Origin of the sequence: Streptomyces sp. NPDC017890, assembly GCF_044328675.1 — a bacterium.
In the GTDB taxonomy this organism is placed as follows: domain Bacteria; phylum Actinomycetota; class Actinomycetes; order Streptomycetales; family Streptomycetaceae; genus Streptomyces.
Window position 1 is genome coordinate 55,448 of record NZ_JBIRHU010000017.1, and the last position, 110,443, is coordinate 165,890.

Here is a 110,443-nt window from a genome sequence, read left to right on the forward strand (position 1 = left end):
CCGCGCCCGTCTCCCGCGACAGCGCCGCGAGCCGACGCGCCAGGTCGGGCCGGTCGTCCAGGTCGAAGCCGACGCTGCTCTCGCCCCAGACGATCAGGTCGAGGCCGCGGTCGGCAAGCCGGCGGGTCAGCTCCTCCTCGCGGTCGAAGCGCCGGTCGGCGCTGTCCCGGCCGGTGACGATGCCGGGCTGCACCACGGCGATCGCGACCCGCTCGTCGGCATCGGGGCGCGGCGACCAGACCCAGGCCGCGGAGGTCGCCGCGGCGGTGGCGACGAGCCCGGCCAGGGCGGGCACCCGGGCCCGGCGGACGGCGACGAGCACGGCGACGGCGACGTTGACGGCCACCACCAGGAAGCTCAGCAGCCACACCCCGCCCACCGAGGCGAGCCGCAGCGCCGGCGCGACCTGCCACTGACTCGCGCCGAGCACGCCCCAGGGGCCGCCGAGCCCCTCCCAGGAGCGGACCAGTTCCACCGCCAGCCAGCCCGACGGCAGCACCACGAGCGCGGCCGCCGCCCGGCCGGCCGAGGGCGCCCCGCCCAGCAGCCGGCGCACCAGCCAGCCCCACGGCACCCACAGGGCGCCGAGCAGCGCGGCGACGACGAACGTGAACACGTGCAGGTTGGGCAGCAGCCAGTGGTGCATGGCCAGCATGAACCCGAATCCGCCGCACCACCCGTCGTACGCCGCCCGCTTTCCGGTCGGCGCCGCTCGGGCCAGCAGCAGCCAGGGCACCAGCGCGACCCAGGCCCACCACCACAGGGCCGGACCCGGAAAGGCGAGCACGGGCAGCGCGCCGACGACCGTGGCGGCCCCCGAGCGCCGCCACGGGGAGGCGAGCCAGCGGTCGAGCGTCTTCATAGGCGCCTCCCTACCCCGTGGTCCCTTCAGTGTGCGCTCTCGGCGAGGGCGGATTCAGTCGATCACACCGGACGTCCCCCGCGGGGGAGGCCGCCAGGTGGTTCACGGGCAGGTCGTCGGAGCCTGGGCGGGTGGAGGAATCTCCCCTAGGATGATCGATGATCGATCAAATGCTCGGCTGTTCGATCGGTCTTTCCCTCTTCTTCCCGTCTTCTCGCTGGTTCTCGCTGGAGGTACTCATGGAGCGTCCCGTCACGGTGGTCACCGGTGGCAGCCGGGGAATCGGCTCGGCGGCCTGTCTGCGGCTCGCGGCGGACGGACACGACGTCGCCGTGGGCTATGTGCGGGACTCGGCGGCCGCGGACGCGGTCGTGGCGGGAGTGCGCGAGGCGGGGGGCCGCGGGGTCGCGGTGCGGGTGGACACGTCGGTGGAGGCCGACGTCGACCGGCTCTTCGAGGTGGCGGAGGAGCGGCTCGGCCCGGTGACGGGGCTGGTGAACAACGCGGCGGTGACCGGCCCGCTGGGGCGGCTCGCCGACAGCGACACCGCCGACCTGCGCCGGGTCCTCGACGTCAACCTGCTGGGCGTGCTGCTGTGCGCCCGGCGTGCCGCGCGGCTCATGACCGTGCGGGGGAGCGGCGTGATCGTCAACGTGTCCTCGGGGGCCGCGACCATCGGCAGCCCGGGGGAGTACGTCCACTACGCCGCGAGCAAGGCGGGCGTCGACGCCCTGACCCTGGGGCTGGCCAAGGAGCTCGGGCCGGACGGCGTCCGCGTCAACGGCGTGGCGCCCGGGGTCGTGGACACCGAGATGCACGCGGCGATGGGCGACCCCGAGCGGGCGCGGCGGATGGGGTCGGCCGTTCCGCTGGGCCGCGCCGGCCGGGCGGAGGAGATCGCCGCGGCGATCGCCTGGCTGATGTCACCGGACGCGTCGTACACGACGGGGACGGTGCTGCGAGTGGCGGGCGGGCGCTGACGCCGGGACGGTGCCGGGTGGCCGGCCGACGCCGGCGCCCGGCCGTCAGGCCGCCTCGATGACCTCGCCGCGGATCGCGGTCGCCCACTCGACCACCAGCAACTCGTACTCCACACGCTCCTGAGCCGACAGGGACCCGCCCGCGCGCCGCCACAGGGCACGAATCTTGTCGTTCAGCTCCGCGGCGGACCGCGCGGAACCAGGAGTCACGGATTCGGGGGACATGCGGACAAGCCTAGGGGCAAGCACTGACAGAGCGCTACCGGACGGCTACACGAGCGGGTGCGGTCAGTGGGACGACTCCGCGGCGTGCGGGCTGAGCACACCCGTCGCGACCAGGGCGATGATGACGATGCCGAGCGCGATGCGGTACCAGACGAACGGCATGAAGCTCTTGGTCGAGATGAATTTCATGAACCAGGCGATGACCACGTACCCGGTGGCGAAGGCGATGACCGTCGCGAAGAGCGTCGGCCCCCAGGAGACGTGGTCGTTCTCCATCGCGTCGTTGAGCTCGAACAGACCGGAGGCGAGCACCGCCGGGATCGCGAGCAGGAACGAGTACCGGGCCGCTGCCTCGCGCCGGTAGCCCATGAACAGACCGCCGCTGATGGTGGCCCCGGAGCGGGAGACGCCGGGGATGAGCGCCGCCGCCTGGCAGAGACCGTAGATCAGGCCGTCCCGGACGCTGAGGTTCTCCAGGTCCTTGCGCCGCCGGGGCGCGCGGTGCCGGCCGCCCTTCTCGTCCCGCGCGGCCATCCGGTCCGCGATGCCGATGATCACACCGACGACGATCAGCATGGTCGCGGTGATCCGCAGGTCGCGGAACGGTCCCTCGATCTGGTCCTTGAGCGTCAGGCCGAGAACGCCGATCGGGACCGAGCCGATGATCACCAGCCAGCCCATGCGCGCGTCGGGGTCGCCGCGCAGTTCCTTGTTCGCGAGCGACCGCGTCCACGTCGAGACGATCCGCCCGATGTCCTTGCGGAAGTAGATGAGAACGGCGGCCTCGGTGCCGATCTGCGTGATCGCGGTGAAGGCCGCGCCCGGGTCGTTCCAGCCGGAGAACGCCGCGGTCAGGCGTAGGTGCGCGCTGGAGGACACGGGGAGGAACTCGGTCAGCCCCTGGACGAGTCCGAGGATGAGGGATTCAAACCAAGACATGAGGTTACGGAGTCCAAGTGGCGCTCGAGAGACGGTCGATGGGCACACCGAACCGTTGTCTGCGATGTGATCGTGATCAGGCGTGCCGAGGGGCAGCGTAGCGCTCCTTCATGAACACCAGGCCACGGGGTGAAAGGGCGCTGGGCCACCGTCCGGCCCGTCACGGCAGGCCGTCGTCCGCGCGCGGGCGTGGGTCGGCAAGGCGGTGTGACGCCCGGTCAGTGCCCGCGCAGCTGGTGGCGCCTGCGCCAGGCCACCACCGCGCCCGCCAGCCCCGGCAGGGCGATGCAGGCCAGTGCGATCAGGAAGGCGGGGGAGGTCGGCGACGAGGCGCGGGCCCCGGCGACGGCGTAGGCGGCGGTGTTGGGGATCGACCCGAGCCCCGTCGCCAGGAGGAAGGGCAGCAGGCCCATGCGGGAGACGGCCGCGCAGTAGTTGGCGGCGGCGAACGGCACCCCGGGGAACAGCCGTGCCGCCAGCATCGAGCGGAAACCGTGCCGGCTGAGCTGCCCGTCCGCGGCCTTCAGCCACTTGCCCCGCAGCAGCGGGCGCAGCGCCTCCTGTCCCAGCACCCGCCCGAGGCAGAAGGCGATGCCGGCGCCGAGCACCGTCCCCGCGAGGGCCGAGGCGAGGCCCAGTTGCGCTCCGAACAGAGCGCCGGCCGCCAGGTTCAGCAGCGGCCGCGGTACGAAGGCGACGGTGCACAGTCCGTACGCCACCGCGTACGCGACGGCCGCCGCGGCACCGCCGAGCTGCGGCGGCCAGCCGTTGGTCAGCAACTGCTGCGGCTGGAACAGCAGAACCGCGGTGGCGGACGCGGCCAGCAGGGCGACGAGCAGGGAGAGCCGGGACCACGGAGAGAGCAGGACTCTCGTCACGCGGGCGGCGAAACCGGTCGGTGAGGCCGGCGCGGACGATCCGACGGCTGCGGCGGCGAGCTCCGTCGCGGTGGTCCGGGGAGAGACCGTGGCGGTGCCCCCAGAGCGGGTGGTGGCATCGAACATCCGGTGACACTAACCGACAAATGTGTGTGATCGCCGTATGGTGCGTCTCATGAGCGTCACAGTCACGGAAACTCCGGACGCGCCGCGCAGCCCCCTCGCCGACACCGTGGTCGAGCGGCTCACCACCGCGTACAGCGCCGCGGCCGATTCCCAACGGGCCGTGGCCATGCGGGCGTACATGCGGGACGTGGCCCCGTTCCTGGGCCTGACCTCCCCTGTTCGCCGTTCCCTGTCCCGCGCCGTCCTGGCGGGCCTGCCCCGCCCGGGCGAGTCGGACTGCATCGCCGTCGCGCTGCGCTGCTGGCGGCTGCCCGAGCGGGAGTACCACTACTTCGCCGTCGATTTCCTGCGCCGGCATGTGACGCATTGCTCCTCCGGTCTCCTGCCCGTGGTCCGGCGTCTGCTCACCACGGTGCCGTGGTGGGACACCGTCGACCTGCTCGCCGCGCACGTCGTCGGAGGGCTGGTCGCGGCCGACCGCGACCTCACGGCGGAGATGGACGCCTGGATCGCCGACGAGGACCTGTGGCTGGTCCGCGCGGCCCTGCTCCACCAGCTGCGCTACAAGGAACGCACCGACACCGAGCGCCTCTTCGGCCACTGCCTGCGCCAGTCGGGACACGACGACTTCTTCGTCCGCAAGGCCATCGGCTGGTGCCTGCGCGAGTACGCGAAGACCGACCCGGACGCCGTACGCGCCTTCGTGGCCGGACACGGGCAACGCCTCGCGCCGCTGTCCGTGCGTGAGGCGCTGCGGAACATCGGTCCGTAGCGGATCGGGGTGGCCGTAGCGGGTCGGGGTGGCCGTAGCGGGTCAGGGTGCCGGCAGAGGCGGCCGGGGCGACCGAGAAGGTTTTCGAACTCCCGTGCCATAAAAAACCATTCGACGTGGGGCAAAGCGTCGGCAAGGATCGGCGCCATGTTCCGGTACGCCTTCCCTCTCGCGGCATCCGCCGTCGCGGATGCCCCGAAGGCTGCCGTCCCCTTCCTCCCGGCCGCCCTCGACGGCGCCCGAAGCTGACCTTCCCCGGATCGTCCGGCGGACCCCGCAGGGGGAGGGTCGGCCACTTCCCGGGGTCCCCACCACCGCCACGAGGCTTCGAGGTACCGCCATGCCCAAGACGGCGTACGTCCGCACCAAACCGCATCTGAACATCGGCACGATGGGCCATGTCGACCACGGCAAGACCACCCTGACCGCCGCCATCACCAAGGTCCTCGCCGAGCGCGGCGCCGGCACGTTCGTGCCGTTCGACCGCATCGACCGCGCCCCGGAGGAGGCGGCGCGCGGCATCACCATCAACATCGCGCACGTCGAGTACGAGACCGACACCCGGCACTACGCGCACGTGGACATGCCGGGCCACGCCGACTACGTCAAGAACATGGTCACCGGCGCCGCCCAGCTCGACGGGGCGATCCTCGTCGTCTCCGCGCTGGACGGGATCATGCCGCAGACCGCCGAACACGTCCTGCTCGCCCGGCAGGTGGGCGTCGACCACATCGTGGTCGCGCTCAACAAGGCCGACGCGGGTGACGAGGAACTGACCGACCTGGTCGAACTGGAGGTGCGGGACCTGCTCACCGCGCACGGCTACGGCGGCGACACCGTGCCCGTCGTACGGGTGTCGGGGCTGAAGGCCCTGGAGGGCGACCCGCGGTGGGCGGCGTCCGTCGAGGCGCTGCTCGACGCCGTGGACACGTACGTGCCCATGCCCGAGCGGTACCTGGACGCGCCGTTCCTGCTGTCGGTGGAGAACGTGCTCACCATCACCGGCCGCGGCACCGTCGTCACCGGCGCGGTCGAGCGCGGCACCGTCCGCGTGGGGGACCGGGTCGAGGTGCTCGGGGCGTCCGTCGAGACGGTCGTCACCGGTCTGGAGACCTTCGGCAAGCCGATGGAGGAGGCGCAGGCCGGGGACAACGTGGCGCTGCTGCTGCGCGGTGTCGCCCGCGACACGGTGCGCCGGGGGCACGTGGTCGCCGCGCCCGGCAGTGTCGTTCCCGCGCGGCGCTTCTCGGCGCGGGTGTACGTGCTGTCGGCGCGCGAGGGCGGGCGTTCGACACCGGTCGCCACCGGGTACCGGCCGCAGTTCTACCTCCGGACCGCGGACGTGGTCGGGGACGTGGACCTCGGTGCGGTGGCGGTGGCGCGACCCGGGGACACGGTCACGATGACGGTCGAACTGGGGCGGGCCATGCCCCTGGAGCCCGGGCTGGGGTTCGCCATCCGTGAGGGTGGGCGGACCGTGGGGGCGGGGACCGTGACCGGCGTCGAGTGAGGACGGTGGCGGGCACAATGTGAAGGTGAACGAAGCCATACCCGTCAGCCGCGTCACCGACCACGGCACCGCCAAGCTCATGCCCGACGTCGACCGGAAGCGGGCCTGGCTGCTCACCGTCGACGGGGCCCCGCAGTCGTACGTCGACCTGGACGAGCCGGCGCACCTGGAGTTCGAGTACACGCGCCGGCTCGGCCACGTCCTGGACACGGTCGCCGAGCCGGGGCATGCGCTGGACGTGCTGCACCTGGGCGGGGGCGCGTTCACCCTGCCCCGGTACCTGGCCGCGACCCGGCCCGGCTCGCGGCAGGACGTCGTGGAGGCCGACAGGGGGCTGCTGGACCTGGTCGCCGAGCACCTTCCGCTTCCGGACGGCGCGGGCATCACCGCGCACGGTGCTGACGCCCGCGCCTGGCTGGAGGCCGCCCCCGCGGACTCGGCCGACGTCCTGGTCGCCGATGTCTTCGGGGGCTCGCGGGTGCCGGCGCACCTGACCTCCGTCGCCTACGCCCGCGAGGCGGCACGGGTCCTGCGGCCCGACGGCGTGTACGTGGCCAATCTGGCCGACGGGGCGCCGTTCCCCTTCCTGCGCGCCCAGCTGGCCGGCTTCGCCACGCTCTTCGAGGAGCTCGCGCTCATCGCCGAACCGGGTGTGCTGCGCGGACGCCGCTTCGGCAACGCGGTCCTCGTCGCCGCGCACCGGCCGCTCGACACGGCGGCCCTGGCCCGGCGCACCGCCGCCGACGCCTTCCCGGCCAGGGTGGAACACGGGCCCGCCCTGCGCAGGTTCATCGGCGACGCGCGGCCGGTGCGGGACGAGGACGCCGTACCGTCGCCCGAGCCTCCGGCCGGGGCGTTCGGCATCGGCTGAGCGGCGCGCGCGGCGCCGCCCGCCGGGTGCCTACTGGTCGGTCGGCGGGGCCTCGGTGAGGCGCACGGTGCTCAGGATCTTCTGGATCGTCGCCTCCGGGACCTCCTCGGCGACGCCCTTGGCGCCGTACAGGTTCCAGGTGACGAAGTCGCCCGCGCTGTTCTGGAAGGCGAAGGTGATCGCCTTGCCCTCGGTGTCGCACTTCCCCTTCTGGGGCGTGCCCTGCGAGTGCGCCGTGATGACGCTGCCCTTGATGCCGGACGTGGTGGTGTACGCCTTGGGCTTGCCGTACTTCACGCTCTTCTTGTCCGGCTGCGTGTAACCGCCGAAGATCCACCACGGCACCCGCGTCTCGGCCGCCTGGTCCGTGTTCGTGGCACCCTCCTCACCCCGGGTACCGGTGGTGGCGAGAGCGGTGCTCTCCTTGCGGCCGTCCTTGTTCTCGTCGGCCGTGCACCACTCGGACTTCAGGTAGGCCGGGGCGGTGACCGTGGTGCGGTCGCTCTTGCCCTTCTCCTCCCACTCGAAGCCGACGCTGGTGTCGGTGCTGTCGATCTCCCAGTCGGCGGGCACGTCGAACATCGTGCCGAAGCGTGGATTGGCGACGACCTTCCAGCCCTCGACGGTCGCCTCCACCCCGTCCGCGCCCCGAGGGTTGTCCCCGGAGGCGGACGCGCTCGGGTCGGTGGACGGGGACTCGGACTTGTCCACGGACGCGCTCGCGGACGGCTTCTTGTCCTTGCCGTCGTCCGCCTGGTCGTCCTTGTCGCCGCCCAGTACGAGGAACCCGGTGACACCGGCGGCCACCACCACGGCGAGCGCCGCGACGATCGCGACCAGCTTGGTCCTGTTGCCGCCATTGCCACCGCCACCGTCCGAAGCGGGCTGCGGCGCGCCGGCGGGCTGCGGAGCCCCCCACTGCTGCTGGCCGTAGGGGCCGGGCTGCTGCTGGTAGCCGGGCTGCTGATAGGGATTCGGCTGTTGGTACCCCGGCTGCTGGTACGGATTGTTCTGCGGGTTCTGCTCGCCCCCGGGCGGCTGCTGTCCTGGCCACATGAGCAGTCACCCTAATGCCGCCCAGGACACGATTCGGTCACCGGCCTTTGTCAGGGACGTACCGAAGTCCACGGCGCGCGTCCCGGCAGCGGCCCTCGGGCTTTCTGTATCCCGCGGGCCGGTGCCTCAGGATTCGGCCGGCGTGTACACCCTGACGGTGGAGAGGATCTTCTGGACGGCGGCGTCCGGTACCTCGTCGTCGACGTCCGCGGCGCCGAAGAACGACCAGGAGACGAGGTCGCCGTCGGCGTTCTTGAAGGCGAACGTCGTCGCCTTGCCGTCCACGTCGCACTTGTCCTTCTTCTCGACCCCGGACGACCGGGAGGTGGCAACGCTGCCCTCGATGCCGGAGGCGGTGGTGAAGGAGGTCACCGGCCCCGTCGAGACCTTGTCCCGGTCCGGCTGGGTGAAGCCCCCGTACACCCAGGCCGCGGAGTCGGCCCGGGCGATCTCCTCGGTGTTCCGCGCGCCCTTGTTGCCGCGGCTGCCCGCGCTGGCCAGGGGCGTGTGGTCGACCGAGCCGTCCCGGTCGTCGTCCGCCTCGCACCACTTCTCCTTGAGGACGGCCGGGGCCCTCATGGCGACCAGGGGCTTCTCCTCGGGGTCGTCGTCCTCGGCGACGTACGTGACCCAGTCGGGCGACTGCCGCATCCAGGAGGCGGGTACGTCGAAGGCGATCCCGATGTCGGGGTTGGCCACGACGTTCCAGCCCTCGACGGTCGGCTTCGGGCCGTCCTCCCCGTTCCGCGGGTTGTCGGCGACCGGCGCGGTCGTCGAGGCGGCTGTGGGGCCGGGCTCGGCCCCGTCGTCGCCGCCGCCCAGCAGGAAGGCCCCGGTCACGGCGGCGGCCACCACGACGGCCGAGGCGGCGACGATCGCCACCACCTTCGTACGGCCCCCAGGGCCCCGGCCGGGGGGCGGGGCCGCCGTGACCGTGGGGGCGTTCCACGGGGCGGGCGGCTGCTGCCCGGCGTACGCGCCGGGCAGCTGCTGGTAGCCAGGCTGCTGGTACGGGTTGGGCTGCTGGGGGTTCGGTCCGCCGGTGGATGACTGCTCTCCTGGCCACATGGGCGGACAGCATACGACGATCACCGCGGATACCTGGCGACTGGATGCTACTCATGAGTAACATACCTTCATGAGTGCAGATCAGATGTCGATCGGCGAGTTGCTCGCCGCCACGGTGCCGATGGTCCGGACCCTGAACCTCGAGTACCTGGAGACCACCCCGGACAAGGCCGTACTGGTCCTCCCGGACCAGAGCGAGTACCGCAACCACGTCGGAGGGCCGCACGCCGGCGCCATGTTCACGCTGGGCGAGTCGGCGAGCGGCGCGATCGTGCTGGCCGCCTTCGGCGACCAGCTCTCCCGGGCGGTGCCGCTGCCGGTCACCGCGGAGATCGCCTTCAAGAAGATCGCGCTCGGCCCGGTCACGGCCACCGCGACACTCGGCCGCCCCGTCGCCGAGGTCGTCGCGGAGCTGGACGAGGGCAACCGCCCCGAGTTCCCGGTGAGCGTCGCCATCCAGCGCGAGGACGGCGCCGTCACCGGTGAGATGACCGTCATATGGACCCTGCGTCCCAGCGGCTGACGCCGGCCGAGCCGGTAGGCTTCCGGGTGCGCCTCGTCGAGGCGCACCCGGGAAGCGGACAGGGCAGGCAGGCCCTGGGCCCACCCGGAACGCAGCAGTGACGCGAACTCGGAGGGTCTGGCCTTGCACGTCCAGGAGTGGCTCGACACGGTGCCCGCGGCGGCCGTCTACGCCGTCGTCGGACTGGTCATCGCTCTGGAAAGCCTGGGCATTCCGTTGCCGGGCGAGATCATCCTGGTCTCGGCGGCCCTGCTGTCCTCCCAGCACGGCGGCATCGACCCGCTGGTCCTGGGTGCCTGCGCCGGCGCGGGCGCGGTGATCGGCGACTCCATCGGGTACGCCATCGGCCGCAAGGGCGGCCGGCCACTGCTGGCCTGGCTGGGCGGGAAGTTCCCCGGGCACTTCGGCGAGGGACACATCGCCACCGCCGAGCGCTCCTTCCACAAGTGGGGCATGTGGGCCGTGTTCTTCGGCCGCTTCGTCGCCCTGCTGCGCATCTTCGCGGGCCCGCTGGCCGGTGTGCTGCGGATGCCGTACTGGAAGTTCCTGATCGCCAACGTCCTCGGCGGCGTCGTCTGGGCGGGCGGCACCACCGCCGTCATCTACTACCTCGGTGTCGTGGCCGAGTCCTGGCTCAAGCGCTTCTCGTGGCTGGGCCTGGTGCTGGCCGTGGGTATCGGCGTCGCGTCGATGCTGGTCCTGAAGCGCAAGGCCAAGAAGGGCCGGCCCCTTGCCGCCGCCGAGTAGGAACGCGCCCCCGAAGGGGCGCGGGGAACGGCGCGAGCAACCACAACCGAACCGGCGGGAGGCGTTCCTACAGACCGCCCCCCACCGCCCGCCGATGCTCCACGGCCAGCGCCGCGTACATCGTCCCGTTCAGCGTGACGCCCTGACGCTCCTCCTCCGTCAGCTCCCGCTTCACCTTCGCCGGCACCCCCGCGACCAGTGAACCCGGCGGCACCCGCATCCCCTGCGGGACCAGCGCCTGCGCCGCGACCAGGGAGCCGGCCCCGATCACCGCGCCGTTGAGGACCGTGGCGCCCATGCCGATCAGGCAGTCGTCCTCGACGGTCGCCCCGTGCAGCACGGCGTTGTGCCCGATGGAGACACGCTCGCCGACGGTGACAGGGAAGCCCGGGTCGGCGTGGAGGGTGCAGTTGTCCTGGACGTTGCTGCTCGCGCCGACGGAGATCCGCTCGACGTCGCCGCGCAGCACCGCGCCGTACCAGACGCTCGCCCCCGCGTGCAGTGTCACGTCCCCGACGACCGAGGAGGTCGGCGCCACGAAGGCCTCCGCGTCCACCTTCGGGTCCTTGCCGCCGATGCCCGTGATCAGCGCCTTCTGCGTCATCATCGCCTCCTGCTCGAGTGATGTACGGCACCGTACGCCACCCGGTGGGGTGAAGATCACAGCCCTGGGGAGTCATGCCCGTCCCGCACGCCGACTACCGTGAACGGGTGCCGAAGCGCAAGAACACGTATCCGTCCTGGCGGAGCCGCCTCGCGCAGCGGGCCGTACACGCGGGCTGGGCCTGGGTGCAGCGCACCGGCTCCGTCACCGCCGCCCACCCGGGACGCTTCCGCTTCGGCGCGCTGGGCACGGGCACCCGCCTCGCGTTCCCGCTCGGCACGGTCTTCGGAGAGCCCTGGATCCACGTCGGCGACCACTGCATCATCGGCGAACAGGTCACTTTGACCGCCGGACTCATGCCCGACCTCGACCTCGGTCCCGAGCCGATCCTGCGCATCGGTGACGGAGTCGTCCTCGGCCGTGGCAGCCACGTCATCGCGGACACCACGGTCACCATCGGCAGCGACTGCTACTTCGGCCCGTACGTCTACGTCACCTCCACCAACCACTCGTACGACGATCCGCACCAGCCCATCGGCAAGCAGTGGCCCCGGATGGAACCGGTGGAGATCGGCTCCGGCTGCTGGATCGGCACCGGCGCGGTGATCCTGCCCGGCGCGAGGATCGGGCGGAACGTGGTGGTCGCCGCCGGTGCCGTGGTCCGGGGCACGGTCCCCGACCACGCCGTGGTCGCGGGCGCGCCCGCCCGCGTCGTACGGCGCTGGACACCCGAAGGCGGCTGGCAGCCGCCGCTGCGGACCCCGGCACCTGTCCCGATCCCCGACGGGGTCACGCCGGGACAACTGCGGGCGCTGTCGAAGCTGGACGACGAGGCGGTGGCCCGGCTGGCCGAGCTGGACGACGAGGCGGTGGCCCGGGTACCCGAGCCGGACGACCGGGCGGGAGCGGCGGGCAGGCTCGCGGAGCCGGCCGCCGAGAGCTGAGCGTCCCGGCGCCTCGGCCCGCCGCCGGACGCGGTGTGCCCGCCGGAGCGCGGCCCGCGCCCCGCCGCCCGCACACCCCGCGTCCGCCCGCCGGGACGGCCGTTCACCGCGCCGCCCGCTGTTGTTAGCGTGCCGCCATGCACGCACCCATCGGGAACTTCGACAGCGCCACGCCCGCCACGGAATGCCTCGGCGAGCTGACCCGCCCGGTCGCCGACGCCGTACGCCACTGGAGCGGCGGCGTCCCCGCCGACCAGATCGTCTACGTCGACACCGCGGCGGAGTGGGCCGACACCGCCACCTTCGTCGAGCACTACGGCCGTGAGCTGCTCGAACAGTCCGCCAACTGCGTGGTGGTCACCGGCAAGCGGGGCGGCGGCACGACGCTCGCCGCCTGCGTGGTCCTCTCCACCACCCGGGTCGACGTCAACGGGGTCGTGCGCCGCCACCTCGGCGCCCGCAAGGCCTCGTTCGCCCCGATGGACACGGCGACCGGCGAGACCGGCATGGAGTACGGCGGCATCACCCCGGTCGGCCTGCCCGGCGACTGGCCGGTGCTGGTGGACCCGGCCGTCGTCGACCTGCCGTACGTCCTCGTCGGCAGCGGCCGCAGGCGCGGCAAGCTGCTGGTGCCGGGCAAGGCACTCGCCGAGCTGCCGGGGGCCGTGGTCCTGGAGGGACTGGGCGTCGCCTGACCGTTCACGCGGTGGCGTGGTGGGCCAGCGCCAGATGCGGGTCGGCCTCGCCGGGGGCCGGTGCCGGGTCGGCGTGGACCAGGGCGGCGGTGAGCCGCGGTACCGCGTGCAGCAGGGCGTGCTCGGCCTCGACGGCGATGCGGTGGGCCTGGCGGACCGTCACCTCGCCGTCCACCACCAGGGCCACCTCGGCGCGCAGCCGGTGCCCGATCCAGCGCAGCCGCAGCTCGCCCACCCCGCGCACGCCGGCCACCTCGCCCAGGACGCGTTCGGCCCGGTCCACCAGCGCCGGATCGACGGCGTCCATCAGCCGCCGGAACACCTCGCGCGCCGCGTCGCGCAGCACCAGCACGATGGCGACGGTGATCGCCAGCCCCACGACCGGGTCGGCGAACCGCCACCCCAGTGCCGCGCCACCGGCGCTCAGCAGAACCGCCAGTGACGCCCAGCCGTCCGTGCGGGCGTGCAGCCCGTCGGCGACCAGCGCGGCGGAGCCGATCTCCCGGCCCACGCGGATCCGGTACCGGGCCACCCACTCGTTGCCGGCGAAGCCCACCACGGCGGCCACGGCGACCGCAGGGATGTGGGAGACCGGGCGCGGGTCGAGCAGCCGGTCCACCGCCGTCCACCCCGTGAGGACCGCGGACGCGGCGATCGTCAGGACGATGACGATGCCGGCCAGGTCCTCCGACCGCCCGTAGCCGTACGTGAAGCGCCGGGTGGCCGCGCGCCGGCCCAGGACGAAGGCGACGCCCAGCGGCACGGCGGTCAGCGCGTCCGCGGCGTTGTGCACGGTGTCGCCGAGCAGCGCCACCGACCCGGAGGCCACCACCACGACCGTCTGTGCCGCCGCCGTCGCGCCGAGCACCGCCAGCGACACCCACAGCGCGCGCAGTCCGCGGGCCGAGGACTCCAAAGCCGGGTCCAGCTTGTCGGCGCTCGCGTGGGAGTGCGGGGCGAGGCGGTGCGCCAGGCGGTGCCACGGGCCGGCGGGGGAGTGGTGGCCGGGGGCGTGCTCCTCGTCGTGGTGAGGGTGAGGGTGATGCCGGTGCGGGTTGCTCACGGGTGCCCCTTCCGGTGTGCGGGTGTGATGGCCCGCGCTGTGTTCCGGTGCTGTGTCCTGGTTCGATGTCCGGTGTCCGCCACGGTGTCCGGCCCCGTGTCCCGTACGGCGGTGGACGTCCGGCGCCCTTCCCGCCATTATGTGCTTATGAGCGCACGCATGCACCTGTCACCTGCGGACGATGCGCACCCGCGCACGCCGGGCGAGGAGCAGTTCGCGCTCGCCGCCGAGGTCCTCGCCCTGCTCGGCGACCGCACCCGCCTGACCCTGCTGCACGCCCTGACCGGCGGCGAGGCCGACGTCACCACCCTGACCGAGGTGTGCGGAGCGGCCCGGCCCGCAGTCAGTCAGCATCTGGCCCGGCTGCGGCTCGCGGGGCTCGTGAGCACCCGCAAGGAGGGGCGGCGGGTCGTGTACGCACTCCGTGACGGGCATCTGCGCCGCCTGGTCACCGAGGCGCTGAACGTGGCCGACCACCGGCTCGGCGACCGGCCCCTCCACGACTGAGCGGGAGCCCTCAGCCGGTGGTCCGGGCGCCGAGGTACTGCTCGGCGAACGCCGCCGCCGCGACCGGCGAGGCGAACAGGCGCCGCAGCCGGGCCCGGGCGGCGCCCGCCCGGTACGGGTCGCCCGACGCCGTGCCGTGGTACACCTCCCCGAGCCACTGGGAGAACTCCTGGTAGTCCCACGCCTGTGCGAGACACGTCGCCGAGTAGCCGGACAGCCCGGTCTCGTCGCCCCCCGTGAGGTGGGCGACCAGTCCGTCGCCGAGCAGGAACGCGTCGTGCAGGGCGAGGTTCAGGCCCTTGGCGGCGATGGGCGCGGTCAGGTGGGCCGCGTCCCCGGCCAGGAAGAGACGGCCGAAGGCCATGGGCTCGACGATGTGGCCGTGCATGTCCAGGACACGTCTCTCGATCAGCCGCCCCTCCCTGAGAGGCGGTGCGCCGACCGCTCCGAGCCGTTCCCGCAGCTCCGCCCAGACCCGCTCGTGCGGCCAGTTCCCCGGGTCGTCGCCCGGCGGGCACTGGAGGTAGTAGCGGGTCACCTTTGGACCGCGCGCCATATGGCCGGCGAAACCGCGCGGATGCATGCCGAACACGACACAGTCGCAGGACGGCGGCGCCTCGGCCAGGAGCGCCAGCCAGCCGACGCCGTAGTCATGGCACGCGACCCGCACGCGCCCGGCCGGAAGTGCCGCCCGGGTCACCCCGCGCGCACCGTCGCAGCCCGCGACGAAGTCTGCCTCCACGACACGCCGTTCACCGGAGCCCGGGCACAGGTACGACACCGACGGCCGCCCGGACTCCAGCCCGCGCAGGCGGACGTCCCGGACGCCGAACCGGATCTCCCCGCCCCGCACGTCCGCGTACTCACGGACCAGATCCGTCACCAGGCACTGCTGCGGATAGACGAAGTGGTGACGACCGGTCAGCCGGGTGTACTCGAACCGGTACGACTCCCCGGCGAACCGGAACTCGCACTCGGTGTGCCGCTGCGCCCGCTCCAACAGGCTCCGCGCCAGACCGCGCCGTTCCAGTCCCCGTACGGCCCACTCCTCGATGACCCCGGCGCGGGGCCGCCGCTCGATGAACTCCCGGGTCTCGGTCTCCAGGACCAGACAGCCGACGCCCGCGGCCCGCAGGACGTTGCCGACGGTGAGCCCGGCGGGGCCGGCACCCACGACGACGACCGGGAAACGTTGTGCGGCACCGGAGCTGACGCGGGGGGAGGCTGCGGTCACTGGGGCATTATGCGGGCGGTACGCGGCCCACGGGAACGGTCCGCGCGGCCCTCCGCGCGGAAAACACCCGGCAGCCCACGACCGGCGTCGCCACGCTTCCCGGGCCAGGGTCAGCCGAGCCGCGGGATCTCGATCGCCGGACAGCGGTCCATCACCATCTCCAGGCCCGCGGCCCGGGTCCGTTCGTACGCGGCCTCGTCGATCACGCCGAGCTGGAACCAGACGGCCCCGGCCCCCTTGGCGACCGCCTCGTCGGCGACCTGCCCGGCCAGCTCGCTGTTGACGAAGACGTCGACGACGTCCACCTCGAAGGGGACATCCGCGAGAGAGGCGTACCCCCGCTCCCCGTGCACCGTCTCCGCCTTGGGATGCACGGGCACGACGCGCTTGCCGAAGCGCTGCAGCACCTCGGCGACGCCGTACGCCGCGCGCTGCCGGTTCGACGACAGGCCCACCACGGCCCAGGTGTCGCCGAGCTCGGTGAGGATCTTCCGTACCGTTGCCTCGTCGCCGTACACCGGCGGCCTCCTTGGATTCCTGAACGGCTCGCGCCTCGCGTCTTCCCGCAGCGACAACGGACGGCGGCCCGCCTGGATTCCCCGCGCGGCGGGGGAGAGGCGACGAGCGCGCCCCTGTGCACCACCGCGCCACCCCGCCTACGCTCACCCCGTGCTGCGCATCACCGACGCCCGAACCCGAGAGCCCGTCCCCGCCGCCCCCGCCCGGCGGGGCCCGACCCGCGTCGAGGCGCACGCGCCGGGCCGCGACACGAGCGGCCTGCGCGTCCTGCTCGTCGCCGACCTCCTGGTCCGCACCCTGGAACTCGACGGCACTCCCGCGTGGTCGCTGCTGACCGGAGCGGAGGACCGGACACGGCTGCGTGCGGACGCCGCGGCCCTCGGTATCCGGCCCTTCGAGGACGGCGGCGCCGGCCCCGGACCGGGCGCCGGCCAGGCCGTGCACGTCGTGCGCGAGGGCGGGGCCACGCCGGACGGGGCAACGGTCGCCGTCGCGCCCGTGGACGCCGTCGAACAGCGCCCCGACGAACCCGACGCCCTGCGTCTGGCCCTGCTGGAGCACCACCACCACGCGCGCGTGGAACTCGACGCGGCCGCGCTGGACGACGCCCGGGACACACTCGCGCGCTGGCGCCGCGCGGTCGCCGCCTGGGCGCGGCAGCCGTCGCGTCCCGTCCCGGGGGAGATCCGCGACCAGCTGCGAGCCGCCTGGGAGAACGACCTGGACGCCCCCGGGGTGCTGAGCGTGCTGCGCAGGGTGGAGACCGATCCGGACCTGCCGGACGGAGCCCGGTTCGAGACCTACGCCTACGCCGACCGGTTCCTCGGCCTCCACCTCGCCCGGGACATCGGTACCCCGGTGTGATCGCGCGCCGCTGACCCGCGACGACGCTGCCGCGAGGCGTGCGAGGGCGAGCGCATAGGCTGGCCGGATGCAGGACGAGTACCGCACCGTCGCCCGCGCGGGTGTGCACGAGACCGAGATCAACCGCTCCCGTTTCCTGTGCGCCCTCGCCCCGGCCGCCACCGAGCAGGAGGCCCAGGCGTTCGTCGCGGCCGTACGCAAGGAGCACGCGGACGCCAACCACAACTGCTGGGCGTACGTCATCGGGGCCGACGCCGCCGTCCAGAAGGCCAGTGACGACGGCGAGCCGGGCGGCACCGCCGGTGTCCCCATGCTCCAGATGCTGCTGCGCCGCGACATGCGGTACGTCGTCGCGGTCGTCACCCGCTACTTCGGGGGCGTCAAGCTCGGCGCGGGGGGACTCATCCGCGCCTACGGCGGCGCGGTCGGCGAGGCCCTGGACGACCTCGGCACGCTCACCCGCCGCCGGTTCCGCCTGGCCACGGTGACCGTCGACCACCAGCGCGCGGGCAAGCTCCAGAACGATCTGCGGACGGCGGGACGCGCGGTGCGCGACGTGCGGTACGACGAAGCCGTCACCATCGAGATCGGCCTGCCGGAGACCGACGTGGACGCCTTCCGGGCCTGGCTCGCGGACGCCACCGCCGGGTCGGCCGGGTTCGAACTGGGCGGCGAGGCGTACGGGGACGCGTGACCCGGCCGGTCCGCGGTCGCCGGCGTGGTGTCCTCGGTGGGGCGAAGGCTCGTCCGCCCCACCGTGCGGGGCGCGCGGAGCCCGCTACTTCGTGGCCCCCTGCGCGAACCCGTTGTAGATGTAGCGCTGGAGGAAGAGGAAGATCACCAAAGTGGGCACGATCACGAGGATGGCCCCGGCGGAGATGTTCTCCCAGTGCGCGCCGAACGGTCCCTTGAAGCGGAACAGGGCCGTGGACATGGTCCCGAGTTCCTCGGAGGGCATGTAGAGGAACGGGATGTAGAAATCGTTGTACGTGGTGATGCCCTTGATGATGACGACGGTGGCGATCGCCGGCTTGAGCAGCGGAAAGATGATCTTCCGGTAGATGGTGAAGGAGTTCGCGCCGTCCAGCCGCGCGGCTTCGTCGAGGGACTTCGGGATCCCGCGGATGAACTGCAGGAAGATGTAGATGGACACGATGTCGGTGCCCATGTAGAGCAGGATCGGCGCCCAGCGGGTGTCGAACAGGCCGAAGCTGTTGACCACCTGGAAGGTGGCGACCTGGGTGGTCACGCCGGGCACCAGCGTGGCGATCAGGAACAGCGCCATGACGAGCTTCTTGAAGCGGAAGTCGAAGCGGTCGATGGCGTACGCCGTCATGGAGCCGATGACCACGGTGCCGCTGATGGAGAACAGCAGGATGAAGGCCGTGTTGCCGAAGGCCGTCAGCATGTGGCCGTCGGTGAACGCCGTGGCGTAGTTGGAGAAGTTCAGCCAGTCGTCCGGCAGCGCCAGGGCGCCCTGTCCGTCGGAGATCTCGTCGTAGGACTTCAGCGAGGTCAGGAAGACCACGAGGAGTGGGACCAGGACCACGAGGGAGGCGACGACCAGCGACAGGTAGGTGAGTGCGCTGCCGAGGCGCGGGCGCCGGCGGGGCCGGCCCTGGGCGGGGGCGGTGATGGTCATACGAGGTCCACCTTCTCGTCGGGCACGATGCGGCGCTGGATCCAGGTGATCAGCAGGATGATGACCAGCAGCACCACGGCGCAGGCGGAAGCGAGGCCGGTCTTGTTGAACTGGAAGGCGAACTTCACCGTCTGGATGACGAACGTCGACGTCTCCGTCGCGCCGCCGGTCATGATGTACGGGATCTCGAAGACGGACAGTGAGCCGGAGATCGCCAGGATGACGCTGAGGCTCAGCACCGGGCGGATGCTCGGCGCGATGATGTGCCGGAACTGCTGCCACCGGGTCGCGCCGTCGAGCTGGGCGGCCTCGTAGAGCTCGCCGGGGATCGACTGGATCGCGCCGAGGAACAGGACGAAGTTCAGTCCCGTGAAGCGCCACACGGACACGCCCGCGAGCGAGGTGTTGGCCGATTCCGGGCTGCCCAGCCACGCGTGGCCGGTGTCGGCGCCGAACCAGGACAGCACCGAGTCGAGGGTGCCGCCGTCCTGGAAGAAGTAGAGGAAGACGAAACCGATCGCGACCCCGTTGATCAGGTAGGGGAAGAACAGGATCCCCTTGAACAGGTTCCTGAAGCGCAGGTCGAAGCTGAGAATCACGGCGAAGTACAGGGCGATGACGATCTGTACGGCGGATGCCGCGAGGTAGTAGAAGCTGACCGCGAAGACCTTGAAGAGCTCGGGCCGGGTGAACAGCTCGGTGTAGTTGTCGCCGCCGACGAAGTTCCGGTCGGGGCTGACGCCGTCCCAGTCGGTGAAGCTGTAATAGATCATGTTGCCCACGGGCACGTAGGTGAACGTGACCAGCAGGGCGAGGGGGGCCAGGAGGAACAGCCACGGGGTGATACGGCGCAAGGGCCGGTCGTGCCACGAGGCGGCGCCCGGCGCACGGCGCCGGGAGGGATGCTTGCCGGTCCGGCCCGGTTCGGCGGCCGGAGCGGGCGGTGATGCGGTGGAGGCGGTGCGGGTCATTGCGGGGCCAGGGCCTTTCGTCGTCCGCTGAGGGCACTGGGGCGGGATCGGGGCCCCTCCCGCCGAGGGGAGGGGCCCTGCCGGGAGCCGGTTCAGGAGCCGGCCATCTGCCTGGCCTCGGACCAGCGATCGTTCAGTTCGTCGAAGTAGCCGTCGAGTGATCCGTCCACCGCGCCGCGGGCGATGTCGATCAGCTTCTGCCGGTAGTCCGGCTTGGCCAGGCCGATCTCGGAGGCGTTGTCGATGGCGTTGACCTCGGCGGTCTTCGCCTCGGAACGCTCCACCATCTTGACATCGTTGTCAACGTAGCCCTTGAGGGTGTCCGGCATCCCCTCGGACTTCAGGGCGGAGACGGCGCCTTCCTTGGCCGAGTAGCCGGACTTCTCGGTGAACCAGTCGATCCAGGCCCGCGCCGCGCTCTTGTGGTCGGAGTGGATGTTGACGGCCTGCTGGTAGTCGGAGACCAGGGCCGCGCAGAACTTGCCGCCCGTCTGTGCCGGGACGGGCATGAAGCCGATGTCGTCGGGGTTCTGGCCGGCCTTCTCGGCCGCGTCCCGCATCTGGTTGATCGCCCAGGAGCCGAGCATCATGCTGCCCACCTCACCCTTGGCCAGGAGGGTCTTCGAGTTCTCCCAGTTGGTGGTGGCCGGGTCCTTCTCCGACAGCTTCTCGTGGACGATGTCGTGGAGCAGGGTGTCGAGCGCGTTCAGCTCCGTGCCCTTCTCCCAGGGCTTGTCCATCGAGGCCAGCTTGTCCGAGGCCTGGCTGTCGCAGCTGACGGAGCCGACGCTGTTGGTCCAGGGGCTGCTGAGCGGCCAGCCGTCCTTGAAGTTGGTGTAGTACGGAGTCGCGCCCGTCTTCTCCGCGACGGTCTTCAGGTCGTCCAGGAACCGCTGCGGCGTCGTCGGCCATTCGGTGATGCCGGCCTTCTTCCACAGCGCCTTGTTGTAGACGAAGCCGTTGGCGGTGCCGAAGGTGGCGATTCCGTGGGTCTTGCCGTCGACGTCGGTCTTGTCGGTGAAGCGGTAGGTGTTCTTCATCGTCGAGGTGTCGCCGAGCGGTGCGAAGAACTTGGGGTAGTCGCCCTTGGCGATCACCGAGGGGATCAGCAGGACGTCGCCGTAGTCCTCCGTGTTCATGCGGATCTTCACCTCACCCTCGTAGTCGGTGAGGCCCTCGAACTTGACCTTCACCTCGGGGTAGGTCTTGTTGAACTCGGCGGCGTACTTCTTCATCGTCCCGTCCTGGATCAGGTCGGTGCGATTGGTCAGGACGGTGATGTCCCCCGAGACGCTGTCCGGGTTCACCGGCGCGGCGGCGGTCTCGTCGGCGTTCGGGCTCCCGCCCCCGCCGCACCCCGCGACGGTCAGCATCGCGGTGGTCAGCAGAGCGACGCCCAGCGTCTTCTTCCCCATGTGCCCAGCTCCTTCCAAGGATTACGGCTCGGGCTCCGGTGGTTGTCGGCGACTATGTCAGGCGTCCGTGAACCGGTAAAGCTAAGTATCGGACCGCGATACTTAATCGTTACCCGCGGTGAACGGCAACGCCGGGTGTCGCTGGTACTCACTGTGGCGCAGTGGTGGCTCCTGTCAAGAGATGAGGGCTAGACCGGTTCACTTGTGTGGGGTTAAGTTAAGCCGCGTCGTACACGAAACGGGCCCGTCCCCGCCTAAGGAGCCGCACATGAAGGAAGTCGTCCAGCTCACCGAGGACTGGAGCCTGCGCCACGGCGAGAGCCTGCTGCCCGCCCATGTCCCCGGTTGCGTCCACACCGATCTGCTCACGGCCGGCCTGATTCCGGACCCCTTCCTCGGTGTCAACGAGCCGGAGGTGGCGTGGGTCGGAAAGCGTGCCTGGACCTACGTCCGGGACGTGGCCGCCACCGACACCGCCGAGGAGGGCCACGAGCGGACCGACCTGGTCTTCGACGGACTCGACACGGCCGCGACCGTCACCCTGGACGGGCGGGAGCTGGGACGCACCCGCAACATGCACCGGCGCTACCGCTTCGACGTCACCGGCCACCACGGGCGGCTGAAGGTGGACTTCGCCTCCGCCTACGACGAGGCGGCGTCGGTACGCGAGCTGACGGGTGAGCGGCCCAACGTCTACCCGGAGCCGTTCCAGTACATCCGCAAGATGGCGAGCAGCTTCGGCTGGGACTGGGGCCCGACACTGGTCACCGCCGGAATCTGGCGCCCGGTCAGGCTGGAACGCTGGTCGACGGCGAGGCTGGCCGGCGTGCGTCCGCTCGTGACGGTCGAGGGCGGCACCGGCCGGGTCGAGGTGCGGGTCGAGGTCGAGCGCACGGCCCAGGGCGCGGACTGTTCTCTCGCCGTCCGGGCCACCGTCGCCGGTGTCGAGGCCCACGCGGCCGTCGACGGTACGCGGGCCGTGCTGACACTCGACGTACCCGACGCCTCCCTGTGGTGGCCACGCGGCTACGGCGACCAGCCCCTGTACGACCTGGAGGTCGCGCTGGTCGAGGCCGGGCCCGAGGCGAAGCCGCTGGACTCCTGGCAGCGGCGGATCGGTTTCCGGACCGTGGAACTGGACCGCTCCGAGGACGAGCACGGAACCGGGTTCACCGTGGTCGTCAACGGCGTACGGGTCTTCGTCCGCGGAGTGAACTGGATCCCCGACGACGTCTTCCCCTCCCGGATCACCCCCGAGCGGTACCGCACGCGGCTGCGCCAGACGGCCGAGGCGGGCGTGGACCTGGTGCGCATCTGGGGCGGCGGGATCTACGAGGACGACGCCTTCTACGACGCGTGCGACGAACTGGGTCTCATGGTCTGGCAGGACTTCCTCTTCGCCTGCGCCGCCTACCCCGAGGAGCAGCCGTTGCGCGGAGAGGTGGACGCGGAGGCGCGCGACAACGTTGTCCGGCTGATGCCGCACCCGAGCCTCGTCCTGTGGAACGGCAACAACGAGAACCTGTGGGGCTTTCGTGACTGGGACTGGGAGCCCGGACTCGCCGGCGACTCCTGGGGCGGCGGCTACTACCTGGACCTGCTGCCGCGCATCGTCGCCGAGCTCGACCCGACCCGGCCCTACACGGCGGGCAGCCCCTGGTCCGGGTCGTGGGACCACCACCCCAACGATCCGGCCCACGGCACCCACCACTCCTGGGAGGTCTGGAACCGCCGGGACTACGCCGAGTACCGCGACTCGGTGCCCCGCTTCGTCTCGGAGTTCGGCTGGCAGGCACCCCCCGCCATGGCGACGCTGCGGCGCGCGCTCCCCGGTGAACAACTCGCTCCGGACTCGCCCGGCATGCTGCACCACCAGAAGGCCGAGGACGGCAACGGCAAGCTGAACCGGGGCCTGGAACGCCACTTCGCCCCGCCCGAGGGCGACTTCGACCGCTGGCACTACCTCACCCAGGTCGTACAGGCCCGCGCGATCGCGGCCGGCATCGAACACTGGCGCTCGCACTGGCCGGTCTGCGCCGGCACCGTCGTCTGGCAGATCAACGACTGCTGGCCGGTCAGCTCCTGGGCGGCCATCGACGGCGACGGAAGGCTCAAGCCCCTCTACCACGAGCTGCGCCGCGTCTACGCGGATCGCCTCCTCACGCTCCAGCCGGGCGCCGACCGCCCGGTCCTCGCCGTCGTCAACCAGGCCGCGGAGCCGTGGCAGGCTCCGGTGACCCTGCGCCGGATGCGGGCGGACGGCACCGAGGTGGCGAAGCTGGTCCTCGACGTGACCGTCACTCCCCGTTCGGTGCACCGGCGCAGTGTGCCGGAGGAGCTGGTGCCGGACGAGCGGTCGGGCAAGGAGTTCCTCGTCGCCGACAGCGACGGCCTGCGCGCGCTGCATGTTCCCGTGCCGGACAAGGAGTTCGCGTATCCGGTGCCGCGCTACGACGTGGCCGTGGAGTCCCCGGTCGGTGGTGATGCGAGTAGTGTCGAGGTCGTGGTGACAGCACACACTCTCGTACGTGACCTCCTCCTGCAGGCCGACCGGCTCGGCCCGGACGCGGTCTGCGACACCGGCCTCCGCACCCTCCTTCCCGGAGAACGGGCCCGCCTGCGGGTCACGGGGGCGGCCGAATCCGGGGCCAACGCCGTGCGCGCCGCACTGTACTGCGTGGAACCGGCGTGAGCGCACCCTCCGAACGCGTCACCATCAAGGACGTGGCCGCCGCCGCGGGCGTGTCCAAAGGCGCCGTGTCCTTGGCGTTCAACCACAAACCGGGTGTCTCCGATGCCACCCGGGAGCGGATCTTCGCGGCGGCGCGGCAGCTGGGCTGGGCGCCGAACTCCTCGGCCCGCAGCCTGTCGCGGCAGTCGGTCGACACCGTCGGGCTGGCCATCTGCCGGCCGGCCCGGCTGCTGGGCCTGGAGCCCTTCTACATGGAGTTCGTCTCCGGCATCGAGAGCGTGCTGGCCGAGCGGGACTGCTCGTTGCTGCTGCGGCTGGTCGACTCGCTGGAGGAGGAGATCGGACTGCAGGAGCGCTGGTGGAGGGAGCGGCAGATCGGCGGCTCGATCCTGGTCGACTTCCACCAGGAGGACCCGCGTGTCGAACCGCTGCGAAAGCTGGGCCTGCCGGCCGTGGCGGTCGGCCACCCCTCCCTCACCGGTGGCTTCCCCTCCGTCTGGACCGATGACGCCGCCGCCGTCGCCGAGGCGGTGCGTTACCTGGCGGCGTTGGGACACCGGCGCATCGCGCACGTGGGCGGCCCCCGCGGCCTGGGGCACAGCGCCATCAGGACGACCGCCTTCGAACAGACCATGGGGGAACTCGGCCTCGACAGCGGCCCGCACGCGGAGACGAGCTTCTCGGGCGACGACGGGGCGCGTGCCACACGCTCCCTGCTGCTGGCCCGGGAGCGGCCCACGGCGATCCTCTACGACAACGACATCATGGCGGTCGCCGGACTGGGCGTCGCCGCCGAGATGGGCATCTCGGTGCCGGACGACCTGTCCCTGCTGGCCTGGGACGACTCCCAGCTGTGCCGGCTCACCCACCCGACGCTGTCCGCGATGAGCCACGACGTGCACGGCTTCGGGGCCCAGGTCACACGCGTGCTGTTCGACGTCCTCGACGGCCGCAAGGTCGTCTCGCAGCCGGTGGCGACCCCGTCCCTCGTGCCGCGTGCCTCGACCGCCTCACCCCGTTCCCAGAGATGACACGGACGTCCGAGGGCGCGCGGCATCGTGCCGCGCGCCCTCGGACGTCGTCGTGTCCTGTGGGCGTCAGGGGGCTGCGACCGTCCCGGCACGGATGCGCGAGTGGTCGGGATCACCCGACGTGGACGGCATCAGCCGTTCCCGCCCCACGCCGACGCGAAGCGGAGGGTGAGGACGGCCTCGGCGATGCCGGTGATCCGGGCGGTGCTCACCCTTCGCCCATCTGCCGCCCCTGCGCCAGGTCCCGCACCGTCCGCTCCAGCCGCGTCTGCCGGGTCTTCGGCGTCGCGGCCTGGAGCAGCGGGAGCATCACGAGGTAGCGGGCGGTCCGGTCGAGCGCGTCGAACGCCGCACGCGCCGCCGGGTCCGCGGCGAGGGCCGCAGCGAGGTCGTCCGGGACGACAGCCGTCGCCTGCGACGCGTACGCGCGGTCCCAGCGGCCGTCCTCCTGGGCCCGTCGGACCTCGGCGAGGCCGGGCTCCCGCATCCGGCCCGCCCCCGCCAGCGCCGCGGCCTTCTCGACATTCACCCGCGACCACAGACTCCTCGGTCGCCGCGGCCCGTACTTCTGCAGGTAGTACCGGTCGTCCAAGGCCCGGCGCTGCCCGGAGATCCAGCCCCAGCACAGCCCCACGTCGACCAGTTCGTCATCCGTGACCGACGCGATTCCCGACGCCTTCTTCGCGACCTTGACCCACACGCCCTCGCGGCGGGTGTGGTGCCCGGCCAGCCAGTCCTCGAAGGCCGCCGCATCAGGGAACGCGACGACTTCCACCCCGTTGAACTCGTCCATGCGGGCCAGGCTAGCCCGGCCGCGCGCCGGCGGACCCGGCCGGACACAGCACCGGAGGGTGGCGGCCCCGAGGCCGGCGGGCAGGTGCCTCGTACCTGTCGGCAGACAAACGTCCGAAAGCCGTTGACGGTGTCCAAGGCGCGGGTGTGCGCCCCGCACGAATAGGAACCGGTTAAGTTCCTGTTGCGAACGTGGTTTCCGCTACTGCGTCACCGGCCTCCTGGAGCTGCTGACGGGCGGCCGCCGCCGCTCCGACGAGGCCCGCGTCCCGCGCCAGAGCGGCGGGACGCACCTCGATACCGCGGGCGAAGTCGAGCACCGCGAAGGTGCGCAGGTGGCGACGGAGCGGAGTGAACAGCGTCTCCCCGGCCTGGGCGACACCACCGCCGATGACCGCGACTTCGATCTCCAGCAGAGTCGCGCTGCCGGCGATGGCGGCGGCCAGGGCCCGTGCCGAGCGGTCGTAGGCGGCCAGGGCGCGTTCGTCGCCGGCGCGGGCGGAGGCGGCGACGGCGGCGGCCGTCGGTTCCGAACCCGGCTGCGGCGTCCAGCCCGCCCGCACCGCGTACCGGGCGATGGCGGTTCCGCTGGCGTATCCCTCCACACAACCTCGTGCGCCGCAGGCGCAGGGGGCGCCGTCGAGGTCGACGGAGATGTGCCCGATGTGCCCGGCGTTCCCCGAGGGCCCCGGGTGCAGTCGGCCTCCCAGAACGTAGCCGCCCCCGACGCCGGTCGAGACCACCATGCACAGCGCGTTGTCCACTCCGCGAGCGGCGCCGAGCCAGTGTTCGGCGGCGGTCATGGCCACGGCGTCTCCGAGCAGCACCGGTCTGATGCCGGCGAAGAGCATCGGATGGGCGCGCACGCTCTCGACGAGGGGAAAGGTCCGCCAGGCGGGGATGTTCACGGGGCTCACCGTGCCGGCCGCCGTGTCGACGGGGCCCGCGCTCGCGATGCCCAGTCCGCGTACCGTGCCCCAGGCAGGGGCGGCGGCCAGGGTGTCGATCACCGCGTCGACGGTCCGGGCCATGCGCTGGGTGGACTCGCGCGCGGGTGTGGGGAGTTCGGCGCGGTGGACGACGGTCCCCCGTTCGTCCACCAACGCTCCCGCGATCTTGGTGCCTCCGATGTCCAGGGCGGCGTACACGATTCAGTCCTCTCTCGGGCCGGCCGGCCTCTCCCCGCGCACCGCTCACCGGCGGCGTTGAGTGAGAGACCGGGGCCGGACAACGTTGTCAAAGAAGGGGCGGCAGGGAGCCCTGCGCGAGGGAGCCGCGCTCCGCCGGGCTCAGACCGGCGGACGCCACGAACAGCGTTCCCTCTCCCTCCACCAGAACGTCGTCGTCCGAGGCGGGCAGGAAGCAGGAGTCACCGGGACCGAGCCGAAGCTGGTCCGTGCCTCCTGCGCGCAGTTGGACCGCTCCGTCCGCGCAGAAGGCGATGCGAGCGCCGGCCGACGGCACCAGGGGTCCGCCCGGGCCGTCGAGTCCGGTCCGGTGGAGGGCGAACTCCTCCACCGGGCAGTCGTACAGCTGTGTGGAACCGGGTCCCGGGACGCTTGTGGGCGTGACCTCCGGCACGCGCACCGCCGGGTCGGTGATCCGCAGCAGTTCGGGCACGTTCACTTCCTTGGCCGTCAGTCCGGCGCGCAGCACGTTGTCGGAGTTGGCGAGCAGTTCGAGTCCCACTCCCCGCACATAGGCGTGCAGTCCGCCGGCCGGCATGAACAGTGCCGTGTCGGGCTCCAGGATCCGGTGCCTGAGGAGGAGGGAGGCCACGAGGCCGAGGTCTTCGGGGTGATGCCGGGACATGTGCCCCACCGCCGCGTACGCCTGCGCGTGGGGGCCGCTGGACCGTGCCCGGCGCCGGCATGACTCCACGACGCCGTGCACGAGCGCCGCGCGGTCGTCACGCGGCCATTCGAGCACGAGCCGCAGGGCGTCGGTCAGTACCTCGTCGCCGGCGCCGGCCCGCAGCAGCTCGGTGACCGGGCGCAACCGGCCGACCTCCAGGTCCTCCAGGACGCCCACGGCCTCCTCGCGGTCGCGGAAGCCGGCCAGGACCTCGAACCGGCTCAGCGTGTACAGCAGTTCGGGCTTGGGCCAGTCGTCCGTGTAGGGGCCGCGACGGCCGTCGGCCGACTGTGCGGCGAAGGCCGAGCGCGCCTGCTCCCGGTCGGGGTGCACCTGTATGGACAGGGGTTGTTCGGCGGCCAGTACCTTCAACAGGAAGGGCAGCCGCCCCCCGAACCGTTGGGCGCACGCGGCCCCCAGCTCCCTCTCGGGACCGCCGGACACGGCGTCCAGGAGCGTCAGCTCTCGCCCTCCGCGCGTGATGCCCGCGGGGCCGGACGGATGCGCGCCCATCCACAGTTCCGCCTCCGGCCCGTCCGAGGGTGTGCCTCTTCCCTGCAGCCGGGCCAGTGCCTCGTGCGAGCCCCATGCGTATGGCTTGATGACCGGTCGAAGTAGATCCACGTGTGTACGTTAACGGGATGCGAACGAAATCCATGACCCGATCGGCTTCTGTTATTGAACCGGTATAGCGCACAGGTCGGGTGGGTCGACGAGCAAGTCCTTCCGTTCGGAACGAATGGGGGTGGGAGGAGTGTCGATGCCTGCTGCGGGGGTGGTGTCCCGCAGAACCCGACCCCCTGGGGCCTCGACGGAGGACGAGTCCGGGCATGTACCGGTTAACCGGCTAGGAACGTAAGGCGACGTTGTCGGACTGTCAATGAGTCGCGTCGGCTCTGTTTTCGCTGGTGTCCGACCACTGTGTGACGCATGCCAGGGCTGGTCAGCTTGTTTAGCGGTTTAGTCGCACGCGGGCTGCCGGGCTCGGTGGACGGATCGTGAATCGACTATTGACATGGGCGCAACAGCCGGTGCCTCATGGTGTGGCGACGGGGCCGCTCGTGCCCCAGGGGCCGAAGTCGCAGCAAGCCGAGGTCGGTTGTCCGGCCCCGTATCCGCACCCGCGACGCCTGCGAAGCCCGCCTTCGACGGCACGCGCCTGTATCGAAGCGCCCGCGACGCTCGCCGAGCGTGCCCTCAGAGGCCGGCGCAGACGTCAGACATCGTTGTCATGCCGGATGTGGCCCGTCCGCATGCATCGTCCTGCTCCAGCACTCGCATCCGCATCCGCACCCGCACCTGCACCCGAGGAGAGATATGCGAAAGCCGAGAAGCACCCTGATCACCACGGCGGGCATGGCGTTCGCCGCCGTCCTGGGCCTGCTCACCTCGATGGCCGGCCCCTTCGTCGGCGAGGCCGAGGCAGCACCCACCGGTATCCGTGTCAGTGACGGTCGCGTGGTCGAGGCGAACGGGAACGAGTTCGTCATGCGCGGGGTCAACCACGCCCACACCTGGTATCCCGAGCGAACGAGCTCCATCGCCGACATAGCGGCCAAGGGCGCCAATACCGTCCGCGTCGTTCTCAGCAGCGGCGACCGGTGGACGCGGACGAGCGCCTCCGAGGTCTCCTCCCTCATCGGCCAGTGCAAGGCCAACAAGGTCATCTGCGTGCTGGAGGTGCACGACACCACCGGCTACGGCGAGGACGGCGCCGCCACCACCCTGGACCGGGCCGCCGACTACTGGATCGGCATCAAGAGCGCGCTCCAGGGCCAGGAGGACTACGTCGTCGTCAACATCGGCAACGAGCCCTTCGGCAACACCGGCCACGCGGCCTGGACCGACGCCACCAAGGGCGCGATCGGCAAGCTCCGGGGGGCCGGCATCAGCCACGCCCTGATGGTCGACGCACCCAACTGGGGTCAGGACTGGTCCGGGACCATGAGGGACAACGCCGCATCGGTGTTCGCCTCCGATCCCGACCGCAACACCATCTTCTCGATCCACATGTACGGCGTCTACGACACCGCCGCCGAGGTGCGGGACTACCTGAACCACTTCGTCGGCAACAAACTGCCCGTCGTCGTGGGTGAGTTCGGCGACCAGCACAGTGACGGCAACCCCGACGAGGACGCCATCATGGCGACCGCGCAGTCCCTGGGCGTGGGCTACCTCGGCTGGTCCTGGAGCGGCAACGGAAGCGGCGTCGAGTACCTCGACATGGTCAACGGCTTCGACGCGAACTCCCTGACCAACTGGGGCAACCGCATCTTCAACGGTGCCAACGGCATCGCGGCCACGTCCGAGACCGCCACCGTCTACGGCGGTGGGGGCGGAACGGGCGGCGGTACCGCGCCCAACGGTTACCCGTACTGCGTCAACGGCAGCTCCTCCGACCCCGACGGCGACGGGTGGGGCTGGGAGAACAGCCGCTCCTGCGTGGTCCGGGGCGGCGGCGCGGACGGCGGGGGCGGAACGGGCGGCGGTACCGCGCCCAACGGTTACCCGTACTGCGTCAACGGCAGCTCCTCCGATCCCGACGGCGACGGGTGGGGCTGGGAGAACAGCCGCTCCTGCGTCGTCCGGGGCAGCGGCGCGGACGGCTGACGTTCCTCGTGCACACTCACGGGGTGGCCTTCCCGTCCTCCTTCCCTCGGGGCGGGGAGGCCACCCCGGTGGCACCGGGAAAGGGCCTTCCGTTCCCAGGGTGATCCGAGACGAGTGGTGGCTCAGGGGGCCGCATGCGTTAGCGTGGCGAGGGTCGGTGGCGAGCTCCGTGCTGGTTCGGGCTGGTTTCAGAGGTGCGGTAGGGGTAAACGTGCAGGTCAGGGCTGTTTCATGAAAATTCTGCACACGTCCGACTGGCATCTCGGCCGGGCGTTCCACCGCGTGAACATGCTCGGAGCCCAGGCCGCTTTCATCGGCCACCTCGTCGAGACCGTGCGCGAGCACGCCGTCGACGCCGTGGTCGTGTCGGGAGACGTGTACGACCGGGCCGTGCCGCCACTGGCCGCCGTGGAGCTCTTCGACGACGCACTGCACCGCTTGGCCGACCTCGGTGTGCCCACGGTGATGATCTCCGGCAACCACGACTCGGCCCGCCGCCTCGGCGTCGGTGCCGGACTCATCGACCGAGCCGGGATCCACCTGCGCACCGACCCGGCGGGCTGCGGCAACCCGGTGGTGCTGGAGGACGCGCACGGTGAGGTGGCCTTCTACGGGCTGCCGTACCTCGAACCAGCCCTGGTGAAGGCCGGGCTCGGGGTCGAGAAGGCGGGCCACGAGGCCGTGCTCGCCGCCGCCATGGACCGGGTCCGCGCCGACCTCGCCGCGCGCGCGCCGGGCACCCGTTCCGTCGTCCTCGCGCATGCCTTCGTCACCGGCGGCGAGCAGAGCGACAGCGAGCGGGACATCACCGTCGGCGGGGTCGCCGCAGTGCCCTCCGGCGTCTTCGACGGCGTCGACTACGTGGCGCTCGGGCACCTGCACGGCTGCCAGGCCCTCACCGAGCGCGTCCGCTACTCCGGCTCCCCGCTGCCGTACTCCTTCTCCGAGGCCGCGCACCGCAAGAGCATGTGGCTCGTCGACCTGGACGCCGACGGCTCGGTCACCGCCGAGCGAGTCGACTGCCCGGTGCCGCGCGACCTGGCCCGGCTGCGCGGCACCCTGGAGGAGCTGCTCGCCGACCCCGGGCTGGCCCGGCACGAGGAGGCGTGGGTCGAGGCGACCCTCACCGACCCGGTCCGTCCCGCCGACCCCATGGCCCGGCTCACCGAGCGCTTCCCGCACACGCTGAGCCTCGTCTTCGCCCCCGAGCGGGCCCCGGACGACCCGGCCGTGTCCTACGCCCGCCGTCTCGCCGGCCGCAGCGACCAGCAGATCGCGGAGGACTTCGTGACGCACGTGCGCGGCGCCGGGCCCGACGGCCACGAACAGACCGTACTGCGGGACGCCTTCGACGCGGTGCGCGCGGACGAGACCGTTCGGGAGGCGGCCCGGTGAGGCTGCACCACCTGGACATCACCGCCTTCGGCCCCTTCGGCGGAACACAGCGCGTCGACTTCGACGACCTGTCGGCCGCCGGACTCTTCCTGCTGCACGGACCCACCGGCGCCGGCAAGACCTCCGTCCTCGACGCCGTCTGCTACGCGCTGTACGGGTCGGTGCCCGGCGCCCGCCAGAGCGGCCAGGGCATGACCCTGCGCAGCGACCACGCCGCCGCCGGCACGCGCACCGAGGTGCGCCTCGAACTCACCGTCGCCGGACGGCGACTGGAGGTCACCCGGCAGCCGCCCTGGGAGCGTTTGAAGCTGCGCGGCAAGGGCACGACCGTCGACAAGGCCCAGACCTGGCTGCGCGAGTACGACGCGACGGCCGGCGTCTGGAAGGACCTCAGCCGCTCCCACCAGGAGATCGGCGAGGAGATCACGCAACTGCTCGGCATGAGCCGCGAGCAGTTCTGCCAGGTCGTGCTGCTGCCCCAGGGCGATTTCGCGCGCTTCCTGCGCGCCGACGCGGAGGCGCGCGGCAAGCTCCTCGGCCGGCTCTTCGACACCCGGCGCTTCGCCGAGGTCGAGAAGCGCCTCGCCGACCGGCGCCGCACGACCGAGGCCCGGGTGCGCGAGGGGGACGCCGCGCTGCTGGCCGACGCCCACCGGATGCAGCAGGCCGCCGGCGACGCCATGGAGCTGCCGGAACTGGCGCCGGGCGAGCCGGGGCTGGCCGATGCCGTCCTCGCCGCCGCCGCCCTCGCGCGCAGCACGGCCCGGGAGCTGCTGACCGTCGCCGACTGCCGGCTCACGGCCGCCGAGTCCGCCCAGGCCGCCGCCGAACGCGGCCTCGCAGACGCGCGGGAACTGGACCGGCTGCAGCGGCGGTTCGCCGAGGCCCGGGAGCGGGGAGCGCGGCTGGCGGAGCGGGCCGACGCCCACCGCGCCGCGCAGGAACGCATGGCGCGGGCCCGCAAGGCCGAAGCGGTGGCCCCCGCGCTCGAGCTGCGGGACGCCGCCGACGCCGAGCACCGGCGGGCCGCGGCCTCGGAAACGCACGCGCGTGCCCTGCTGCCCGAGGCCCTCGCGGACGCCGGGGCCGCAGGGCTCGCCGCCGCCGCGCGCCGGGCAGCCGAGGAACTGGGAGGGCTGGAGTCGGCCCGGCGGGCCGAACAGCGCCTCGCGGACCTGGTGGAGGAGCGGGCCGGGCTGGACCGCCAGGAACGCGCCGACGACGACGTCCTGCACGAGGCGGCGAGCTGGCTCGCCGACTGGGAGACCACCCGCACCGGACTGCAGGCCCGCGTCGACTCCGCGCAGGAGGCCGCGGCCCACGCCGAACAGCTCGCCGTACAGCGCGACCCGGCACAGCGGCGGCTGGACGCGGCCCGGCAGCGGGACCGGTACGCCACCGACACGCAGCAGGCACAACGCCACGCCCTCGCCTCGGCCGAACGCGCCGTCGAGGCCCGCGCCCACTGGCTCGACCTCAAGGAACAGCGGCTGACCGGCATCGCCGCAGAACTCGCCGTGGGCCTCACCGACGGCGCACCGTGCGCCGTGTGCGGCGCCACCGAACACCCCGCCCCCGCGCGCAGGATCGCGGGGCACGTCGACCGCGAGGCGGAGGAGCGCGCCCTCGCCGCCTACCAGGACGCCGACGAGCGGCGCGCGGACGCCGAACGGCGCCTGGGCACCGTACGGGAGGCACTCGCCGCCGCCACGGCGGAGGCAGGGGAGACGCCCGCCGCCCGGCTCGCCGAAGAGGCCGAGGAACTGGAGCGGCGGTACGCGCGGGCGCGGGCGAGCGCCTCCGGGCTGCACGCCGCGCAGGAGGAGCTGCGCCGGGCGGAACACGAGCGCGAGCAGCGGGTCGCCGCCCAGCAGCAGGCCGCGGTCCGGGCCGCCTCCCGGGTCGGCAACCGGGAGCGGCTGGACAGCGAACGGGCCACGCTGGAGGAGGAGTTGACGAGAGTTCGCGCAGGCGCCGACAGTGTGGCGGCGCGAGCGGCGCAGCTGGAGCGCCGGGCCGCGCTGCTGACGGAGGCCGCCGACACCGCCCGCGTCGCCGAGGACACGGCCCAGCGGCTCAAGGACGCCGACGCCCGTCTTGCCGACGCCGCTTTCCGCGCCGGCTTCGACACCCCGAGGGACGCCGCCGCCGCACTGCTCGACGACGCCGCCCACCGCGAGCTGCAACGCCGGCTCGACGCATGGGACTCCGAGGAGGCCGCCGTCCGCGCGATCCTCACCGAGGCCGACACCGCCGCCGCGGCCCAGCGGCCGCCCGCCGACGTGGCGGCGGTGGAACGCGTCGCCACCGAAGCGGGCCGGCGCCTGCGCGACGCCTCCTCCGCACGCGACGCGGCCGCCCGGTGCTGCGCCGAACTGGACCGGCTGTCCGCGAGGGCCACCACCTCCGCGCGCCGGCTCGCCCCGCTGCGCGACGAGCACACCCGCGTCGCCCGCCTCGCCTCCCTTGCCGCGGGGACCTCCGCGGACAACGAACGCCGGATGCGCCTGGAGTCGTACGTGCTGGCGGCCCGCCTGGAGCAGGTGGCCGCCGCGGCCACCGCGCGGCTCCAGCGCATGTCCTCGGGCCGCTACACCCTCGTCCACTCCGACGACCGCACCGGGCGCGGCCGCAGTGGCCTCGGCCTGCACGTCGTCGACGCCTGGACCGGCCGCGAACGCGACACGGCCACGCTGTCCGGCGGTGAGACGTTCTTCGCCTCGCTCGCCCTCGCGCTGGGCCTCGCCGACGTGGTCACGGACGAGGCCGGCGGTGTCCGCCTGGACACCCTCTTCATCGACGAGGGCTTCGGCAGCCTCGACGACCAGACCCTCGACGAGGTCCTCGACGTCCTCGACTCACTGCGTGAGCGGGACCGCAGCGTCGGCATCGTCAGCCATGTCGCCGACCTGCGGCGGCGGATCCACGCCCAGCTGGAGGTCGTGAAGGGACGGTCGGGTTCGGTGCTGCGGCAGCGGGGCGCCCTCTGAGAGGTCCCGGCGGACCTCAGCGGCCCAGTGGCCGTCGGGGCAGCGGCGAGGAGTAGACGACGCTCGTGGTGACCGAGCCCAGCGCGCTGATCCGGCCCGACACCTCCTCCAGGTGCCGCATCGAACGGGCCGCGACCTTGATGACGAAGCAGTCGTCCCCCGTGACGTGGTGGGCCTCCAGGATCTCGGGAGTGACCGTGACCAGGTCGTGGAACGGCTTGTAGTTGGCGACCGGATAGCGCAGCCGCACGAAGGCCAGGATCGGCAGCCCCAGCCGCTCGGGGTCGACGACCGCCGCGTACCCCTGGATGACCCCCGCCTCCTCCAGCCGCCGCACCCGCTCGGTCACCGCGCTCGCCGACATCGAGACGGCACGGGCCAGCTCGGCGAAACTGGCCCGCCCGTTCCGCTGGAGGGCGTCGAGGATGAGCCAGTCGGTGGCGTCCGGGGAATACGTGGTCATCCCGGATGGATAGCAGCGAATCCCCGGCGGAACAAGAGCACGACCGGGGAAACGCCCTTCTGGGGACGCCCCCATCGACCATAGATTTCTGGCCAGGAGATCCACCGAGGAAAGGCCGGACCATGAGAGACACCACCACGAACCCCGTTCTGCGCGTCGCCCCCGCCGCCCCCGCCGAAGCCGCCGCGTACTTCCGGGCGAGCCTCGCCTTCCACGCGGACGTCTCCGACGTCGCGGCCGCGCTCGCGGACGACGGCGATCCCGGGTTCGTCCTGGTGGACACCCGCTCCACCGAGTCCTGGGACCAGGGCCACATCCCCGGCGCCGTCCACCTGCCCACCGCGCTCGTCCCCGAGCAGGCCGGCCGGCTCCTCGACCCGGCCGTGCCGGTCGTGACGTACTGCTGGGGCCCCGGCTGCAACGGCGCGACCCGCGCGGCCCTCGCCCTCGCCGAACTCGGCCACCAGGTCAAGGAGATGCTCGGCGGCTTCGAGTACTGGGTCCGCGAGGGCTTCGCGTACGAGACCGGGCAGGGCACCGAGCGCCACTCCGCGGACCCCCTGACCGCTCCGGTCGTCGCGGCCGACTGCGGCTGCTGACGGGCGTACAGGTGCTGCCGCACGGCGCCCCGGCCGGTACGCGGTCCACGCGGCCGAGGTGCGCGCCGGGCCCCAGACCTGGCTGGACGTCGTACAACCGCGACGGCTCGCGGACCGGTGGCCGGCCGGTGGGCCTCGCGTCGTCGGAGCGATATCGGGGTGCGTTGTGGCGGCGGGCCACCCATGATGGTTGACCATGCCACGACTTCCGCACCCCGCCGTCGAAGACCTCCGCCGCGACCCCCTGCCCCTGCGTGGCCGGACCGCCCTCGTCACCGGAGCCAGCCGCCGTGGCGGCATCGGCCACGCCGTGGCCCGACGGCTCGCCGCGTACGGGGCGAGCGTCTACCTGCACCACCACGTCCCGCACGACGCCGCCATGCCGTGGGGTGCCGACCGGCCCGAGGACGTGGTCGCCTCCGTGCGCGCCGCGCTCGGCGACCCGGACGCCACCGTGGTGGCCGGTCCGAAAGACCTCGCCGACCCCGCCGCACCGGGCGAACTCCTCGCCACGGCCGCCGAGGCGCTCGGCGGACGGCTGGACGTCCTGGTCGCCAACCACGCCCTCAGCGGCTCCGACGGCACCCTCGACACGATCGACGCCGCCATGCTCGACGCGCACTGGAAGGTCGACACCCGCTCGGTACTGCTGCTCGTCCAGGCGTACGCCCGGCTGCGCGCCGTGCTGCCGCCCCGCACACCCGGCGGACGCGTCGTGATGATGACCTCCGGCCAGGACATCGCGGGCGGCATGCCCGGCGAGATCGCCTACGCGCTGCAGAAGGGGGCGCTGGCCTCCATCACACGCTCCCTGTCGACGTCCCTCGCCGAGCACGCCGTTACCGTGAACGCCGTCAACCCCGGGCCCGTGGACACGGATTACCTGACCGGCGACGCCTACGAGGCCGTCGCCGCGCTCTTCCCCGCCGGGCGGTGGGGCATGCCCGACGACCCGGCCCGCCTCATCGCGTGGCTCGCCACGGACGAGGCGGAGTGGGTCACCGGTCAGGTCATCGACTCGGAGGGCGGCTTCAGGCGGTGAGCCGGATCGGAGCCGGGCCGGGAGCCGGGTTTGGAGCCCGGATCAGAGTCGGGACAGCTCGTCCACCAGGTCGTCCAGGCCCAGCGAGCCCTGGGAGAGGGCCGCCATGTGCCAGGCCTTCGGGTCGAAGGCGTCGCCGTGCCGCTTGCGGGCGTTCTCCCGGCCCAGCAACCACGCCCGCTCACCGAGCTTGTAGCCGATCGCCTGGCCCGGGATCGTCAGGTACCGGGTCAGCTCGCTCTCCACGAAGTCCGCCGGACGGCTGCTGTGCGCGCCGAAGAACTCCTGCGCCAGCTCCGGCGTCCAGCGCTCGCCCGGGTGGAAGGGGGAGTCGGCCGGGATCTCCAGCTCCAGGTGCATGCCGATGTCCACGATGACCCGCGCGGCCCGCATCATCTGCGCGTCCAGGTAGCCGAGCCGCTGCTCCGCGTCGGTGAGGAAGCCCAGTTCGTCCATCAGCCGCTCCGCGTACAGCGCCCAGCCCTCGGCGTTGGCGCTGACCATGCCGACCGAGGCCTGGTAGCGGGAGAGGTCCTCGGCGACGTGCGCCCACTGGGCGAGCTGGAGGTGATGACCGGGGACACCCTCGTGGTACCAGGTGGAGACCAGGTCGTAGACCGGGAAGCGGGTCAGGCCCATCGTCGGCAGCCAGGTGCGGCCGGGGCGGGAGAAGTCCTCGGACGGGGACGTGTAGTACGGGGCCGCCGCGCTGCCGGGCGGGGCGATCCGCGACTCCACCTTCCGCACCCGCTCGGCGAGTTCGAAGTGGGTGCCGTCCAGCGCCTCGATCGCCTGGTCCATCAGGCCCTGAAGCCAGTCGCGGACCTCGTCGACGCCCTCGATGTGCTTGCCGTGCTCGTCCAGGTGCGCCAGCGCCACCCACGGTGTCTCGGCGCCCGGCAGGATCTTCTCGGCCTCCTGCTTCATCTCGGCGAGCAGCCGGTGGTACTCGGCCCAGCCGTACGCGTACGCCTCGTCCAGGTCCAGGTCGGTGCCGTTGTAGTAGCGCGACCAGCGGGCGTAGCGCTCGCGGCCCACCGTGTTCGGGGCGTCCTGGATCGCCGGCGCGTACACGTCGCGCAGCCAGTCCCGCAGCTCCACCACGGCCGCGGTCGCGCCCCGCGCAGCCTCGTCCAGCTCCGCGCGCAGCGCGTCGGGGCCGGCGGAGGCGAAGTCCTCGAACCAGCCGCGGCCCTCACCCGTGTCCGCCCACTCGCCGAGCTGCTCGACGAAGGTGGCGGTCGGGCGCGGAGCCGCGTACAGCTTGCGTTCCAGACCCAGGGCCAGGGACTCGCGACAGCCCGCGAACGCCGCCGGCACCGCGCGCAGCCGCTCGGCGATCCGCGCCCAGTCCTCCTGCGTCTGCGTCGGGGTGATGGTGAAGACCTCGCGCACCGAATGCGCGGCAGTGCCCATGTTGCCGACCGAGCGCAGGCCCTCCTCGGCCTCGTGCACGGCGAGTTCGGCGGTGAGACGCTCGCGCAGCAGCCGGGCGCAGCGCCGCTCCACGTCGCTGTCCCCGCCGGGCCGGCGCTCCGCCTCGTCCAGCAGGGCGAGCGTGGTCCGTGCCAGCTCCGCGAGCGCCTCCTGCCCGGCGGGCGAGAAGTCGGGCAGGCGGCTGGAGCTCTCCTGCACGCCGAGGAACGTACCGGTGACCGGGTCGAGGGCGATGAGTTCGTCGACGTAGGCGTCGGCGACCTCGCGGGGCAGCGGGCTCTTGGTCTCTGACATGCGGACATCCTCATACGGATTCCGGTGCCGCGTCAGCCCGGTTCGCCGGGCCCGCCGCCGCGGGTGGCCGGATTTCGCTCAGGGCGTGGCCGGGGGCGCGGCGGGCGGCAGCAGGGGGCCGCACTCCCACTGCTGGAAGATGAGCCGCGTCTCGACACGGGCCACCTCCGGCCGGGAGGTGAACCCGTCCAGGACCAGCCGCTGCAGGTCCGTCATGTCCGCGACCGCGACATGGACGAGGTAGTCGTCCGGGCCGGTGAGGTGGAAGACGGTGCGCGACTCCGGAAGTGCCCGGATCCGCTCCACGAACGGGCCGACCAGCTCCCGCCGGTGCGGGCGCACCTGCACGGACAGCAGCGCCTGGAGGCCGCGGCCGAGCTTCGCCGGGTCCAGTTCGAGCCGATGGCCGAGGATCACCCCGGCACGCCGCAGCCGGGTCACCCGGTCCAGGCAGGTCGACGGGGCCACCCCGACCTGGGCGGCGAGATCGCGGTAGGTGGTCCGGGCGTCGTTCTGCAGCAGCCGCAGCAGATGAAGATCCACCGGATCCAGTACGACAGATTCTGCCATCTGCCGAACGTAGCACGGCCTGCGGTCGCGCAGGGCCGGTCGGTGTTCACTCTTCGAGTCATGGACTCTGCGCGCACGCACACGTCACCACCCGACGACGTACGCATCACCGCTCCCACGGGCAGGGCGCTGGCCACCGAGGCCGTGCACGCCGGCCGCGACGATCTCGCCGCCCAGGGGCTGCACGCCCCGCCCATCGACCTGTCCACGACCTACCCGTCGTACGACAGCCGCGGCGAGGCCGCCCGCATCGACGCGTTCGCCACCAGCGGCGCCGACCCCGAGGGCCCGCCGGTCTACGGCCGCCTCGGCAACCCCACCGTCGCCCGTTTCGAGACGGCGCTGGCCCGGCTGGAGGGCACCGAGGCCGCGGTCGCCTTCGCCAGCGGAATGGCCGCGCTGAGTGCTGTCCTGCTGGTCCGCGCCTCGATGGGGCTGCGGCACGTCGTGGCCGTACGTCCCCTGTACGGCTGCAGCGACCACCTGCTGTCCGCCGGACTGCTCGGATCCGAGGTCACCTGGACCGACCCGGCGGGCATCGCGGACGCGCTGCGCCCGGACACCGGCCTGGTGCTCGTGGAATCACCGGCCAACCCCACGCTGGCCGAGGTGGACCTGAGGGCCGTCGCCCACGCCTGCGGATCCGTACCGCTGCTCGTGGACAACACGTTCGCCACGCCCGTGCTCCAGCGCCCCACCGAACAGGGCGCGCGCCTGGTGCTGCACAGCGCCACCAAGTACCTGGGCGGGCACGGGGACGTGCTGGCCGGTGTGGTGGCCTGCGACGAGGAGTTCGCGGGCCGGCTGCGGCAGGTGCGCTTCGCCACCGGTGGCGTACTGCACCCGCTGGCCGGCTACCTGCTGCTGCGCGGGCTGTCGACCCTGCCCGTGCGGGTACGCGCCGCCTCCGCGAACGCCGCCACGCTCGTCCAGCGGCTCACCGCCGACCCGCGCGTGGCCCGCGTCCACTACCCGCGCATCGGCGGTGCGATGGTCTCCTTCGAGGTCCACGGCGACCCGCACGAGGTCATCGGCCGCGTCCGTCTGATCACCCCGGCCGTCAGCCTCGGCAGCGTCGACACGCTCATCCAGCACCCGGCGTCCATCAGCCACCGCATCGTGGACGCCGACGACCGCCGGGACGCCGGAGTCGTCGACCGGCTGCTGCGCCTGTCGGTCGGCCTGGAGGACGTCGACGATCTGTGGGCCGACCTGGACCGGGCGCTGGGGGAGCGGGTGGCCGGGGCGATCCCGCTGCGGGAGGCACTGTCGCGGGCCGACTGATCCGCGCGGCACCGCCGGCCGGCTCACTCCATGCCGATACGCTCCCCGCGCGGCAGCCGGGCCGCGGCCCGCGCCGCCGGGTCCAGGCGGGCCGTGATGACCAGGGTCCCTTCCTCGATCTGGTAGTCGAGGGGGAGGCCCAGGCCGCGCATCGCGGCGACCATGCCGGTGTTGGACGCCTGCGTCACGGCGTACACGCTCTCGCAGCCCGTCTCCGCCGCCATCGTCACGAGCCGGTCGAGGAGTTCACCGCCGATGCCCCGGCGCTGCCACGTGTCCTCGACGAGCAGCGCGACCTCGGTCTCGTCCCCGTCCCACAGCAGGTGCCCCAGCCCGACGATCCGCCCCGACGCGGTCTGCACGGCGAGGGTACGGCCGTGGCGCGGGCCGAGCAGGTGGTTGAGATACCGGTCGGCGTCACCGACCGGGCCGTGATACCGCATCCCGAGCGTCCGCGTCGAGCACCGCTCGTGCATCGCCTTCGCCGCCGGAACGTCACGCGTGTCGGCCCGGCGGACCGTGATGTCGCTCCCCTCCGGCAGCGTCAGCACGTCCAGGCTGCGCGGGATGCGCGGGCCGAGCCGGGCGTCCAGCTCGACCAGCGCCCGCGCCCGGGCGAACTCGGCCGGGGTGAACGGAAGATACGGCCGCTCCACGCTGATCATCCCGCCCTCCGGGGCGCGCAGCCGCAACACGGTGTCCTCCAGCGCGCCTTCCGGCGGTACGTCGTCCGCCGCGCCGTCCCCGACGGCCGCCGGCCACGAACGGATGGTGCACCGGCCCAGCAACTGCCGCAGCGCCAGCGGGAGTTCCGCCGCGTCCAGAGCCGTGCGGGCCGCCAGCCCCAGTATCCGGGTCGGCGCGTCGACCAGGTCGTGGGCGTCCGCCCGCTCGGTCCAGGTGTGGTCACCGCCCGCCGCCGACACCACGCCCGCCAGCTCGGCCCCCGTCAGCTCACCCGGGGCACGGAGCAGGAACTCGTCCACCGTGCCCTCGGCCAACGGGTGCGTCTGCAGGCTCAGGATGTCGACCCGCCGGTCGGCGAGGGCCGCGCACAGCACGGCCAGCGACCCCGGCGCGTCCCGCACCGTCGTCCGCATCCGCCACAACGCGCTGCCCGCGGCGTCGGCACCGGCATCGGTGGAGGCACCGGTCCCGGTCCCGGCCTCGTCATCGGCCCGGCTCCCGGCCGCCGCTGCGGACCGCGGCCGGGAGCCGGTATCGTCCGCCGGCGGGGCGTGCCCGTGGCGCCGTGACCACCAGGTGTGGAACCCCGCCGTGGCGATCAGTGCGGCCACCGAGGCGAGCAGCATCACGGGCACCCCGGGGCCGTGCCCGACGAGGTGGGCCACGGCATCCGTCACATCAGACATGTCTCGAGTCATGCAGCCACTGTGATGGAGCGGTGTTGCGTGATCACGAACGCTCTGTGACCGATGGGTAAAAAAGGCTTCCGGGGCATTTACCGCATTCTGCGGGACGCACCGAACCGGTCCGCAGAATGCGCCAGGTGCGGCACGTCGCCCCGGGCTCCCGTCCGCTCGGCGCACTCGGGCACCACGGTGACCGCGCCGGCGGGCATCGCGCCCTGCGAGGTCTCCGGCCCCACGCGCCGTCCGCCCGCCACGGATCCCAGCGCGGGGGGCCGTCGGCAGGCCACGGCCTGCAAGGATCGCCTCTTACGGAAAACCGTGGAGCCAGCCACTGACCATCGGTCCGACCTGCCAAAGCGGCCCAGCAGGGCGGCCAGTCGAACTGCGCGCGCGGGAGAAGGAAGCAGGCCGCGCACCGGGGGATGACGCCGGTGCGCGGCACACCCGACAGGCTATACGGGAGTTACTGGCCGACCCTGCCCGGCTGGAGCACCTTCGTGAACAGCACCGTCCCGTCCTGCTCACGCAGCCGCACCGTCATCTCGGCGCTGTCGCCGTCGATGTCGACCTCGCCGAAGAACTGGTAGCCGCCCGCGGGGGAGACGTTGGAGGCGGTCGGCGCCTTCACGAACACCCTTTCCGGGCCGAAGGTGCCGTCGAGCGCACTGGCCGGGAAGGCACCCGCGTTGAGCGGCCCGGACACGAACTCCCAGAACGGCTCGAAGTCGGTGAACGCGGCCCGCGAGGGCTGGTAGTGCTGGGCCGAGGTGTGGTGCACGTCGGCCGTCATCCACACCGTGCCGGTGATCCGACGGTGCTTGATGAAGCGCAGCAGCTCGGCGATCTGCAGCTCGCGCCCCAGCGGCGCGCCGGGGTCGCCCTGCGCGATCGCCTCGATGTTCGCCTTCCCCTCACCGCCGTCGGGCACCACCAGGCCGAGCGGCATGTCGGCGGCGATCACCTTCCACACCGCACGCGACCGCGACAGCTCCCGCTTGAGCCACTCGAGTTGCTCGCGGCCCAGGATGCCCTGCGGGTCCACCGTCTCGTCGCCGGGGGAGTTGGCGTTGCGGTACGTCCGCATGTCCAGGACGAACACGTCCAGCAGGGGGCCCTGGCGCAGCACCCGGTGCACGCGGCCCTCCCGTGCGCCGGGGCGCAGCGTGGAGATCGGGAAGTACTCGGCGAACGCGCGCCGGGCCCGGGCGGCCAGGACGTCGACGCTCTTCTCGGTGTAGCGGCTGTCCGTGTCCGCGATCACCTGGCCCGGGTACCAGTTGTTGCGGACCTCGTGGTCGTCCCACTGGATGACGGACGGGACCTGGGCGTTGAAGCGGCGCAGGTTCTCGTCGAGCAGGTTGTAGCGGAAGTTGCCGCGGAACTCGGCCAGGGTCTCGGCGACCTTGGACTTCTCCTCGGTGGTGATGTTCCGCCAGGTGCCGCCGTCGGGCAGGGCGGCCGTCGCGGCTATGGGGCCGTCGGCGTAGATGTTGTCGCCGCTGCACAGGAAGAAGTCCGGGTCCAGGGCGCCCATGGCGTCGTAGATGCGGTAGCCGCCGAGGTCCGGGTTGATGCCCCAGCCCTGGCCCGCCAGGTCGCCGGACCACACGAAACGCACTCCCTCGCGCCGGCGGACCGGCACCGTGCGGAAGGTGCCGGGCACCGGCTCACCGGTGCGGCGCGGGTCGTCGGGGTCGGCGAGGAGCACGCGGTAGTGGATCTGCTCGCCCGGCGGCAGGCCGCGCAGCCTGGTCGTGCCGGTGAAGTCCGTGTCCGCCCCCAGCAGCGGGCCGCGCCATCTGCGCGGGTTGCGGAACGACTCGGTCGCGGACGTCTCGACGATCATCCGGGCCGGCCGGTCGGACCGCACCCACACCAGACCGGAGTGGGAGGTCACGTCTCCCGTCTGCACGCCCCAGCCCGCTCCCGGCCGCCCGGAACGGGCGAACGCCGGTGCCGCCCCGAGAGCGGTGGGCAGGGTGAGGGCCGCCGACGCGGCAAGGGAGCCGCGCAGCACGCTGCGGCGACCGGGCAACGGACGGTGTGACATGGATGCGCCTCCAGGGACGGGACCCGGCCAGTGTTTCGGCCGGTGTGCAGAGCCAGACCTACTGGTGCGGCGCGGCGATCACGCAAACGCCGGGTGAACAACCGTGCGCCCGCGCGCGGGGAGCGCCTCACCGGCCCGTGTCACACGGCCTGCGCCGTCGTCCCCACCGCCGCTGCGTGTCACGCGGCTCGGCTCCCAGTCCCGCCGCCGCTGCGTGTCACGCGGCCGTTGCCCCGAGTCCCGCCGCCGCTGCGTGTCACGCGGCCGTTGCCCCGAGTCCCGCCGCCCCGCGTCACACGGCCTTCGCCATCATCTCCACCCCCGCCCGGATCCGTCCCGGTGCGAGATGCGCGTACCCCAGCACCAGCCGCACCTCCTTCCGGGCCGCCCCGTCACTCCCCGCCTCGCCACCCCCCGCGTCGTGCCCGTACTCCGCGAGTGGGCGCACCGCGACCCCGGCCTCCGACACACGCGCGAGGAAGCGCTCCTCAGGGCCGTACTGCTCGGGGAGGGTGGCGATGGCGTGGAGTCCGGCGGCGATGCCGAAGACACGGGAGCCGGGGAAGTGCTCCGCCAGTGCGGCCACCAGCGCGTCGCGCCGTTCGCGGTAGGCGCGCTGGCAGAGGCGCAGCTGGCGGTCGTAGTCGCCGCGCTCCACGAAGCGGGCGAAGAGTGCCTGGTCGAGCGCCGGGTGTCCGAGGTCCGTGGTGCGTTTGCGCTCCACGACGTCGTCCGCCAGCCACTCCGGTACCAGCAGCCAGCCCAGCCGCAGCCCCGGCGCGAGGGACTTGCTGACCGAACCCGTGTAGGCGACGCGTTCCGGATCGAGTCCCTGGAGCGCGCCCACCGGGGCACGGTCGTAGCGGAAGTCTCCGTCGTAGTCGTCCTCCAGGACGAGCCCGTCCACGGACCGCGCCCAGTCCAGCAGTTCCGCGCGGCGCCGTGCCGAGTAGGCGATCCCGGTGGGGAACTGGTGGGCGGGCGTCGTCACGACGGCCCGTACACCCGAGGCGCGCAGCGGGCCGATGGCGAGACCCTCGTCGTCCAGGGGCAGCGGCACGGTACCGACGCCCGCCGCCGCGTACAGGGCGTCGTGCTGGGGGCTGCCGGGGTCCTCGACGCCGGTGGCGCGCATCCCGCGCGCGTGGAGCACGTCGGCGAGCAGCGCCGTCGCCTGCGCCACCCCGGAGACGACGACGACCCGCTCCGGGTCCGCCACCACGCCCCGGCGCCGCGTGAGGAGCTCGGCCAGGGCGGTCCGCAGCCGGGGCAGCCCCCGCGGGTCGGGATAGCCGAGGCCCTCGTGCGGCAGGTCCGTGAGCACGCCGCGCTGCGTGGCGGCCCACGCCGAGCGCGGGAAGAGCGACAGGTCGGGCGTCCCCGGCACGAAATCGGCCCGGTCGCCCCGTGGGCGCGGGGCGAGATCGCGCGCGCGTGGACGGGCGGCCCGTACGGCGTCGCCCACCCAGGTCCCCGCGCCCCGCCCGCTGCGCAGATAGCCCTCGGCCGTCAGCTGCTCGTACGCCTCCGTCACGAGCCCCCGCGACACCCCCAGGTCGGCCCCGAGATCCCGGCTCGACGGCAGGCGGGTGCCCGGCGTGAGCCGGCCGGAGCGGACGGCGTCCCGCAGCGCCGCCTGCAGTGCGCGGCCACGTGAGCGTGCCGGTGCCGAGACGGCGGGCAGCAGCAACTCCCAGGCCGCTGTGCCGTCGGCGGTTCGGCCGGCGGAGCCCGGACGGCCGTCCGGGCCGGTCGGCGCTGACGTCATGGAAACAGTCCCCCCGAGGATCACGTCCGGTCAATCGCCCCCACTTTACGAGGGGTTGGGTCCGCCGGTGCGTAAACCGTAGTGACAGACCACAGCGAGGGGGGCAGGCCGGTGCCGGGCCCCGGAATCGTCAGCGCAATCCAGGAGCGCCCGTGGACGCCAAGAACCGTTTCGAGACGAAGGCCACCTTCGCTCTCTCCCGACTCGAATGGCTGGGCTTTCTCACCGTATCGCTCGTGCTCGCATTCCAGCACCGTACGGAAATCCGCTGGGGCGTGTTCGTGCTGCTGTTCGTGGTGATCGACGTCATCGGTTATCTACCCGGCGCGATCGCTTTCCGGCGCAGCCCCGACCGGCGCGTTCCGCGCGGCTGCTACGTGGCTTACAACGCGATGCACAGCCTGGTCACGGCAGGTGTCCTGGCCGGGGCGTGGGCGCTGTTCGTCCGGCCGGAATGGGCACTGCTCGCCCTGCCGATCCACCTCATGGGAGACCGGGCACTCTTCGGGAACTCCCTCAAGCCCTTCGGTGTCGCCTTCGAACCGGAAACCACCCCGGCGTTCCGGGAGTTCGAGCGGCGATATCACGCATCTCCGGATTCCGGTGAAGGCGCCGCGGCGCGGACTCCCGTGGAGGAAAACAATGCCGTCCGTGCTTGACACGCTGGCCGCGCACAGCGACAACCCCAGTTCCTTTCTCGCCCTCAACAGCGGGAACACGTACTTCCACGACGACCGGTTCGAGGGCGCCTGCGCCTACCGCACCTCCGGCCGCTACGTCCTGCAGTTCGGCGGCCCCTTCGCGGCGCCCGAACACCGTGCGCGGCTGTTGGACGCCTTCGCCGCGCACGCCGGACGCCGCCTGGTCGCCGTGCAACTGCAGCGGGCGGACGCCGAGCTGTACGCGGAGCACGGCTTCACGGTCAATCAGATCGGGGCGTCGTACGCCGTCGACCTGAGCCGTTTCACGCTGCGCGGCTCACGGTTCGTCCGGCTGCGGAACAAGATCTCACGCGCCCGGCGGGCCGGCCTGGAGGTCGCCGAGGTACTGGACGGTGACGCACGTGCCGAACTGGACCGGATCGACCAGTGCTGGCTGCGGGAGAAGGGCCGGCACGTCAAGGAGCTGCGCTTTCTCGTCGGCCAGCGGAACGGCAGCCTGCAGAGCCACCGCCGTCTGTTCGTCGGCCGGATCGACGGCGAGGCGGCCGGATACATCAACTACTCGCCGGTCTACGGCAGCCGCCCCGGCTGGCTCCACGACCTCAGCCGGCGCCGCCCCGACGCGCCGCCCGGCGTGATGGAGGCGCTCAACGCCACCGTCATGGAACGGCTGACCGCCGACGGCGCCGGCTGGCTGCACTTCGGGTTCACCCCGTTCACCGGGCTCGCCCCGGAGCACGAACCGCCGGGCGCCAGCCGCCTGTTCTCCCGGTTCGCCCGGCTGCTGGCCGAGCGCGGCGACGCGGTCTACCCCGCGGCCTCCCAGCTGGAGTACAAGCAGAAGTGGGCCCCGCACGCCGTCCTCCCGGAGTACATCGCCTTCCGCGGCAGGCCGCGCCCCGGCGCCGTCTGGCAGCTGCTGCGCGCCACCAACGCCGTGTGAGTCACCGCTTCCACGGCGGCGCACATGCCGCGCGGCTGCCGTGGGAGCGCTGTACGAGTGCAGCACTGCCGTACGAGTGCCGCACGAGCGCCTGCGAGTGACGCGCAGGTTCCCCGCCCGTCCCACCCCGGAGGACCACGTCCATGAGATTCCTCGAGCGTGAACGCGCCGCCCTCGCCAAGCTGCTGCCCGACCTGGACCACGCCCTGTGCGAGATCCCGCTGATGGAGATGGAGCGGCCGGGCAGCCCCGGCATCCGGTACTTCCGGGACAGCGGCGGCCCGGGACTCCTGGTCCCGGAGTCCCACCAGGGCCGGGGCGCCACCGCGCTGGACGCGCTGCGTGTGCAGCGGGCCATCGGCAGCCGCTCTCCGTCGCTCGCCGTGGCCACCACCATGCACCACTTCTCCGTGGCCACCCTGGTCGGACTCGGCGGCCACGGCGGCGGCCTGGAGTGGATGCTGATCGAAGGCGTGGCCTCGGCCAACCGCCTCATCGCCTCCGGTTTCGCCGAGGGCCGCGGCGGCGCCGGCATCCTGGACCCGTCGATGACCGCCACGGTGACCGCGGACGGCATCCGGATCAACGGCGTCAAACGACCGTGCAGCCTCGCCCGCTCCATGGACGTGCTCACCGCGAGCGTCATGATCCCGCGTGAGGACGGGCAGGGCGACGAACTCGCCGTCGCCCTCGTGCCCGCGCAGAGCGAGGGCCTGAACGTCAGCGGCTTCTGGTCCAGCGCCTTCCTCGCCGGCGCCGAGAGCGAACAGGTCACGCTCACCGACGTCCTGGTCCCCCCGGAACTCCTGCTGCGCACCGCGACGACCTCCGGCGAACGGCTCGACGAGCTCCAGACGGCCGGTCTGATCTGGTTCCAGGTGCTGATGACGGGCAGCTACCTCGGCGCCGCCGGCGCGCTGGTGGAGCGGGTGCTGCTGAACGACCGCATCCCCGAGCACGAGCGTGTACGCCTCTTCGTCGAGGCCGAGGCAGCCATGGCCACCGCCGAGGGCGTCGCCCGCCGTATCGACGCCGGTGACCTGGACGAGTCGGCGCTCGCGCAGGCCCTGTACGCGCGCTACGGAGTCCAGGACGCCATCGCCCGTGTCGTGCCGCGCGCGGTCGAGCTGCTCGGCGGGCTCAACTTCATGACGTCCGACGAGGTGGGCCACCTGGCGGCCTGCGCCAACGGACTCTCCCTGCACCCGCCGTCCCGCTCCCGGATGACCGGCTCGTTCTCCGCCTACCTGGCCGACCGGCCGCTCGCCATCGCCTGACCCCACCCCACCGTTCACCGGTGGCCGAGACCCGTTGGGAGAACACCTCCATGCCGTCAGACAACCAGCGTCCGGCCGTCCTGCCCGCCGGCCGCCCCGGACCGCGGGACCGCCCCACCCTGCTGCTCACCGGTGGTTCCGGGGTGCTCGGCCGGGCCCTGATCGATGAGTTGGCACCCGACTTCGACCTGCTGTGCCTGCGCCGCAACACACCCCTGCGCGATCCGCGGGTACGCGAACTCCGGGGCGACCTCGTCGCACCCCGGCTCGGTCTGAGTCCCCTGGCCTGGCACGAACTGGCCCTGGAGGTGGACGTGGTGCTGCACTCCGCCGCCGAGACCAACTGGCGCACGCCGCCGGACGACATCACACGCACCAACCTGCTCGGTGCGGACACCATGCTCGACCTGGCCGCCCGGGCCGACGCCCCGCTGTACCTGGTGAGTACGGCGTTCGTGGCCAACACTCCCACGGAGGAGGACCGCCGGCGCTTTCCCGGCGCCGCCGCCTACCTCGACTCCAAGACCCGTGCCGAGCAGATGACACGTGACTCGGGCGTGCCCGGCGCCATCGTGCGGCCCTCGGTCGTCATGGGGGATTCCGGCACCGGCCGGATCGCCGGTCAGCAGGGCCTGACCAAGACGATCGGTTCGATGGTCCTGGGGCAGGTGCCCGTGCTGCCCGGAGCCCCCGAGGCCCGGATCGACATGGTGCCCCAGGACTACGTCTCGCGCGCCATCGGTGACCTGGTCCGGGGCCGCGTGGGCGGTGGCGAGTACTGGCTGACGGCGGGGAAGGAGGCCATCGAGCTACGGGAGGTCGCCGACGTCTGCGCGGACGTCGCCGTACGGCACGGCCTGCCCCGGCCCGCACGGCCCCGGCTCATCCCGGTCGAGGCCGTGCACCGGCTGCTGCTGCCCATGCTGGAGGGCACCGCGCTGCCCGCCTCGGTCCGCCGGCGACTGGAGCACTACGCGGAACTGCTGCTGGTGTTCCAGCGGGAGCTGCCGTTCGACACCTCCCTCGGCGGACCCGACTGCGGCACCCGGCTGACCCGCACCGACATCCGTGCCGCGCTCGTGCGCAACGCGGAGAGCTGGGCCGAGGACAGGGCCGCCCTGCTCGGCCGGCACCGGGCCGCCGCGGCCGCCCCGAGGGAGGTGGCGTCATGACCGTGTCACCCCCGCCCGCCGGGACCACGGTTCCGGCCGCCGAGCCCGCCGTGCCGCCCGCCGAGCCCGCCGCACCGTCCGACCGGGCCGACATCGCCGGCCTCTACCTCAAGCACATCGGCACCGGCCGCGCCGTCATGGGCCGGGTCATGGGCGGCATGGCCGAGGTCCGCTCCGAGGGCGTCTGGATCCACGCCGACGACGGCCGCCGCTTCCTGGACTTCGGCGGCTACGGCGTCTTCATCCTGGGCCACCGGCACCCGGCCGTCGTCGAGGCGGTGCACCGCCAGATCGACACCCACCCGCTGGCCAGCCGCGTCTTCCTCGAACCCGTGGCCGCCCGGGCCGCCCAGGCCCTCGCCGCCCACACCCCGCCCGGCCTGGACTACGTCCACTTCGTCAACTCCGGGGCGGAGGCCACCGAGGCGGCCCTGAAACTGGCCCGCGCCCACGGCCGTACCTCGTTGATCACCACCCGCGGGGGTTTCCACGGCAAGACCCTCGGTGCGCTGAGCGTCACCGCCAACCCCACGTACCAGACGCCGTTCCAGCCCCTGCTCCCCGACGTCACCCAGGTCGCCTACGACGACCCGGCCGGCCTCGAACAGGTGCTGGCCACCCGCCGCGACCGGGCCTGCGTCGTCATCGAACCCGTCCAGGGCGAGGGCGGCGTCCGCATCCCCCGCCCCGGCTACCTCAGCCAGGTGCGGGCGCTGTGCCGGGCGTACGGCGCCCTGCTGGTCGTCGACGAGATCCAGACCGGCATGGGACGGCTGGGCACCTGGTGGGGCGTCGACGCCGAGGACGTGCGCCCGGACGTGCTGCTGGCCGGCAAGGGGCTCAGCGGCGGCGTCGTACCGATCGCCGCGATGGCCGCCACCGCCGAGGCGTACGCCCCCTTCAGCCGTGACCCCTACCTGCACACCTCCACCTTCGGCGCCTCCCCGATCGCCTGCGCCGCCGCCCTCGCCACCGTGCGGGCCATGGAGGAGGAGGACACCGTGGCCCGGGCCGCCGTGCTCGGCCCGCGCGTCCTCACCGCCGTACGGGCCGTGTGCGCGCCGTACGAGGGCGGGCTGGTGCGTGAGGTGCGAGGCCGTGGCCTGCTGATCGGTATCGAGTTCCACGAGGAACAGGCGGTCGGTGAACTCCTGCTGGAGTTGATCTCCCGTGGCGTGCTCGTCAACCACTCCCTCAACTCGACCCGGGTGCTGCGGCTGACCCCGCCGGCCGTGGTCGAGGACACCGTGCTCGACCTGTTCCTCACCACCCTCGCCGAAGCCCTGCACAGCACGGCCGACCGCATGGCCGGCTGACGCCGGCTCCTGTCACCGGCCCCCGTCCCCAGCCTCCGGATACCTCCGGGAAGGAACCGAACGACCCATGCGCCAAGTGGTCCTGCACGCCCTCGCCGACGGACTGGCACCCGCCGACGTCTACCGACGCATCAGCGACTTCCGCCGTTACCCCGAGTACAGCGACACCTTCCGCGAGGTGCACGTCGAGCCTCCGCTGCCCGACGGTTCCACGGTCTCGGACTGGACCGTGGAGTTCCGGGGCGGTCTGATGCGGTGGCGGGAACGCGACACCTACTCGCCCGAGACGCACTCCCTCGCCTTCGAGCAGCTCAGCGGCGACTTCCAGACCTTCGAGGGCAGTTGGCGCTGCGAACCGAGGGACGGCGGCACGCTCGTCGTCTTCACCGCCGCCTTCGACCTCGGCATTCCCTCCCTGGCCGGGATCCTCGACCCGGTGGCCGAGTCGACCGTGCGGACCAACATCACCCGCGTGCTGCGGGGCCTGGCGGACGCGGAGGTGATCGATGAACGCGCGGCTGCGGCTCGTGGCTGACCGGGCGGCCATCGCGGGCGCCCCGCCCCCGCCCCCGGCCGCCGATCCGCTGCACGAGGAACCGGGGCCGGGTGCTGCCCGCTGCCTCGGCCTCTACGCCAAACTGGCAGCCGGGGTGGCCGTCGTGACCGCCCGGGGCGAGGACGGCCCGCTCGGCATGACGGTCTCCGCCGTCACCTCGCTCTCCGCCCGCCCGCCGCTGCTCCTGGTCTGTCTGCGCGACGGCTCCCGCACCCTCGCCGCCGTCCGTGCCCGCCGGGCCTTCGCCGTGCACCTGCTGCGTGCTGAACAGCAGGAACTGGCGGGCCGGTTCGCGTCCCCCGCGACGACCGCGGCCGAGCGGTTCGCCGGGACCGACACCCGGCACGTGCTGGGCGCCCCCGTGCTCGCCGGCGTGCTCGCCTGGTCGGTGTGCCTGACCGAGGACGTACGCCGCTACGGCGACCACCACCTCGTCGTCGGCCGGGTCGCCGCCGTGCACGTGGGCGGCGGACGCCCCCTGTTGTGGCACGACCGCCGGTTCGGCACGCTGACCGAGCCGGTGCAGGACGCCGCCGGATGACCGGGCCGCCGGCCGGAACGCCGTGCTGGGACCCGGCGGAACTGCCGCCGCACCCCCAGCTGCACGGCGTGGTCACCGCGGACGTGGCCGTCGTCGGGGCCGGCCTGGCCGGGCTGTCCTGCGCCTACCACCTGGCGGAACGCGCCCCCGGGCTCGACATCGCCGTGGTGGACGCCGAGCACCCGGCCGCCGGGGCCAGCGGCCGGGGCACCGGGCTGCTGGGTCCCCGGGCCGGCCCCGCCGTCGACCGGGCGGTGCACCGCTTCGGGCCGCAGACGGCGCGCCGGATGCACCGGGCCAGTGAGCGGGCGGTACACAACGTCCTCGACCTGTGCGCCCGGCTCGACGTGCCCTGCGGGCTGCGGACCGGCGAACAGCTCATGGCCACGCGCTCGTCCGCGGGCCTGGTGGCACTGGCCCGCCAGGCCCGCGCCTGCCGTCAACTGGGCCTGGACGTACCCGTCCTCACCGCGTCCGGTATCCGCGACCGCGTGGGCGTGCCGTTCCGGGCCGCTCTCCTGCACCGCCCCGCCGCCACCCTGGACCCGGCCGCCCTGACCTGCGCCCTCGCCCGCGCCTGCGCCGACAAGGGCGTGCGCTTCTACGGCCGCAGCCCGTTACTGGCACTGCGCCCCGGCGACCTGGTCGGGCCCGAACTGGTCCTTCCGTACGGCCGGCTCCACGCCGGACATGCGGTGCTGGCGGTCAACTCCGCCGCTCGGGCACTGGATCTGCCGGTCGGCACGATCCTGCCGCTGGAGGTGTACGCCGTCGCCACCGAACCGCTGAGCGCTCCGGCGTACGAGGCGCTGGGCGGGCACGCGGGTCACTCCGTCGTCGACGCCGTGCCGATGGCACCGTACTTCCGCCTGCTCCCGGACCGGGGCCTGGTGGCGGGCGGCGGCACCGCCACCTTCCCGGCCGGGCTCGGCGCTCCCCGGCTCCAGTCCCTCCGGGAACGCGCCTGGGTCCGGCTGGAGAGCTGGCTGCGGTCCCTGCACCCCGACCTCGCCCGGGTGCGGGTCACCCACCGCTGGTCCGGCCGCATCGGCATGACCGGCGACGACCTGCCGGTGGTCGGGCCGGTCCACGGTGTCCCCGACGTCTGGTACATCGGCGGCTGCTGCGGACACGGCCTCGCCCTGTCCGTGGCGCACGGCGCGCATGTGGCCGCGGCCCTGCTGGGCGAGCCGGAACCCGGCGAACCGTTGCCCTGGCACCGGTCCAGGGCCCCGCGCCTGCCCGTAAGCGGACCCGCCGGGCCGCTGCTGCGCGCGTACGTGGACGTGCTCGGGCGCGTCGCGCGTCGCGCGTGCTGACGGCCGCCCGGGGCGGTAGTCATGTCCTCGCAACCGACAGAGAGGTTCCTGATGCGCCATCCCCACCCCGGCGGTGACGGCGGTCTGCCGGCGTCCCTGCCCATGGGCACCGCCGATGTCGCCTACCACCTGGCCATGGGGGGCAGACCGCTGCCGGCCGGTTTCCTGTTCGGGTTCTCGGGCCACGCCCCCACTCTGGACTCGGTGCGCGCCCGGGTCGCCGAACGGGCGTACCGCATCCCGGCGTTGCGCTACCGCATCGACAGGAAGAGCCGGACGTTCTCCCGCGTCGAACGGATCGACGTGGAAAGGCACGTGCACGAGGCGTGGCTGCCCGGGGACGACGACGGCTCGGGCGCCGGGCGGCTGATGCTGTCCCGTCCCATGGGCGGGGACGCCCGGCCGCCCTGGGACGTGTGGCTGGTCCACGGACCCACCGGCGGCCACAGCCTGTGCTACCGCACCGATCACACCTTCCAGGACGGCGTGGGAGCCGCGCACACGGCGCGGGCCCTGCTCGACGACGACCCCGGCGGCGGACCGCCACCGCACCGCCGCGGCAGGCCGGCGTTCGCCGGCCTCGCCGGCGCCTTCGGTGACGTGGCGGCTTCCTTCCGGCGGAGCGACAAACCGGCCTTCGACGTACCGGCCGACGGGCGGACCGACATGTGCCAGGCGGTCGTCCCGGTGGCGCGGCTGAGAGCCGTCGGCCGGGCCCACGGCGCCACCGTGAACGACGTCTTCCTCGCCGCACTCGCCCACGCGGTGGGCACCTGGCACCACAAGGGCACCGGGTCAGCCCATCCGCCGCTGCCGGTCGCGGTCCCGATGTCGGTGCGGGGGCCCGGCGAGGAGTGCGCCCCGGGCAACCGGCTCGTCGTGGCACGTGTCCTGCTGCCTTGCGACGCCCCGTCCCCGCAGGACGCCCTGCACCGTGTGGTGGCCCGTACCGAGTCACTGCGCGCCGGCCGCCAGCGCGAGGCCCTGCGCCTGATGCTGGCGGCCGGGCCGCGGGCGGCCGGAGCCCGGGTCGGCACCCGGATGGTGAACGGCCGGTCCGTCGCCGGGCCGGTGAGCAGCGTGAACTTCGGCAGCGCCCTCGTCCACCGGGGCAACGCCGCCCGCCGGGCCGTCGTCTACTCCGGGCTCGGCGCCGGCATCCGGTGCCTGACCACGCTGACGAGCCAGCACGACACCGCCTGTCTCGCCGTGATCCACGACGAGGCCCTGTCGACCGCCGGCGAACTCCCGGGCCTGTGGCTCGCGGCACTGCTGGAACTGGAACGGCGGTAGTGGACACGGAGCACGGCAGGGTCCCGGGCGTCGCCATGAGCCCGGGCCCACCGCCGTGCCGTCCGGTTCCTCAGCGGGCGTCGCCCAGCGTCCCCGTCGTCAGGAACACGCACCTCGCCGCGGCCTCGGTGAGCAGCGGCAGATACGGGTCCAGACGCCGCACCACGTACGGCAGCGTGAACAGGTCGGCCACCCGCGCGTCCCAGCCGTGCTCCGCCCACCAGCCCTCCGGCTCGGCGAGCTGCCAGTGCCAGGAGATCCCGGTGGCCGACAGCGCTTCCAGGAACGGCGCCACGAACGACGAGGACGCGGCCCCGGCGTTCACGCACTCCGCGCCGAAGGTGCTGCCGGGCGCGGAGAGTTCCGTCATCGTGCCGACGATGGACTCCACCGCGTGCGGCTGGAGGTGGTACAGGTGCGTCTCGCACAGCCACGCGGTGGGGCGTCGCGGATCGAGCCCGGCGGCGAGCAGGTCCCCGCCCCAGGAGCCGGCCGGATCGCAACCGACGGTGCTGCGCCGCCCGCAGGTCGGCTGCGCCCGGTCCAGGACGTGCTCCTTGAAGGCCAGCAGCGCCGGATCCTCCACCTCGAAGACGTGCACCCCGGTCGGCCAGTCGAGCCGGAAGGCGCGGGTGTCGAGACCGGCCCCGAGAAGTACCACCTGGCGGCAGCCCGAGCGGGCCGCGGACACCAGGTACTCGTCGTAGAAGCGGGTGCGTACCACGGCCCAGTCGGGCAGCAGCCGCTGGAGCGGGCCGTCGCCCGGGGGGCCTCCGGTGAAGCCCGCCGCGCGCAGGAAGCCGGCGGCCCACGGATCGCGGACGTACGGGGCGGGCCGGCCGTACTCGGCGGCGTGCGCGGACGCCGTCCAGAGGGCGACCCGGGAGAGTCCGTCCGGCAGCGGGACGTCCGGTCCGGGCGTGGGCGCGGGCCGTGCGGTGTCCGGCATGGGAAACCTCCGTGTCGGTGGTGTCGGTTCGTCGTGCGCCGCGCCCCGCTCAGGGGGACCGGCGACGGCTGAGCAGGACCGCCAGCGCGCCCAGCGCCAGCAGTCCGCCGGAGGGGCGGGCGGGCCGCTGGCCGCCCATCGCGGCGGAGGTCCGCGGCTCGTGGACGTTCAGCGCGAACTGGCGGTTGGCGATGTCGGACAGCACCCCGCGGACCTGCTCGGGGCTGGTGACGGCGGTCAGCAGCAGTTCCATGGAGTTGCGGGCGAACTGGTTGCGGCCGAGGAACTCGCGGCCCAGCGAGAGGAGGATCTTCGGCACCTCGCCCTGGAACACCTCCGGCAGCGTGATCTCGGGAGCCAGACAGCGCACCGAGCCGTCGAGGTTCGCGAAGGACTTGCCCAGCAGCGACACGGCCGGCGGCGAACCGATGCCCCGCTTGGTCGCCTTGGCCAGGACGGTGGTCAGCGCGACGCCGAAGTTCATGTCCTCCAGGGACAGATGCGAGACCTTGGGGACGAAGGCGGCCATGTCGGCGGTGAACGCCGGCATGTTGGCCCATGGTGTCCTCCGGCCCATCTCCGCCCAGTGCTGCGCCAGCCCGGAGCCGTCGTTCTGGGCCAACGTCATGAAGAGGGGAAGTAGTTGCACGCTGGTGCGCCGGTCCAGGCGGCCGATCATGCCCCAGTCGATCACCGTCGCGGGCCCGCCGGGCGCGGCGAAGACGTTGCCCGCGTGCGGGTCGGCGTGGAAGAAGCGGTGGACGAAGTACCCGTGGTACATGAAGCGCAGCAGGTCCCTGCCGATCTCGACGCGCTCGTCGTCCGTGAAGTGGCCCCGGTCGATGTGCCGCACCGACTTCCCGCCGGCGAGCGACTGGACCAGGACCCGGGGACTGGCGTGCAGCACCCGAGGCACCTCCAGCGTGCGGAACTGCCGGACGTGCTCGCGGGCCTCGTCCATGTTGCGGGCCTCGCCGTTGAAGTCCAGCTCCGGCTCCATCGCGTCGAAGACGGAGCCGAGCATCGCCTCGATGTCGATGACCTCGTTGAACCGGGGTGCGACGCGGGCCACGATCTTCGACGCCCGTCGCATCAGGGCCATGTCGGCGAGCACGCCTTCCCGGATGCCGGGCCGCTGGATCTTGACCACGGCCGGGCGTCCGCCGGGCAGCGTCACCCGGTAGACCTGGGCGAGGGACGCCGCCCCGAGCGGTTCGACCGTCTCGACGTCGTCGAAGCGCAGCTTCCAGTCCGGTCCGAGGTCCCGCGCCAGCACCGGCTCGAACACCGAGAACGGCTGGACGTCCACCTGGTCGTGCAGGTTCTGCAGCTCGTCCCGGATCGACTGCGGGACCATGTCCGGCCGGGTGGACAGGATCTGGCCGAGTTTCACGTAGAAGGGCCCGAGGCTCTCCAGTGCCTGCCGCACCGCCTTGGCGCGGCGCTGCTCCGACCCGGCCGGGGTGTCGGCGGCGGAGGCAGCGGTGTCCTCCGCCGGGGACCGGGTGTCCCGTCTCGTACGTCTCCGCAGCCGGGTCGCCTGTCCCACCTCGTCGGCCACGAGGCTGCCCAGCACCTTGACCACGAGACGCAGCCGATCGCCGACGACAGACGCCATCGTGTGACCCTCCTCAGACAGGGATCCGGTACGGAACGGCGGCCGGCGTGCTCCACCGGGCCGGCCGGAGCCGGCCGGCCCGGTGGCACGGTCGGTCAGGCCGAGGCCGAGGACTGTCCGCCCTGGCCCGGCAGGTCGGTCAGGTTCTGCAGGCCCTGGAGCGCATCGATGAGCTTGGGCAGCACCTGGAGCAGCTGGGTGAGCTGGGACGGGAGCGACATGAGGTCGCCGACCCCGCCGGCGGCCTGTCCGAGGCCTCCGGCCAGCTGCCCGAGACCGCCGAGGGCGCCGGCCGCACCGCCGACCGCGGCGAGCGGGTTGGCGGCGCCGCTCAGGGCGGCCAGGGGGTTGCCGGCCCCGCTGAGCGCGGCGAGCGGGTTGGCCCCTCCCACGGCGCCGGTGAGCGCGGCCAGAGGGTTCTGTGCCGCGTTGGCGATGTTCCCCAGCTGGCTCGCGGCTCCTGCGGTGAGGCCCGCGAGCGGGTTGCCGGCACCGCCGGCTCCGCCCAGTGCGGCCAGGGGGTTGCCCGCGCCGCCCGCGAGGGCCGCCAGCGGGTTCGCGGCGCCCGCGAGCGCGGCGGCCGGGTTGACGGCGCCGGCCAGGACGCCGAGCGCGTTCGCCGGCAGTCCGGCGAGTGCGTCGACGGGGTTGCCGGAGCCGCACGGCCCGGGCCTGTCGGACCGGTTGAGGATGTCGTCGAAGGCTTCCTTCCCGCTGTCGGCCATATTGCCGACCAGGTCCCTGAAAATGTCCTGGATATTCTTGTTGTTGGACACGGATGAGGCCCCTTTCCGTTTTCCTGCGATGAGAGGGAGGTGGCTTCGATGCGTTACCGGACAAAGCCTTCCAAGGACTTCGCACATACATTCCTGAGTCGTGCGCGGCCCCTGGTGAAGGCGGCCTCGGCCGCTTTGACGGAAATGTTGTGCATGCGAGCGAATTCCGCAGTGGAAATCCCCTTGGAGCGGGCGAGTATGACCTCCTGTTCCCGCCCGCGCAGGTGTTGTACCTGGCCCAGCAGCCATCTGCCGAAGTCTTCGTCGCAGACGTCCTCCTCGGTCGTGCCGGAGGCGTCCATGGGCGCCGCGCGCTGCAGAAGTCTGCTGCGACGCTCCATGTCACGGTAGAAGTCGATGCAGAGGCGAAGCGCCACGGACGTCAGAAAGGAACCGAGTCGGTTCTTGTCCAGCGCGGCGTGGGCGGCTGCGCGGGCCATCGTTTCCTGAACGCAGTCCTCGGCGTCCTGGAAACTGGGCAGTCTTCGCCGAACCAACCGCATGAGGCGGTCCTGATGCTGGAAGATGTCTTCCCAGGAGCATTCAGCGGGCGATTGACAGGTAGAATGTCGCGCCATCGTGGATTGCAGCCCGTTGTCTCTCGGATCGAGGAGGGGGAACCGCGGCCGGCTTTCTATTTGTCGGCCATGTGCTTTTCCTACCCGAGCCCTTACGGCGGCAAACCGGAATGTGTAGCTCCACCGGTCGGCAGGAATGATTCTTCGCCTTCATTTCCGCGGAGCCGGACGCCGGGTCCAGTCACGGTTCCAGTTGAACCACATGTCCCGTACCGTCTGGTGCACTTGGGAGCCGCCGGCGCGCAACTCGGTGGTGTACGCCTGGACGGCCTCCCTGCCCACCATCCGCGCGCCGCCGGTGAAGTAGGAGCCGCGCACGTGCCGCGGTGAGCGGAACCTGCCCCAGAGCAGGATCTTCATCAGCGGCCACAGGGTGAACACGCCGGAGGGGCAGCGGTCTTCGGGATCGAGAGTGCCCCACACGGCGGGGCAGAGCTCGCTCTCGCGCAGCAGCTCGTAGATACGCGCGATCGTGCGGTCCTTCGTCAACTGCCCCGCGTCATAGGCGAGTACGGCGTCCCGCGCCTGGTCGAACAGTCGCTCCACCCACGGGTTGTCGACACCCTGGAGACCCCGGTACGGCGGCAGCTCCAGCGCGTCGAAGCAGGCGGGGTCGTGCGTCTTCTCGAACGTCACGGCGGCCTGGTTCTGGGCGTTGGTCCCGTACAGCGTGGTGATGGTCCACACCCGGTTCCAGGCGTTCCACAGGTCGAAGTCGTCGAAGGAGATGTAGCTGCAGGAGACCAGGTCGTCGTAGAACCGGAACATGCGCTTGGTCCAGTGGTCCAGGTACGCGAACCGGGCGGTGTCGAAGTCGTCCTGGCGCACCGCCTCGATGAGCCGGTGGCCAAGGGCGTTGAGCGCCATCACGGTGACCGCGAGGCCGCTGGAGAAGAGCGGGTCGATGAAGTCACTGGCGTGCGGCAGCAGGCACCAGCGGTCGCCGACGACCTTCTGCGAGGCGAACTGGGTGCGGTCGGTCGCCACGTACGGCCGCACCGCCCGTGCCCGCTCGAACTGCCGCGCCACACTGGGGAACCGGCGCACGTGGTGCCAGAACTCCTCCTCCGCCGGGACGTCGTCCGGACGGGGATACCGGTCGAGGTCGAGGTTGACACCCACGCTGCACAGCTCGCTGGTGCTCGTCGACTGGTTGTCGAACGGGATCACCCACAACCAGCCGCCCCGGAACATGTGGTGGAGCGTGCCCTGGCTGAACGGGCTGGGCATTCCGTGCTGCTCGCGCGGCGGCGCCACGGTGTCGAAGGGGTGCACGTCCACCATGTGCGTGAAGATCGTGCGCGACCGGGTGCGGTACGGCGGCTCCTGCCGCAGCCCGAGCCGCTCGGGCAGCACGGCCCGCATCCCGCCGGCGTCGACCACGTACGACGCCCGGAAGGTGCCCCGGTCCCGGGTGACCAGGGTGGCGCCGTCCTCCTCGAACTTCACGTCGTCGACGAGGGTGTGGGTGTACGCGGTGACACCGTAGGACACCGCGACGTGGAACATGTACGCGTCCACGTCCTGCCGGAAGTAGTGCGAGTCCGGACCGAGCGGCGGCCCCCAGGTGGGGTACTGGGTGCATTCGTCGGGCCGGGTCGGCTCGCCCTCGCGGTGGTAGACGAAACTGAAGTTCCGCTTGACCCCGCAGTTCGACGACACGTGACGGCGCAGCGCCCCGTTGGTCGCCAGGTGCTCGATCTCCGGGACGCCGTAGCGGCGGGCCAGCACCCGCAGGCCGAACGTGGTCTCGGGGACGGTGGACTCTCCGATGGCGAAGCGGGGGTGGCCGCTGCCCTCCAGCAGCAGGACGCGCACACCGTTGCGTGCGAGTACGGCCCCCAGCATCGTCCCGCCGATGCCGCCACCGACGATGGCGACATCGAAAACACGCTGGTCCTCTTGCATGTCTGCGGTTCCTTTCGCGACGGGAAGAGCGAGTTGTCCGGCTCCGCGGTCACCGGCGGGCGATCGCGGAGGCGGGCAGTACCCGGCGCAGCCCGCAGGCCGCCACCCGGGCACAGAAGGAGACGGCGAACCAGGGAGTGGGCGCCAGCTCGGACAGCCGGCGCCGGTCTCCCGGTACGAGGCGCTCGCCGCGCCCGGTGACGTCGAGCCACGCACCGAAGTGCAGCAGCCGCGCCTCGGGCCCGGCGTCGCGCGCGGGGAAGGGCCGCATGTGCTCGCGCACGGCGCGGGTCAGGGCCCCGCGCCGTTCGGCGCCCACGGCGTGCCCGGCCAGGAAGAGGTCGAGCAACTCGGCGGAACGGCCCGGGAACCCGCCGCGCCCGAGCGGCGCGCGCCCCACCAGTCCGGCGTCGTGGAACGCGGCGGCGGCCAGCAGCCCGACCCGGTCGTAGGCCGTCCCCCGGGTGCGCGCACAGGCGTCCGCCAGCAGAAAGGTACGCAGGGAGTGCACGGCGACGGAGGGCGGCAGCCGGCCCATCTCCGTCAGCGCGGCACCCGCGAGGGGATGCCCGAGCAGTTCCGCCAGTCCGGGCCGGCCGAGCAGGGGCTGCCACGACCCGGGCAACGCCTTTGGTGGAACAGAGGACCGACTCCCTCCGCCACCGCCGGACTCGGGCAACTCGGGCCCTGCGTCCATGACCAACATCCCCTCGCCGTGAGCCGTGCCGACGTGTGTCCGTCTCACCTGTCCTTACGCTCGGGGCCCACCGCACCCCCAACGCGCAACGCCCCGTGTCCGACCGCGCGTTGGCGCGTGGGCGACGGCGCACGGTGCGGAATTCGCGCTCCGGGCGTGCTTTTCGGATTCCCTTTCGGGGGAGTTCTCGACGGGCGCCGGCTGGCAGTCTGAATTCCGTGATCGCCGTGCTCAATGTTCATGAACGCGCCCTGCCCGCGGCCCCCGAGGAAGTCGGCGTGCTGATCGACTCGCTGGGCAGCGAGGACGACCGCCTCTGGCCGCCGAACTGGCCGCCCGTACGCTTCGAGGGGCCTCTCGCCGTCGGCGTCGCCGGCGGTCACGGACCGGTGCGGTACGTGGTGAGCCACTACGTGCCGGGCCGGTGGGTGCGGTTCCGGTTCACCGGCCCCCAAGGATTCGAGGGGTTCCACGAGTTCAGCGTCGAAGGCCTCGACGAGCGGCTGACCGTGCTGCGCAACACCCTCGTGGTCCGTCCGCGGGGTGTGCGCTGGCTGGGCTGGGTCCTGATCGTCCGGCCGCTGCACGACGCGGCGTTCCGGCACAGCCTGGACTGCGCCGAGTGGGCCCTGACCGGGCAGGTGGGCCACCCGGTCAGGGAGAGCCGGTACGTGCGCCTGCTGCGTGCCGCCGCCGCACGGCTGGCCGTATGACCCATTCGAATGAACAAGCCCTACTTACCCGATGGAACGAATTCTTTACCTCGAACGAGGGATCGTTGCGGAATTCGAGGGACGCGAAACTGAGAATTCAGCGCCGACCCAGCGGTATTCCCAACGACAGGGAGATCGTCGTGAGCTTCGTCAACCCCCGCATCCCCGGCGTCAGTTCGGAGGACGTCACCACCGATATCACCGAGGCGCCGCACCGGGTGCACGGGCTGGCGCAGGCCGGCTCCGCCCAGGTCATCGCCACCGTCGATGTACGGGCGGGAGAGGATGACTGGAACGTCCCGGCGACCGAGGAGCATCCCCGCCCGGTGGTGCTCGTGCACGGCACCTTCGGCAACCGCGGCTACACATGGACCTCCGCCGCCCCCCTGCTGCGGCAGCACGGCCACCGGGTCTTCCGGCTCGACTACGGCCAGCACGGCAGTCCGGTGATCTTCGGGCTGGGCGACATCAAGCACTCCGCCCGGCAGCTCGCGGACTTCGTCGACGAGGTGCTGCGGCGCACCGGTGCCCAGCAGGTCGACCTGGTCGGCTTCTCGCAGGGCGGCATGATGCCGCGCTACTACCTGAACGCCCTCGGCGGAGGGCCCAAGGTGCACAACTTCGTCGGCATCGCGCCCAGCAACCACGGGGTCACCGCCCAGGGCCTGCTGAACCTCGCGCGTCAGATCCCCGGCGCGGTGGAACTCCTCGAACAGGGCGCCGTCGGGGAGGTCGTGCCGGCCTGGCCGCAGCTCCAGCACGACCATCCCTTCCAGAGTGAGCTGGCCGGCCTCGGCGAGACGACGGAGGGCGTCCGCCACACCGTCATCGCCACCCAGTACGACGACGTGGTCACGCCGTACACCTCGTGCGCCCTCGAGCAGACCGAGGGCCGCTACGTCGACAACATCGTCCTGCAGGACATCGACCCGGACGACCGCACGCCGCACGCGAGCATGCCCTACAACCCGACCGTGCTGAAGGAGGTGCTCAGGGCGCTCGCCTCCTGAGCGCGGCTGCCGTCCAGGAGGACGCGGGCGACCAGCGCCGGATCGTCGTTCATCGGGACGTGACCGCAGCCGGGGAGTCGCACCAGCCGGGCCCGCGGAATGGTGCGCTTGGCGCGTATGCCCTGCCGGGACAGGAGCAGCCGGTCCCGGTCGCCCCACGCCACGGTGACGGGGACGCCGGGGACGTCGTCGGTGAACCGCACACTCCGTCCGGCCCGGAGCGTCTCGGCGAACCCCTCCGCGCGTGCGAGCGCCAGCGTCTCGGCGACCACGGCCTCGGGGGAGCGGCGGCCGGGACGGGCGTAGATCGTACTCGTCAGGGCGGTGCGGCCGACCGCCGTACGGGAGAGCCGCTCGACCAGGGGGAGGGGCAGGCTCCGGGCGGTCCGGCGCATCCCCGTCAGCACGCCGAAGGCGTAGCGCCGCTCGGCCTGCGTCCAGAACCCGGCCGGGGACAGGGCCGTCACCGAACGCACCAGGTTCTCGCGGCCGAGCTCCAGGGCCAGCAGTCCGCCCAGCGAGTTGCCGGCCACGTGCGGCCGGTCGAGGCCCAGAGCCGCACAGAAGGCGTGGAGTACGGCGGTCGTCGTCGGCAGATCGTGCGGCAGTCCGGGCGGCAGCGCGGTCGACTGCCCGAACCCGGGCAGATCCACCGCTATCACCTCACGCTCGGTCGCGAGGATGTCGACCACCGGGTCCCAGGCCTGCCGGTGGTGGCCTATGCCGTGCAGCAGGAGCAGCGGCTCGCCGGCGCCCGCGCGCGCGTAGGCGAGGGTGATGTCCTGCGGACCGTGCGCGGTGGGGGCCGTGAAGGAGAGCGTTGCGGGCATGGGGCTCCTTGTCGGGAACGCGTGTTTCCGGGAACACATGAACGGTGACGGCGTTGCGTAGACAGCTTGTCAGTAAGAGCTACCGACGGGTAGCCCCCGGTCGTCGCCCTTCGCCACTCCGTCACCCTTCGCCAGCCGTCACCCGTCGCCGCCCCTCGTCGGCAGGGCGGCGACGGGGGCCTGCGCCGCCTGGACACGGCCGGACGAGTCCGCTGGGATGGAGCGGTGACCACCGAAACCGCGACCGACGTGTTCGAAGAGCACCGCCCCGTCCTCCTGGGAGTCGCCTACCGCATGCTGGGCCGGCTGGCAGACGCCGAGGACGTGGTCCAGGAGGCCTGGCTGCGCTGGTCCGGCGCCGACCGGTCCGGCGTCCGCGAACCCCGCGGGTACCTGGTGCGCGTCACCACCCGCCTCGCCATCGACCGGCTGCGCCAGATCAAGTCCCGGGGCGAGACGTACGTCGGCCCGTGGCTGCCCGAGCCCTGTGTCACCGACTTCGGGGACGCCGTGCCGGACACCGCGGAACGGGCCGTCCTCGCCGACTCCGTGTCCTTCGCCGTCCTCGTCGTCCTGGAGTCGCTGTCACCGCTGGAACGGGCCGTGTTCGTCCTGAGGGAGGCGTTCGGTTACCCGTACGCCGAGATCGCCGCCATGCTGGACCGCGGGGAGGCCGCGGTGCGCCAGCTCGCCGGGCGGGCCCGCAAGCACGTCGACGAGCGGCGGCCCCGCTACGACGTCGACCCCGCCCAGCGCCGGGACCTCACCGAACGCTTCCTCGCCGCCGCGGCCGGCGGTGACCTCGAAGGCCTGATGGCGCTGCTCGCGCCCGACGTCCGCCTGGTGGGCGACAGCGGTGGCAAGTCCAAGGCGCCGCTGCGCGTCCTGGAGAGCTCGGACAAGGTGGGCCGCTTCCTGCTCGGCGCCGCACGGAAGGGAGTTCCGGAGGTCTCCTTCCGCTCCCTGGAACTCAACGGCGGCCCGGCCCTGCTGGTCCTGTCCGGGGGCGCACCCGACTCCGTCTTCCAGCTGGACGTGGCCGACGGCCGTATCCAGTCGGTGTACATCGTCCGCAACCCCGACAAGCTGCGCTCCCTGGCCGCTCTCTCCTAGCCGAACGCCTCCCTGACCCGGCCCGAGCCCCCGTCCCGCGACGGGGGCCTCGTCGTCCTGCCGCGGGGTTGGTCTTGACCAAGGGTGTGGGCCGTTTTATCGTCGCAGAGAACTGCAACAACCTTTAATAAACAAGGGCGTCAAAACGCCGCCGGACCACGGTGATTGCGGAGGACAGGGTGGGGACCACGCAGTTGGAACCGGTGCCGGAACCGAAGTACTGGCATCTCAGGACCGTGCTCAGCGAGGCACTGGACTCGGAGTTCTCGGTAGGTGAGGTCCTGCCCAACGAGCGGGACCTCGCCGCCCGCTTCGGGGTCGCCCGCGCCACGCTCCGCCAGGCCCTGGAACAGCTCGAACTGGAAGGCAGGCTCCAGCGCCGCCGTGGCGTCGGTACGACCGTCGCCCCGCCGCGCGTCGGCGTTGCCGTCGGCACCCGGCAGCACGTCTGGCCCGGCACCTCCGACGACGCCTGGCGGCCGGCCGACTGCGCCCTGGCGGCTCCGCCCGCGGCCGTCGCCGACGCGCTGGGCACCGGCCGGGACGAGCCCGTGCACACCGTCCGCCGCTCCCGCGTCACGCACGGCCAGCCCGTCGCGGCGGAGCTTCTGTACGTCCCGCCGGCCTCGGTGCCCGACCTCACCTCCATCGACGCGCCCTCCGGCGTCGCACGCGCGCGTGCCGTGCTCCGCGAACTGCGGCGCGGGGAACTGGAGCGGCAGGAGAGCGCCGTGGAACTGGGATCGGCCCGCGCGGAGGACGCGAAGGAGCTGGACCGCCTCCCGGGAGCGCCCGTCCTCGTGGTCACCACCCGCTACCTCGTCGAGGGCCGCACCGCCGCGCTCTCCGTCGCCACCTACCGCGCGGACACCTGCCGGCTGACGTTCGGGGACTTCGGCGACGTGGAGATCCACCACGGCCCCGACACCCGGGCCTCCTGACCGGCCCGGACCCGTCCGCGGCAGGTCAGCGGCGGGCCGTGGCGCCCTCGACCGCGAACAGCTGCTCCTCGACATGGTCGAGGGCCAGCCGCAGCGCGCCGGTCGCCACGGCCGCCTCGCCGAGGAGCGACAGGGCCAGCTTCGGCGGGCGCAGACAGTAGCGCGCCAGCTCACGTCGCAACGGCTCCAGTACGTCGTCCAGCCCGGCCGCCCAGCCGCCGATGACGACCAGCTCGGGATCGAGGGCCAGCACCATCACCGCCACATCGTGCACCAGCCGCTGGATGTAACGCTCGACGGCCGCACGGGCCCGCCGGTCGCCCTCACGGGCCTCGGCGAACACCTTGGCGACCGCCTGCTCGTCCAGCGGGTGCAGTGGCTGGTCCGTGGTGGACAGCAGCGTCTCCGGGGTCACGTCCCGGCCCAGCAGATGCAGCGCGCCGGTCTCGCCGGCCGCCCCGCCGTACCCCCGGTGCAGCCGTCCGCCGATCAGCGCCCCGGCTCCCGGGCTCAGTCCGGCCAGCACGAAGACGATGTCGTCGGACTCGGTGGCCGCTCCCTTCCAGTGCTCGGCGACCGCCGCCGCGTTCGCGTCGTTCTCGACCAGTACCGGACACTTGAAGGAACGGCTCAGCCGCTCGCCCAGGCGCAGCCCCGTCCACCCGGGCAGCGCGGTGCCCAGCCGGACCGTGCCGTCCGCCTCGACGATCCCCGGCGTGGCCGCTCCCACGGCACGCAGCGATCCGCGGGCCACACCGGCCCGGCGCAGCAGCTCGGCGACCGCCGTGCGCAGCCGCTCCAGCCGCTCGTCGGCCGGGGCACCCTCGTCGACGTCCTTGGCCTGTGCGCCGATCACGCGGCCGTCCAGGCCGGACAGGAGCGCGGCGACGCGGTGCGGCCCGATCTCCAGACCGAGCAGGTGCCCGGCCTCCGCCCGGAACCGGAACCGCCGCGCGGGCCGCCCCTGCCGACGGGCCGTACCCTCGTCGGCGGCCGCCTCGATGACGAGACCCGCCTCGATGAGGCCCTCGACGACCCCCTCGACGGTCGGCCGGGACAGCCCTGTCACCCGGGTGATCTCGGTCAGCGTCGCACAGTCCGTGGCACGCAACGCATGCAGCACCACCGCGGAGTTGATCCTCCGCAGCAGCGACGGATCCCCGCCGGTCAGCCCGCTCAACGTCCGTCCTCCCAGCTCGTGCGCGTGTTCGCCGGATCGTACTCGGCCCGCTCCGCCCCGGCGAGTGCCGGTCGGCCCCTGCCGCAGTACCGCGGTGCCTCACCCGGGCGCCACGAAACCCGACTCGTACGCCGTGATCACCGCCTGTGTGCGGTCCCGCGCCCCCAGCTTCGACAGTACGGCGCTGACGTGCGACTTCACCGTCTCCGTGCCGACGGTCAGCCGGGCGGCGATCTCCGCGTTCGACAACCCGCGTGCCATCAGCCGCAGGACCTCGCCCTCCCGCTCGGTCAGCTGCGCCCGCTCCAACTCGGCGCGGGCCGCCCGGTTCCCGCCGCCGTCGCCGTACTCGGCGGCGAGCTGCCGCACCGAGGCCGGGAAAAGCAGGGACTCGCCCTCCGCGATCAGCCGTACCGCGTGCACGATCTCGGCCGGCCGGGCCCGCTTCAACAGGAACCCGTCGGCGCCCGCACGCAGCGCCTCGTACACGTACTCGTCGTTCTCGAAGGTCGTCACCACGAGGATCTTCGGCGGCTCGGCCATCGTCCGCAGCAGCGCGCGGGTGGCCTCGATGCCGTCCATCAGGGGCATCCGGACGTCCATGGCGACCACGTCCGGCCGCATCTGCCGCACCAGCGGGATGACCGCCGCCCCGTCGGCGGCCTCGCCGACCACCTCGATGTCCGGCTGCGCCTCCAGCACGGCCCGCAGACCCGCGCGTACGAGGGGTTCGTCGTCGACGAGGAGCACTCTGACCGGCATCCGCCCAGCGTAGATCAGCCCGGCGGCAGCTCGACGCGTACCTGCCAGCCACCCGCGCCGTCGGGCCCAGTGTGCGCCCGCCCGCCCAGCAGCGCGGCACGCTCGCGTATACCGCGCAGCCCGCTGCCGCGTCCGGGCGCGGCTCGCGCGTCCGGCAGCGGATTGCACACCTCCAGCGTGAGCGCCCCGTCCGCGACCTCGACGCGGACCCGCGCCGGCACGCCACCCGCGTGCCGCAGCACATTGGTCAGCGCCTCCTGGAGGATGCGGTAGCCCTCCCGGGAGACAGGCCCCGGCAGGGTCTCCAACGGCCCCGTGACCTCGGCGTCGACCTTCGTCCCGGAGGCGCGGGCGGACTCCAGGAGACGGCCGGCGTCGGCGAGCGTCGGTCTGCTGCTCACCGGCCGCTCCGCCTCCCGCAGCACGCCGAGCACCCGCTCCAGGTCCTCCAGGGCCGCCCTGCCGGTCTCCTCGATCGCGGTCAGGGCCCGTTCGGTGAACTCGGGGCTGTTCGCCGCGCGGGCGGCACCCGCCTGCACGACGGCCACGGTCAGCGCGTGACCGATGGAGTCGTGCAGCTCGCGGGCGATGCGGTTGCGTTCGAGGAGTTGTTCGGTGCGTTCCTCGAGGGCGTTGAGCCGCTCGGCGGCGGACGGTCCGAGGAACGCGCGGGCCGCCGCCGTCGCCATGACACCGAGCCCGACCACGGCGCCGTACAGTGCGAGGAGCGGGAGCACCGCGAGGAGCGCGTACGCCCAGTGCGGCGCGGCGTCCCGCAGGACGGGTATGTCGTCGATCCGGTGCCCCAGGGCGAGCCGGACCAGTTCGACGGTGAGAACGGGCAGCCAGACACAGGCACCCGTGGTCAAGATGCCCAGGAGCATGCGCAGCTCCAGCCAGGCCACCGTGCGCAGCCGGTCGCGCCAGTTCGCCGAGGGTGCGACCGAGAAGGCGGAGTCCTCGTGGCCGGGCGTGAGGAGCAGACGGGCCTGCACGCCCTCGCCGGTCCGCACCGCCGGGATGAAGCCGACCGGGGCCAACACCAGCGCGGGCACCCACATCTTGGTGTCGTCGATGAGCACCCACACACTCACGATGAGCATGGGCACCCACAGGTGCAGCAGCCGGGTGTACGTCGTCCCCCGAAACAGCGGGCGCAGGAAGCGGACCATCGCGTCATCGTGCCAGCCGCCACTGACAGCGGACCTCCCCCGCACGGGGGAGACGGACTCCACCGGCGGGGGAGGCCCCGGCCCCGTACGAACCGGCACGCTGTCGACATGACCAGCATCGACGTCCAGAACCTCACCAAGGAGTACGGCACCCGACGAGCCGTCGACGACCTCACCTTCACCGTGCGCCCCGGCCGCGTCACCGGCTTCCTCGGCCCCAACGGCGCCGGCAAGTCCACGACCATGCGGCTCGTCCTGGGCCTGGACCGGCCCACCTCAGGGACCGCGACCGTCGGCGGACGCCCCTACGCCACCCTCCACGAGCCGCTGCGGCACGTCGGCGCCCTGCTCGACGCGCACGCCGCCCACGGCTCACGCACCGCCCGGGACCACCTGCGCGTCCTCGCGGCGAGCAACGGCGTCCCGTCGCGCCGGGCCGACGAGGTGATGGAGGAGACGGGCATCGCGTCGGTGGCGCGCCACCGGGTGCGGACGTACTCGCTGGGCATGCGCCAGCGGCTGGGCATCGCCGCCGCCCTGCTGGGCGATCCCGAGGTGGTGATGCTGGACGAGCCCTCCAACGGACTGGACCCCGAGGGCATCATCTGGATCCGCGAACTGCTGCGCCGGCTCGCGGCCGAGGGACGCACGGTCCTCGTCTCCAGTCATCTGATGAACGAGACCGCGTCCTTCGCCGACCACCTGGTCGTCCTCGGCCGGGGCCGGCTGCTCGCCGACACGCCGATGCGGGAGTTCATCGACGCGCGCGTGCAGCCGCGGGTCCGCGTCCGTACGTCGGACCCCACCGCCCTGAAGGCCGCCCTCGCCCGGTACGGCCACGACGCGGTGGAACACGACGACGGGCACTGGACCGTGCACGACGCGCGTGTGGACGACATCGGCCGCGCCATGTCCGCCGCGGGCGTCCCGGTCCTCGAACTGACAGCGCACGAGGGCACGTTGGAACAGGCCTACCTCGACCTGACGGCCACCGAGACCGAGTTCAGCGCACAGCCCCAGGAGGCGTGACCATGCACTTCACCCCCGTACTCCGCTCGGAGGCGCTCAAGGTCCTCACCCTGCGCTCACTGTGCGGCACCCTGCTGGCCGTGTTCGCGGTCACCACCGCCTTCTCCGCGCTGGCCGGGGTCTCCGACACCTCCGACCCGGACTTCGACCCGTTGTTCATGGCGTTGTCCGGCGTCATGCCCGGCCAGATCGCCGCCATCGCCTTCGGGGCCATGGTCGTCTCCTGCGAGTACCAGGGCAACGGAATCCGGCTCTCCCTGGCCGCGGTTCCGCGGCGCGGACGGTGGTTCGCGGCGAAACTCGTGGTAGTCGCCGTGCCGGCCCTCGTCGTGGGGCTGCTCACCGCGTTCGCCGCCCTCGTCGCGGCCCGGGCGGGCCTCGGCTCGGCGGCGAGCGGACTCAGCACCGGCGAGCAGGTGCGCGGCGTCGTGGGATGCGGGATCTACTTCATGCTGATGGCCCTGCTCGCGGCCGGCCTCACGGCTCTGTTCCGCAGTGGCGTGGCCACCCTGTCCGTCCTGATTCCGTTCATCCTCATCGTCTCCTTCGTGATCGGCGACGCGGTGGGCGGCGCCACCGACTTCCTGCCGGACAAGGCGGGGCAGGTCGTCCTGTACGAGACGCACGACGGAACGCTGGGGCCCTGGGCCGGACTCGCGGTGACCGCGCTGTGGGCGGCGGCAGCCCTGCTGGCGGGAGCCTGGAGGCTGCGCAGCCGGGACGCCTGACACCGCCGGCGGCCTGACGCCCGGGCCGCTGACGCCCCGCCAATTGTCAGTGGCGGCCGGTTTACTGGAGGGCATGGACATCGCGCGGCACATCGCCCTCATCGACGAGCTGTGCTTCCGGCCCTTCCCGGCGGAGCACGGCCCGTCGGGCGAGGGCACAGGGGGGCCCGATCACTTCGTGGCGGTGCTGGAGAGCGGCCACGCCCTGCGCGGCGACGACCGGGCGGTGACGGTGGAGCAGTACGAGAAGGAGCGGGACGCCCTCTACGAGCGGCTCGCCACGCGCTGGGGGCAGACGGACCCCTGGAACCTGCAGACCGTCCTGCTGCGGACCGAGCGGGAGGAGATACCCGAGCCGTGGGCCGGTCTCAGCGCCCGCGCGCGCGTGGCGTACCTCTGGGAGGCGGAGGGCACCGGCCGCTGGGTCGCGGTGGCCGTCGCCGACCGGGACGACGAGGCGGACGAGGCGCGACTGCTGGCCGTCGTCACGGAGCAGGCACCACCGTGACGGACGCCAACCCCTACTGCTCCGCCTGCTGTTCCGTCTCCGCGGCGACCCGCAGCCGTGCGAACTCCTCCGCCATCGTCTGCGCCGTCCAGTGCGCGTTGAGCCCACTAGGATTGGGCAGCACCCACACGCGCGTGTCCCCGATCGTCCGCGTCTGCGGGCCCACTTGGGCCTTTCGCTCGTCGAACGCCGCCCGGTACGCGGTGACACCCACCACGGCCAGCCAGCGGGGCCGCAGCCGCGCCACCTTCAGCGCCAGCACCCGACCGCCCTCCCGGTACTCCTCCGCGGTCAGCTCGTCCGCCCGCGCGCTGGCCCGCGCGACGACGTTCGTGATGCCGAGCCCGTACGACGGCAGCTCCTGCTGCTCCGACGGCCTCAGCAGCCGTGGCGTGAACCCGGACAGGTGCAGCACCGGCCAGAAGCGGTTGCCGGGACGGGCGAAGTGGTGGCCGGTCACCGCGGTCATCAGTCCGGGGTTGATGCCGCAGAACAGCACGCGGAGACCGTCCGCGACGACGTCCGGTACGAGACGGTCGCGGGCGGCCTCCAGCTCCGCCTGGGTGAAGCGCGTCAGAGGATCGCTCCGGGGGTGTACCCCGCGGCGGCCGGGTGCTGCTTGACGATCTCCTCGACCCGGGCGACGACGACGCCGACCTGGTCGGCCGCGGCGCCCGTGAAGGACAGCTTGTCGGCCATCAGCGCGTCCAGCCCGGCGCGGTCCAGAGGGATGCGCTCGTCGGCGGCCAGCTTGTCGAGCAGCTCATTGCGCTCGGCGCCCTGCTCGCGCATCGCCAGCGCGGAGGCGACGGCGTTCTCCTTGATCGCCTCGTGCGCGACCTCGCGGCCCACGCCGGCCCGCACCGCACCCATCAGGACCTTGGTGGTGGCCAGGAACGGCAGGTAGCGGTCCAGCTCCCGGGCCACGACGGCCGGGAAGGCGCCGAACTCGTCGAGCACCGTCAGGAACGTCTCCAGCAGCCCGTCGAGGGCGAAGAACGCGTCGGGGAGCGCCACCCGGCGCACCACCGAGCAGGAGACGTCGCCCTCGTTCCACTGGTCGCCCGCCAGCTCGCCGGTCATCGAGGCGTAGCCGCGCAGGATCACCATCAGGCCGTTCACGCGCTCGCAGGAGCGGGTGTTCATCTTGTGCGGCATCGCGGAGGAGCCGACCTGGCCGGGCTTGAAGCCCTCGGTGACCAGCTCGTGCCCGGCCATCAGCCGGATGGTCTTCGCCAGCGACGAAGGCGCCGCCGCCAGCTGCACCAGCGCGGTGACGACCTCGTAGTCCAGCGAGCGCGGGTAGACCTGGCCGACCGAGGTGAAGGCCTGCGAGAAGCCCAGGTGCCCGGCGATCCGCTGCTCCAGCTCCGCGAGCTTGCCCGCGTCCCCGCCGAGCAGGTCGAGCATGTCCTGGGCGGTGCCGACGGGGCCCTTGATGCCGCGCAGCGGGTAGCGGCTGAGGAGCTCCTCCACCCGGCCGTACGCGACGAGCAGCTCGTCGGCGGCGGTGGCGAAGCGCTTGCCCAGCGTCGTGGCCTGAGCGGCGACGTTGTGGGAGCGGCCGGCCATGACCAGCTCGCCGTACTCGCCGGCCAGCTTGCCAAGCCGGGCCAGGACGGCCACCGAGCGGTCGCGGATCAGCTCGAGGGAGAGCCGGACCTGGAGCTGCTCGACGTTCTCCGTCAGGTCGCGGGAGGTCATGCCCTTGTGCACGTGCTCGTGCCCGGCGAGGTCGTTGAACTCCTCGATCCGCGCCTTCACGTCGTGCCGCGTGACCTTCTCGCGCTCGGCGATCGAGGCCAGGTCGACCTGGTCGAGGACGCGCTCGTAGTCGGCGATCGCGGCGTCGGGCACCGCGATGCCGAGGTCCTTCTGGGCCCGCAGCACGGCGAGCCAGAGCTGCCGCTCGAGCTTCACCTTCTGCTCGGGCGACCAGAGCGTGGCGAGCTCGGCGGAGGCGTAGCGTCCGGCGAGGACGTTCGGGATGCGGGGCTTGGCGGGAGCGGAAGTCACGTGAACGGATTCTACTGGCGATTCCTGCAGGCCAGCTCCACGGGGCTCTTCGTCGGAACCTACGAAGGGCGCGCGGGCGCGGGGATCACGGCGTCAGGTCCTCGTACGGCAGCAGCTCCGGACGCTTGGGCGGCAGGCCGTCCCCGGACGACCGGCCCGTCAGTCTGCGGCCGATCCAGGGCAGCAGGTACTGCCGGGCGAAGCGGACGTCCGCGGTCCGGCGCATGACCCAGCCCGGTGGCGGCGTCGCCGGGATCGGCGCGTGCCACTCGGGATCCTCGGGCTCGTAACCGAGCGACTGCCACACGGCCTCCGCGACCCGGCGGTGCCCCTCGGCGGTCAGATGCAGCCGGTCCACGTCCCACAGGCGCGGATCGGCCAGCGAGTCGGCCCCGTACAGGTCGACCACCACGGCGCCGTGCTGCTTCGACAGGTCGTCGATGATGGCGAACAGCGCCTCCATGCGCGGCCGGAACCGCTCCAGCACCGGACCCTGGCGCCCCGGGCTGCGCATCAGCACCAGCTGCTCGCAGTGCGGGGCGAGCCGCTCCACGGCCTGCGTCAGCAGATCACGTACCCGGGCCATGTCGCACTTGGGCCGCAGTGTGTCGTTGAGCCCGCCGACCAGCGTGATCACGTCGGCTCCCATGGCCGCCGCCACGTCGACCTGCTCGTCGACGATCTGCCCGATCAGCTTTCCGCGCACCGCGAGGTTCGCGTACCGGAAGCCGGGGGAGCGGGCGGCCATCCGCGCGGCGAGGAGGTCGGCCCAGCCCCGGTAGGAGCCGTCGGGCAGCAGGTCCGACATGCCCTCGGTGAAGGAGTCGCCGACGGCGACAAGACTGGTGTGGGTGGGATTCGTCTGCATGGCGACAGAAATGGTAGCCCCTACACATACCCGCCGGTCGGTCGCCCTCCGGGCCCGCACCGCCCTCCGCATCCGCCGGTGCCGCCATCCGCCTCCGCCCCCCGCCTTTCCCCCGTCATCCGCTCCCGCGCCGGCGCCGGCCTCCGCCCCACCGGCTCACGTCCGCTGCCCGAACAGCTCCCGCAGTACGTCCTCCATGGTCACCAGCCCCGCCAGCCGCCCGTCCGACCCGAGTACGGCCGCCAGATGGGTGCGGCTGCGCCGCATCGCGGTGAGTACGTCGTCCAGCGGGGTGCGCTCCCGCACCCGCGCGATGGGCCGCATGTCCCGCAGCCGGAACGGCACGTCGCGGGGCGAGGCGTCCAGCGCGTCCTTCACATGCAGGTAGCCGACGATCCGCCGCCCGTCGTCCACCACCGGGAAACGGGAGAACCCGGACCGGGCCGACAGCCGCTCCAACTGCTCCGGGGTGATGCCCACGCGCGCGTGGACGACGCGTTCCAGCGGCAGCACCACGTCCCGCACCGGACGCCGGCCCAGTTCCAGGGCGTCGTGGAGGCGCTCCTGCGCCCGGTCGTCGATCAGCCCGGCTTCGCCGGCGTCCTTCACGAACTCGGCCAGCTCCGCATCCGTGAAGGTCGCGGAGACCTCGTCCTTCGTCTCGACCCTGAGCAGTTTGAGCAGCGCGTTCGCGAAGGCGTTGATCGTGAAGATCACCGGGCGCAGCGCCCGGGACAGCGCCACGAGCGGCGGCCCGAGCAGCAGCGCGCTGCGCACCGGCTCGGCCAGCGCGATGTTCTTCGGCACCATCTCGCCGAGCAGCATGTGCAGGTACGTCGCCAGCGCCAGGGCGATCACGAAGGACACCGCGTGCCCCGCGCCGGACGGCACGCCCACCGCGTGGAACACCGGCTCCAGCAGGTGCGCGATCGCCGGTTCCGCGACCACACCGAGGACCAGCGTGCACAGCGTGATGCCCAGCTGCGCCGCCGCCATCAGCGCCGACACGTGCTCCAGGCCCCACAGCACGCTCTTCGCGCGCCGGTCGCCCTCCTCGGCGTAGGGCTCCACCTGGCTGCGGCGCACGGAGATCAGCGCGAACTCGGCACCCACGAAGAAGGCGTTGACGACGAGCGTCGCCAGACCGATCAGCAGCTGTACGGCGATCACCGGCCTGCCTTCCCTTCGCCTTTGTGTGCTCCGTCCGCGTCGTCGGCGGCGCGCGCGTCGTCGAGCGGCGCGTGCAGCAGCACCCGGGCCGCCCTGCGACCCGTGGCGTCCACGACCTCCAGCCGCCAGCCGGCGACGTCCAGGATGTCGCCGACGGCCGGAATGTGCCCCAGTCCGGCCGCGACCAGCCCGGCGACCGTCTCGTACGGCCCCTCGGGCACCTTGAGTCCCAGGCGCGCCAGCCGGTCCACGCGGGCCGCGCCGTCGGCCCGGTACAGAGCGTGGCCCTGTTCGTCGGTGCCGGCCGGATCCAGCTCGGGCGTCTCGTGCGGGTCGTGCTCGTCCCGCACCTCGCCGACGACCTCCTCGACGATGTCCTCCAGCGTGGCCACGCCGGCCGTCCCGCCGTACTCGTCGATCACGACGGCCATCGTGCGCCGCCCGGAGAGCCGGTCCAGGAGCCGGTCGACGGTCAGTGACTCCGGGACGAGCAGCGGCTCGCGCATCAGCTCGGCGACCGCGATCCGACGTCGCCGCTCGGCCGGCACCGCGAGTACGTCCTTGATGTGCGCGGTTCCCACCACGGCGTCGAGAGTGTCCTGGTAGACGGGGAACCGGGACAGCCCGGTCGCCCGCGTCGCGTTCGCCACGTCCTCGCACGTCGCGCGGGCGTCGAGGGCGACGACCTGGACGCGGGGGGTCATCACGTTCTGCGCCGTCAGATCGGCCAGGTTCAGGGTCCGCACGAACAACTCGGCGGTGTCGGCCTCCAGCGCGCCCTCCTTGGCCGAGTGCCGGGCGAGCGCCGCCAGCTCCTGAGGCCCGCGCGCGGACGCCAGCTCCTCGGCGGGCTCCACGCCGAAACGGCGCACGATGCGGTTGGCCGTGTTGTTCAGGTGGGTGATGAAGGGCCGGAAGGCCGCGCTGAACCAGCGCTGCGGGCCGCCCACCCTCCTGGCCACGGCCAGCGGCGAGGAGATCGCCCAGTTCTTCGGCACCAGCTCGCCGACGATCATCAGGAAGACCGTCGACAGAGCCGTGCCCAGCACCAGCGCCAGCGAGGAGGAGGCCGAGCGCGAGATCCCCACGCTCTCCAGCGGGCCCGCGATCAGCGCCGCGACCGACGGCTCGGCGAGCATGCCGACCACCAGGTTGGTGACCGTGATGCCGAGCTGCGCCCCGGAGAGCTGGAAGGTCAGCTTCCGTACGGCCTTCAGGGCGCTCGCCGCACCCCGCTCGCCCCGCGCCGCCGCCCGTTCCAGCTCGCCGCGCTCGACGGTGGTCAGCGAGAACTCGGCCGCGACGAAGGCGCCGCACGCGAGCGCGAGCAGGATCGCCACCAGCAGCAGAAGCACTTCGGTCATCGGGTCACCTCGGATCCATGATCGGCCAGGACACGGAGGTTCGCGCGATGTCGTGCGCCGAGGAGGGGCGCCGGGTCACAGCCCCGGGGGGAGGTCCGCGGCAGGCGCCGGGAGAATCGCCGATGGGGACTGGACTCGCTCATGCGCCGGTCGTCACAGCCTTTCAGTCGGGGAGGGGCTTCACCCAGCGTCGCCACTGCTCCTGAGGCGCGTACCCGGCCGCCCGCCAGGCATGCTGGGCCCGCTCGTTGCGCCGCAGCACCATCGCGTCCCCACGGCGCCCGCCGAGCCGGACGAACCGCTCCTCCGCGGCCGTGAGCAGGGCCGAGCCGATGCCCTGGCGCCGGTGGTCGGGGTGCACCGCCAGCCGGTACAGATGGCACCGCCAGCCGTCGAAGCCCGCGATCACCGTGCCGACCAGGTCGCCGCCGCGCTCGGCCAGGATCAGCGCTTCGGGATCGCGGGCCACCAGCCGCTCCACGCCCTGCCGGTCGTCACTGATGCTCGTCCCCTCGGCGGCCACCTTCCAGAAGGCGAGCACGGTGTCCAGATCCCCGGGCCGCGCGGCGGCCCGTATGCGAAGTTCGGTCATGCGACGACCCCATCACGCACGCCGGACCGCCACGCGACATTCCGGCATGCGGACCGCGGCGTCCGCCGGAGCGCCGCGCAGGCCGGACCGCCACGCCCGCCGGACTGCCGCGCACGCAGACGGTCAGGCACTTCGGGCCGCCGCGCACGCGGACGGCCACGCACGTCGGACCGTCACGCACCTCGCAGGGCCGCGCGCGTCGGACGGCCTCGTAATCCCACGGGGCGCGCACGGGGCGCGCGTACGGCCGTCAGGCGTCGCGCAGCGCCCGCATCACCGGGGCGAAAGCCTCCATGTACGGCTCCAGCACCGTCAGATAGGTGAACCCGTACCGCTCTCGCTGCGCCCGCACCCGCTCGGTGATCTGTTCCACGGTTCCGGCCAGGAAGATGGGCAGCTCCAGCACCTGCTCGAAGGTCAGGTGCGGCACGTACTCCAGGAAGGGGCGGACGGCGGCCTCGCGGTCCTCGGTCACGACGACCATCTGGATGAGCAGGTTCAGCTCCGCCGGCTCCTTGCGGCCCGCCGCCAGCTCCCGGTACCGGGCCACGCGCTCGTCGAGTTCCCCGGCGGTGATCGGGGCGAGCTGCCCCGTCGAACTGCCCCGCACGGTACGCCCGCCCGTGAAGGCGGCGATGGCGGCGTGCCGGGCCGTCAGCTCCAGCATCCGGTCGCCGTTGGCGCCGATCAGCAGCGGCACCCCGGGACGTTGCACCGGCCGCGGCCGGTACTCCTCGTCGCCGAGCAGTCGCTCCAGCTCCTCGACGGTGCGCCGCAGATGGTCCACCCGCTCACCGGGCGAGCCGAACGGCAGCCCCGCCGCGTCGTGCTCCGCCCGTACGTAGCCGGTGCCGAGCCCGAGTTCCAGGCGTCCGCCCGTCAGGGCGTCCGTGGTCGCCACCTCCCGGGCCAGCAGCGCGGGGTTCCAGAACCCCGCGTTGAGCACGAAGGTGCCCAGCCGGGGCCGCTCGGTGGCCCGGGCCGCTGCGACCAGCGCCGGGAACGGCGCCGGCATGCCGAGATGGTCCGGGACCAGGATCACGTCGTACCCCAGCTCCTCGGCCCGCCGGCATTTCGCACTCCACTCGTCGGCAGGCGCGGACGTCATCAGGTTGACGCCGAAGCGGAACGGACGCGACATGAACTCTCCTACGTGGCGGGGGACTTCGGGCCACTGGAGTCAATCACTCGTGCGCTATGGCCGCCAGCACATTCATGCGCGAGGCACGCAGCGCGGGCAGCAGCGCCGCCACCACGCCCACCACCGCCGAACCCACCACGACCGCGACGACCGTGCCCCACGGAATCGCGAACGCCGTCAGCCCCTCCAGTGCCAGCACCTGCTGAACGCACACGCCCCACACCAGCCCCAGGACCAGCCCGAGGACCGCTCCGAACACCGCGATCACCACCGACTCCAGCCGGATCATCCGGCGCAGTTGTCGCCGGGCGAGCCCGATGGCCCGCAGCAGCCCGATCTCACGGGTGCGCTCCACCACCGACAGCGTGAGGGTGTTGACCACGCCGAGCACCGCGATGACGATCGCCAGCCCGAGCAGCGCGTACACGAGGTAGAGCAGCACCGCGATCTGGTCGCGTACCAGCTGTTTGTAGTCGGCCAGGTCGCGCACCTGCACCTGCGGATACGGGTCCAGTGTCCGTTCCAGGTCCGCGCGCAGTGCGTCGGCGCTCGTCCCCGGCTCGGCGTTCACATACAGCGACGAGTCCTGGCCCCCGGGTGCGTACCGCTCCAGCGTCTCCAGGCCGAAGAACAGCCCGCCCTCCATCCCGAACCCCTGGGCGGAGTCCTGGTCGGTGAGCGAGCCCACCGTCAGGTCGGCGACGCGCCCGCCCTGGAACTCGACGGAGACCGTGCTGCCGGGGCGTACGCCGTGTTCCCGCGCGAAGTCCGCGTCCATCGCCAGGTGACCGGGCGCGAGCGCCGCCGCCGTGTCCCCGCGCGCGTACGGGATGTTGGCGACGTCGTCGAGGCGCGGGCCGTAGCCCGTTGCGGTCGTCTCCACCCGCTCACCGTCCGGCAGCCGCACGGCGACCGGCGCGAACCGCGACCGTACGACGAGCCCGACGCCCTCGGTCTCGAGCACCCGCTCGCCCACCTCACGCGGGAACGGCATGAAACCGCCGTTCTGCACGACGAAGTCGGCGCCCATCACCTTGTCGATCTGCTGGTCGAAGGACTCGGTCATCGAGGCGCTGGCCACCGACATCCCGCCGACCAGCGCGATGCCCACCATGAGCGCGGAGGCCGTGGCACCGGTGCGGCGGGGGTTACGCAGCGCGTTGCGCCGGCTCATCCGGCCGACCGAACCGAACAGGGCCGGGAAGGCCGCTCCGAGCACCCGGATCACCGGCCGGACGAGCAGCGGCCCGGCGATCACGGTGGAGAGCAGGGTCAGGACCACACCGAGCCCGAGCAGCGCCGCCGCCGAGGAGGTCCCGGTCGCCGCCGCGCACCCCACGAGCGCGGCCAGGCCCAGGGCCCCGACGACGGCGCCGGCCACGGCCCGCGTCCGCAGCGGCCGGCCCACTCCGGCGATCTCCGCGTCCGCGAGGGCCGCCATCGGGGAGACGGCCGACGCACGGCGCGCCGGGAGATAGGCGGCGACGAACGTCACCCCGACGCCGACGACGTACGCCGCGACGGGCGTCGCCCAGCCGATGGCCATCTCGCCGGAGTCGATGTTCATGCCGAGCGCGTTCATCAGAGCGATCAGCCCCGCGGCCAGCCCGATGCCCGCGGCCAGGCCCAGCGTCGAGGCGACCACGCCGAGCAGCAACGCCTCGGTGAGCACCGAGCGTCGCACCTGACGCCGGTCCGCGCCGAGTGCGCGAAGCAGCCCCAGCTCGCGGGTGCGCTGCGCGATCAGCATCGAGAAGGTGTTGACGATGAGGAACACGCCGACCAGGACCGCGATTCCGGCGAAACCGAGCATGACGTACTTGATGACGTCGAGGAATCCGCCCAACTGTTCGGCGTCCGACTCGGCCTGCTCGGCGGCCGTGCGGTACTGATAGGCGTCCGCGCCCAGGGCGTCGGCGACGCGCCGCTTGAGCAGGTCGTCACTCGTCCCGGCCGCCGCCTCGACGGAGATGCCGGTGGCCGCGCGGGGATCGCCCAGCAGCTTCGTCTGCGCCGTCGGGGTGTCCAGGAAGAGCAGCGCCGCTCCGGGGTTGGTCGTGGTGAACGTGGCGATGCCGACGATCTCGACGTCGAACGAGCCCGGCGGGGCGATCACGGTGACGGTGTCGCCGATACGCACGTCCGCGCGGTCGGCGGTCTCCGAGTCGAGCAGCGCCTGCCCCGGGCCGCGCGGGGCGTGACCCGAGGTGAGTTCCACGGGGCTGCGGTCGGTCGGGTTCCAGTTGGTGCCGATCGTGGGGGCGCCGGTGGTCGGGCTCACCGACTCGTTCCCGTCGTCGACGACGGTGATGTTCTCGACCTCCGCGTCCACGCGCGCGGCGGCGACCCCGTCGACCGCGGCCAGCCGGTCGGCGAGCGCGGCCGGCACGGTCGCCGTCCTCCCGGAGGGCACCGACTCGTCGAGGCCCTCCTGCGGGCGGACGGTGACATCGGCGGAGGTGGAGGCGAACAGCCGGTCGAAGGTACGGGTGAGGGTGTCGGAGAAGACCAGGCTGCCCGCGACGAACGCCACGGAAAGCAGGACCGCCAGCGCCGAGAGCACCAGCCGGCCCTTGTGCGCGAGGAAGCTCCTGAGCGTCGCCTTCAGCACGGCGTCAGTCCTTGCCGGGAGAGCCCGGCGCCAAGGGAGAGCCCGGCTCGGGAGAGCCCGGCGCCAAGGGAGAGCCCGGCGCGGACGGGGAGCCCGGTCCGTGGGCTGTGTCCGCTCCGGAGGGGGACCCCGCCCCGGTGGGCGCGCCCGGGGCGGCCGGGAGGCCTGCGCCGGTGAACAGGCGCATGCGCTCCAGCACCGCCTCCGACGTCGGCCGCTCCATCTCGTCCACGATCCGTCCGTCCCCGAGGAAGAGCACCAGGTCGGAGTGGGCGGCGGCGCCCGGGTCATGGGTGACCATGACGACGGTCTGACCCAGCTCGTCCACGGCCTCCCGCAGAAAGCCGAGCACTTCCAGACCGGCCCGCGAGTCGAGGTTGCCGGTCGGCTCGTCCGCGAAGATCAGCTCGGGCCGGGAGACCAGCGCCCGCGCACAGGCGACCCGCTGCTGCTGGCCCCCGGAGAGCTGGGCGGGCCGGTGCCTCAGCCGGTCCCGCAGCCCGAGGGTGTCGACGACCCGGTCGAGCCACTGCGGATCGGGGGCCCGGCCCGCGATGTCCAGGGGCAGCGTGATGTTCTCCAACGCGTTCAGCGTGGGAATGAGGTTGAAGGACTGGAACATGAACCCGACCCGGTCCCGGCGCAGCCGCGTCAGCTCCCGTTCCCTGAGCCCTGTGATCTCGGTGTCGCCGAGCCACACCTGACCGGCCGAGACGGTGTCGAGGCCCGCCAGGCAGTGCATCAGTGTGGACTTCCCGGAGCCGGACGGGCCCATGACCGCGGTGAAACGGCCACGTGCGATGTCCACGTCCACCGAGTCGAGGGCGAGCACCGTGGTCTCGCCCGAGCCGTACGCCTTGGTCAGGCCGCGCGCCCGGGCGGCGGTGTCGTCGGCCGACGCCCGACCGGGGGCGTGCTCTGCAGCAGGTGTGGACAAGACGGCCTCCTCGGTGGTCTCCGCGGGCCGCCAGAGTAGTGTGACCCGGCCCACACCAGGAATCCTCCTGTGGTACCGGTTCGCCGCTATTTCGCTGGGTTCTCGCGGGACGCCGGCCTTGCCGCCGCTAGCGTTCCGGCGCTAGCTTCGAGGTATGGCGAAGACCCAGAAGGCCCAGTTGAACGTGCGGGTGGACGAGGGCACCGCACGGGCGGCCCGCGAACGGGCCCTGGCCCGGGGGATGAGCGTCAACCGCTACATCGAGGAGCTGGTCCGGCAGGACACCGGCGAGGCCGGCCGCACCTTCGTGGAGGCCGCCGCCGACTTCATGCGGCAGTACGAGAAGGTGTTCGCCGAGGAGGTCGGCGACGGCCGCCGCTGAGCCGTCGAGCGATCCCGGACCGACGATCCCGGACCAACGATCTGCGGTGGACGACCTCGGATGAACGACCTCGACATCGACCTCGCCTGGCTGCTGATGCTCGCCGAACAACGCACCCCGGGAGACCCCCAGGTCACCGACTGGGGAGCGCTCGTCGCGGCCGTCGCCCGCCACCGTGCGGAAATATTCGACACGCCTGTCTACGAGGGCCCGCACGCCCGCGCCGCCGCGCTGCTCCAGCTGCTGATCCACGTCCCCGCTCTGGAGCGCTCCAACGCCCTGTTCGCCTCCGCGGTCGCCTATGCCTACCTGGTCGCCGGCGGGGTCAAGGTCGCCACCACACCCGAGCAGGTGCGGGATCTCGCCCTGCTGGTCAAGAGCGGTGAGGCGTCGGTCGACGACATCGCTGACGAGCTTCGCCGGTGGAGCGTGTGAGCCTGTGACTAGGCATCGGCTCCGGTCGGCCGCCACGCCGTGCCGAGCACGCAGTACGAACTCGGCAGCACCGGCCCGTTCTCCGGCATCATCATCCGCCGGTAGGGTCCCAGCGCGAACCCGGCCTCCCGCAGTGCGGCCACCGGCTCGCGGGACACATGGCAGCCGCCGGACAGGGCGGGCCACAGCGTGCGGTCCAGCGCACGCTGAGTGAAGGTCATCACCCGGCCGCCGCCCCGGCCGTGCTCGAAGAACCGCACCTCACCGCCGGGCCGCAGCACCCGCCTCAGCTCCCCGAGCGCTCGCGGCACATCGCGGACGCTGCACAGCACCAGCGAGACCACGGCCGCGTCGAAGGCCTCGCTCTTGACCGGCAGCGCCTCCGCCGCGCCCGGCGCGACGTCGACCGGCACCTGGGCGCGCAGCGCCGCTTCCACGGCCAACTGCCGCAGCGTGCGCTCCGGTTCGATGGCGACGATCTCCGAGACGGTGCCCGGGTAGTGGGAGAAGTTCAGGCCGTTGCCCGCGCCGATCTCGATCACCCGTCCGGACAACCCGGCGAGCAGCCGCTCGCGCACAGGCCCCATGCCCATCCGGGTCTCGGCGCTCACACTGACCCGGGCGTAGCAGCGGGCGAACAGCGGATGGTGCACGGCGTCCCGCGGCACCCCGCGGGCACGGGTGGATCGCAGCGCCATGGGACCTCCCTCACGAGGTGGTGCCTCACCACGATTGTCCCCCGTACGAGTGCCACGCACCCACCGCGCGGGCGGGGCCTTTCCCCCGGCGCCGGGCCCGCCCGGAGACGGGGCCGTGCCTCGCGCCGGCGTCCCGCGCGTCCCGGGCGGTCGGCCGGGGATGCTGGGCCGGGAAGCCACGGCCCGTGACGAGGGCCGGGCATGGACCGCCGGCCCCCACCGTGCGGACCGGCAGCCGCCACCGTGCGGACCGGCAGCCGCCACCCTGCGGACCGCCGGCCCCCACCGTGCGGACCGGGAGTCGCCACCGTGCGGACCGGCAGCCGCCCGCCTTCGAGCCGTACTGACCGTCCCGGTGCGGGCCCGTGAGGGGGCGACACGGGGCGCTGGCCGGCGCGTGGTGTTCGCCCCGCCGGTCAGGGAGCCTCGCGTGTCCCGAACGCCTCCGCGTCCCAGGAGCCCTCCAGGGAGGGTGCCAGCCAGTGCGGGGCCGTCGACCGGAAGGCGGCCGGAGGCAGGGAGCCCGCTCCGGCGGGCACGGCACCGAGCAGGGGGGCTCCGGCCACCTCCGGGAGGTCCGCGAGGTTGCAGCGCGAGGCGAGGTCCGGGGACCCCGGCCAACTGCCGATCACCACACCCGGCAGCTCCAGCCCGCGCGAACGCAGTTCACGTGCCGTCAGCTCCGTCGTGTTCAGCGTGCCCAGCCCGGCCGACGCCACCAGCAGCACCGGTGCCCCCAGCAGCCCGGCCACGTCCGCCAGCGTCCCGCCGGCCGCGTCGAAGCGTACGAGGAGTCCGCCCGCACCCTCGACCAGGACGAGGTCGTGCTCGGTGGCCAGCTTGCCCGCGGCCTGGGCCACGTCCTCGGGGCGCACCGGTGCCCGGCCGGCCCGCCGCGCGGCCGTCCCCGGCGCCAACGGCTCCGGGTAGCGGGCGACTTCCGCCGCCGTCACGGGGCCCGCGAGGCGCGCCACCTCCTGGACGTCCCCGGGCTCGTCCGGCCCTACGCCCGTCTGCGCGGCCTTCAGCACGGCCACCGACCGGCCGCCCGCCAGCGCGGTCGCGGCGACGGCGGCGGTCACGACCGTCTTGCCCACCTCCGTGCCCGTGCCCGTGATCACCAGTACCGGCATGTCATCCCTCTCCTGCCGCCGCGCACACCGCGCGGGCGATCCGTGCCACGTCCGCGTCGTCCGTGACGTACGGCGGCATGGTGTAGATCAGGTCGCGGAACGGCCGCAGCCACACGCCCTCGCGCACGGCCGCCGCCGTCGCCGCCCGAATGTCGACGGCGTGGTCGAGCTGCACCACGCCGATCGCGCCGAGTACCCGTACGTCCCGTACGCCCGGCGTTTCGGCGGCGGGCGCGAGGCCTTCCCGCAGGCCCGCCTCGATCCGCCTGACCTCCGTGAGCCAGTCCTGGCCGAGCAGCAGCCCGATCGACGCGCACGCCACGGCCGCCGCCAGCGGGTTGCCCATGAACGTCGGCCCGTGGGCCAGCACCGGCACCTCGCCCCGGGAGATGCCGTCGGCCACTTCCGACGTGCACAGCGTGGCCGCCATCGTCAGGTAACCGCCGGTGAGCGCCTTGCCCACGCACATCACGTCCGGCGTCACCGCCGCGTGCTCCGCCGCGAACAACGCGCCCGTACGCCCGAACCCGGTCGCGATCTCGTCGAACACCAGCAGCACGCCGTGCGCGTCGCACGCCTGGCGCAGGACCCGCAGATACGCGGGGGAGTGGAACCGCATCCCGCCGGCGCCCTGGACCACCGGCTCGACGATCACCGCCGCCAGTTCGTCGGCGTGCTGCTCGATCTGCGCCCGCAGGTGTTCCGCGTACGACTCCTCGTACTCCGTCGGCGGCGCGTCCGCGAAGACCTGGCGCGGCAGGACGCCCGTCCACAGCTCGTGCATCCCGCCCTCGGGGTCGCACACCGACATGGGCTGCCAGGTGTCGCCGTGGTAGCCGCCGCGCCAGGTCAGCAGGCGCCGCTTGGCCGGGCGGCCCAGCGATCGCCAGTACTGCAGGCACATCTTGACCGCGACCTCGACCGACACCGAGCCGGAGTCGGCGAGGAAGACGTGCTCCAGGCCCTCGGGTGTCATGTCGACAAGGAGCTTCGCCAGCCGTACGGCGGGCTCGTGGGTGAGCCCGCCGAACATCACGTGGCTCATCCGGTCCAGCTGCTCGCGTGCGGCCTCGTTCAGTACCGGGTGGTTGTAGCCGTGGATGGCCGACCACCAGGAGGACATCCCGTCGACGAGTTCGCCGGAGCCGCCGGCCGGCCGCAGCCGCACCCCGCTCGCCGACTCCACGACGAGCGGGTCCTGCCGGCCGGGCATGGGGCCGTACGGATGCCAGACGTGCCGCCGGTCGAGCGCCAGCAACTCGTTCACGGTCAGCGCGGGCTCAGGCATTGGGCGCGAGGTCCGTTCCGGCACCACGGCGGCGTACGGCGACCAGGTCCGTTCGGGCTTCGCCGGCCACCACCGGTTCGGCGGGCGCCGCGGGGCCGCAGCCTCCCTCCGCCGGAGCGGATCCGCAGCCTCCCGCGGCCGGGGCGGAGCCGCAGGCCCCGCCGCCCTCGTGCGATCCGCAGCCGTCCCGGCCCGCCGCCCGGTGCGCCGGCAGGGTCACCTGGCCGGCGCCCTCCACCTCGAAACCGGCGTCCGCGATCATCTCGAGGTCCGCATGGCCGGCCTGACCCTCGCTGGTGAGGTAGTCGCCGAGGAAGATGGAGTTCGCCAGGTGCAGCGCGAGCGGCTGCATCGTGCGCAGGTGGACCTCGCGCCCGCCCGCGATGCGCACCTCGGCGTCCGGGCAGACGAACCGCGTCATCGCCAGGATGCGCAGGCACCGCTGCGGGGTCAGGTGCCACTCCTTGGCCAGCGGCGTTCCCTCCATCGGGATAAGGAAGTTCACCGGCACCGAGTCCGGGTCCAGCTCGCGCAGCGAGAAGACCACGTCGACCAGGTCCTCGTCGCTCTCGCCCATGCCCGCGATCAGGCCCGAGCAGGCGGACAGCCCGGCCGCGTGCGCCTTGTTCACGGTGTCCACCCGGTCGGCGTACGTGTGCGTGGTCGTGATGTCCCCGTACGTCGCCTCGGACGTGTTGAGGTTGTGGTTGTAGGCGTCGGCGCCCGCCTCGCGCAGCCGTTCCGCCTGGCCGTCGGAGAGCAGGCCGAGGCAGGCGCACACCTCGACGGACTCGTTCTGCTCCTTGATGGCCTTGATGGTGTCGGAGACCCGGTCCACGTCCCGGTCGGTCGGACCGCGTCCGCTCGCCACCAGGCACACCCGCTTGGCGCCCCCGGCCACGCCCGCGGCGGCGGCCTGGGAGGCCTGGTCGGGCTTGAGCCAGGTGTACTTGAGGATCTCGGCCTTCGAGCCGAGCCGCTGCGAGCAGTAGGAGCAGTCCTCGGGGCACAGGCCCGACTTCAGGTTGACGAGATAGTTGAGTTTCACCCGTCGGCCGAACCAGTGGCGGCGTACCTTGCCGGCCGCGGCCACCACATCGAGCAGGTCGTCGTCGGAAGTGGCGAGGACGGCGAGAGCCTCCTCGCGGGTCGGCGACTCGCGCCGAAACCCCTTGTCCACCAGCGTGTTCAGCAGGTCCATGAGAGCCGATCCTGTCCTAAGGGGCCACCCGGGGCCAAGGAGACTTCGCACAACAGTGACAGATCACCGTGTGGGTATCGCCACACCTCGCGGGGGCGGCCGTACCGCTAATGTCTGTCCACTGCCTACAAAACCCGGAGGACCGACCCATGGCGTTCGGCTGGATCGACGAGCAGGCCGAGGTGCGCCGCCGAGCCGGACTCGTACGGATTCTGCGCCCCCGTCCGGCCGACTCGCCGCTGCTGGACCTGGCGAGCAACGACTACCTCGGACTGGCCCGGCACCCGGAGGTCACCGAGGGCGCCGTGCGGGCCGCGCGGGCCTGGGGCGGCGGTGCGACCGGCTCCCGGCTGGTGACCGGCACCACCGAGCTGCACGCCGAACTCGAACGCGAACTGGCCGCCTTCTGCGGTTTCGAGGCAGCGCTCGTCTTCTCCTCCGGCTACGCGGCCAACCTCGCCGCCGTCACCGCGCTGGCGCCGCACGGCTCCCTCGTCGTCTCCGACGCGGGCAACCACGCCTCGCTGATCGACGGCTGCCGGCTGGCGCGCGGCACGACGCAGGTGGTGGCGCACGCCGCCCCGGACGCCGTACGCAAGGCGCTGGCGACGCACGGCGGTCCCGCCGTCGCCGTCTCCGACACGGTCTTCTCGGTCGACGGCGACGCGGCCCCGCTCGCCGCCCTCGCCGGGGCGTGCCGGGAGCACGGCGCCGGGCTGGTCGTCGACGACGCCCACGGCCTCGGTGTCCTCGGCGACGGCGGCCGTGGTGCCCCGCACGCGGCGGGACTCGCGGGCGCCGACGACGTCGTCGTGACGGCGACCCTGTCCAAGTCGCTGGGCAGTCAGGGCGGCGCCGTGCTCGGTCCCGCGCGGGTGATCGAGCACCTGGTCAACGCGGCCCGGACGTTCATCTTCGACACCGGCCTCGCACCCGCGGCGGCGGGCGCGGCGCTGGCGGCGCTCACCCTGCTGCGTCATGAGCCCGAACGGGCGGCGCGGGCACGCGCGGTGGCGGCCGAACTGCACGCACGGCTGACCGCCCTGGGTCTTTCGGCGGTACGTCCGGACGCCGCGGTCGTCTCGGTGCGCGCCCCCTCCCCGGAGGGGGCCGTACGGTGGGCGGCCGACTGCCGTACGGCCGGCCTGTCCGTGGGCTGCTTCCGCCCTCCTTCCGTGCCCGACGGCGTCTCACGGCTCAGGCTGACCGCTCGTGCGGACCTCTCCGGGGAACAGATCGAACGTGCTGTGCGGGTGATCGGCGAAACGCGGCCATGAGTCGGCGTGACACGGCCGTGCGTCGCCCGATGCCCTGCCGGGGTCAGCGGCGGGGGATCCCGGCTGCGAACGACGCCCAGCTCCCGGGGGAGAAGAGCAGCGCGGGACCGGCCGGGTCCTTGGAGTCGCGCACGGCGAGCAGTCCGGCCCAGGGGCCGGCCGACGGCCGTGCCGTCTCGACGCAGTTGTTCGCCCCGGTGCTGTAGCTGCTGCGCAGCCACCGCACGCCGGGCAGATCGGTACTGGCAGGGATGTTCCGGGGGGATGCGGACACGGAGCCTGTCATGGTGCCTCCTTACGCGCCCGCCGCTGTCGCGGCGATGAAGTCCAACGAGTCCTCGGGCGAAAGGGCATGGGTCAGAAGAGCGTTGAAGGCCTCGGTGTAGGCCTCTAGGTCTTCTTTCCGTTCGAGGTGCAGGCTACTCGTCAAGTGGTCGAGAACAACCACGTCCAGATCAGAAGTGCTCGAAAAAGAAAAGATTACGAAAGGGCCGGTGACGCCGATGTGAGCCCCGGCGGCGAACGGCAGGACCTGGAGCCGGACATGGGGCAGACGCGCGGCATCCACCAGACGCGCCAGCTGACGGGCCATTACCCCGGGTCCGCCCACCTCCCGGCGCAGAACCGACTCGTCCAGGACCGCGCTCAGCTCCAGCGGCGGCCGCGCCCGCAGTACGTCCTGCCGGGCCAGCCGCACCTCCACCAGGGTGTCCAGCCGCTCCTCCGGCAGCCCGTCCACCGCGGCGCGCGTCACCGCGCGGGCGTACTCCGGTGTCTGCAGCAGCCCGGGGACCACGGTGGTCTCCAGCGTGCGCATCGCGCTCGCCTGGGACTCCAGGCTGATGAAGTCGCGGTAGGTCGGCGGCAGCACCCCTCGATAGGCGTGCCACCAGTGGTTCCGGCCGCCCGCGTCGTCGGAGCCGGCCAGTGTCACCAGCAGCTCCCGCAGCTGGTCGTCGTCGACGCCGTATGCGTCCAGCAGCAACCGCACGTCGGCCGGTTTGGCCCCGCTCGTCCCGGTCTCGATCCGGCTGACCTTCGACTGGTGCCAGCCCACCAGCCGGGCCGCCTCGCCGCTGGTGATACCCGCCGACGTCCGCTGGGCGCGCAGTTCCGCGCCCAGCTTTCGGCGGCGCACCACGGGACCGTGCTGCATGGGCCACTCCCCTTACTCCCTATGGGCCGTCCGAATACGCTCTGCCGTCGCAGAGTTCACCGCATCGAGCGACAGATATATGCATATCTTGGTGGATCGCCGTCCTTCACGGGCCGGTGATGGCAGTCTGGCGGCGAAGCACCAGTCCGGGACCGTACTCGAACCATCCGCCCCGTGTCGGGCTGCGGTCCCGTGGGAAGGGACGACGTCGCCATGGCAGACCATCTGGAAGCATCCGTCACTCTGCCGAGCGATCCCGCTTCGGTGGCCGCCGCGCGTACCTATGTGGTCGGCACGCTGGCGGAGTGGGGCCTGCCGGCGGACACCGACGTGTCCGAAACCGTCCGGCTCATCGTCTCCGAGCTGACGACCAACGCGGTTCAGCACACGTTCGGGCAGTCACCCACCTTCACGGTGGACCTCGTGCTCGACCGCGACGCGAGACTGCGCGTCGGCGTCACCGACAGCCATCCGCGGTTTCCCAAGCGTCTGCCCGCCGCCGTCCAGCAGGACAACGGCCGCGGCATGGTGATCATCCGCTGGCTGGCGGCGGAGTGCGGCGGCAAGCTGAGGGTGCGGCCCACGCGCGAGGGCGGCAAGACCGTCTCCATCGAACTGCCCTGGACGCCGCCGGGCAGTCCGGTGCCCCCCGAGCCGGCCACGGCCGTGGGGCGGGCCTCGGGACGGCAGGAGCCCCAGCGGTGAGGCGCCGACTGTACTCGGCGCGCCGCAGAGGCGCACCGCGCGCCGGTCGACGCCGCCGGGACCGCCGGACCAGCGGCCTCGGCCTGTCGAGCGCGGGCAGGAGGGATACGCGTACCGGCACAGCGCGTCGCGGCGGGAACCCACCGGGACGGCCGGCCGGCCGTGGCCCGACTCCCCGCCCTTCAGGGCGAGGAGCGGAAGTCACTTGACCCGGCCGTACCAGACGCTGTTGGTCCAGATCTTCTGCAGACGGACCACATCCCCGGTCTTCGGGGCGTGCCAGACCTTCCCCTTCCCGGCGTAGATGCCGACGTGGTAGACGCTGCTGCCCGAGTGGAAGAAGACCAGGTCGCCGGCCTTGCGTTTCTTGGCGGAGATGTGACGGGTCTTGTTGTACTGCTGAGCCGCGGTGCGCGGCAGCTTCTTGCCGGCCTTCTTGAACGAATACAGGGTCAGCCCGGAGCAGTCGAACCTGCGTGGTCCGACGGCGCCCCATTTGTAGGGTGAACCCTTCTTGGAGGCCGCGATCTTGAGAGCCTTCGTCGCAAGAGCCGCCGCGGCCGCCTCGGAGGCGGCACCGGGGACCACGACAGATCCGCCGATGGCGGCGAGGGTGAGGGCCGAGGCCGTACCGGCACGGGCGATCAGCGACGGGACACGATTGAGCGCAGACATGCGCAACCCTTCGTCAGCCGCCTGTGAAGGATGACCTGTCGGATTCGGGCTGGCGAAGTTGCCCGGCCGCACGAGTGCGGCTTCACCCCAAGGGCTGCTCGGCCCGGCGTCCTCCTCGCGGAGATGACCGTTCCGGCGACCCGTCGTGCTCGGGTCCTCCACTCCTGCCGATCCACTCCTGTCGACCGGTCGTCCGGGCGGCGGCAGGACTCGGCGTCCGCCCGGACCGCCCCGCCGCTGCGGCGAGGGCTTGTCGTCAGTCACGGATCTTGTCTCGCCCAGAGGGAGAATCCCAACGGGACGTGCCCTTTGTGTTGTTACACACCACTCACCCGTTCGGGTGGACGCCTCCGCGTTCGACCCGTCACCGAGTGCGGTGACGACGCTGGGACCAGCGGCGCAGCGGATCATTCCACTGCGTGAGCACGAGGGTTGCGCAACTTCGGCCGGTCGGAAATCGATGGTGTTCCTACGCCGAAAGGGGGTACGCCGTTTGGTCCGTTTCACCCTCTGACGCGTCAACTCCCAAAACGCGGCGGAAGGCCGGCACGTGCCGCCCGCCGTTCACCGCCCAGCACGGGCGGCGCCCGGACCAGGGTGCCGGCGTGCAGTTCCGTCCCGCCCCGCCGATGGATCGGCGCCGGCGTGTCGCGCAGGGCCGTCGCCCTTGCCGGCCAGCGCCTGCGCGGCCCGCAGACCGTGACAGGTGTCGCCGACCCGCGCGGCTGTGAGGCGCCCGAGCAGATCGACGGCGTCCAGGTCACGGCCGGTCATCTCCGCTTCGGTGTGCGTCAGGGCCGGGCGGCGGAGGCGGTTCCCGTGGCAGCATCGGCGGCTCCCCTCGAACGGGAGCGGGGGGAGTGCCCCTTCGGGCGGGCACGATACGACCCACCAGGCCTCACTCCGCAGCCTGTTGGGGGTCGAGGGCCGCTTCGCACTCGAGGTCCGCGGTCATCTGCTCGGAGGTGCGGCCCGTGTGTCGCATGAGGATCTCCGGCGAGCGAACACAGATGCGGACCAACCTGCCGACATGTAGCGCGAGTTCACTGGCCTGCCCCCTCCGCCGGGTCGGCGAGCACGAGCTGATGGATCACCACCCGCGCGCCCGCTCACCCGAGTCCATGGCACCGCCGCCGCCCCCGCGCACGCGAGCGCCACCGTTTCGGCATCGCTGCGGAACACGGGGCCCGAACCCGACGTGGTGGCCGGCCGGGTTCAGGAGGCTGCCGCGAACCCGACGTGGTGGCCGGCCGGGTTCAGGAGGCTGCCGGTGCCGGGGTCCGGTCGGGCGCCGGTGAGGCGCCGTGTGCGCGGTGTCGCAGCGCGCCGCCGAGCAGGACCGCGCCCAGACCCAGCAGGGACCAGCACGTCAGCGTGAGCGCGGGGCCGGTGGCCGCGGCACCGTCGAAGAAGGACACCGAGCGCAGCAGCGAGCCGCCCGCCCCCGGCGGCAGCCACTGGCCGATCGCGCCGGCCGGTCGGGGCAGCATCTGAGGCGCCGAGGACGCGCCGGAGAAGGGGTTGCCCAGCAGCATGATCACGGCCGCGCCCAGCCCGAGACCCGCCCGCCCGAACAGCGCCCCGAGCCCGGCGACGCCCGCGCCGACTGCCAGGGCCGACAGGCCGAGCACACCGGCCACGGCCCACCAGTCACCGGTGACCACCCCGAGCCAGCTGTGCGCGACCGCCGCCGCGACCGCGCCTGTCGACGCGGCGGCGCCGGCCACCGCGACGACCGCCCGCACCCCGCGCAGCCCCAGCAGGGTCACCACGGCGCCGGTCGCGATCCCGGCCAGTGCGAGCGGCAGTACGCTCGCGCCCAGGGCCGCGCCGCGCGGATCCGCCTCGGGGGCGGGTACCACGTCGACGACCTGGACCGGGGTGCCCGTGGCAGCGGCCTGCCCGGTCACCGCCTGCTGGAGCAGCTGGGCGACGGAGGGGCTCGCCGCGGACGCCGTGAGCAGCTTCGCGCCCCGGTCGCCGGCGACCACCGCGCCGTACACGGTCCGGTCCTCGATGGCGTCGCGGGCCGCGGCCTCGTCGGCGTAGCGGTGGATCTCGAAGGCGCCCTCGCGCTGGGTGAGCCGCTGCTCCAGCTGCGCGAGGGCGGTGGGTGGCCCCGCAACGCCGAGCGGCAGATCGCGGGCTGCCGTACGGGCGGCCGGCCAGGCGAAGGCGCACAGTGCCAGCGCCACCAGCACGGGAACCAGGACGACGACGGCGACCACACGGCGGCCGTGGGGAACGAAGGGGCGGGACATGGGTGCTCCTCATGAGAGAAGGATCGTTCGTTTTTGTTTCTGCCTCCACGGTGTGGCGGCTCGGCAGCCTTGTCAAGAAGGAATGTTCGTTTTAGGTTGGGGCCATGGCCCGCGTATCCCAGGAACACCTCGACGCCCGCCGTCGGCAGATCCTCGACGGCGCCGCGCTCTGCTTCGCCCGCAATGGCTTCCACGCCACGTCGATGCAGGACGTGCTGAAGGAGGTGGACCTCTCGGCGGGGGCCGTCTACCGCTACTTCAGCGGCAAGGAGGAGCTGATCGAGGCCATCGTCACCGAGGTACTGGGCGCCATCCGCGACGTGTACGAACGTGCGGCGGGGGAGAGCCCGCCGCCCATGCCCGACGAGCTCATCGCCCGCACCCTGGCGCACATGGCACGGGAGCGGCCGGCGGTGACGGACGGCGGCGAGTGGCTGTTCCCGCGGCTCATGATCCAGGCCTGGTCCGAGACGCTGCGCAACGACGCGCTGTCCGCTCTCCTGGGCGAGGGGTTCGCCGAGGTGACGGCGGCCTGGGCGAAGGTCGTGGTCCGCTACCAGGAAACCGGCATGATGCGCGACGACGTCGACCCGGAGGCCGTGGCCCGGACGCTGATGGCCATGGTGCAGGGCTTCGGGGCCCAGTACGCGCTGTTTGGCAGCTTCTCCCCGCAGGCCCTGCGGGAGGGCGTGCGGGGGCTGCTGAGCATGCGAGGAGCCGCCGACGGCATCGGTAATCAGTCGGTCAAATCCGGGTGACGTGAACGAAACACTCCAGCCCTACTCTGCACCCCGATCCACCTGCGGTTTCTGAACACCGGCGTGTGCGTTCCAGCGCATTCATGTGTGTTACATCTATAGCCGTCGCGGTGGCCGCGGCAGCCGGACCGCTCGGTCCCGGCGTGATGCCCTGTGAGGTGGTAAGTGCAGCTGACCCCGCACGAGCAGGAGAGACTGCTCATTCATGTGGCCGCGGACGTGGCGGAGAAGCGCCGCGCACGAGGTGTGAAGCTCAACCATCCCGAAGTCGTCGCCCTGATCACCTCGCACATCCTGGAAGGCGCCCGGGACGGTCGCACGGTCGGCGAGCTCATGGCCTCCGGACGCAAGCTGATCCAGCGCGACGAGGTCATGGCGGGCATCCCCGAGATGATCCACGACGTGCAGGTCGAGGCCACCTTCCCCGACGGCACCAAGCTGGTCACCGTCCACGATCCGATCATCTGACGGGGACGGCAGACATGATTCCCGGAGAGATTCTCTTCGCCGACGAGCCGGTCGTCTTCAACGAGGGGCGCGAGACCACCCGCCTGACCGTGCTCAACACCGCCGACCGGCCCGTCCAGGTCGGCTCCCACTACCACTTCGCCGAGGCCAACCCCGGCCTCGACTTCGACCGCGACGCGGCCCGCGGCAAGCGGCTGGGCATCGCCGCCGGCACCGCCGTCCGGTTCGAGCCCGGCATCCCGGTCGACGTGGAGCTCGTTCCGCTCGCGGGTGCCCGTGTCGTCGTGGGCCTGCGCGGCGCGACCGGAGGTGCCCTCGATGCCTGAACTGTCCCGTCCCGCCTACGCCGACCTCTTCGGCCCGACCGCCGGTGACCGAATCCGCCTCGCCGACACCGACCTCCTCGTCGAGATCGAGGAGGACCGCTCGGGCGGCCCCGGCCGCTCCGGCGACGAAGCCGTCTTCGGCGGTGGCAAGGTACTGCGCGAGTCCATGGGCCAGTCCCGTGCCGGCCGCGCCGACGGCGCCCCCGACACCGTCATCACCGGCGCCGTGATCATCGACCACTGGGGCGTCGTCAAGGCCGACATCGGCATCCGCGACGGCCGGATCACCGGCATCGGCAAGTCCGGCAACCCGGACACCATGGACGGTGTCCACCCCGACCTCGTCATCGGCCCCGAGACGGAGATCATCGCGGGCAACGGCAAGATCGTCACCGCGGGCGGCATCGACACCCACGTCCACTTCATCGCGCCGGCCGCCGTCGACGAGGCCCTCGCCTCCGGCATCACCACCCTCATCGGCGGCGGCACGGGCCCGGCCGAGGGCAGCAAGGCGACCACCGTCACCCCCGGTTCCTGGCACCTCGCGCGGATGTTCGCCGCCCTGGAGTCCAGCCCCGTCAACATCGGCTTCCTGGGCAAGGGCAGCACCATGTCCAAGGAGTCCATGCGTGACCAACTGCGCGCCGGGATCCTCGGTTTCAAGATCCACGAGGACTGGGGCGCCACCCCCGCCGTCATCTCCGCCTGCCTGGACGTGTGCGAGGAGTCCGGTGTCCAGCTCGCCGTCCACACCGACACCCTGAACGAAGCCGGATTCGTCGGCGACACCTTCGACGCCGTCGCCGGACGCACCCTGCACGCCTTCCACGTCGAGGGCGCCGGCGGCGGCCACGCGCCTGACATGATCACGGCGGTCTCGCTGCCCAACATGCTCCCGGCGTCCACCAACCCGACCCGGCCGCACACCGTCAACACGGTCGAGGAGCACCTCGACATGCTGATGGTCTGCCACCACCTGAACCCCGCCGTCCCCGAGGATCTGGCCTTCGCCGAGTCCCGCATCCGGCCCAGCACCATCGCGGCCGAGGACATCCTGCACGACATGGGGGCGATCTCCATCATGTCGTCGGACGCCCAGGCCATGGGCCGCATCGGAGAGGTGATCCTGCGGACCTGGCAGACCGCGCACGTGATGAAGCGGCGCCGCGGCCTCCTGCCCGGCGACACCCGCGCCGACAACCTGCGCGCCCGTCGATATGTCGCCAAGTACACCATCAACCCCGCCGTCGCCCAGGGCATCGAGCACGAGGTCGGCTCCGTCGAGACCGGAAAGCTCGCCGACCTGGTGCTGTGGGACCCCCGCTTCTTCGGCGTGAAGCCACAGGTCGTGCTGAAGGGCGGCCAGATCGCGTACGCGCAGATGGGCGACGCCAACGCCTCCATCCCCACCCCCCAGCCGGTCCTGCCGCGCCCGATGTTCGGCGCACTCGGCACGGCTCCGGCCGCCAACTCGGTCGGTTTCGTGGCCCAGGCGGCCATCGAGGACGGGCTGCCGGAACGGCTCGGACTCGGGCGTGAGCTGGTCCCGATCCGTTCGACCCGCGGCCGGACCAAGGCCGACATGCGGCAGAACGACGCCCTGCCGCGCGTCGAGGTCGCCGCGGACTCCTTCGCGGTCACCATCGACGGCGAGCTCGTCGAACCCGCCCCCGTCGCCGAACTACCGCTCGCGCAGCGGTACTTCCTGTTCTGAGCGCCGCCATGAGCCGCGCAGCACTGCTCGTCCTCGCGGACGGCCGCTTCCCCGCCGGAGGGCACGCCCACTCCGGCGGGGCGGAGGCCGCCGTCCGGGCGGGACACATCACCGACGCAGCGAGCCTGGAGGAGTTCTGCCGGGGACGGCTGCACACGAGCGGGGCCGTCGCTGCCTGCCTCGCGGCAGCCGCGGCCCTCGGCGTCGACCCCGGAGACCTCGACCTGGCCGCGGACGCCCGCACCCCGTCCCCCGCCCTTCGGGTGGCGGCACGCAGGCTCGGGCGGCAGCTGATGCGGGCCGCCCGGGCGACCTGGCCGCATCCCGAACTCGACGCACTGGCGCAGCGGTTCCCCAAGGGCGCCCACCAGCCGGTCGTGCTCGGGCTGACCGCCCGCGCGGCCGGGCTCGGGCCGCTCGACGCGGCCTACTGCTCCGCCTACGAGGGGGTGAGCGGGCCGGCGACGGCCGTCGTACGGCTGCTCAGCCTCGACCCGTTCGACGCGACCGGCGTACTCGCGCGGCTCGCGCCCGAACTGGACCGGGTGGCCCGGGACGCAGTGGACGCGGGGCGCCGCGCCGTGACAGAGGGGGCCCACCTGCTGCCCGCGCGGTCCGCGCCGTTGCTGGAGATCGGGGCCGAGGCGCACGCCGCCTGGCCTGTGCGGTTGTTCGCCTCGTAGGGGGTTCCGCCCCCGGCGCCCCTTCGCCCGTCCCGACCCCCAGGGGTTCTGCCCCTTCGACCCCGCCAGGGGGCTCCGCCCCCCTGGCCCGCCTCGGCCTTGCCGGCCTCGTCATCAAGCGCCGGACGGGCTGGAAGCACCGACCCGGTTTCAGGAGTTCAGCCATGCACCTCGACCACTCCCACCACGGACCCGCGGCCGTCAGCGCCGATGCCCGGCGGCCCGACGGCAGCCGGCGCGCCCTGCGTATCGGGCTCGGCGGGCCCGTCGGGTCCGGGAAGACCGCCACCGTCGCAGCGCTCTGCCGGGCGCTGCGGGAAGAACTCTCCCTCGCGGTCGTCACCAACGACATCTACACCCGGGAGGACGCCGAATTCCTGCTCCGCGAGGCGGTGCTGCCGCCGGAGCGGATCACCGCCGTGGAGACGGGGGCCTGCCCGCACACCGCGATCCGGGACGACATCTCCGCCAACCTGGAAGCCGTGGAGGACCTGGAGGACGAGGTCGGGCCGCTCGATCTGGTCCTGGTCGAGTCCGGCGGTGACAACCTCACCGCCACCTTCTCCAAGGGGCTGGTCGACGCCCAGATCTTCGTGATCGACGTGGCCGGCGGCGACGACATCCCGCGCAAGGGCGGGCCCGGCGTCACCACCGCCGACCTGCTGATCGTCAACAAGACAGACCTCGCCCCGTACGTCGGCTCCGATCTCGCGCGAATGGCCGCCGACGCGAAGGCGCAGCGCGGTGAACTGCCCGTGGTCCTGCAGTCGCTGCGCGGCGAGGACGGCGTACGGGACGTCGCCGACTGGGTACGGGCCCGGATCGCCGCATGGACGGCATGACCGCGCCGGGTGGTGTGCGCGCGAGGGCGAGCATCGTCGCGCACGGCGACGGACGGGGCGGGACCGCCCTGCCCGTACTGGAGGGCGAGGGGCCGCTCGCGGTGCGGCGGACCCGGGGCGGCGACTTTGAGGCCCGGGTCATGCTGGTCGGCGCGATGAGCGGGCCGCTCGGCGGCGACCACTTCACGGTGGACGCCGAGGCGGCCCGGGGCGCCCGGCTGCGGGTCGGTTCGGCCGCCGCCACCCTCGCCCTGCCGGGGCAGGACAAGACCGGGGCACGCTACGACGTCCGGCTCACCGTGGGCGACGACGCCGAACTGCGCTGGCTGCCCGAGCAGTTGATCTCCGCGCACGGCAGTGAGCTGAACGTCACCACATGTGCCGACCTCGCCGCCACGGGGCGTCTCCTGCTGCGCGAGGAACAGGTACTCGGGCGCTCCGGTGAGGAACCCGGGCGGCTCACCAGCCGTCTGACCGTACGGATCGAGGGCCGGTGCGTGCTCGACCAGGAGCTGGCCTGCGGCCCCGGAGCACCGGGTGGCTGGGACGGCCCGGCCGGGCTGGCGGGCCACCGCGCCGTCGGGCAACTCGTCGTCGTGCGCCCTGAGTTCGCCACCGAGCCGCCGAAGGCCCGCACCCTCGCGGAGGGTGCGGCCCTGATGCCGCTCGCCGGGCCCGCCGCGCTGGTGACGGCCGTCGCGCGCGACGCGTTGCGGGTGCGGAGGCTGCTGGACGAGGCCCTGGACGCGCTGGGCTGAGGGTCCGCCGACCGGAGGGACGGCCGGCCCGGCCGGCCGTCCCCGTACCGTGCTCAGCCCTGCCGCGCCGCCGACCAGGTGTCCTCCGCCGCGTAGTCGAAGAGGTCGCCGTACGCCCGGAACATCTTCGGGTACGCCTCCCGCCAGTCCCGTCCGGCCAGCCGCTCCTCGATGAAGGCGACCGTGGCCGGCAGGGTCTCGGCGTACCGGACCACCGGCCGGTAGCCCAACTGCCGCTCGGCCGCGGTCATGTCGCACACGACCGGCGCGGGCACCGACCACGGCGTGTCGCCCACGCCGTCCGCGGGCGGCGGGCCGTCCACCAGTACGTCCTCGGCCGCCACGCCCATCACCGCGTCGATCGCCGCCGCGATCTCCGCCACCGTCGGCGCGTCCGGATCGACGGCGTTCAGGACGCGCGTACCCGGCCGCGGGGCGGCCAGCCGGACCAGCTCGGCGATGTTGTGCACGCTCGCCGGGTGGAAGCGGCTCGCACCGCCGTAGGCGAGGACGCGCCGGCGCCTGCCGTCGAGGTTGCGCTTGACGAAGTACAGCTCGCGCGGTGTCCGGCAGTACGGTCCGTGGATCGCGCCCGCGCGCAGCAGCGTCACGGGCAGCCGGTCGCCCGCCGCGAGGAGCTCCCGCTCCAGCGCCACCTTGCGGGTGGGGTACGAGGTGTCGCCCGGCCGGACCGTGCGCTGCTCCTCGGAGAGCGGCACCGGGTACTCGGGGAAGCCGTCGGGTTCGGCCTGCGTGTCGAAGTTGCGGCCCTTGTCGTCCTCGTAGACCGACACACTGGAGATCACCACGGCCGAGCCGACCCGCCCTGCGAGCCCGGCCAGTTGCCGCGCGTGCCGGCCCCCGAAGGCCACCATGTCCACCAGGACGTCACAGCCGTCGCCGACCGCCGCCGACAGGTCGGCGTCGTCCTCCCGGTCGGCCCGCACCACCCGCACGTCTTCGGGCCAGTCCCCGTCCCGCTCGCCACCGCGCGAGACGGCCGTCACCTCCCATCCGTCCCGGGCCAGCGCCCCCACGGCCACCCGTCCGATCTGTCCCGTCGCTCCGATCACCACAGCACGTGTCATACGGCGACCGTAGGCGCGGGACCGGCCGCCCGGCCACGTTCTTCTGCCGACGGCAGAAGAACGGATTCCTAGCGGTGCGGCAGCCGGGGGAACCGCGGGCCCTTCGCCGCCTTCGCCGCCTCCTCGGCCTTCACGTCGGCCGCGTACCGGTCGACGTACTCCTGTCCGGACAGGGTCAGGACGGCGTACATGATCTCGTCGGTGACGGCGCGCAGCACGGCCTTCTCCCTCTCCAGGCCGGCGTAGCGGGAGAAGTCCAGGGGTTCGCCGAAGCGGATCACCACGGGGTGCAGCTTCGGGATCTTCCGCCCCGGCGGCTGCGCCTCGAAGGTGCCGATCATCGCGCAGGGCACGACCGGCACCCCGGCCCTGAGCGCCATCACCGCGACGCCGACCTTGCCCTTGTACAGCCGGCCGTCGTGCGAGCGCGTGCCCTCCGGATAGACGCCGAGCAGCTCGTCCTTGCCCAGCACACCGAGCCCCTCGCGGATCGCGGCCTGCCCCGCCTCCTTGCCCGAGCGGTCGACGGGGATCTGCCCGGCGCTGCGGAAGAAGAACGCGGTCAGCCGGCCCTTGAGGCCGGGCCCGGTGAAGTACTCGGCTTTGGCGAGGAAGGTGATGCGGCGTCTGAGCACCGCGGGCATCAGGAAGTGGTCCGAGAACGAGAGGTGGTTGCCCGCGACGATGGCCGCCCCCGACGCCGGAACGTGGTCCAGGCCCTCGATCCGGGGGCGGAAGACGACCCTCAACAGCGGGCCCAGCAGTACGTACTTCAGGACGTAGTAGAACAAGGCGTCGCTCCTCAACCCCGGCGGGACGGCTCGTTCGCCGTTGTTCTCACTGGTCAACCGGCGTCTGCCGGGGGTGCCAGTGTAGGTGCGGGCCGGGCCCGCCCGGAACCGGACGTGCCCGGCCCGCCGGCCGCGGAGCTGTCAGAACTTCGGCGTCGGAGCCAGCGCCTCGACCATCTCCGCCGCCTCCTCGTCGGTCTGCACCGAGGGAGGGGAGCCCTCGAGGGGCTGCTGGGCCGTCTCCTTCATGCAGGCCACCGCCACGACACCGACCAGGGCGGCGGCCATCGCGTAGTAGGCGGGCATCATGTCGGAGCCGGTCACGCTGATCAGGGCGGTGATGACCAGCGGCGTGGTCCCGCCGAACAGGGACGCCGACAGGTTGTAGCCGACCGAGAGGGATCCGTACCGGACGTTGGTCGGGAACATCGCCGGGAGTGCCGCGGACATCGTGCCGAGCAGGCAGACCAGGGAGAGGCCGAGCATCAGCATGCCGGCCGAGACGGCGAGCAGGCTGCCCTCCTGCACCAGCACGAAGGCCGGGGCGGACAGGACGAAGAAGCTGACCATGCCGGTCATGAGGAGGGGCTTGCGGCCGAAGCGGTCGGACAGGCGGCCGACCTGGTTGATGATCAGCATCAGCAGCACCATGGTCGCCACCAGGATCATCAGACCGTGGCTCTCGCTGTAGTGCAGCTCGTCCGACAGATACGTCGGCATGTACGACAGCAGCATGTAGTCGGTGATGTTGTACGCGCCGACGAGCGCGATGCACAGGACCAGCTGGCGCCAGTGCGTGCGGAAGATCTTGGCCAGGTCGCCCCGTGCGGTGGTCTCCACCGCGGTCGCCGCCTCCGAGATGTGGACGTTGGCGTCCTCCAGCTTCAGGAACGCGGGCGTGTCGTCCAGCTTCAGCCGCAGATAGATACCGACGATGCCGAGCGGCGCCGCGACGAGGAAGGGGATGCGCCAGCCCCAGGCGTCCATGGTGTCGCTGCCGAGCCCCGCCGTGAGGGCGGTGACCAGACTCGCGGCACCGGTGTACCCGGCCAGCGTTCCCAGCTCCAGGAAGCTGCCGAAGAAGCCGCGCCGCTTGTCGGGCGCGTACTCGGCGATGAAGGTGGACGCACCGCCGTACTCGCCGCCGGTCGAGAAGCCCTGGAGCAGGCGGAACACGATCAGCAGGAGGGGGGCCCAGAAGCCGATCGAGTCGTAGCTGGGGATGAGCCCGATGGCGGCGGTGCCGATCGCCATGAGGATCATCGTCAGCGCCAGGACCTTCTTGCGGCCGATCTTGTCACCCATCGGGCCGAAGAAGGCGCCGCCGAGCGGGCGCACCAGGAACGCCACGGCGAACGTGGCGAACGAGGACAGCAACTGCGCGGTGTCGCTCCCGGACGGGAAGAACACGCGGCCGATGGTGCCGGCCAGATAGGCGTAGATGCCGAAGTCGAACCACTCCATGGCATTGCCGAGGGAGGCCGCCTTCACGGCTCGCTTGACCGCGGCCTCGTCCGTGACAGTGATGTCCGACCGGCGGAGCCTCGGGTTCTGCCGGCGTCTGATGGCCCGGAAGAGCGTCGGGTGGCGGCGGATCGCCGCGGTGTCGGATTCCTGGCCGTTGTCGGTGGGGGACGTGGCGGCCTCCCTTTCCACGCGCAGACGCTCCAGCGGAGTGCTGCTCGGTCGTACGTTTCTCAGGTCGTCCCGTTCCCCCGATCATCGTGGGTATGGTCGTGACGTCGGTCATGTGGTTGAGCCGATGAGGTGAGTACGCTTGCCCCATGCGGATCTCCGTCTCCTCCGACATGGACGAACCCGTGGCCCGCCTCCTCGTCGAGGAGCTGCGCGGACGCGGCCACGAGGTGCTGGCGCACGGCGCCCTGCGCCCCGGAGCGGACCCGCGATGGGCGGTGTGCTCGGAGCGCGCCGCGCGCGAGGTCGCCGACGGCACGGCCGACCAGGCCGTGGTCTGCTGCTGGACCGGCACGGGCGCGTCGATCGCCGCGAACAAGGTGCCGGGCGTGCGGGCCGCCCTGTGCACCGACGCGTACACGGCGGACGGGGCCCGCCGCTGGAACGACGCCAACGTGCTCGCGATCGGCCTGCGGCTGACGTCGGCGCCGCTGCTGCGGGAGATCCTCGACGCCTGGTTCGCGGGCGGGGCCGGTGAGGACGCCGGGGACCGGGACAACGTGGCGCACGTGGAGCGGCTCGACCGGGGCCGAGCCGCTTCGTAGGCGGGCGTCCTCAGGACGTCAGGACCTTCTCCAGCGTCCGGAGCGCCCCCTCCAGCTCCTCACCGGTGACGGTCAGCGGCGGCGCCAGGCGGATCGTGGAGCCGTGCGTGTCCTTGACGAGGACGCCTTCGCGCATCAGGCGTTCACCGACCTCGCGGCCGGTGCCGAGGGCCGGGTCGACGTCGACGCCCGCCCACAGCCCGCGCGCGCGGAAACCGACGACGCCCCTGCCGACCAGGGCGGTCAGGCCCTCGCGGAGGACCACGCCGAGCTCGGTCGCCCGGCGCTGGAAGCCGCCCGTCTCCAGCAGCTCCACCACCGCCGTGCCGACCGCGGCCGCCAGCGGGTTGCCGCCGAACGTCGAACCGTGCTCGCCCGGACGCAGCACACCGAGCACCTCCCGGCTGCCGACCACCGCCGACACCGGGACGATGCCGCCGCCCAGCGCCTTCCCGAGCAGCACCACGTCCGGCACGACCGACTCGTGCTCGACGGCCAGGGTGTGCCCCGTGCGGCCGAGACCCGACTGGATCTCGTCCGCGATGAACAGGCATCCGGCCCGGCGGGTCAGCTCCCGTACACCCGCCAGATAGCCGTCGTCCGGGATGTTGACCCCCGCCTCGCCCTGGATCGGCTCGATCAGCACGGCCGCCGTCGTCTCGTCGACCGCCGCCTCCATGGCCGCCAGGTCGTTGTACGGGACGACCCGGAAGCCGGGGGTGAAGGGACCGAAGCCCCTGCGGGCCGTCTCGTCCGTGGAGAAGCTCACGATCGTCGTCGTACGGCCGTGGAAGTTGTCCGCCGCGACCACGATCGTCGCCCGGTCGGCCGGGACGCCCTTCACCTCGTAGGCCCACTTGCGGGCCACCTTGATGCCGCTCTCCACCGCCTCGGCGCCGGTGTTCATCGGCAGCACCATGTCCGTGCCGGTCAGCGCGGCCAGCCGCTCGGCGAAGCCCGCGAGCCGGTCGTTGTGGAAGGCGCGCGAGGTGAGCGTGAGCCGGTCCAGCTGGCGGTGCGCGGCCTCGGTCAGCGCCGGGTGGCGGTGGCCGAAGTTGAGCGCCGAGTAGCCGGCCAGCATGTCCAGGTAGCGGCGGCCCTCCACGTCCTCGACCCAGGCGCCCTCGGCGCGGGCCACGACGACGGGCAGCGGGTGGTAGTTGTGCGCGAGGACGGGTTCCTCCGCGCGGATGAGTTCCTCGGAGCCTCGGGTGCGGGCGGGTGCGGTCATGAGCGGATCTCCCGGATCTCCTGGGTGCAGCATTTGATGCCGCCACCGGCCTTGTGGAACTCGGACAGGTCGACGGGGACGGGGACGTAGCCGAGGCCGGCGAGCCGGCCGGCGAGTCCCCGGGCCCCGGGCGAGATGAACACGTGCCGTCCGTCGGAGACGGAGTTGAGCCCGAACGCCATGGCGTCCTCGCGGGTGGCGATCACCGCGTCCGGGTAGAGCCGCCCGAGCACCTCACGGCTGCCGGCCGAGAAGGCCCCGGGGTAGTAGGCGATGTTCCCGTCGGACCCGTCGGACCCGTCGTCGAGCACGAACAGTGCCGTGTCCAGATGGTAGAAGTACGGGTCGACGAGCGTCAGCGAGATCACCGGCACGCCGAAGAACTCCTGCGCCTCGCGGTGCGCCTCACGGGAGGTACGGAACCCGGTGCCGGCCAGGATCCAGCGGCCGGCCGGGACCAGGTCGCCCTCGCCCTCGCAGACCGCCTCGGGGTGCTGGACCTCGAAGCCCTCCGTCTTGAACCACGCCTCGTAGGGCACGGACTCGGGACGTCGCTCGGGCGCGTGGAAGAGGGAGCCGAGGACCCGGCCCTCGACGACGACCGCGCAGTTCGCGGCGAAGACCATGTCGGGCAGGCCCGGGACCGGCCCGACGGTGTCGACGGTGTGGCCGTGGGCCCGGTAGGCGTCGACCAGTGCCTGCCACTGGTCCACGGCGCGGATGACGTCGACGGGCCGGCCGGTGCTCATCCACGGGTTGATCGCGTACTGCACGGCGAAGTGTCTGGGTTCGCAGAGCAGGAAGCGCCGCCGGCGCGGTACACGGGATTCGGACACAGAGGGGTTCCTCCGCTTCCTGACAGGGCGTGACTGAGGGATGACACCAAGGTAGGAAGTGAAGGAGACGGACGACAAGCGACAAGAGCTGCGTGTCCACGCAGGAACGCTGCGTCCTGGGCCGGGTCAGCGCACGTCTGCTGCGCCTCCGGCAGCTCCCCGGTCCGGCCCTGCGGGCGCCGGATGGCTCGCGCCCGCCTCCGGACTGTCCGCGATCAGATGCGACAGCACCATCACACTGATCGTCTTGCGGATGAACGGCTCGGCCCGGATCCGCTCCAGCACCTCCTCGAAGTGCTCCACGTCCCGCGCCCGCACGTGCAGCAGCGCGTCCGCGCCACCGGTCACCGTCATCGCCGCCGTGATCTCCGGATAGCCGCGCGCGACCTCCGCCAGCCGCCTGGGCGGCGCCGCCCCCTCGCAGTACACCTCCACGTACGCCTCGGTGCGCCAGCCCAGGGCGGAGGGCCGCACCGTCGCCGTGAACCCGGTGATCACGCCGGTCTCGCGCAGCCGGTCCACCCGGCGCTTGACCGCCGTCGAGGACAGCCCGACCTCCGCGCCGATCTCGGCGAAGGACGTCCTGGCGTTCGCCATCAGGGCGGTGACGATCTTCCGGTCGAGTTCGTCGAACGGGGCGGGCCTGCTGCTCATGGGGGCACTGTATCCAGCGGATACGTCCACCTCGGGGGCGTGTGCAGGCGTACGGATTGCTCCTACACTCCACCTTCATGCTGCGCGCCCTTGCTGTCGACGACGAACGCCCCACACTCGAGGAACTCGTGTACCTGCTGAACGCCGATCCCCGCATCGGCACGGCGGAGGGAGCGGGCGACGCGACCGAGGCGCTGCGCCGTATCAACCGTGCCCTGGAGTCGGGCCCCGACGGTCCGGACGCCATCGACGTCGTCTTCCTCGACATCCAGATGCCCGGCCTGGACGGACTCGACCTCGCCCGGCTGCTGAGCGGGTTCGCCCGGCCGCCGCTGGTCGTCTTCGTCACCGCGCACGAGGACTTCGCCGTCCAGGCCTTCGACCTCAAGGCGGTCGACTACGTCCTCAAACCCGTCCGCAGGGAACGGCTCGCCGAGGCGGTCCGCCGCGCCGTCGAACGGCGGGGCACCGCGACCCCCGCCCCGCGCGTCCCCGTGCACGAACCCGACCCCGACCACATCACCGTCGAACTCGGCGGCGTCACCCGCTTCGTTCCCGTCGACGACATCACCCACGTCGAGGCCCAGGGCGACTACGCCCGCCTGCACACCGACAGGGGCAGCCACCTCGTCCGCATCCCCCTGTCCACCCTGGAGGAGCGCTGGCGCGCCCGCGGGTTCGTCCGCATCCACCGCCGCCACCTCGTCGCCCTGCGCCACATCGGCGAACTCCGCCTGGACGCCGGCACCGTCAGCGTCCTGGTCGGCAGCGAGGAACTCCAGGTCAGCCGGCGCCACGCCCGGGAACTGCGGGACCTGCTCATGCGGAGGCCGTGACCATGCCCCAGGACCCCACCGAACGCCGCGTCACCGTCACCGGCCCGCCCAGGCGCACCGGCAGGGCCCCCGGCTACTACCGCCCGCGCACCGAGATCGACGAGCAGACCACCCTCGGGCACACCTACGTCCGCTCCCTCATGCGCAGCCAGCTGCGCGCCGGCCTCGCCGCGTTCGCGGTCCTGGGACTCCTGGTCGCGCCGCTGCCGCTGCTGTTCGCGGCGATGCCCGACGCCCACCACCTGGAGTGGACCCTCCTCGGCTTCGGCCTGTACGCCCCGCTCGTCCTCCTCGCCCGCTGGTACGTGCGCCGTGCCGAGCGCAACGAACGCGACTTCGTGCGCCTCGTCGAGGACCGGTGACCTTGCGGACGACCCTGTGTGACGAGGCACGATGAACTCCAGCTACGCCATACCCGCCGTCGCTCTGGTCGTCGTGGCCACCGTCCTCGTCGGCGCCTTCGGTCTGCGCATCTCGCGCACCACCTCCGACTTCTACGTCGCCTCCCGCACCGTCGGGCCCCGCCTCAACGCCGCCGCCATCAGCGGCGAGTACCTCTCCGCCGCGTCCTTCCTCGGTATCGCCGGCCTGGTCCTCGTCCAGGGCCCGGACATGCTCTGGTACCCGGTCGGCTACACCGCCGGCTACCTGGTCCTGCTCCTCTTCGTCGCCGCCCCGCTGCGGCGCTCCGGCGCGTACACGCTGCCCGACTTCGCCGAGGCCCGGCTCGCCTCCCAGGCGGTACGGCGGCTCGCGGGGGCCTTCGTCGTCGGCGTCGGCTGGCTGTACCTGCTGCCCCAGCTGCAGGGCGCCGGGCTGACCCTGGCCGTGCTGGGCGGGGCGCCCGACTGGCTCGGCGGAGTGATCGTCGCCGTGGTCGTCACCGCCATCGTCGCCGCCGGCGGCATGCGCAGCATCACCTTCGTCCAGGCCTTCCAGTACTGGCTGAAGCTCACCGCCCTGCTCGTCCCCGCCCTCTTCCTGGTGCTGGCCTGGCAGGGGGACGGCGCCCCCGGCCGCCCCTTCGAGGAGCCGGCCACCTTCCGCGAGCAGCGCTCCGTCCAGGTCGATGACAGCCTCACCCTCAAGCTCGACCGGCCCCTGACCGTCACCGTCGACGGCACCGTGGACGGCCGCGCCCACGAAGGCACCCGGCTGGGCCTTGCCACCGGCACCCACCGCATCGAGGCCGGCACCCGCCTCACCTTCGCCAAGGACACCCCCGTCCCGGCCGCCGGGCGCGGCGCCGACGACGCCCTGTCGCCCTCCCGGGCCGAGAGCCGCACGGAGCGTCCGCTGTACGCCACCTACGGCCTGATCCTCGCCACCTTCCTGGGCACCATGGGCCTGCCGCACGTCGTGGTCCGCTTCTACACCAGCCCGCACGGCGTCGCCGCCCGCCGCACCACCGTCGCGGTTCTCGGTCTCATCGGCGCCTTCTACCTGCTGCCGCCCGTCTACGGCGCCCTCGGCCGCATGTACGCCCCCGAGCTGACCCTCACCGGCGACGCGGACGCCGCCGTCCTGCTGCTGCCGGACCGGGTGATCGGAGGAGTGGGCGGCGACCTGCTCGGGGCGCTGGTCGCGGGGGGTGCGTTCGCGGCGTTCCTGTCGACCGCGTCGGGGCTGACCATGGCCGTCGCGGGCGTTCTCACCCAGGACGTGCTGCCGTCCCGCGGCGTACCGCACTTCCGGCTCGGTACTCTCCTCGCCATGGCCGTGCCACTGGGGGCGAGCGCGCTGGTCGGCGGGCTGCCGGTCGCCGACGCCGTCGGCCTGGCCTTCGCCGTGTCCGCGTCGTCCTTCTGCCCCCTGCTCGTCCTCGGCATCTGGTGGCGGCGGCTGACCCCGCCCGGCGCGGCGGCCGGGATGCTGGTGGGCGGCGGCTCCGCCCTGCTCGCCGTCGCCGCCACCATGGGCGGCTTCCCGGGCGACGGCGGTGCGCTGCACGCACTGCTGGCCTGGCCCGCGCTCTGGTCGGTGCCGCTCGCCTTCCTCACCATGGTGCTGGTCTCGCTGGCCACACCGGGCCGCGTACCGGCCGGGACGGCGGCGATCCTGGCCCGCTTCCACCTGCCGGAAGAGCTGCGCTCGGACGAACTGCGCTCGGACGAACTGCCCAAGGAGGTGACCCCGTGAGCGGCTCCGTGAGCGGTTTCCTGGCGGGCCTGGTCGTCGCCGTGCTCCCGCTGCTGGCCGCGGGCTTCTGGCTGGGGCGGCGCACGGCCCGCCCGCAGAACGACCTCGGCGGGCTGGGCACCCCGGTCGAGCACGCCACGTTCCAGACCCTGCACACCGCCTCCCTGGCCACGCCCCCGCTGCGGGCGGGCCTGACGGAGGAGACGGCGGGCAAGTCGGCCCGCAAGCTGCGCTCCCTGCTCGGCACGGACGCGCTGTGTCTGACCGACCTCAAGGAGGTCCTGGTCTGGGACGGTGTGGGCGCCCACCACCGCACCGAGATCATGGAGCGTCTCGCGGGGCCGCTGGAGACCGGCCGCGGCGAGGCCTTCCCGCTCGGCTGCGACACTCCCGACTGCGTGGTGCGCTGGGCGGTCGTCGCTCCGCTCACCGTCGACGACCGGGTGCACGGCGCCCTCGTCGCCTGTGCGCCCCGCGAGTCCGCCGTCCTGGTCCGGGCGGCCGGTGAGGTCGCCCGCTGGGTCTCCGTCCAGCTGGAGCTGGCCGACCTCGACCAGTCCCGCACCCGGCTCATCGAGGCCGAGATCAAGGCGCTCAGGGCCCAGATATCCCCGCACTTCATCTTCAACTCGCTCGCGGTGATCGCGTCATTCGTGCGCACCGACCCCGAGCGTGCCCGCGAGCTGCTCCTGGAGTTCGCCGACTTCACCCGCTACTCGTTCCGCCGGCACGGCGACTTCACCACCCTCGCCGACGAGCTGCACGCCATCGACCACTACCTGGCGCTGGTGCGGGCCCGCTTCGGTGACCGCCTCGCCGTCACCCTCCAGGTCGCCCCCGAGGTGCTGCCGGTCGCCCTGCCCTTCCTGTGCCTCCAGCCGCTGGTCGAGAACGCCGTCAAGCACGGCCTGGAGGGCAAGGCGGACCGCTGCCGCATCCAGATCACCGCCCAGGACGCGGGCGCCGAGGCCCTGGTCGTCATCGAGGACGACGGCGCCGGCATGGACCCCGGCCTGCTGCGCCGCATCCTGGCGCGCGAGGTCAGCCCGTCGGGCGGCATCGGGCTGTCCAACGTCGACGACCGCCTCCGCCAGGTCTACGGAGACGACCACGGCCTCGTCATCGAGACGGCCGTCGGCGCGGGCATGAAGATCACCGTCCGGCTGCCCAAGTACCAGCCGGGCGTGCACTCGGCGGGCCGGCTCGGCCGCGAGTGAACTCCGGTTCGCCCCGGTGTGGGGCTCAGGCGCTGCGCGTGGCGACCAGCCCCAGCGTGATCAGACCCAGCACGACCCAGCCGAACCACAGCCAGCCGTTGCTCCCGAGCGCCACCGTGTAGGCCGTGACCGCGACCAGGCCCCCGATGGTGAGCGCCCCCATCGTCTTCGTCGAACTGTCCGTGGAACCGGGCATCGCAACACCCTCCTCATGGTCCGTTCCCCTCCATGGTGCCCCCGTTCTGCCTCCGTACGGTGCAGACGACGAGATGTGAGCCGGTTTTCCACGCGCCGGCGGCCGTCCGGGCCCCGGCCTCGTACAGGGAGGGGTCGAATCCGTAGTCGCGCGGCGGTACGTGACGCGCACACGCCGTGTCCGCAGCCGCGGGTGCCTCGGCGAGCGTCACACCGGCGGCCAGCCGGGTGAAACCGAGCACCTGCGCGTCGTACCGGCCCGCGCAGGAAACCAGCCGGACCTCCCGCGCCGAGCGCACGTCCAGGCAGTCCCGGCGCTGCATCGTCGCGGTGTCGGCGAACACCGAACCGGGCTCACGATGCCGGCCGAGCGGCCCGTACACCGGCCCGTGCGCGCCCAGCACCAGGCACACCGTGCGCCTGAGGGCGGTCTCGAAACCGCCGCCGGCCGGCACGACCGCCACACTGCGCACGCCGGCCAGCCGGGCCCGGACCTCCCGCGTCCGCTCCTCGCATCGCGCCGGCCCCAGCTCGCGCGCCTCCTCGGCGGAGGCGGCCGGCACGAACGCCATCACCTGGCCGTCGGGTGCCCCGCCCCGGCAGGTGGGGTCCACGGTGAGGCGCGGCGTCCCCGCGAACCGGGTGCCGCCCGGCCAGCGGGCGCGCACGCAGTCCCCGTCCTCCAGCGGCGTCACCAGCCCCACGGCGTCGCCGTACGGCGCTCCGTTCCCGTCGGCCGCCCGGTCGGCCAGGGCGTACCAGACGCCGCCCAGGGCGAGGACCAGGCCGAGCCCGCCGGCCAGGGCGGCACGCAGGGCCCGCAGACGCGGACGCCGGTGCCCGCCGGGGGCGGCGGTGGGGCGCCGGCCGGCGGAGGCGGTGGGGCCGGGCACGGTCGGGTGGGCCG

The 110,443-nt window shown here is 72.7% G+C and carries 109 protein-coding genes and 1 riboswitch (2 of these 110 cut by a window edge); of the genes, 51 read left to right on the forward strand and 58 right to left on the reverse strand.

Annotated elements, in window-relative coordinates; all coding sequences use genetic code 11:
* On the reverse strand, positions 1–862 hold the 5' portion of the coding sequence (gene lnt / locus ACH4F2_RS22605) for an apolipoprotein N-acyltransferase (RefSeq protein WP_398134517.1). 713 nt of this gene lie to the left of the window's left edge; the window shows 862 of its 1,575 coding nt (coding positions 1–862); the start codon lies at positions 860–862; its stop codon lies off the left edge, out of view.
* A gap of 239 nt (positions 863–1,101) precedes the next feature.
* Between lnt and ACH4F2_RS22610 the strand changes: the two genes are divergently transcribed.
* Positions 1,102–1,842, forward strand: coding sequence for an SDR family oxidoreductase (locus ACH4F2_RS22610; protein ID WP_398134653.1), 741 nt, complete (start codon positions 1,102–1,104; stop codon positions 1,840–1,842).
* A 45-nt stretch (positions 1,843–1,887) separates the two neighbouring features.
* Here ACH4F2_RS22610 and ACH4F2_RS22615 read toward each other — a convergent pair whose 3' ends face one another.
* From ACH4F2_RS22615 to ACH4F2_RS22625, 3 genes are all read right to left on the reverse strand, one after another.
* The gene (locus ACH4F2_RS22615; RefSeq protein WP_398134518.1) at positions 1,888–2,067 is read right to left on the reverse strand and encodes a hypothetical protein; all 180 of its coding nucleotides are present in this window, start codon (positions 2,065–2,067) and stop codon (positions 1,888–1,890) included.
* 63 nt (positions 2,068–2,130) lie between these two features.
* Positions 2,131–3,006, reverse strand: a complete 876-nt coding sequence (locus ACH4F2_RS22620; protein WP_398134519.1) for an undecaprenyl-diphosphate phosphatase — start codon at positions 3,004–3,006, stop codon at positions 2,131–2,133.
* Between the two features lie 218 nt (positions 3,007–3,224).
* Positions 3,225–4,010 carry a TVP38/TMEM64 family protein gene (locus tag ACH4F2_RS22625; protein WP_398134520.1) on the reverse strand — a complete coding sequence of 262 codons (786 nt, stop codon included), beginning with the start codon at positions 4,008–4,010 and terminating at the stop codon, positions 3,225–3,227.
* A 49-nt stretch (positions 4,011–4,059) separates the two neighbouring features.
* Between ACH4F2_RS22625 and ACH4F2_RS22630 the strand changes: the two genes are divergently transcribed.
* From ACH4F2_RS22630 to ACH4F2_RS22640, 3 genes are all read left to right on the forward strand, one after another.
* A complete protein-coding gene (locus ACH4F2_RS22630) occupies positions 4,060–4,782 on the forward strand; it encodes a DNA alkylation repair protein (RefSeq protein ID WP_398134521.1) in 723 nt (240 codons plus the stop codon).
* Between the two features lie 340 nt (positions 4,783–5,122).
* The gene (gene tuf / locus ACH4F2_RS22635; RefSeq protein ID WP_398134522.1) at positions 5,123–6,292 is read left to right on the forward strand and encodes an elongation factor Tu; all 1,170 of its coding nucleotides are present in this window, start codon (positions 5,123–5,125) and stop codon (positions 6,290–6,292) included.
* Positions 6,293–6,317: 25 nt separating this feature from the next.
* Positions 6,318–7,163, forward strand: a complete 846-nt coding sequence (locus ACH4F2_RS22640) for a spermidine synthase (protein WP_398134523.1) — start codon at positions 6,318–6,320, stop codon at positions 7,161–7,163.
* A 30-nt stretch (positions 7,164–7,193) separates the two neighbouring features.
* Here the strand turns inward: ACH4F2_RS22640 and ACH4F2_RS22645 are convergent, their stop codons facing one another.
* Positions 7,194–8,219, reverse strand: coding sequence for a hypothetical protein (locus tag ACH4F2_RS22645; protein WP_398134524.1), 1,026 nt, complete (start codon positions 8,217–8,219; stop codon positions 7,194–7,196).
* 126 nt (positions 8,220–8,345) lie between these two features.
* Entirely contained in the window at positions 8,346–9,287 is a 942-nt protein-coding gene (locus ACH4F2_RS22650; protein ID WP_398134525.1) for a hypothetical protein, read from the reverse strand.
* A gap of 85 nt (positions 9,288–9,372) precedes the next feature.
* Here ACH4F2_RS22650 and ACH4F2_RS22655 point away from each other — a divergent pair, with 85 nt between their 5' ends.
* Positions 9,373–9,810 (forward strand): DUF4442 domain-containing protein, encoded by a 438-nt coding sequence (locus tag ACH4F2_RS22655; RefSeq protein ID WP_398134654.1) that lies wholly within the window; start codon positions 9,373–9,375, stop codon positions 9,808–9,810.
* A gap of 123 nt (positions 9,811–9,933) precedes the next feature.
* A complete protein-coding gene (locus ACH4F2_RS22660) occupies positions 9,934–10,557 on the forward strand; it encodes a DedA family protein (protein ID WP_398134526.1) in 624 nt (207 codons plus the stop codon).
* A 67-nt stretch (positions 10,558–10,624) separates the two neighbouring features.
* Here the strand turns inward: ACH4F2_RS22660 and ACH4F2_RS22665 are convergent, their stop codons facing one another.
* Positions 10,625–11,161 carry a gamma carbonic anhydrase family protein gene (locus ACH4F2_RS22665; protein ID WP_398134655.1) on the reverse strand — a complete coding sequence of 179 codons (537 nt, stop codon included), beginning with the start codon at positions 11,159–11,161 and terminating at the stop codon, positions 10,625–10,627.
* A 107-nt stretch (positions 11,162–11,268) separates the two neighbouring features.
* Between ACH4F2_RS22665 and ACH4F2_RS22670 the strand changes: the two genes are divergently transcribed.
* Both ACH4F2_RS22670 and ACH4F2_RS22675 read left to right on the forward strand, forming a co-directional pair.
* Positions 11,269–12,105 (forward strand): acyltransferase, encoded by an 837-nt coding sequence (locus ACH4F2_RS22670; protein WP_398134656.1) that lies wholly within the window; start codon positions 11,269–11,271, stop codon positions 12,103–12,105.
* A 137-nt stretch (positions 12,106–12,242) separates the two neighbouring features.
* Positions 12,243–12,800, forward strand: a complete 558-nt coding sequence (locus tag ACH4F2_RS22675; protein WP_398134527.1) for a YbaK/EbsC family protein — start codon at positions 12,243–12,245, stop codon at positions 12,798–12,800.
* 4 nt (positions 12,801–12,804) lie between these two features.
* Here the strand turns inward: ACH4F2_RS22675 and ACH4F2_RS22680 are convergent, their stop codons facing one another.
* Positions 12,805–14,001 carry a cation diffusion facilitator family transporter gene (locus ACH4F2_RS22680; RefSeq protein WP_398134528.1) on the reverse strand — a complete coding sequence of 399 codons (1,197 nt, stop codon included), beginning with the start codon at positions 13,999–14,001 and terminating at the stop codon, positions 12,805–12,807.
* A 9-nt stretch (positions 14,002–14,010) separates the two neighbouring features.
* Here ACH4F2_RS22680 and ACH4F2_RS22685 point away from each other — a divergent pair, with 9 nt between their 5' ends.
* On the forward strand, positions 14,011–14,370 hold the full coding sequence (locus tag ACH4F2_RS22685) for an ArsR/SmtB family transcription factor (RefSeq protein ID WP_398134529.1): 360 nt from the start codon (positions 14,011–14,013) through the stop codon (positions 14,368–14,370).
* 10 nt (positions 14,371–14,380) lie between these two features.
* On the opposite strand, the gene ACH4F2_RS22690 is transcribed toward ACH4F2_RS22685, so the two are convergent.
* Both ACH4F2_RS22690 and ACH4F2_RS22695 read right to left on the reverse strand, forming a co-directional pair.
* On the reverse strand, positions 14,381–15,604 hold the full coding sequence (locus ACH4F2_RS22690) for a 4-hydroxybenzoate 3-monooxygenase (RefSeq protein WP_398134530.1): 1,224 nt from the start codon (positions 15,602–15,604) through the stop codon (positions 14,381–14,383).
* 110 nt (positions 15,605–15,714) lie between these two features.
* Positions 15,715–16,122, reverse strand: coding sequence for a CoA-binding protein (locus ACH4F2_RS22695; RefSeq protein WP_398134531.1), 408 nt, complete (start codon positions 16,120–16,122; stop codon positions 15,715–15,717).
* Positions 16,123–16,273: 151 nt separating this feature from the next.
* On the opposite strand from ACH4F2_RS22695, the gene ACH4F2_RS22700 reads away from it, so the two are divergent.
* Both ACH4F2_RS22700 and ACH4F2_RS22705 read left to right on the forward strand, forming a co-directional pair.
* Positions 16,274–16,987 (forward strand): hypothetical protein, encoded by a 714-nt coding sequence (locus ACH4F2_RS22700; RefSeq protein ID WP_398134532.1) that lies wholly within the window; start codon positions 16,274–16,276, stop codon positions 16,985–16,987.
* A gap of 67 nt (positions 16,988–17,054) precedes the next feature.
* On the forward strand, positions 17,055–17,681 hold the full coding sequence (locus ACH4F2_RS22705) for a YigZ family protein (RefSeq protein WP_398134533.1): 627 nt from the start codon (positions 17,055–17,057) through the stop codon (positions 17,679–17,681).
* An 84-nt stretch (positions 17,682–17,765) separates the two neighbouring features.
* On the opposite strand, the gene ACH4F2_RS22710 is transcribed toward ACH4F2_RS22705, so the two are convergent.
* From ACH4F2_RS22710 to ACH4F2_RS22720, 3 genes are all read right to left on the reverse strand, one after another.
* Positions 17,766–18,629, reverse strand: coding sequence for a carbohydrate ABC transporter permease (locus ACH4F2_RS22710; protein WP_398134534.1), 864 nt, complete (start codon positions 18,627–18,629; stop codon positions 17,766–17,768).
* On the reverse strand, positions 18,626–19,600 hold the full coding sequence (locus ACH4F2_RS22715; protein WP_398134535.1) for a carbohydrate ABC transporter permease: 975 nt from the start codon (positions 19,598–19,600) through the stop codon (positions 18,626–18,628). Before ACH4F2_RS22715 ends, ACH4F2_RS22710 begins: the two co-directional genes overlap by 4 nt.
* Positions 19,601–19,692: 92 nt before the next feature.
* Positions 19,693–21,015 (reverse strand): ABC transporter substrate-binding protein, encoded by a 1,323-nt coding sequence (locus tag ACH4F2_RS22720; RefSeq protein WP_398134536.1) that lies wholly within the window; start codon positions 21,013–21,015, stop codon positions 19,693–19,695.
* Positions 21,016–21,283: 268 nt separating this feature from the next.
* Between ACH4F2_RS22720 and ACH4F2_RS22725 the strand changes: the two genes are divergently transcribed.
* Both ACH4F2_RS22725 and ACH4F2_RS22730 read left to right on the forward strand, forming a co-directional pair.
* Positions 21,284–23,707, forward strand: coding sequence for a glycoside hydrolase family 2 protein (locus ACH4F2_RS22725; protein WP_398134537.1), 2,424 nt, complete (start codon positions 21,284–21,286; stop codon positions 23,705–23,707).
* Positions 23,704–24,738, forward strand: a complete 1,035-nt coding sequence (locus ACH4F2_RS22730) for a LacI family DNA-binding transcriptional regulator (RefSeq protein WP_398134538.1) — start codon at positions 23,704–23,706, stop codon at positions 24,736–24,738. The genes ACH4F2_RS22725 and ACH4F2_RS22730 overlap by 4 nt, the downstream gene beginning before the upstream one ends.
* A gap of 208 nt (positions 24,739–24,946) precedes the next feature.
* Here ACH4F2_RS22730 and ACH4F2_RS22735 read toward each other — a convergent pair whose 3' ends face one another.
* The 3 genes from ACH4F2_RS22735 to manA form a co-directional block, all read right to left on the reverse strand.
* Positions 24,947–25,531: a YdeI family protein gene (locus ACH4F2_RS22735; protein ID WP_398134539.1), complete on the reverse strand. Its 585-nt coding sequence runs from the start codon at positions 25,529–25,531 to the stop codon at positions 24,947–24,949.
* Positions 25,532–25,703: 172 nt separating this feature from the next.
* Positions 25,704–26,681, reverse strand: coding sequence for an ROK family protein (locus ACH4F2_RS22740; protein ID WP_398134657.1), 978 nt, complete (start codon positions 26,679–26,681; stop codon positions 25,704–25,706).
* A gap of 85 nt (positions 26,682–26,766) precedes the next feature.
* Positions 26,767–28,008 (reverse strand): mannose-6-phosphate isomerase, class I, encoded by a 1,242-nt coding sequence (manA, locus tag ACH4F2_RS22745; protein WP_398134540.1) that lies wholly within the window; start codon positions 28,006–28,008, stop codon positions 26,767–26,769.
* 693 nt (positions 28,009–28,701) lie between these two features.
* On the opposite strand from manA, the gene ACH4F2_RS22750 reads away from it, so the two are divergent.
* The 3 genes from ACH4F2_RS22750 (at position 28,702) to ACH4F2_RS22760 (ending at position 34,379) form a co-directional block, all read left to right on the forward strand.
* Positions 28,702–29,994, forward strand: a complete 1,293-nt coding sequence (locus ACH4F2_RS22750) for a cellulase family glycosylhydrolase (RefSeq protein WP_398134541.1) — start codon at positions 28,702–28,704, stop codon at positions 29,992–29,994.
* Between the two features lie 231 nt (positions 29,995–30,225).
* Positions 30,226–31,389 carry an exonuclease SbcCD subunit D gene (locus tag ACH4F2_RS22755; protein WP_398134542.1) on the forward strand — a complete coding sequence of 388 codons (1,164 nt, stop codon included), beginning with the start codon at positions 30,226–30,228 and terminating at the stop codon, positions 31,387–31,389.
* Positions 31,386–34,379 carry an AAA family ATPase gene (locus ACH4F2_RS22760; protein WP_398134543.1) on the forward strand — a complete coding sequence of 998 codons (2,994 nt, stop codon included), beginning with the start codon at positions 31,386–31,388 and terminating at the stop codon, positions 34,377–34,379. Before ACH4F2_RS22755 ends, ACH4F2_RS22760 begins: the two co-directional genes overlap by 4 nt.
* Before the next feature lie 16 nt (positions 34,380–34,395).
* On the opposite strand, the gene ACH4F2_RS22765 is transcribed toward ACH4F2_RS22760, so the two are convergent.
* Positions 34,396–34,842: an Lrp/AsnC family transcriptional regulator gene (locus ACH4F2_RS22765; RefSeq protein ID WP_398134544.1), complete on the reverse strand. Its 447-nt coding sequence runs from the start codon at positions 34,840–34,842 to the stop codon at positions 34,396–34,398.
* A 122-nt stretch (positions 34,843–34,964) separates the two neighbouring features.
* On the opposite strand from ACH4F2_RS22765, the gene ACH4F2_RS22770 reads away from it, so the two are divergent.
* Positions 34,965–35,441 carry a rhodanese-like domain-containing protein gene (locus ACH4F2_RS22770; protein WP_398134545.1) on the forward strand — a complete coding sequence of 159 codons (477 nt, stop codon included), beginning with the start codon at positions 34,965–34,967 and terminating at the stop codon, positions 35,439–35,441.
* Positions 35,442–35,637: 196 nt separating this feature from the next.
* Positions 35,638–36,483 (forward strand): SDR family oxidoreductase, encoded by an 846-nt coding sequence (locus tag ACH4F2_RS22775; RefSeq protein WP_398134546.1) that lies wholly within the window; start codon positions 35,638–35,640, stop codon positions 36,481–36,483.
* 42 nt (positions 36,484–36,525) lie between these two features.
* Here the strand turns inward: ACH4F2_RS22775 and ACH4F2_RS22780 are convergent, their stop codons facing one another.
* Both ACH4F2_RS22780 and ACH4F2_RS22785 read right to left on the reverse strand, forming a co-directional pair.
* On the reverse strand, positions 36,526–38,214 hold the full coding sequence (locus tag ACH4F2_RS22780) for a DUF885 domain-containing protein (RefSeq protein ID WP_398134547.1): 1,689 nt from the start codon (positions 38,212–38,214) through the stop codon (positions 36,526–36,528).
* 78 nt (positions 38,215–38,292) lie between these two features.
* On the reverse strand, positions 38,293–38,784 hold the full coding sequence (locus ACH4F2_RS22785) for an Lrp/AsnC family transcriptional regulator (protein ID WP_398134548.1): 492 nt from the start codon (positions 38,782–38,784) through the stop codon (positions 38,293–38,295).
* Between the two features lie 60 nt (positions 38,785–38,844).
* Between ACH4F2_RS22785 and ACH4F2_RS22790 the strand changes: the two genes are divergently transcribed.
* Positions 38,845–40,068: a trans-sulfuration enzyme family protein gene (locus tag ACH4F2_RS22790; protein WP_398134549.1), complete on the forward strand. Its 1,224-nt coding sequence runs from the start codon at positions 38,845–38,847 to the stop codon at positions 40,066–40,068.
* A 23-nt stretch (positions 40,069–40,091) separates the two neighbouring features.
* Here the strand turns inward: ACH4F2_RS22790 and ACH4F2_RS22795 are convergent, their stop codons facing one another.
* The 3 genes from ACH4F2_RS22795 to ACH4F2_RS22805 all read right to left on the reverse strand — a co-directional run bounded on the left by ACH4F2_RS22795 (position 40,092) and on the right by ACH4F2_RS22805 (position 45,259).
* Positions 40,092–41,441, reverse strand: coding sequence for a GNAT family N-acetyltransferase (locus ACH4F2_RS22795; protein ID WP_398134550.1), 1,350 nt, complete (start codon positions 41,439–41,441; stop codon positions 40,092–40,094).
* A gap of 463 nt (positions 41,442–41,904) precedes the next feature.
* Entirely contained in the window at positions 41,905–43,491 is a 1,587-nt protein-coding gene (locus ACH4F2_RS22800; protein ID WP_398134551.1) for an alkaline phosphatase D family protein, read from the reverse strand.
* A gap of 292 nt (positions 43,492–43,783) precedes the next feature.
* Positions 43,784–45,259, reverse strand: a complete 1,476-nt coding sequence (locus tag ACH4F2_RS22805) for a PLP-dependent aminotransferase family protein (RefSeq protein WP_398134552.1) — start codon at positions 45,257–45,259, stop codon at positions 43,784–43,786.
* Positions 45,260–45,411: 152 nt separating this feature from the next.
* On the opposite strand from ACH4F2_RS22805, the gene ACH4F2_RS22810 reads away from it, so the two are divergent.
* The 9 genes from ACH4F2_RS22810 (at position 45,412) to ACH4F2_RS22850 (ending at position 54,338) form a co-directional block, all read left to right on the forward strand.
* Positions 45,412–45,918 carry a hypothetical protein gene (locus tag ACH4F2_RS22810; protein WP_398134553.1) on the forward strand — a complete coding sequence of 169 codons (507 nt, stop codon included), beginning with the start codon at positions 45,412–45,414 and terminating at the stop codon, positions 45,916–45,918.
* Positions 45,902–46,864 carry a bifunctional lysylphosphatidylglycerol flippase/synthetase MprF gene (locus ACH4F2_RS22815; RefSeq protein ID WP_398134554.1) on the forward strand — a complete coding sequence of 321 codons (963 nt, stop codon included), beginning with the start codon at positions 45,902–45,904 and terminating at the stop codon, positions 46,862–46,864. Before ACH4F2_RS22810 ends, ACH4F2_RS22815 begins: the two co-directional genes overlap by 17 nt.
* A 143-nt stretch (positions 46,865–47,007) precedes the next feature.
* The gene (locus ACH4F2_RS22820) at positions 47,008–48,141 is read left to right on the forward strand and encodes an acyl-CoA dehydrogenase (RefSeq protein ID WP_398134555.1); all 1,134 of its coding nucleotides are present in this window, start codon (positions 47,008–47,010) and stop codon (positions 48,139–48,141) included.
* 50 nt (positions 48,142–48,191) lie between these two features.
* Entirely contained in the window at positions 48,192–49,313 is a 1,122-nt protein-coding gene (locus tag ACH4F2_RS22825) for an SDR family oxidoreductase (protein ID WP_398134658.1), read from the forward strand.
* Positions 49,310–50,629: an aspartate aminotransferase family protein gene (locus ACH4F2_RS22830; RefSeq protein ID WP_398134556.1), complete on the forward strand. Its 1,320-nt coding sequence runs from the start codon at positions 49,310–49,312 to the stop codon at positions 50,627–50,629. Before ACH4F2_RS22825 ends, ACH4F2_RS22830 begins: the two co-directional genes overlap by 4 nt.
* A 67-nt stretch (positions 50,630–50,696) precedes the next feature.
* Positions 50,697–51,164 carry an aromatase/cyclase gene (locus ACH4F2_RS22835; RefSeq protein WP_398134557.1) on the forward strand — a complete coding sequence of 156 codons (468 nt, stop codon included), beginning with the start codon at positions 50,697–50,699 and terminating at the stop codon, positions 51,162–51,164.
* Positions 51,136–51,726: a flavin reductase family protein gene (locus ACH4F2_RS22840; protein WP_398134558.1), complete on the forward strand. Its 591-nt coding sequence runs from the start codon at positions 51,136–51,138 to the stop codon at positions 51,724–51,726. The genes ACH4F2_RS22835 and ACH4F2_RS22840 overlap by 29 nt, the downstream gene beginning before the upstream one ends.
* Complete coding sequence (locus tag ACH4F2_RS22845; RefSeq protein ID WP_398134559.1) at positions 51,723–53,045, forward strand: NAD(P)/FAD-dependent oxidoreductase; 1,323 nt, start codon at positions 51,723–51,725, stop codon at positions 53,043–53,045. Before ACH4F2_RS22840 ends, ACH4F2_RS22845 begins: the two co-directional genes overlap by 4 nt.
* 51 nt (positions 53,046–53,096) lie before the next feature.
* Positions 53,097–54,338: a wax ester/triacylglycerol synthase domain-containing protein gene (locus tag ACH4F2_RS22850; protein ID WP_398134560.1), complete on the forward strand. Its 1,242-nt coding sequence runs from the start codon at positions 53,097–53,099 to the stop codon at positions 54,336–54,338.
* 70 nt (positions 54,339–54,408) lie between these two features.
* Here the strand turns inward: ACH4F2_RS22850 and ACH4F2_RS22855 are convergent, their stop codons facing one another.
* The 6 genes from ACH4F2_RS22855 to ACH4F2_RS22880 all read right to left on the reverse strand — a co-directional run bounded on the left by ACH4F2_RS22855 (position 54,409) and on the right by ACH4F2_RS22880 (position 60,792).
* Entirely contained in the window at positions 54,409–55,287 is an 879-nt protein-coding gene (locus ACH4F2_RS22855) for an SAM-dependent methyltransferase (protein ID WP_398134561.1), read from the reverse strand.
* Positions 55,288–55,336: 49 nt separating this feature from the next.
* Complete coding sequence (locus ACH4F2_RS22860; protein WP_398134562.1) at positions 55,337–56,905, reverse strand: ABC1 kinase family protein; 1,569 nt, start codon at positions 56,903–56,905, stop codon at positions 55,337–55,339.
* Positions 56,906–57,000: 95 nt separating this feature from the next.
* Positions 57,001–57,681, reverse strand: a complete 681-nt coding sequence (locus ACH4F2_RS22865) for a hypothetical protein (RefSeq protein ID WP_398134563.1) — start codon at positions 57,679–57,681, stop codon at positions 57,001–57,003.
* 53 nt (positions 57,682–57,734) lie between these two features.
* A complete protein-coding gene (locus ACH4F2_RS22870; RefSeq protein WP_398134564.1) occupies positions 57,735–58,259 on the reverse strand; it encodes an RNA polymerase sigma factor in 525 nt (174 codons plus the stop codon).
* A 150-nt stretch (positions 58,260–58,409) separates the two neighbouring features.
* Entirely contained in the window at positions 58,410–60,167 is a 1,758-nt protein-coding gene (locus ACH4F2_RS22875) for an NAD(P)/FAD-dependent oxidoreductase (RefSeq protein WP_398134565.1), read from the reverse strand.
* A 49-nt stretch (positions 60,168–60,216) separates the two neighbouring features.
* A complete protein-coding gene (locus ACH4F2_RS22880) occupies positions 60,217–60,792 on the reverse strand; it encodes a hypothetical protein (RefSeq protein ID WP_398134566.1) in 576 nt (191 codons plus the stop codon).
* A gap of 299 nt (positions 60,793–61,091) precedes the next feature.
* Here ACH4F2_RS22880 and ACH4F2_RS22885 point away from each other — a divergent pair, with 299 nt between their 5' ends.
* Positions 61,092–61,577: an SRPBCC family protein gene (locus ACH4F2_RS22885; protein ID WP_398134567.1), complete on the forward strand. Its 486-nt coding sequence runs from the start codon at positions 61,092–61,094 to the stop codon at positions 61,575–61,577.
* 140 nt (positions 61,578–61,717) lie between these two features.
* Positions 61,718–62,587: an esterase/lipase family protein gene (locus ACH4F2_RS22890; RefSeq protein WP_398134568.1), complete on the forward strand. Its 870-nt coding sequence runs from the start codon at positions 61,718–61,720 to the stop codon at positions 62,585–62,587.
* Here ACH4F2_RS22890 and ACH4F2_RS22895 read toward each other — a convergent pair.
* On the reverse strand, positions 62,539–63,417 hold the full coding sequence (locus tag ACH4F2_RS22895) for an alpha/beta fold hydrolase (protein ID WP_398134569.1): 879 nt from the start codon (positions 63,415–63,417) through the stop codon (positions 62,539–62,541). The genes ACH4F2_RS22890 and ACH4F2_RS22895 overlap by 49 nt on opposite strands.
* A 225-nt stretch (positions 63,418–63,642) precedes the next feature.
* On the opposite strand from ACH4F2_RS22895, the gene ACH4F2_RS22900 reads away from it, so the two are divergent.
* Positions 63,643–64,530: an RNA polymerase sigma-70 factor gene (locus tag ACH4F2_RS22900; RefSeq protein WP_398134570.1), complete on the forward strand. Its 888-nt coding sequence runs from the start codon at positions 63,643–63,645 to the stop codon at positions 64,528–64,530.
* A gap of 179 nt (positions 64,531–64,709) precedes the next feature.
* Positions 64,710–65,471 (forward strand): GntR family transcriptional regulator, encoded by a 762-nt coding sequence (locus ACH4F2_RS22905; RefSeq protein ID WP_398134571.1) that lies wholly within the window; start codon positions 64,710–64,712, stop codon positions 65,469–65,471.
* A 25-nt stretch (positions 65,472–65,496) separates the two neighbouring features.
* Here ACH4F2_RS22905 and ACH4F2_RS22910 read toward each other — a convergent pair whose 3' ends face one another.
* The 3 genes from ACH4F2_RS22910 to ACH4F2_RS22920 all read right to left on the reverse strand — a co-directional run bounded on the left by ACH4F2_RS22910 (position 65,497) and on the right by ACH4F2_RS22920 (position 68,585).
* Entirely contained in the window at positions 65,497–66,651 is a 1,155-nt protein-coding gene (locus tag ACH4F2_RS22910; RefSeq protein ID WP_398134572.1) for an ROK family transcriptional regulator, read from the reverse strand.
* 99 nt (positions 66,652–66,750) lie between these two features.
* The gene (locus ACH4F2_RS22915; protein ID WP_398134573.1) at positions 66,751–67,413 is read right to left on the reverse strand and encodes a response regulator; all 663 of its coding nucleotides are present in this window, start codon (positions 67,411–67,413) and stop codon (positions 66,751–66,753) included.
* Positions 67,414–67,427: 14 nt separating this feature from the next.
* Entirely contained in the window at positions 67,428–68,585 is a 1,158-nt protein-coding gene (locus ACH4F2_RS22920) for a sensor histidine kinase (protein ID WP_398134574.1), read from the reverse strand.
* A gap of 108 nt (positions 68,586–68,693) precedes the next feature.
* On the opposite strand from ACH4F2_RS22920, the gene ACH4F2_RS22925 reads away from it, so the two are divergent.
* From ACH4F2_RS22925 to ACH4F2_RS22935, 3 genes are all read left to right on the forward strand, one after another.
* Complete coding sequence (locus ACH4F2_RS22925; protein WP_398134575.1) at positions 68,694–69,614, forward strand: ABC transporter ATP-binding protein; 921 nt, start codon at positions 68,694–68,696, stop codon at positions 69,612–69,614.
* Between the two features lie 2 nt (positions 69,615–69,616).
* Positions 69,617–70,342, forward strand: a complete 726-nt coding sequence (locus tag ACH4F2_RS22930) for an ABC transporter permease (protein ID WP_398134576.1) — start codon at positions 69,617–69,619, stop codon at positions 70,340–70,342.
* 73 nt (positions 70,343–70,415) lie between these two features.
* Positions 70,416–70,850 (forward strand): hypothetical protein, encoded by a 435-nt coding sequence (locus tag ACH4F2_RS22935; protein ID WP_398134577.1) that lies wholly within the window; start codon positions 70,416–70,418, stop codon positions 70,848–70,850.
* Between the two features lie 13 nt (positions 70,851–70,863).
* Here the strand turns inward: ACH4F2_RS22935 and mug are convergent, their stop codons facing one another.
* From mug to ACH4F2_RS22980, 9 genes are all read right to left on the reverse strand, one after another.
* Positions 70,864–71,427 carry a G/U mismatch-specific DNA glycosylase gene (gene mug, locus ACH4F2_RS22940; RefSeq protein ID WP_398134659.1) on the reverse strand — a complete coding sequence of 188 codons (564 nt, stop codon included), beginning with the start codon at positions 71,425–71,427 and terminating at the stop codon, positions 70,864–70,866.
* Positions 71,424–72,866 (reverse strand): adenylosuccinate lyase, encoded by a 1,443-nt coding sequence (purB, locus tag ACH4F2_RS22945; protein WP_398134578.1) that lies wholly within the window; start codon positions 72,864–72,866, stop codon positions 71,424–71,426. Before purB ends, mug begins: the two co-directional genes overlap by 4 nt.
* A gap of 85 nt (positions 72,867–72,951) precedes the next feature.
* Positions 72,952–73,734, reverse strand: coding sequence for an SGNH/GDSL hydrolase family protein (locus ACH4F2_RS22950; RefSeq protein ID WP_398134579.1), 783 nt, complete (start codon positions 73,732–73,734; stop codon positions 72,952–72,954).
* A gap of 156 nt (positions 73,735–73,890) precedes the next feature.
* A complete protein-coding gene (locus ACH4F2_RS22955) occupies positions 73,891–74,904 on the reverse strand; it encodes a hemolysin family protein (protein WP_398134580.1) in 1,014 nt (337 codons plus the stop codon).
* Positions 74,901–76,268, reverse strand: a complete 1,368-nt coding sequence (locus tag ACH4F2_RS22960) for a hemolysin family protein (RefSeq protein WP_398134581.1) — start codon at positions 76,266–76,268, stop codon at positions 74,901–74,903. Before ACH4F2_RS22960 ends, ACH4F2_RS22955 begins: the two co-directional genes overlap by 4 nt.
* Positions 76,269–76,431: 163 nt before the next feature.
* Positions 76,432–76,860 (reverse strand): GNAT family N-acetyltransferase, encoded by a 429-nt coding sequence (locus tag ACH4F2_RS22965; protein ID WP_398134582.1) that lies wholly within the window; start codon positions 76,858–76,860, stop codon positions 76,432–76,434.
* Between the two features lie 250 nt (positions 76,861–77,110).
* Positions 77,111–78,001, reverse strand: a complete 891-nt coding sequence (locus ACH4F2_RS22970) for an LLM class F420-dependent oxidoreductase (RefSeq protein WP_398134583.1) — start codon at positions 77,999–78,001, stop codon at positions 77,111–77,113.
* Between the two features lie 43 nt (positions 78,002–78,044).
* Positions 78,045–80,612, reverse strand: a complete 2,568-nt coding sequence (locus ACH4F2_RS22975) for an ABC transporter permease (protein ID WP_398134584.1) — start codon at positions 80,610–80,612, stop codon at positions 78,045–78,047.
* A 4-nt stretch (positions 80,613–80,616) separates the two neighbouring features.
* The gene (locus ACH4F2_RS22980) at positions 80,617–81,549 is read right to left on the reverse strand and encodes an ABC transporter ATP-binding protein (protein ID WP_398134585.1); all 933 of its coding nucleotides are present in this window, start codon (positions 81,547–81,549) and stop codon (positions 80,617–80,619) included.
* Between the two features lie 154 nt (positions 81,550–81,703).
* On the opposite strand from ACH4F2_RS22980, the gene ACH4F2_RS22985 reads away from it, so the two are divergent.
* Both ACH4F2_RS22985 and ACH4F2_RS22990 read left to right on the forward strand, forming a co-directional pair.
* Positions 81,704–81,931 carry a toxin-antitoxin system HicB family antitoxin gene (locus ACH4F2_RS22985; protein WP_398134586.1) on the forward strand — a complete coding sequence of 76 codons (228 nt, stop codon included), beginning with the start codon at positions 81,704–81,706 and terminating at the stop codon, positions 81,929–81,931.
* Positions 81,932–81,991: 60 nt separating this feature from the next.
* Positions 81,992–82,366, forward strand: a complete 375-nt coding sequence (locus ACH4F2_RS22990; protein ID WP_398134587.1) for a fic family toxin-antitoxin system, toxin component — start codon at positions 81,992–81,994, stop codon at positions 82,364–82,366.
* Positions 82,367–82,374: 8 nt separating this feature from the next.
* Here the strand turns inward: ACH4F2_RS22990 and ACH4F2_RS22995 are convergent, their stop codons facing one another.
* The 4 genes from ACH4F2_RS22995 to bioB form a co-directional block, all read right to left on the reverse strand.
* A complete protein-coding gene (locus ACH4F2_RS22995) occupies positions 82,375–83,064 on the reverse strand; it encodes a class I SAM-dependent methyltransferase (protein ID WP_398134588.1) in 690 nt (229 codons plus the stop codon).
* Positions 83,065–83,480: 416 nt separating this feature from the next.
* On the reverse strand, positions 83,481–84,197 hold the full coding sequence (gene bioD, locus ACH4F2_RS23000) for a dethiobiotin synthase (protein ID WP_398134589.1): 717 nt from the start codon (positions 84,195–84,197) through the stop codon (positions 83,481–83,483).
* A 1-nt stretch (position 84,198) separates the two neighbouring features.
* Entirely contained in the window at positions 84,199–85,485 is a 1,287-nt protein-coding gene (locus tag ACH4F2_RS23005) for an adenosylmethionine--8-amino-7-oxononanoate transaminase (RefSeq protein ID WP_398134590.1), read from the reverse strand.
* A complete protein-coding gene (gene bioB / locus ACH4F2_RS23010) occupies positions 85,478–86,686 on the reverse strand; it encodes a biotin synthase BioB (protein ID WP_398134591.1) in 1,209 nt (402 codons plus the stop codon). The genes ACH4F2_RS23005 and bioB overlap by 8 nt, the downstream gene beginning before the upstream one ends.
* Before the next feature lie 149 nt (positions 86,687–86,835).
* On the opposite strand from bioB, the gene ACH4F2_RS23015 reads away from it, so the two are divergent.
* The gene (locus ACH4F2_RS23015; RefSeq protein WP_398134592.1) at positions 86,836–87,963 is read left to right on the forward strand and encodes an 8-amino-7-oxononanoate synthase; all 1,128 of its coding nucleotides are present in this window, start codon (positions 86,836–86,838) and stop codon (positions 87,961–87,963) included.
* Positions 87,964–88,006: 43 nt separating this feature from the next.
* Here the strand turns inward: ACH4F2_RS23015 and ACH4F2_RS23020 are convergent, their stop codons facing one another.
* Together ACH4F2_RS23020 and ACH4F2_RS23025 are read right to left on the reverse strand one after the other, a co-directional pair.
* The gene (locus ACH4F2_RS23020) at positions 88,007–88,237 is read right to left on the reverse strand and encodes a DUF397 domain-containing protein (RefSeq protein WP_398134660.1); all 231 of its coding nucleotides are present in this window, start codon (positions 88,235–88,237) and stop codon (positions 88,007–88,009) included.
* Between the two features lie 21 nt (positions 88,238–88,258).
* Positions 88,259–89,119, reverse strand: coding sequence for a helix-turn-helix domain-containing protein (locus tag ACH4F2_RS23025; RefSeq protein ID WP_398134593.1), 861 nt, complete (start codon positions 89,117–89,119; stop codon positions 88,259–88,261).
* Between the two features lie 213 nt (positions 89,120–89,332).
* Between ACH4F2_RS23025 and ACH4F2_RS23030 the strand changes: the two genes are divergently transcribed.
* A complete protein-coding gene (locus ACH4F2_RS23030; protein WP_398134594.1) occupies positions 89,333–89,824 on the forward strand; it encodes an ATP-binding protein in 492 nt (163 codons plus the stop codon).
* A gap of 201 nt (positions 89,825–90,025) precedes the next feature.
* Here ACH4F2_RS23030 and ACH4F2_RS23035 read toward each other — a convergent pair whose 3' ends face one another.
* From ACH4F2_RS23035 to ACH4F2_RS23045, 3 genes are all read right to left on the reverse strand, one after another.
* Positions 90,026–90,499 carry a C40 family peptidase gene (locus ACH4F2_RS23035; RefSeq protein WP_398134595.1) on the reverse strand — a complete coding sequence of 158 codons (474 nt, stop codon included), beginning with the start codon at positions 90,497–90,499 and terminating at the stop codon, positions 90,026–90,028.
* 3 nt (positions 90,500–90,502) lie between these two features.
* Positions 90,503–90,647: riboswitch (cyclic di-AMP (ydaO/yuaA leader) on the reverse strand.
* Between the two features lie 750 nt (positions 90,648–91,397).
* Entirely contained in the window at positions 91,398–91,586 is a 189-nt protein-coding gene (locus tag ACH4F2_RS23040) for an ATP-dependent Clp protease proteolytic subunit (RefSeq protein WP_398134661.1), read from the reverse strand.
* A gap of 169 nt (positions 91,587–91,755) precedes the next feature.
* Entirely contained in the window at positions 91,756–92,760 is a 1,005-nt protein-coding gene (locus tag ACH4F2_RS23045) for an ABC transporter permease (RefSeq protein ID WP_398134596.1), read from the reverse strand.
* A gap of 104 nt (positions 92,761–92,864) precedes the next feature.
* Here ACH4F2_RS23045 and ACH4F2_RS23050 point away from each other — a divergent pair, with 104 nt between their 5' ends.
* The 7 genes from ACH4F2_RS23050 to ACH4F2_RS23080 all read left to right on the forward strand — a co-directional run bounded on the left by ACH4F2_RS23050 (position 92,865) and on the right by ACH4F2_RS23080 (position 98,309).
* Positions 92,865–93,518 carry a TetR/AcrR family transcriptional regulator gene (locus ACH4F2_RS23050; RefSeq protein WP_398134597.1) on the forward strand — a complete coding sequence of 218 codons (654 nt, stop codon included), beginning with the start codon at positions 92,865–92,867 and terminating at the stop codon, positions 93,516–93,518.
* A 165-nt stretch (positions 93,519–93,683) separates the two neighbouring features.
* The gene (locus ACH4F2_RS23055; protein WP_398134598.1) at positions 93,684–93,986 is read left to right on the forward strand and encodes an urease subunit gamma; all 303 of its coding nucleotides are present in this window, start codon (positions 93,684–93,686) and stop codon (positions 93,984–93,986) included.
* 14 nt (positions 93,987–94,000) lie between these two features.
* Positions 94,001–94,312 (forward strand): urease subunit beta, encoded by a 312-nt coding sequence (locus ACH4F2_RS23060; protein WP_398134599.1) that lies wholly within the window; start codon positions 94,001–94,003, stop codon positions 94,310–94,312.
* Positions 94,305–96,026 (forward strand): urease subunit alpha, encoded by a 1,722-nt coding sequence (locus ACH4F2_RS23065; protein WP_398134600.1) that lies wholly within the window; start codon positions 94,305–94,307, stop codon positions 96,024–96,026. The genes ACH4F2_RS23060 and ACH4F2_RS23065 overlap by 8 nt, the downstream gene beginning before the upstream one ends.
* Positions 96,027–96,034: 8 nt before the next feature.
* Complete coding sequence (locus ACH4F2_RS23070) at positions 96,035–96,709, forward strand: urease accessory protein UreF (RefSeq protein ID WP_398134601.1); 675 nt, start codon at positions 96,035–96,037, stop codon at positions 96,707–96,709.
* A gap of 164 nt (positions 96,710–96,873) precedes the next feature.
* Positions 96,874–97,551 carry an urease accessory protein UreG gene (gene ureG / locus ACH4F2_RS23075; protein ID WP_398134602.1) on the forward strand — a complete coding sequence of 226 codons (678 nt, stop codon included), beginning with the start codon at positions 96,874–96,876 and terminating at the stop codon, positions 97,549–97,551.
* Positions 97,539–98,309, forward strand: a complete 771-nt coding sequence (locus ACH4F2_RS23080) for an urease accessory protein UreD (protein WP_398134603.1) — start codon at positions 97,539–97,541, stop codon at positions 98,307–98,309. Before ureG ends, ACH4F2_RS23080 begins: the two co-directional genes overlap by 13 nt.
* A gap of 53 nt (positions 98,310–98,362) precedes the next feature.
* Here the strand turns inward: ACH4F2_RS23080 and ACH4F2_RS23085 are convergent, their stop codons facing one another.
* The 3 genes from ACH4F2_RS23085 to proP form a co-directional block, all read right to left on the reverse strand.
* Positions 98,363–99,397, reverse strand: coding sequence for an NAD-dependent epimerase/dehydratase family protein (locus tag ACH4F2_RS23085; protein WP_398134604.1), 1,035 nt, complete (start codon positions 99,395–99,397; stop codon positions 98,363–98,365).
* Between the two features lie 68 nt (positions 99,398–99,465).
* Positions 99,466–100,188 carry a lysophospholipid acyltransferase family protein gene (locus tag ACH4F2_RS23090; protein ID WP_398134605.1) on the reverse strand — a complete coding sequence of 241 codons (723 nt, stop codon included), beginning with the start codon at positions 100,186–100,188 and terminating at the stop codon, positions 99,466–99,468.
* A gap of 141 nt (positions 100,189–100,329) precedes the next feature.
* A complete protein-coding gene (gene proP, locus ACH4F2_RS23095; protein ID WP_398134606.1) occupies positions 100,330–101,844 on the reverse strand; it encodes a glycine betaine/L-proline transporter ProP in 1,515 nt (504 codons plus the stop codon).
* Positions 101,845–101,972: 128 nt separating this feature from the next.
* Here proP and ACH4F2_RS23100 point away from each other — a divergent pair, with 128 nt between their 5' ends.
* Positions 101,973–102,428 (forward strand): RpiB/LacA/LacB family sugar-phosphate isomerase, encoded by a 456-nt coding sequence (locus tag ACH4F2_RS23100; protein WP_398134607.1) that lies wholly within the window; start codon positions 101,973–101,975, stop codon positions 102,426–102,428.
* A gap of 10 nt (positions 102,429–102,438) precedes the next feature.
* Here the strand turns inward: ACH4F2_RS23100 and rocD are convergent, their stop codons facing one another.
* The 3 genes from rocD to ACH4F2_RS23115 all read right to left on the reverse strand — a co-directional run bounded on the left by rocD (position 102,439) and on the right by ACH4F2_RS23115 (position 105,149).
* Positions 102,439–103,659, reverse strand: a complete 1,221-nt coding sequence (gene rocD, locus ACH4F2_RS23105; RefSeq protein WP_398134608.1) for an ornithine--oxo-acid transaminase — start codon at positions 103,657–103,659, stop codon at positions 102,439–102,441.
* A complete protein-coding gene (gene ddaH / locus ACH4F2_RS23110) occupies positions 103,656–104,495 on the reverse strand; it encodes a dimethylargininase (RefSeq protein ID WP_398134609.1) in 840 nt (279 codons plus the stop codon). Before ddaH ends, rocD begins: the two co-directional genes overlap by 4 nt.
* A gap of 126 nt (positions 104,496–104,621) precedes the next feature.
* Positions 104,622–105,149 (reverse strand): Lrp/AsnC family transcriptional regulator, encoded by a 528-nt coding sequence (locus tag ACH4F2_RS23115; protein ID WP_398134610.1) that lies wholly within the window; start codon positions 105,147–105,149, stop codon positions 104,622–104,624.
* 77 nt (positions 105,150–105,226) lie between these two features.
* On the opposite strand from ACH4F2_RS23115, the gene ACH4F2_RS23120 reads away from it, so the two are divergent.
* Genes ACH4F2_RS23120 through ACH4F2_RS23135 form a run of 4 tightly spaced genes read left to right on the forward strand, consistent with a single transcriptional unit; the run spans position 105,227 to position 109,341 of the window.
* Positions 105,227–105,985, forward strand: a complete 759-nt coding sequence (locus tag ACH4F2_RS23120; protein WP_398134611.1) for a LytR/AlgR family response regulator transcription factor — start codon at positions 105,227–105,229, stop codon at positions 105,983–105,985.
* Positions 105,986–105,987: 2 nt separating this feature from the next.
* Positions 105,988–106,347, forward strand: coding sequence for a hypothetical protein (locus ACH4F2_RS23125; RefSeq protein ID WP_398134612.1), 360 nt, complete (start codon positions 105,988–105,990; stop codon positions 106,345–106,347).
* Between the two features lie 31 nt (positions 106,348–106,378).
* Entirely contained in the window at positions 106,379–108,124 is a 1,746-nt protein-coding gene (locus ACH4F2_RS23130; protein ID WP_398134613.1) for a cation acetate symporter, read from the forward strand.
* An 8-nt stretch (positions 108,125–108,132) separates the two neighbouring features.
* Entirely contained in the window at positions 108,133–109,341 is a 1,209-nt protein-coding gene (locus ACH4F2_RS23135) for a sensor histidine kinase (RefSeq protein ID WP_398134662.1), read from the forward strand.
* A gap of 25 nt (positions 109,342–109,366) precedes the next feature.
* On the opposite strand, the gene ACH4F2_RS23140 is transcribed toward ACH4F2_RS23135, so the two are convergent.
* Entirely contained in the window at positions 109,367–109,537 is a 171-nt protein-coding gene (locus ACH4F2_RS23140) for a hypothetical protein (RefSeq protein WP_016325678.1), read from the reverse strand.
* Between the two features lie 13 nt (positions 109,538–109,550).
* Positions 109,551–110,443, reverse strand: the 3' portion of a protein-coding gene (locus tag ACH4F2_RS23145) for a serine/threonine-protein kinase (protein ID WP_398134614.1). The gene runs 712 nt beyond the window's last position; the window shows 893 of its 1,605 coding nt (coding positions 713–1,605); the start codon falls outside the window, past its right edge; the stop codon is at positions 109,551–109,553.

Excerpts from the sequence above, each read along its gene's own strand:
- ACH4F2_RS22970 (WP_398134583.1), bottom strand. The coding sequence starts at position 78,001 with ATGTCGCGTCCGTTCCGCTTCGGCGTCAACCTGATGACGTCCGCGCCT.
- ACH4F2_RS23080 (WP_398134603.1), top strand. The coding sequence starts at position 97,539 with ATGGACGGCATGACCGCGCCGGGTGGTGTGCGCGCGAGGGCGAGCATC.
- ACH4F2_RS23035 (WP_398134595.1), bottom strand. The coding sequence starts at position 90,499 with ATGTCTGCGCTCAATCGTGTCCCGTCGCTGATCGCCCGTGCCGGTACG.
- ACH4F2_RS22805 (WP_398134552.1), bottom strand. The coding sequence starts at position 45,259 with ATGACGTCAGCGCCGACCGGCCCGGACGGCCGTCCGGGCTCCGCCGGC.
- ACH4F2_RS22715 (WP_398134535.1), bottom strand. The coding sequence starts at position 19,600 with ATGACCCGCACCGCCTCCACCGCATCACCGCCCGCTCCGGCCGCCGAA.
- ACH4F2_RS23130 (WP_398134613.1), top strand. The coding sequence starts at position 106,379 with ATGAACTCCAGCTACGCCATACCCGCCGTCGCTCTGGTCGTCGTGGCC.
- ACH4F2_RS22685 (WP_398134529.1), top strand. The coding sequence starts at position 14,011 with ATGAGCGCACGCATGCACCTGTCACCTGCGGACGATGCGCACCCGCGC.
- ACH4F2_RS23070 (WP_398134601.1), top strand. The coding sequence starts at position 96,035 with ATGAGCCGCGCAGCACTGCTCGTCCTCGCGGACGGCCGCTTCCCCGCC.
- ACH4F2_RS22930 (WP_398134576.1), top strand. The coding sequence starts at position 69,617 with ATGCACTTCACCCCCGTACTCCGCTCGGAGGCGCTCAAGGTCCTCACC.
- ACH4F2_RS23005 (WP_398134590.1), bottom strand. The coding sequence starts at position 85,485 with ATGCCTGAGCCCGCGCTGACCGTGAACGAGTTGCTGGCGCTCGACCGG.
- ACH4F2_RS22985 (WP_398134586.1), top strand. The coding sequence starts at position 81,704 with ATGGCGAAGACCCAGAAGGCCCAGTTGAACGTGCGGGTGGACGAGGGC.
- ACH4F2_RS22610 (WP_398134653.1), top strand. The coding sequence starts at position 1,102 with ATGGAGCGTCCCGTCACGGTGGTCACCGGTGGCAGCCGGGGAATCGGC.
- ACH4F2_RS22855 (WP_398134561.1), bottom strand. The coding sequence starts at position 55,287 with ATGCCGGACACCGCACGGCCCGCGCCCACGCCCGGACCGGACGTCCCG.
- ACH4F2_RS22870 (WP_398134564.1), bottom strand. The coding sequence starts at position 58,259 with ATGGCGCGACATTCTACCTGTCAATCGCCCGCTGAATGCTCCTGGGAA.
- ACH4F2_RS22860 (WP_398134562.1), bottom strand. The coding sequence starts at position 56,905 with ATGGCGTCTGTCGTCGGCGATCGGCTGCGTCTCGTGGTCAAGGTGCTG.
- ACH4F2_RS22850 (WP_398134560.1), top strand. The coding sequence starts at position 53,097 with ATGCGCCATCCCCACCCCGGCGGTGACGGCGGTCTGCCGGCGTCCCTG.
- ACH4F2_RS22750 (WP_398134541.1), top strand. The coding sequence starts at position 28,702 with ATGCGAAAGCCGAGAAGCACCCTGATCACCACGGCGGGCATGGCGTTC.
- ACH4F2_RS22680 (WP_398134528.1), bottom strand. The coding sequence starts at position 14,001 with ATGGCGGGAAGGGCGCCGGACGTCCACCGCCGTACGGGACACGGGGCC.
- ACH4F2_RS22830 (WP_398134556.1), top strand. The coding sequence starts at position 49,310 with ATGACCGTGTCACCCCCGCCCGCCGGGACCACGGTTCCGGCCGCCGAG.
- ACH4F2_RS23065 (WP_398134600.1), top strand. The coding sequence starts at position 94,305 with ATGCCTGAACTGTCCCGTCCCGCCTACGCCGACCTCTTCGGCCCGACC.
- ACH4F2_RS22710 (WP_398134534.1), bottom strand. The coding sequence starts at position 18,629 with ATGACCATCACCGCCCCCGCCCAGGGCCGGCCCCGCCGGCGCCCGCGC.
- ACH4F2_RS23100 (WP_398134607.1), top strand. The coding sequence starts at position 101,973 with ATGCGGATCTCCGTCTCCTCCGACATGGACGAACCCGTGGCCCGCCTC.
- ACH4F2_RS22765 (WP_398134544.1), bottom strand. The coding sequence starts at position 34,842 with ATGACCACGTATTCCCCGGACGCCACCGACTGGCTCATCCTCGACGCC.
- ACH4F2_RS22965 (WP_398134582.1), bottom strand. The coding sequence starts at position 76,860 with ATGACCGAACTTCGCATACGGGCCGCCGCGCGGCCCGGGGATCTGGAC.
- ACH4F2_RS22800 (WP_398134551.1), bottom strand. The coding sequence starts at position 43,491 with ATGTCACACCGTCCGTTGCCCGGTCGCCGCAGCGTGCTGCGCGGCTCC.
- ACH4F2_RS22755 (WP_398134542.1), top strand. The coding sequence starts at position 30,226 with ATGAAAATTCTGCACACGTCCGACTGGCATCTCGGCCGGGCGTTCCAC.
- ACH4F2_RS22665 (WP_398134655.1), bottom strand. The coding sequence starts at position 11,161 with ATGACGCAGAAGGCGCTGATCACGGGCATCGGCGGCAAGGACCCGAAG.
- ureG (WP_398134602.1), top strand. The coding sequence starts at position 96,874 with ATGCACCTCGACCACTCCCACCACGGACCCGCGGCCGTCAGCGCCGAT.
- ACH4F2_RS22950 (WP_398134579.1), bottom strand. The coding sequence starts at position 73,734 with ATGCAGACGAATCCCACCCACACCAGTCTTGTCGCCGTCGGCGACTCC.
- bioD (WP_398134589.1), bottom strand. The coding sequence starts at position 84,197 with ATGCCGGTACTGGTGATCACGGGCACGGGCACGGAGGTGGGCAAGACG.
- ACH4F2_RS22775 (WP_398134546.1), top strand. The coding sequence starts at position 35,638 with ATGCCACGACTTCCGCACCCCGCCGTCGAAGACCTCCGCCGCGACCCC.
- ACH4F2_RS22960 (WP_398134581.1), bottom strand. The coding sequence starts at position 76,268 with ATGACCGAAGTGCTTCTGCTGCTGGTGGCGATCCTGCTCGCGCTCGCG.
- ACH4F2_RS22625 (WP_398134520.1), bottom strand. The coding sequence starts at position 4,010 with ATGTTCGATGCCACCACCCGCTCTGGGGGCACCGCCACGGTCTCTCCC.
- ACH4F2_RS22895 (WP_398134569.1), bottom strand. The coding sequence starts at position 63,417 with ATGCCCGCAACGCTCTCCTTCACGGCCCCCACCGCGCACGGTCCGCAG.
- ACH4F2_RS23085 (WP_398134604.1), bottom strand. The coding sequence starts at position 99,397 with ATGACACGTGCTGTGGTGATCGGAGCGACGGGACAGATCGGACGGGTG.
- ACH4F2_RS22840 (WP_398134558.1), top strand. The coding sequence starts at position 51,136 with ATGAACGCGCGGCTGCGGCTCGTGGCTGACCGGGCGGCCATCGCGGGC.
- ACH4F2_RS22990 (WP_398134587.1), top strand. The coding sequence starts at position 81,992 with ATGAACGACCTCGACATCGACCTCGCCTGGCTGCTGATGCTCGCCGAA.
- ACH4F2_RS22615 (WP_398134518.1), bottom strand. The coding sequence starts at position 2,067 with ATGTCCCCCGAATCCGTGACTCCTGGTTCCGCGCGGTCCGCCGCGGAG.
- ACH4F2_RS22650 (WP_398134525.1), bottom strand. The coding sequence starts at position 9,287 with ATGTGGCCAGGAGAGCAGTCATCCACCGGCGGACCGAACCCCCAGCAG.
- ACH4F2_RS22825 (WP_398134658.1), top strand. The coding sequence starts at position 48,192 with ATGCCGTCAGACAACCAGCGTCCGGCCGTCCTGCCCGCCGGCCGCCCC.
- ACH4F2_RS23030 (WP_398134594.1), top strand. The coding sequence starts at position 89,333 with ATGGCAGACCATCTGGAAGCATCCGTCACTCTGCCGAGCGATCCCGCT.
- ACH4F2_RS22920 (WP_398134574.1), bottom strand. The coding sequence starts at position 68,585 with ATGGTCCGCTTCCTGCGCCCGCTGTTTCGGGGGACGACGTACACCCGG.
- ACH4F2_RS22770 (WP_398134545.1), top strand. The coding sequence starts at position 34,965 with ATGAGAGACACCACCACGAACCCCGTTCTGCGCGTCGCCCCCGCCGCC.
- ACH4F2_RS22720 (WP_398134536.1), bottom strand. The coding sequence starts at position 21,015 with ATGGGGAAGAAGACGCTGGGCGTCGCTCTGCTGACCACCGCGATGCTG.
- ACH4F2_RS22785 (WP_398134548.1), bottom strand. The coding sequence starts at position 38,784 with ATGGCAGAATCTGTCGTACTGGATCCGGTGGATCTTCATCTGCTGCGG.
- ACH4F2_RS22675 (WP_398134527.1), top strand. The coding sequence starts at position 12,243 with ATGCACGCACCCATCGGGAACTTCGACAGCGCCACGCCCGCCACGGAA.
- ACH4F2_RS23025 (WP_398134593.1), bottom strand. The coding sequence starts at position 89,119 with ATGCAGCACGGTCCCGTGGTGCGCCGCCGAAAGCTGGGCGCGGAACTG.
- ACH4F2_RS22620 (WP_398134519.1), bottom strand. The coding sequence starts at position 3,006 with ATGTCTTGGTTTGAATCCCTCATCCTCGGACTCGTCCAGGGGCTGACC.
- ACH4F2_RS23140 (WP_016325678.1), bottom strand. The coding sequence starts at position 109,537 with ATGCCCGGTTCCACGGACAGTTCGACGAAGACGATGGGGGCGCTCACC.
- ACH4F2_RS23125 (WP_398134612.1), top strand. The coding sequence starts at position 105,988 with ATGCCCCAGGACCCCACCGAACGCCGCGTCACCGTCACCGGCCCGCCC.
- ACH4F2_RS22630 (WP_398134521.1), top strand. The coding sequence starts at position 4,060 with ATGAGCGTCACAGTCACGGAAACTCCGGACGCGCCGCGCAGCCCCCTC.
- ACH4F2_RS22915 (WP_398134573.1), bottom strand. The coding sequence starts at position 67,413 with ATGCCGGTCAGAGTGCTCCTCGTCGACGACGAACCCCTCGTACGCGCG.
- ACH4F2_RS22790 (WP_398134549.1), top strand. The coding sequence starts at position 38,845 with ATGGACTCTGCGCGCACGCACACGTCACCACCCGACGACGTACGCATC.
- ACH4F2_RS22835 (WP_398134557.1), top strand. The coding sequence starts at position 50,697 with ATGCGCCAAGTGGTCCTGCACGCCCTCGCCGACGGACTGGCACCCGCC.
- ACH4F2_RS22925 (WP_398134575.1), top strand. The coding sequence starts at position 68,694 with ATGACCAGCATCGACGTCCAGAACCTCACCAAGGAGTACGGCACCCGA.
- ACH4F2_RS22795 (WP_398134550.1), bottom strand. The coding sequence starts at position 41,441 with ATGTCTGATGTGACGGATGCCGTGGCCCACCTCGTCGGGCACGGCCCC.
- ACH4F2_RS22845 (WP_398134559.1), top strand. The coding sequence starts at position 51,723 with ATGACCGGGCCGCCGGCCGGAACGCCGTGCTGGGACCCGGCGGAACTG.
- ACH4F2_RS22705 (WP_398134533.1), top strand. The coding sequence starts at position 17,055 with ATGCAGGACGAGTACCGCACCGTCGCCCGCGCGGGTGTGCACGAGACC.
- tuf (WP_398134522.1), top strand. The coding sequence starts at position 5,123 with ATGCCCAAGACGGCGTACGTCCGCACCAAACCGCATCTGAACATCGGC.
- ACH4F2_RS22935 (WP_398134577.1), top strand. The coding sequence starts at position 70,416 with ATGGACATCGCGCGGCACATCGCCCTCATCGACGAGCTGTGCTTCCGG.
- ACH4F2_RS22815 (WP_398134554.1), top strand. The coding sequence starts at position 45,902 with ATGCCGTCCGTGCTTGACACGCTGGCCGCGCACAGCGACAACCCCAGT.
- ACH4F2_RS22735 (WP_398134539.1), bottom strand. The coding sequence starts at position 25,531 with ATGGACGAGTTCAACGGGGTGGAAGTCGTCGCGTTCCCTGATGCGGCG.
- ACH4F2_RS22820 (WP_398134555.1), top strand. The coding sequence starts at position 47,008 with ATGAGATTCCTCGAGCGTGAACGCGCCGCCCTCGCCAAGCTGCTGCCC.
- ACH4F2_RS23115 (WP_398134610.1), bottom strand. The coding sequence starts at position 105,149 with ATGAGCAGCAGGCCCGCCCCGTTCGACGAACTCGACCGGAAGATCGTC.
- ACH4F2_RS22645 (WP_398134524.1), bottom strand. The coding sequence starts at position 8,219 with ATGTGGCCAGGACAGCAGCCGCCCGGGGGCGAGCAGAACCCGCAGAAC.
- ACH4F2_RS23120 (WP_398134611.1), top strand. The coding sequence starts at position 105,227 with ATGCTGCGCGCCCTTGCTGTCGACGACGAACGCCCCACACTCGAGGAA.
- bioB (WP_398134591.1), bottom strand. The coding sequence starts at position 86,686 with ATGGACCTGCTGAACACGCTGGTGGACAAGGGGTTTCGGCGCGAGTCG.
- rocD (WP_398134608.1), bottom strand. The coding sequence starts at position 103,659 with ATGACCGCACCCGCCCGCACCCGAGGCTCCGAGGAACTCATCCGCGCG.
- ACH4F2_RS23015 (WP_398134592.1), top strand. The coding sequence starts at position 86,836 with ATGGCGTTCGGCTGGATCGACGAGCAGGCCGAGGTGCGCCGCCGAGCC.
- ACH4F2_RS22725 (WP_398134537.1), top strand. The coding sequence starts at position 21,284 with ATGAAGGAAGTCGTCCAGCTCACCGAGGACTGGAGCCTGCGCCACGGC.
- ACH4F2_RS22780 (WP_398134547.1), bottom strand. The coding sequence starts at position 38,214 with ATGTCAGAGACCAAGAGCCCGCTGCCCCGCGAGGTCGCCGACGCCTAC.
- ACH4F2_RS23060 (WP_398134599.1), top strand. The coding sequence starts at position 94,001 with ATGATTCCCGGAGAGATTCTCTTCGCCGACGAGCCGGTCGTCTTCAAC.
- ACH4F2_RS23050 (WP_398134597.1), top strand. The coding sequence starts at position 92,865 with ATGGCCCGCGTATCCCAGGAACACCTCGACGCCCGCCGTCGGCAGATC.
- ACH4F2_RS22995 (WP_398134588.1), bottom strand. The coding sequence starts at position 83,064 with ATGGCGCTGCGATCCACCCGTGCCCGCGGGGTGCCGCGGGACGCCGTG.
- ACH4F2_RS22655 (WP_398134654.1), top strand. The coding sequence starts at position 9,373 with ATGTCGATCGGCGAGTTGCTCGCCGCCACGGTGCCGATGGTCCGGACC.
- ACH4F2_RS22875 (WP_398134565.1), bottom strand. The coding sequence starts at position 60,167 with ATGCAAGAGGACCAGCGTGTTTTCGATGTCGCCATCGTCGGTGGCGGC.
- ACH4F2_RS23045 (WP_398134596.1), bottom strand. The coding sequence starts at position 92,760 with ATGTCCCGCCCCTTCGTTCCCCACGGCCGCCGTGTGGTCGCCGTCGTC.